Raw genomic sequence first — 115,343 nt, 5'->3', positions numbered from 1 at the left:
AAAGCATATAATGAAGAAGAAGGCGATGCAGTCTTCATTAACGTCAACTATGCGATTCAAAACAAACTGAATCCGTTAAAAGATGCGATTCAAGTGGAATCAACGAAAAACAACCCGTACGCAAACATCATCGCCGTACGCAAAGGTGACGAAAAATCAGAGAAAATCAAAGCGCTTATGGAAGTGCTTCACTCTAAGAAAATCAAAGACTTTATTGAGAAAAAATACGACGGAGCCGTGCTTCCCGTATCTGAATAAAGCGAAAACCCCGGATGAATCATCCGGGGTTTTTTTTCGGGTATTAATCGGAGAACTGTCCATAATAAAAAGGAAGGTTAACGATTGGAGGGAATGGCAGTGGCTCAATACCAGGATAACGGAAAAAGCGTGCATGACGCATTGAAACAATATAAAGAAGGTTTAGGCATATTCGAGCAAAAAATGCCGATGATGGGGCGGAAGTTTAATGAATTTACTGAGCAGTGTTTCTCAGCAGATTCATTAACTGAAAAAGAGAAACAATTAATCGCTCTGGGCATCAGCATCAGCGCTCAAGATGAATTTTGCATGATTTATCATACGAAGGGCTGCCTTGACCAAGGGGCCACAGAAGAAAACATCCTTGAGGTCATCAGCGTCGCGGCGGCATTCGGGGGCGGCGCGGCTCTCAGTCAGGGAGTGACCCTCGTGCAGCAGTGTATTCAGGAATTCGGACATACGACGCATTAGAATGAGCAATCGTGTGAATACCGTTTTTCAGATAAAGCGAGCGCCGGTTTCCGGCACATTCGAAAGGATTCAGGGGCACACCCTCTTTGGCCGGAGCAGCGGATCATTGTTACAATAGAAACAAATATATGAAGGGATTGATTCATTATCTGCACCAGCCACGAGAGACTGGACCTTGACTATACGCCTGAAATGGAAAAAGCGATGCAGAAGTCACACGGCATCGGCTACGAGGAATACGGACGGCGTCTTTCAAAAAGGATGGAAGTCGAACGGCAGAGGGAGCTTGAATATCAAAAAAGCAAGTTCCTCGCAGCGCAGCTTAATGAGAAAATCGGTCAGTAAAAAAGGGTGGATTTCCGCCCTTTTTCTGTTTCAAACAGCTTTAATTACGCCTTGATCTTTGATAAACTTTAGGAATGTTCCGGGTAATATAAAAAGTTGTATTTACTTTTCATTTGTTATAAAATTAGAATGAGAATAAATTGAGAATAATGATTATATATTTTGGAGGTATAGATATGGCTGCTTCAACATTAACGATCAAGGATCTTCACGTTGAAATCGAAGGAAAAGAGATCTTAAAAGGTGTAAACCTTGAAATAAAAGGCGGCGAATTCCACGCTGTCATGGGGCCGAACGGTACCGGTAAATCCACGCTCTCAGCAGCGATTATGGGACACCCGAAATACGAAGTTACAAAAGGCAGCATCACGCTTGACGGCAAAGATGTACTGGAAATGGAAGTGGACGAGCGCGCTCAGGCGGGTCTTTTCCTTGCGATGCAGTACCCAAGCGAAATCAGCGGTGTGACAAATGCCGATTTCCTTCGCTCTGCGATTAACGCACGCCGTGAAGAAGGCGATGAAATTTCTCTTATGAAATTCATCCGCAAAATGGACGAAAACATGGAGTTCCTTGAAATGGACCCTGAAATGGCGCAGCGTTACCTGAACGAAGGTTTCTCAGGCGGGGAGAAAAAACGCAACGAAATCCTTCAGCTTATGATGATCGAGCCGAAAATCGCCATTCTTGACGAGATCGATTCAGGTCTTGATATCGATGCGCTTAAAGTCGTTTCTAAAGGAATCAACAAAATGCGCAGCGAAAACTTCGGCTGCTTAATGATCACTCACTACCAGCGCCTTCTGAACTACATCACGCCTGATGTCGTTCACGTTATGATGCAGGGACGCGTAGTGAAATCCGGCGGCGCGGAGCTTGCACAGCGCCTTGAAGCGGAAGGTTATGACTGGATTAAACAGGAACTAGGCATTGAAGACGAAACTGTAGGCCAAGAAGCGTAAGCGTTAGGGGGATAATCATGACATTGGAAACGAAACTATCCGTAGATCAGGAATATGTCAAAGGCTTTTCCGAAAAGCATCAAGAACCTGCCTGGCTGAAAAACCTGCGCTTACAGGCTCTTGAAAAAGCTGAAGATCTGCCGCTGCCTAAGCCTGATAAAACAAAAATCACAAATTGGAACTTTACAAAGTTCAACAAGCATACAGTAGAAAACGCGCCGCTTGCTTCTTTAGAAGATTTAGCTGATGAAGCAAAAGCGCTGATCGATATCGAAAACGAAGACAAAACGTTATATGTGCAGCGTGATCAAACGCCTGCTTTCCTTTCTCTTTCCAAAGAACTGAAAGACAAAGGCGTTATTTTCACGGACATCTTAACGGCTGCCCGTGAGCACAGCGACCTCGTTGAGAAATACTTCATGAAAGACGGCGTAAAGGTCGACGAGCATAAACTGACTGCGCTTCATGCGGCATTAATGAACGGCGGGGCATTCCTTTATGTTCCTAAAAACGTTCAGGTGGAGACGCCTGTTCAGGCCGTTTACGTTCATGAAAGCAATGACACGGCATTGTTCAACCACGTGCTGATCGTCGCTGAAGACCACAGCTCCGTCACTTACGTTGAGAACTACATCAGCACGGTGAATCCGAAAGAAGCGGTATTCAACATTATCAGTGAAGTGGTCACAGGTGATAATGCCAGCGTGACGTACGGCGCCGTTGACAACCTGTCAGCAGGTGTCACAACATACGTCAACCGCCGCGGAGCCGCGCGCGGACGAGACAGCAAAATCGAGTGGGCGCTCGGACTGATGAACGACGGCGACACGATTTCTGAAAACACGACAAACCTCTACGGAGACGGCACATACGGCGATACGAAAACCGTAGTTGTCGGAAGAGGAGAACAGACGGAAAACTTTACGACGCAGATCATCCACTTCGGTAAGGCTTCTGAAGGCTATATCCTGAAGCACGGAGTCATGAAAGATGCCGCATCTTCCATCTTTAACGGAATCGGCAAAATCGAGCACGGCGCGTCTAAAGCAAACGCTGAACAGGAATCCCGCGTCCTGATGCTGAGTGAAAAAGCACGCGGAGATGCAAACCCGATTCTCTTAATTGATGAAGACGATGTAACTGCAGGACATGCGGCATCTGTCGGCCGTGTGGATCCGATCCAGCTTTACTACTTAATGAGCCGCGGAATTCCGAAAGAAGAAGCGGAGCGCTTAGTCATTTACGGATTCCTTGCTCCGGTGGTAAAAGAGCTTCCGATTGAAGGAGTTAAGAAACAGCTCGTCTCCGTCATCGAAAGGAAAGTAAAATAATGAATATCACCGATATTCGTGAACAGTTCCCGATCCTTCATCAGCAAGTGAACGGACATGACCTCGTGTACCTTGACAGTGCGGCGACTTCCCAGAAGCCGCGTGCTGTCATTGAAGCAGTGGATCAGTATTACAGCAAATACAATTCCAATGTTCACAGAGGCGTTCATACTCTTGGCACGAGAGCGACAGACGGCTATGAAGGTGCGCGTGAAAAAGTCCGTAAGTTTATCAATGCGAAGTCAATGGCTGAGGTCATTTTCACAAAAGGCACGACAACTTCACTGAATATGGTGGCGCTGAGCTATGCCCGCGCCAGCTTAAAACCCGGTGATGAAGTGGTCATCACCCAAATGGAGCATCATGCGAATATCATTCCGTGGCAGCAGGCAGTAAAAGCAACCGGCGCGACTTTAAAATATATCCCGATGCAGGAAGACGGCACGCTTTCGCTGGACGACGTCCGGCAGACTGTCACAAGCCATACGAAGATCGTGGCAGTCGCTCATGTGTCAAACGTGCTCGGCACGATCAACCCGATTAAAGAGATCGCCAAAATCGCTCATGACAATGGCGCTGTCATCGTGGTGGACGGGGCGCAGAGCACACCGCACATGAAAATTGACGTTCAGGACCTGGATTGCGACTTCTTCGCGCTTTCTTCCCATAAAATGTGCGGCCCGACGGGAATCGGCGTGCTGTACGGCAAGAAAGAACTGCTTGAGAATATGGAGCCGGCCGAATTTGGCGGCGAAATGATCGACTTTGTAGGGCTTTATGAATCAACTTGGAAAGAGCTTCCGTGGAAATTTGAAGCAGGCACGCCGATTATCGCAGGTGCGATCGGATTGGGAGCCGCGATTGATTTTCTTGAAGAGATCGGACTCGACGAGATTTCCCGGCATGAGCATAAGCTTGCAGCCTATGCGCTTGACCGTTTCGAGCAGCTGGACGGCGTGACGGTATACGGTCCGAAAGAGCGGGCGGGACTTGTGACATTTAATCTTGATGAGGTTCACCCTCATGATGTCGCGACTGTCCTCGATGCTGAGGGCATTGCGGTCAGAGCCGGCCATCATTGCGCCCAGCCGCTCATGAAATGGCTGGATGTATCTGCTACTGCGAGAGCGAGTTTTTATCTGTATAATACAGAGGAAGAGATCGATAAGCTCGCGGAAGCCCTCCAAAAGACAAAGGAGTACTTTACAAATGTCTTTTAATGCAAATTTAGATACATTATACAGACAAGTGATCATGGATCATTACAAAAATCCGCGCAACAAAGGGGTTTTGGATGACAGCATCGTCGTCGATATGAACAACCCGACTTGCGGCGACCGGATCCGACTGACAATGAAGCTTGACGGCGATACCGTTCAGGAAGCGAAGTTTGAAGGGGAAGGCTGTTCTATCTCCATGGCTTCAGCTTCCATGATGACGCAGGCGATTAAAGGAAAAGATATTGATACCGCCCTTTCCATGTCTAAGATTTTCTCAGACATGATGCAAGGGAAAGAGTATGACGACTCAATAGATCTCGGGGATATTGAAGCCCTTCAAGGCGTTTCGAAATTCCCGGCCCGGATTAAATGTGCCACCCTTTCATGGAAAGCACTTGAAAAAGGAGTCGCTGGCGAAAAAGGCGGCAATTAAAAGATTGGAGTGAAAATGGATGGCTAAAAAAATGCCTGAAATTGGTGAATACAAGTACGGTTTTCACGATAAGGACGTTTCCATTTTCCGTTCAGAGCGCGGATTGACAAAAGAAATCGTAGAAGAAATTTCACGCATGAAAGAAGAGCCTCAATGGATGCTTGATTTCCGCCTGAAATCTCTTGAGCATTTCTACAACATGCCGATGCCGCAGTGGGGCGGGGATTTAAACTCTTTAAACTTTGACGAAATTACGTATTACGTAAAGCCGTCTGAGCGTTCAGAGCGTTCTTGGGATGAAGTGCCTGAGGAAATTAAACAGACATTTGACAAACTCGGTATTCCTGAAGCTGAGCAAAAATACCTTGCCGGTGTTTCTGCACAGTACGAATCCGAAGTTGTGTACCACAATATGAAAGAAGATCTTGAAGCGCAAGGCATTGTCTTCAAAGACACAGACAGCGCGCTGAAAGAAAATGAAGACATTTTCCGCGAGCACTGGGCGAAAGTCATTCCGCCGACTGATAACAAGTTTGCGGCGCTGAACTCAGCTGTTTGGTCCGGCGGATCTTTCATCTACGTGCCTAAAGGCGTGAAGGTTGAAACACCGCTTCAAGCTTACTTCCGCATCAACTCTGAAAACATGGGTCAGTTCGAACGTACGCTGATCATCGTTGACGAAGAAGCAAGCGTTCATTACGTAGAGGGCTGTACGGCTCCTGTGTACACAACAAACTCGCTTCACAGCGCGGTTGTTGAAATCATCGTCAAAAAAGGCGGCTACTGCCGTTATACAACAATTCAAAACTGGGCGAACAACGTTTACAACTTAGTAACGAAACGTACGGTTTGTGAAGAAAACGCGACGATGGAATGGGTTGACGGAAACATCGGTTCTAAATTAACGATGAAATATCCGGCTGTCATTCTGAAAGGTGAAGGCGCGCGCGGCATGACGCTTTCTATCGCTCTTGCGGGCAAAGGACAGCATCAGGACGCAGGTGCGAAAATGATTCACCTTGCACCGAATACGTCATCCACAATCGTATCAAAATCGATTTCGAAACAAGGCGGAAAAGTAACATACCGCGGTATCGTCCACTTCGGACGAAAAGCGGACGGCGCCCGTTCAAACATCGAGTGTGATACGCTCATTATGGATAATAAATCAACTTCTGATACAATCCCTTACAATGAAATCCTGAACGACAACATTTCATTGGAGCACGAAGCGAAAGTATCAAAAGTTTCTGAAGAACAGCTTTTCTACTTGATGAGCCGCGGTATTTCTGAAGAAGAAGCAACAGAAATGATCGTTATGGGCTTCATCGAGCCATTCACAAAAGAACTTCCGATGGAATACGCAGTTGAAATGAACCGTTTGATTAAGTTCGAAATGGAAGGCTCCATCGGTTAATAGTAAAACCCCGCCATATGGCGGGGTTTTTTTGTTTATTGAATAGTGAAATTTCCGTATTCGCTTGACCGGACATGAATCGGCCCGTTTAAATTGTAGTTCTTCTCTTTGACAATATCGCGGAAAACGTCGACACGGGCAACCGATTCTCTCCATTCATCCTGGGTGTCCTCATCTGACGGATTCATCAGATCGTCATAGCGTACATCCAAGAATTTATTGAGCCATTTCTTCTCGTCCGTTCCGTCTTTCGGTGACCCGCCCATTTTTTTGTTCGTGCGTTTAATCAGGGCATAAAAGGAGTCTGGATCATCACCGTCGCCATGCTGAATCACCGTATCGTACATCACCGCTTTGGCCAAGGCCGTTTTCAGTCCGGCATTTTCTGAACGTTTCATCGCCGGCTGATAATACAAGCTGTCGTTTACCTTATCCTGGGCAGCGCGGAAGGCTTTATCATTGCCAAGTGAGCGCCAGGCAGAAGCGAATCCTTTCAGATTGCTGATGTCATCGCTTTCGTCCTTCGCAAGACGACGCAATTCAGGCAAATACTTTTTCAATTTGTTATTCGGCACCGCTTTCGTATATACTTCGACTACTTCCAGCGCATCTCCGGTAGCCGTCGTAAAGCCGGCCCGCCCGCAAGTGTAACCTCTTCCGTCATCCAACGCTTCAACATATCCGTATTGGATTTCCGTCTTTCCGTTTTCAAAAATGCTGGTCAGCTGTTCCGCCCGGCGCTTCTGATCCTTATTCAGCCCGGCCGCAAAAACCGTACCGCTCATCATTAGGGTGAAAAACATGGTGAAAATAAGAGATGAAACCGCCGTCTTCTTCCAAAAACCTGCTTTTTTCTTCAAACTGATTTTCATTGCCATACCCCTTTCATATGTAAGTTACGCACTCAGTATACATGAGGGGGTGATTTTTTTGTTGAAAACACAAGAATTTGTCAATATTTTGAATCTTAAGCCCTATCCGGCGCTTCATAAAAAGAACGCACCTTCACCAGACAGACAATCCCGTTCTCGCATCATTCTCATCTGTAACATAGTCAACGCGGTGAAACCCGCATTGTACAGCCTGCTGAAAAGGGCTTCGAGCATGTCCGGATCTTTGCAATATAACGTTACATACGAGCAATCTGCGATGAGAAGCACAAGTTTACAGGAACTATCCAAATATTCCTCATACGTATTGATTTCCGTTACCATCCCGCTCGGGAAAGCTTTCAATTCAGCAAAAATCATATAATAAGGGTTTCCTTTCAGACGATGACGGAGTTCTTGACCCTGAATGATGCGCTGATTTTGCGTAAACAGGTCTGTATCGGTGTCTTCTTTGAATTCAGTATACGCCTCTCCATCACCGATAAACCACGTATAGGAAGAGATGGGGAACGGTTGTAATATATCTGCCGCAAACCGTCCGAATTGATTTGGGATGTTAAATGTAATGCCGCGTTTCACATGGTCGTATCTCCTTTCGGCTTTTGAATATTATGGTATAATAGTTGGATAAATATTGAAAGGACTTGACAGTATGACAACACGATACGGAATTGATGCGCCTTATGGAGCGTTTGGATTTATCTTTCTTGCGCTCCTTTATGCTGCAGCCACGTTATGCGGTATGATTCCTCCTTACTGGGGCTGGCTGACGGGCACCTTGTTTTTATTGCTCGGTCTTTGGATGCTCTTGTATTCAACGGCCATTAAACTTTCACACCGCCATCGCATTCTTGCGCTTTCCGGTTTAAGGCCGGACATGAAAGTGCTTGATATTGGGACGGGACGGGGGCTGCTAGCCATCGCCGCGGCTCAAAAAGGCGCTGACGTCTCAGCGATTGACAAATGGTCAAGCTGGGATCTGGGCGGAAACGGGAGAGACGCATTTGAAAAGAACAGACGGGCAGAAGGAGCGCCGGAAATTGATTTGTATGACGGACTCGCGCAAGCCATGCCGTTTCCTGATAAAACGTTTGACCTTGTCATTTCACATTTTGTCGTACATAACATTTCAGGCAGAAAAGAGAGGGAACGGGCGATCACGGAAATGGTGAGGGTGCTGAAGCCTGGCGGCACATTGGCCGTGTCAGATATAAAAAATACATCACAATACAGAGCAATTCTTGAGGAAAACGGCTTTCAGACAAGAACGTATTCCTTTTATTATACGTTTCCGTTTTCGAAACTTATCATTGCCGTCAGGACTCCGGTAGGAACCGGGCGCTCTATTTGTTAAAATAAATAAGACAAAACAGATAGAAAAGGTGTTACACATGAAGTCTTATATGATTATCGGAGCCGGCATTCTCGGTGCGTCCGCGGCTTATCATCTCGCAAAGGCCGGTGCGGATGTAACGGTCTTTGACAGGAAACACCCGGGGCAGGCGACTGACGCCGCGGCAGGGATCGTCTGCCCGTGGCTGTCGCAGCGCCGCAACCAGGCATGGTATGCGATCGCAAAAGGCGGAGCCCGCTATTATAACCAATTGATACAGCAGCTTGAAGCTGACGGAGAAACGGACACCGGCTATCAAAAGGTCGGTGCCGTCAGTCTCCATACGGATGAAAAAAAGCTCAGCCAAATGGAGGAAAGAGCTTATAAAAGAAGAGAGGACGCTCCTGAAATCGGTGACATTACAAGACTGACTCCGGCAGAAACGAAGGCGCTGTTCCCCGCGCTGTCGGAGGAATACGGGGCGGTTCATGTCAGCGGCGCGGCCCGGGTGAACGGGAGGGCGCTTCGTAAGGCGCTGTTAAACGCGGCCGTTAATCACGGCGCGGCTGTTTACAATGAAGAAGCGTCAATATTGACAGAGGACGGTGCCGTTATCGGTGTGAAAACCGCAGAACGCACGCTTACTGCCGGCCAGGTTCTCGTAACGGCCGGCGCTTGGGCGAGAGAGCTGCTTGAACCGCTCGGCATCCGTTTTTCAGTATCATACCAAAAGGCACAGATCGTTCATTTAGAGCTTCAGGGAGAGGATACGGGCGGCTGGCCCGTCGTCATGCCCCCAAACGATCAATACATTCTCGCCTTTGACAGCGGCAGAATCATAGCGGGCGCGACTCATGAAAACGATACCGGCATGGATTTGCGGGTGACGGCCGGCGGCCTCCGCGAGATTTTTGACAAAGCATTAACTGTGGCGCCGGGGCTTTCAGACAGTACTGTGATAGAGACAAGAGTCGGTTTCAGGCCGTTTACTCCCGGTTTTCTTCCCGTCATCGGCAAAGTGCCGAATATCAGCGGACTCCTCGTTGCCAACGGGCTGGGCGCCTCAGGGCTGACGAGCGGGCCGTATCTGGGGGCGGAACTGGCGAAACTCGCACTCGGCCAGCAGACGGAAATTGATTTGAGCCTTTATGATCCGGCCGGGGCGCTTGAATAAAAAATAGCTTTTGGCGCATTCTTATGATAGGATGGAGCTTTAATGAATAAGAGGACGTGACCCATTTTGATAAAAATAAACCTTCCTGCTCCTGATGTAACGATTACGGAACGGCAGCAGTCACCGTCGGAAAATGAACCGGCGATTAAAGCGATTTACGGTTTCATTGATTTTCACCGAATTCCGAGAGACAAAGGCGGCATCTTTATGTTTTATAACATTCATGATGAACTGCTGTTTGTCGGGAAAGCCCGTAAATTAAGACAAAGAATCAAAAAGCATTTTGAAGACAATGTGTCGCCTGTTAAACATCACAGGGACGAAGTGTATAAAATTGAAGTATGTGTCGTCAATGATCCGATGGAAAGGGAGATTTACGAAACGTACGCGATCAATACCCTTCAGTCGAAATACAACATTGAGAAAGTATTTTATAAATAAGAAAAACCGGAGCTTAAGGGCTCCGGTTTTCTTTATGTTTACAGTGCCAGCCACATCACTGCAATATGCACGATCAGCAGACAGTAAACGACGAGGAACAGCTGAACGACCTTTTTTCTGAATAACATGCAGATCATCATGAGCACAGGAAAAATCAGGACGCCGGCCGTTTTATTGATTGATGTATTCGGACGGTTCGACACGTCATAGTGAATGGCCATATCAGCAGGAAGAAACGGATAAAACACAATCGACAGAATAAAGGCGAGAACCACAGCTCCCCACAGCACCTTATCATTCATCAAAAACATATGAACACTCCCTTTTTTACCTATAATAGTATTTTAGTGTGAAAAAGTTCATTTTTCAGTATTTATTTGATGGCTGTGTGCTGTATGGGTATTTTTAAACGCGGCGGCCGCCATTGAGACGATCGCTCTTGCGGTAGCGGCCATCATTTTGACAGTAGCAAGCGTTGACGAAGATTCCGATTTAGGAAAAGAGCAGCTCATCGCTAATGTCGTTGACCGCATTAACGCACAGCACTGAGGATGAAGAAAGAAAACGCTAAGGAGACGAACCTTAGCGTTTTTTTGATTGAAGCATCTGTTTTAAATATGCTTCTGAATCAAAGCCGAGTTCCTCGTCGGCTTCTTTTTTCAGTTCAAGCTGAAGTCGCACATACGTGTCATATTTCGGGCTGAGCTTTTGAAGTAGATTGCTGAAAGGCGATCCTTCCTTCAGCGCGGGCAGATCAGAAGCGGATTCTCCGATCTTGATCAGGCTTTCTCTGTACTCTTCATCTGTCTCCACTCTTTTCACAAGCTGAATGATGATGTTTTTATGAGTGTCCCAAGTGGCGGGGTCTCTCTCCAAAATCCGCTCGATAAATTGGTCATGCTGGACTTTGTGCTGCTGGAGCTGAGCCGGGTCCTCCTTACCGACCAGCTGCATCATCGGGTGTGCAGCCGGAACTTCTTCCATATCATCCAATACTTTAATAAGCTTTGCCCATATCGTTTTTTTCTCATCTGTATCAATAGAAAAGTCGAGGAACGGTTCAAACAGCGCGGCGATAAATTCTCCGAAATCTCCCGGGAACAGTTTTTTCAGCTGAAGTCCCATATACTTCGGTTCATCTATTTTGACCTCGCCGATATCATGCAGAATTGAATCGACATTTTCCGCATCTTCCACGCGCTTGATCAGCATTTCAGTCAGTTTCCGTTCCTGCTCAAGCTCTTCAATCTGCCGGCTGAGCTTTTGATGCTGCTGGCGCAGTATATCATGCAGACTGCTGCCCTCTAAGAGGAACGCTTTAATATCGCTTACAGACAGTGCCAGCATTCGGAGGGCGGCAATCATTTTCAGCGTATTCACGTTCTGAGCGGAATACTCACGGTATCCGTTATCAGGGTTTTTGCTGACGTTGATTAAACCTTCCTGCTCATAATATTTGATGGCTTTTTTCGTGAGACCCGTCTGCCTGGCTGCTTCTTTTATATTCATTCTGAATCACTCCCTGCTTTTCATTCTAAACGTGTCTCTAAGGGTCAGGTCAAGAGAGGGCGGGAAATTAGCCGGGTTTATTCTATATATTAGAAATTTCAGAAAATATGATTGACAACGCACCTTTGTTGCGATTAATATAACGTTATATAATGTTATATAACATTATATAATAAAACACTGAGGAGTGAAGGATTTGAGTCAAACTGCCGCACAAGTGAATCACAAGGTTCAGGCTTTCTTGGATGATCTGAAAGGAAAAACGATTGACCACGTCTTTTTCGTCGCTTGCGGGGGTTCTTCAGCCATTATGTATCCGAGCAAGTACGTGTTTGACAGAGAGGCGAAAGCCATCAGCTCTGATCTCTACAGTTCAAATGAATTTATTCAGCGCAATCCCATTCAGCTCGGAGAGAACTCTCTGGTGATTTTATGTTCTCAGTCAGGCAATACGCCGGAAACGGTGAAAGCCGCCGGTTTCGCCAGAAAAAAAGGCGCGCTTACGATTGCAATGACCTTTGAGCCTGATTCGCCGTTAGCGAAAGAAGCCGAATATGTCGCGGTGTATGACTGGGGTGAGAACGCACAAGCGATAAATACGAATTACGGGGTTCTGTATCAAATCGTGTTCGGCGCTTTACACGTGCTGGAAAACCATCCCGCGTTTGAGCAGGCGATCGACGGACTCAATAAACTCCAGACCGTATATGACAAAGCGCTTAAACAAGAAGCGGATCACGCAAAGGCATTCGCGAAAGCCCACGAAAAAGAAGATATCATTTACACGATGGCAAGCGGTGCGAACTACGGCGTCGCTTACTCCTACAGCATCTGCATTCTCATGGAAATGCAATGGATTCATTCCCACGCCATTCATGCCGGAGAATATTTTCACGGACCGTTCGAAATCATTGATGAATCCGTTCCATTTATTATCCTGCTCGGCTTAGACGAAACAAGACCCCTTGAAGAGCGGGCGCTTTCCTTCTCAAAAAGATACGGCAAAAAACTGACTGTGCTTGATGCGGCAGCATATGATTTTTCCGGAATTGACGATTCTGTAAAAGGCTACCTGGCTCCTCTCGTATTAAACCGGGTGCTCAGAAGCTATGCGGATGCGCTGGCGGAAGCAAGGAACCATCCGTTAAGCCAGCGGCGTTACATGTGGAAAGTCGAATATTAAGAACGCGCATTATATTTCACCGGACTATAATGATATATAACGTTATAGTCCGGTGACAAAGGAGGAAAAGCATCTGAAAAAGCTCATCTGCCTGTTCGTTCTGTTAGCTGTATGTCTGTCAGCCGCCGCCTGTTCAAGCCAAAGCAGTTCCTCTGACGGAAAAGTGACCCTGAAGTTTTTTCACAGGTGGCCGAAGGAGCCGGAAAAAAGCTATTTTGAAGAAGCGGTCAAAGATTTTGAAGCCGCTCATCCGGATATTCATATCCAAACGGAAGCGGTCTTAAACGATTCTTATAAAGACAAGGTGAAAGTCATGCTCGGAACAACGAGCCCCCCTGATATTTTCTTTTCATGGAGCGACCGGTTTGCTTATAAATTCATCAAAGGAGATAAAGCCCTCGATCTGTCGTCTTACTATCAGCAGGATAAAGATTGGTCCTCACAGCTTGTGCAGTCACAAATCAAACCCTTTACGCATGACGGAAAACAGTACGGTGTTCCGTGGCAAATGGACGCTAAATCATTCTTTTATAATAAGGACATTTTTAATGCATTACATTTGAAGCCCCCGGCGACATGGGATGAACTGATCACAGTCTGTGAGAAATTGAAAGAGAACGGATATATTCCGATCAGTTTCGGCACAAAAGCGCCTTGGACCATTTCTCATTATATCGGGACGCTGAACCAGCGTATGGTGGATGAGAAAACGCGGGCGAAGGATTACAGCCCGGAAACCGGGGAGTTTACGGACGAAGGCTATGTCAAAGCGCTTGAAAAGCTTCAGGAACTTCTGCCGTACTTTACAAAGCACGTGAACTCCGTTGATCACGAATACGTGCGCCAGCAGTTTACGAGCGGCAAAGCGGCGATGATTTATGCGGAAACGGCAGAAATTAAGCTCGTCGAACCGGTCAATCTGGGCTTGTTTCCTTTCCCGAAAATCAGCGGCGAAAAGGGATCTCCCCGTGCACTGACCGGATCTCCCGAAGGATTTATGATTTCCTCAAAAACGAAGCACCCGAAAGAAGCCATGGAATTTCTTCAGTTTTTAACCTCGAAAAAAATGGGAGAGAAGCTGATAAAAGACGTCGGTAAATACAGCGCGGTTCAGGGAACGGCGACAGAAAACAATTCCACCCCGATCCAGCGCGAAGCCGTGCAGGATATCGTCCGCGCCGAAACAATGGTGCCGTGGTTTGATATGGATGTTGACGTTGAAATCGCCGATGTGTATGCGGCAGGCGTTCAGCAGATGCTCGGCGGCACAATGACACCGCGCGAGGTGATGAATTCCGTGCAGAAAGCGGCGCGTCAGGTCAAAGCGTCATCTGAATAGAACAGATTTCTTTGGAGAAAGGAGATGAGGATTTCCTTGGTCAGCCGAAAACGTTTCATTCCGTATCTGTTTCTCGCGCCCGCGCTGGTTTTTCTGCTGTTCGTTTACATTCCGATTATTGAGAATGTGTTTTTCAGTCTGTTTGAATGGAGCTCATTTCAACCCGAAAAGACGTTTATCGGTTTGAAAAATTATATTGACCTGTTCCACGATCCCGTGTTTTTTACAGCACTCCGCAACAATGTGCTGTATGCGGTCATATCGCTGATTTGCCAGGTTGGCGGCGGCTTAATTCTGGCGGCCGTGCTGGAAGACAGATTGGTAAGAAAATGGTCGCCGTTTTTCCGTACGGTATTTTTTCTTCCGGTCGTCATTTCCATGACCGTCATTGCGCTGTTGTTTGATTTTATTTATAACCCGGAAATCGGGCTTTTGAATCAGCTGCTGGAAGCCGTCGGACTTGATGAACTGACCCGGGCGTGGCTGGGCGATGAAAACACCGCTATGCTGTCTGTCATTTTTGTGTCTCAATGGCAGTCTGTCGGTTACATTGCCATGCTGTACATTGTCTCGATTCAGAGCATTCCCGCTGAATTATATGAATCGGCGCAGCTGGACGGAGCCGGAAAAATCCAGCAGTTTTTTCACATTACGGTGCCGCAGACGAAAGAAATGTCGTTTGTTGCCGTGGTGATGACGCTGACCGGCGCATTTACCGTATTTAATGAACCGTATATTCTGACCGGCGGAGGGCCGGGCAATGCTTCAGAAGTGCTGAGCACATTTTTGTATAAGAGCGCTTTTACAAAGGATATGATGGGCTACGCTTCTGCGATCGCGACGGTGGTGCTTTTGCTGACGCTTGCTCTGTCGCTTATTCAGATGAAATTCTTTAAGACCGGAAAGGAGGAGTAGGCCGATGCTTCCTGAAAAGACGGACTTGCGTCATGCCCGTCAGGCCGTCAGAACAGGCGGAAAACCGAGAAAATGGTATGTCGGGGAAACGTCTGTGTGGCTGTTTCTCTTTATCTACCTCATTGCTGTTGCTTATCCGCTGTTATGGATGGCGGTCAGCGCCTTTAAAAGCTCGGATGAGATTTTTGAGCACAGCTGGTCGCTGCCCTCTGTCTGGCATCCCGAAAACTTCGTATCCGCATGGAACCAAGGGATTTCCGCTTATTTTATGAACAGCGTCATTGTGACCGTGCTGACTTGTCTCATCACCGTATTTGTGAGTGCCTGGGCGGCATACGGGCTGGCCCGTTTTCAATTTAAAGGAAAAGGGTTTGTGCTGATCATTTGTCTTGGCGGCTTGATGCTGACGCCGCAGGTCAGTCTTGTGCCGCTGTACTCCATTATCCAGTCATTGGGACTGTACAATACGTATTGGGCATTGATTCTTCCGTACGCAGCCTACCGTATTCCGTTTACCGTGATTCTGATCCGTTCCTATTTTTTGTCGATTTCCAAAGAGCTTGAGGAAGCGGCCTATCTGGATGGATGTACAAGTTTCGGAATATTTTTCAGAATATTCTTACCTATGAGCGTGCCGATTCTGGTGACATCAGGCATTTTGACGGCTTACCATACATGGAATGAGTTTATGTTTGCGATTATTTTTATCGATGATGAAAATTTACGTACGATTCCGGCCGGGCTGATGCAGTTCAGAGATGCGCTGCAGACGGATTGGGGCGTGCTGCTGGCCGGGCTGACGATTTCTGCTGCTCCGATTATCGCGCTGTTTTTATTAATGCAGAGATATTTTATCCGCGGCATTGCAGCGGGAAGCGTGAAAGGATAAGGGGGATGAAAAGATGAAACTGATAGCGGCCGGAGATAATGTAGTAGATTATTATCAGGATCAGGAGACGTTTTACCCGGGCGGAAATGCGTTAAATGTAGCCGTGCTTGCCCGGCGCTTAGGCCACGAAACTTCTTATATCGGGATTCTCGGCAGTGATGAAGCGGCGGATCACGTATTGAATGTGCTGAAACTGGAGAAGGTGAATGCCGATCTGATCCGCCGGGCATACGGAGAAAATGGGATGGCGGTCGTCACGCTTGATGAAAGAGGGGACAGGATATTTGCCGGATCAAATAAAGGCGGCGTGCAATCGCGTCTGACGCTCGCTTTTCAGGAGAATGACATCTCATTTATCGCCGGACATGATCTGCTGCATACGAGCGTATACAGCAGGATAGAACGTGACCTTCCGATGCTGAGCGGCCATGTGCCGATTTCCTTTGACTTCTCTGTAAAACGTGACGAAGCCTATTTAGAAGCGGTCTGTCCGTACGTGACGTATGCGTTTTTTTCCGGGAGTGATTTGAGTGAAAGTGAATGTGTGCGGCTTGCCGAAAAAGCCCGCGGTTTCGGAGCGAAAATCGTTTGTCTGACAAGGGGAGAACATGGCGCGGTGTTATCGGATGGGGAACGCGTCTATCATCAGCCGGTGGTAAGAGCTGATATCATAGATACATTGGGGGCGGGTGATTCTTTTATCGCCGGGTTTCTTACCGATTTCTACGAACATCAGGATATTCGGCGAGCGCTTACTGCGGCCGCCGGGACGGCTGCCAAAACATGCGGGGGGTTCGGAGCGTTCGGTTACGGGCATCCCTACAGGCCGGACGGCGGGAAAAGCAGTGAAAAAACGAGAATACGATAAGCATTGTCTCGTTTTTTATACTTGTTACGCATAGGGGCTGTTAATGGTAAACGTGACGCGGTCGGTATGCATTAAAAACAGCGAACTGTATATCGGCTGTTCTTTTGACATAAAAGCGGTTTTGTCAATTTCAAAAAGCGCATCCCCGATATCACAAGCCAGATAGCGGCTTTCTTCCTGCTTGGCGTATACGACATTTAACAGTTTCGTATTATGGGTGGGCACCACCTGATAGTGCTGTTTCAAAATGTCATGCATCGACACGCCGCCTTTAATATGCTTGCCGATGTCGGGAAATAAACTGAGCGGATAGTGGGCGATTTCGAATGAGAGCGGCTGGTCGTCGTGAAATAAAATGCGTTTTAATTCAAGAACGGGACTTTCGGAAGCGACGCGAAGTTTTTGAGCGATGGATTTAGGCGCTTCAATGATTTCATGGGAAAGGATCTGGTGTTTCGGTTTTTTTCCCGTTGATTCCATAAATTCAGAGTAGCCGTTGACCGCGATGAGCTCCCGCTTCAGTTTAGGGCTTTTAACGAACGTTCCCTTTCCCTGCTGCCGGACGAGCCAGCCTTCTTCCACAAGATCAAGGATGGCCTTCCTGACTGTTATGCGGCTGACGTTGTACGTTTCGCACAGCTCATTTTCAGTCGGCAGTTTTACGGACGGCGAATAAACGCCCTTCTTGATATCGTCCGCGATAATTTGTTTCAGCTGAATATATAAAGGTTTCGAGCTCCCGTTATTTAACAATGGGACGGACCTCCTTTGTCAAGTAGTAGTACTATTATATGTATTATGACGTTATAATACAAATTTGCTTTTCATTTATGAATCTGTCAGAAACCCCGAACATTTTTAACATAACAGAAAGATGTGGCGGTTTCCAGTATTGGAGGAGGTTTCGAATGGCATCATTAACATTTGACCATATCAAAAAAACATACGGCGCCCAATCGGCGGCAGTGAAGGATTTTCACTTAGATGTAAAGGATGAGGAGCTGCTGGTGCTTGTCGGTCCCTCCGGCTGCGGCAAATCTACGACACTCAGAATGATTGCCGGACTGGAGAGCATTTCTGAAGGGAAGCTTTATATCGATGGAGACGCGGTGAACGATCTGCCCCCGAAGGATCGTGATATCGCAATGGTTTTTCAGAATTACGCGCTGTATCCCCACATGACGGTGTTTGATAATATGGCGTTCGGTTTGAAGCTCAGAAAGCTGCCGAAAAAAGAAATCGCAGAGCGAGTCCGGACGGCCGCTGATATTTTGGAAATCGGGCATCTGCTCAAGCGGAAACCGAAGGCTCTTTCAGGCGGACAGCGGCAGCGGGTTGCGCTCGGCCGGTCGATCGTGCGGGAGCCGAAAGTGTTTCTGATGGACGAGCCGCTTTCCAACTTAGATGCGAAACTGCGTGTGACGATGCGCGCCGAAATCAGCAAGCTCCATCAGCGTTTGAAAGCGACCATCGTTTATGTGACGCATGATCAGACGGAAGCGATGACAATGGGTGACCGGATTGTCGTCATGAATGAAGGAAATATTCAGCAGGCCGCAAGCCCCCATGAGATTTATCATTATCCGGCGAATATGTTTGTGGCGGGTTTTATCGGTTCTCCGAGTATGAATTTTATAAAAGGCGTCATAGAAGAAAGTCACGGGCAATGGTATTTTGCCGGTTCGTCCGTTCGTCTGCCCATTCCTAAAGAAAAAGCGGCCGTTCTTGTGCAGAAAGGATACAGCGGTCAGGAGATGACTGCGGGGCTGCGTCCGGAGCATTTGACGCTTGCCGGACAATCAGAGCACCCGCCTGAAGCGGTGTGCCGCGCTGTGGCGGAAATATGTGAGAACTTAGGCGCGGAGATGTACGTTCATGCGGTGAGCGGAGATGACCGCATGACGATCCGCCTTGACGGCGCTTCAGAGGTGAAACCCGGCGATGCCATTCTGCTTGCGGTCAATATGAACCGGGCCGTGTTTTTTGATGCCGACACTGAAAACGCCGTATATTGAAAAAGGGAGCCTGATGATCGGGGCTCCCTTATCACTTCTTAAGATACGATTACCAGATTTCGTCCGCCCATTCCGGGTGGTCGATAAACGGATTGCGGTTATGCTGATAGTCTTCGTAAATGATTTCGTTCCGCCGTTTTTCCTTACTGTCGACGGGGTCTTGTTTATTCCATTTGAGCAAAACGGACAGTTTTCCCATGTAAGGAGCTGAGCCGTTTCCGGTTTTATCATTCAGCTCAAGGTCGGGATACCCGTCGCCGCCTTCATAACGCACCGCCATGTAAAACAGCATGCGGGCGACGTCTCCTTTGACCTCATCGCGCGGCTCCCAGGAATCACCGTCATAATAATTGCCCGGCGCTTTCGGGTATTCTGAGCCGCCGTTATCAAAATCCATGTTTCCTCTGGCGCTGTTCACCTGGACGTCTGCAGGGCGCAGATGATGAATGTCCGTCCCGGGGCCGGCAGCTGTTCCGAAGTTTCCGTGTGACTTTGCCCACACGTGTTCACGGTTCCAGTCCCCGACGCTGCCGCCGTTTTTACTTTTGGCCCGTGATTCCTGGGTGTAGAGCAAGATGACATTGTTCGGGTTTGCCGGATCTTCGTCAGTTTCCTTCAATGCATTCCATACTTGGCTGTAAGACAGCTTTGTATGTCCGCTGATGATGCGGTGCAGGGCGCTCTTTAAGGCTGTTCCGCTTTTTCCGGAAGCTTCTTTGTAATATGTCTCCGTATCCGCAGACGGAGTGATGACAGCTGAGGAAGTTTGCGGAAAAAGAGTTGTGCCGCCGGCAGTTGAAACCGCCAGCCGGCTGTACAGATTCGTGTCAGCCGGCGCGCCCGCAGAGGCTGACGGCGCGGTCCAACCCAAAATGAAAAACAGGCAGACAATCGGCAGAAACCAAAGTTTTTTTGTCATGACTTGCCCTCCTTTACCTCTATTATCCAAAAAATAAATCTAATATTCTATCTTTTTTGAAAAATGGTTCCTTCGGCTTATGGGACAGAGGGGCGGTTTCTTGGTCAAAGTATCCGGAAAATCATTGATTTTTTGGAAGATATGATAATGAACTCGTTATGCGCTCCTTCTATAATGAAGATCATCTTGTCAGTTTTTCAGTTTAAAAGGAGGGCGTGTATGGAACATCAGCAGCTTTCGACGGCGAATATCGGGATTTCCGATGACATACAATGGCTGTCTCAATTCGGCGCTTCCGCTTCCGGCGGAGTGACGAGGCTTTTATATACGAAAGAATGGATGGACGCCCAGCTTGCCGTCAAAAAGAAAATGGAGGCGTTCGGGCTGGAAACGGCATTTGACGATGTCGGTAACGTGTTCGGCCGTCTGAGCGGCACAGAATCGCCTGATGAGGTGATTCTGACCGGATCGCATATTGACACCGTTATTGACGGCGGCAAATATGACGGTGCGTTCGGCGTGCTGGCGGGCATGCTGGCGATCCGGCATTTGCATGAGACGTGCGGGCGTCCGAAAAAAACGCTGGAGGCTGTGTCGCTCTGTGAAGAGGAAGGGAGCCGTTTTCCCATCACCTATTGGGGCTCAGGCAATATCACCGGTGCTTTCTCGCTTTCAGATGCGGAAACGCCGAAAGACGCGTCCGGCATTTCTCTGAAAGAAGCCATGCGGCAGAACGGCTTCGGTGCAGGCCGTTATCCGGCGCCGCTGCGCACTGATATTAGTGCCTTTCTGGAAATTCATATAGAACAGGGGCAAACGCTTGAACGATCGGGAAAGGATATCGGGATTGTCACCGGGATTGCCGGACAGAGACGCTATACCGTTACGCTTGACGGTGAATGCAACCATGCGGGGACCACTTCAATGAAATGGCGGAAAGATCCGCTCGCGGCGGGAAGCAGCATCATCCATGAACTCATGCTCTCAGCGGAAAGACAGCCGGAAGAGCTCCGCCTGACGTGCGGGAAAATGACGGTTGAGCCGAATATGGCGAATGTCATTCCGGGCCGTATCCAGTTTTCCGTTGATATTCGCCATCAGCAGGAAGACGTGCTGGCAGCCTTCCGTCAGAAACTGGTGTCGATTATTGAAAACATCAGCCGCAGCAAAGGAGTCAGACCCTTTATTGATGAATATATGAGGATAGAGCCGGTTCAAATGGATCAGACACTGACACGAACCGCAGCAGAGGCTGCAAAAGAGCAGGGGGCGGACCCGGAGAAGATCGTAAGCGGAGCGGGACATGACGCCCAGATGCTCGGCAGAACCTTTCCGGCCTGCATGCTGTTTGTGCCGAGCAGTGGCGGGATCAGCCACTCGCCGCTTGAATTCACACCCGCACATCAGCTTGAAACCGGCGTCCTTACGCTGGCGAATGTATTACATAAACTTGCCTATTAACGTAAAGGGGGAATCGGCGTGCCGACCAGAAAAGAATTGTGCATTCCGCAAAGAACGATTATGACACCGGGACCGACTGAAGCTGAACCGAGAGTGCTGAGGGCGATGGGCGCTCCGATCCTCGGCCAGTTTGACCCGGCATTTACCGGCATCATGAACGAAACGATGCAAATGCTCCGTGAATTGTTTCAAACGGAAAACCGCTGGGCCTATCCGATTGACGGCACATCAAGAGCGGGGATTGAGGCTGTTCTCGCAAGTTTGATAGAACCTGGCGACAGCGTGCTCGTTCCGATATACGGACGCTTCGGACACCTGCTGACTGAAATCGCCGAGCGGTACGGAGCGGACGTTCATACGATCGAGTGTGAATGGGGAACGGTCTTCCGGCCTGAAGAGATTATCGGCGAGATGAAAAAGATTTCCCCGAAAATCGTCGCTATGGTGCACGGAGAAACATCAACGGGGCGGATTCATCCGCTGAAAGAAATCGGGGAAGCGTGCCGCGCCCAAGATGCACTCTTTATCGTGGATGCCGTGGCCACGATTGGCGGATGCGCCGTAAAAACGGATGAATGGAAGATTGACGCAGTCATCGGGGGAACGCAAAAATGCCTATCGGTCCCTTCCGGAATGGCGCCGATTACTTATAATGACCGGACGGCCGCTGTCATTGCCGCGCGTAAAAAGGTAGAACGTGGCATTGCAACGGCAGCTGACGGTAAAATGCTGTCCGGTCATCGGCCGGTTACGAGCAACTATTTTGATCTGAGCCAGCTCGAAGATTATTGGAGTGAAAGAAGGCTGAATCACCATACAGAAGCGACAGCAATGCTTTATGCGCTGCGGGAGGGTGTGCGCCTTGTCCTGGAAGAAGGACTTGAAGAACGGTTCCGCAGACATCAGGGCCATGAAAAAGCGCTTACGGCGGGACTTGCAGCGATGGGCCTTGATTTATTCGGCGATCCGGAGGCGAAGCTGCCTGTCGTCACATGTGTGAAGATTCCGCCGGAAGCAGACGGCGAATCGATCAGGAGTATGCTTTTGTCTCAATTCGGAATTGAAATCGCCAGCTCGTTCGGTCCGCTGCAGGGGAAAATTTGGAGAATCGGAACGATGGGCTACAGCTGCAGAAAGGAAAATGTGCTGTTTGTGCTGGCTGGACTTGAAGCGGTTCTGATCAGACACGGAGTTGCAGTTAAAGCCGGGGAAGCGCTGCAGGCGGCCCTTAACATATATGATCTGCCGGCTGAAACCGGTGTGCTGTCATGAGATATGAAAACGAGATTGAAATCATCTGGACTTTTTTCCCTTTTCCCCGTTATACTGAATGGTATAAAAAATGACAAATATGGAATGATCATCTGTTTGTCTGGGGAGAAGGTAAGAAATCATGGCGTACATGGGGCGATTGTCAATTTTAATGCTGAATATGTTTATTGCGATGCTTGGGATCGGATTGATTATTCCGATTATGCCCGCATATATTACCGAATTCGGAGCGACGGGGAGCACGATGGGTCTGCTTGTTGCGGCGGCGGGGCTTACACAGCTTTTATTTGCGCCTATTGCCGGGGAAATAACCGACAAATACGGACGGCGGAAACTGATTATTTTCGGCATTGCCGCCTTTGCCGTGTCACAATTGATCTTCGCCTTTGCCGGAAGCCTGTGGCAATTGTTCGCATCCCGCCTTTTGGGCGGAATGGGCGCGGCGTTTTTAATGCCGTCAATGTTCGCTTACATTGCGGATATTACGACCGAGGAAGAACGCGGGAAAGGAATGGGGCTGTTCAGCGCGGCGATGACGCTCGGTGTCGTCATCGGGCCCGGTGTCGGCGGTTATTTGGTTCATTACGGCATGTCTGTGCCGTTCATCGTGTCCGCAAGTCTCGCCTGCTTTTCAACCGTTCTTTCATTTTTCTTTCTGCCCGAAACGCTTGGGCGTGAAAAGCAGCTGGAAGCCCGGTCAAAAACGGAAAAACGTGAGCATCTGTTTAAGCAAATGTCACGCGCGCTCAAATCGCCGTTCGCGTTTATGCTGATTCTGGTTTTTGTGCTGAACTTCGGAATTATGAACTTTGAATCCGTTTTTGGCCTTTACGTTGACCATAAACACGGATTTAAAGCCTCTGATATTGCTTTTATTATTACGGCTGCGGGTCTCATCGGCGTGTTTGTGCAGGCGGTCGGCGTCAGTTATCTCGTCCGCAGGTTCGGGGAAAAGCGCGTCATTAACGTGACGTTGATCGGGGCTGCTGCAGGACTTGTGTGGTGCCGGTTTGCGGGTTCATATTGGGCCGTTTTTGCCGCGGCAATCTTTTTCCTCACGCTGACATCGCTGCTCCGGCCGGCCGTTAATACGATGCTGTCGAAGCTCGCCGGTGACCAGCAGGGGTTTGCCGGCGGGATGAACACCTCATTCATCAGCTTAGCGAATATCGCCGGGCCGTCGGCCGCCGGTTTTCTCTTTGATGTAAATATGGAATTTCCGTATATGCTGGGAGCGGCCATTCTCGCCATCAGTTTTCTGGCCGCGCTTGGCTGGGGCAAAAAGACACAGACCCGGCCGTTCACGCAGCAAGGATAAGAATCAAAAGCCTCCGGGTATCCGGAGGCTTTTTGCTGATTGTCGTTTATTCTGCGGCTGTCTGCATCTCTGAAATTGCAGAGATGCGCATAGAGGGAAAATCATATAGCAAAAACAGTTGTTCCGTATGCTCAAGCATGGCGCGAATGGAAACCGGAACAGGTGTAGATAAAGTAAAACCAGCTTTATCGCTTGACGAGTCTGACGAATTTGATCTGCCGGAAGTTGATCAAAAAAGAAGGCAGTCAGGCAGGGACAACATTGAGCGGCGTAAATGCTGAGAAGGAAAAAGCAGGGTTTTGGAACTTGCTGTTTCGTATGCAGGGGGAGAGCATTCTGATAAAACGGGTCATTGAAATAATACGAACTGTTCAGAAGGGGGCGATTGGTGACAACAAGGAGAGGTTATCTTATAAAACCTCTCACGGAAGATGTTGTGTCGGTTCTCCTGTACGAATTTTGCAGATTAAAACCCGCAATTAGGCCAACACACAATTATGCAAGAGACAATCATCTAAAAAGGGTGTCGGTAAGTACAATATGGTGTACGGAAAAGGAGTTGAAAATGTTGTATTATTACCCGTCATTCCATTTGTATCAGCGGCAAGAATTTAATTATTATCCATGGGCCCATCAATTGACTCATTCAGGGGGCTCCCCCTATGTTTCCGCGCGCCCTCCTTTTTATAATTCCCCATGTTACAGAGAGTGCATAAGAAGCGGAGCGGATAGTTATTTCTGCTGCTATATCTGCGGTTTCTGTTAAAAAGAAAGACTTATAGAAGTAAGTGATCTTTCCAGGATGACAGTGAGACCATTATCCAGACAGCCATTAGCCAACACACGAAGCTTTATTACGGTTCACGGAGGGGAAGCGCCCCTCCTTTTTCAGAAATTTTATAAAATCCCCTTGCGCGGCCTGTCAGAAGCGGTTTTTGGTCTTGGTGTGTTCGACTGTTGGTGTTGACGAAGAATTCAAGATACCAGGAAGCAGCGAAACCTCTATGTATCCGCGAGACACAGCTGAGGAAAAAGAAAAAATTCGGAGAGAAGCCTTAGCAAACATGGAATAAAATAGTATGATTTCCTCATTACATTTGGAATGAGGGAATTAAATGAACTGGTTAGAATTCATATCATCTATTCTTAAAAACTTAGCTTGGCCAGTGGTGATTTTAATTGCGGCTCTAAAGCTGAAGGAGCCGCTATCAAAAATGATTAGTACCTTGGCGAAAATAAAGTATAAAGACTGGGAATTTGAGTTTTTGTTAGATAAGAAGCTAGATCAAATTACCGTTCTGGCAACTCAATCTGATGAAGATTCAGATGTTGAGGAATTGTACAGTAAGCAAAAAGGTGAGAATCTGATAGATCAAACGCCTCTAACTGGTTACAAACCTCCTATTGGACTTGATACTTCTATAGCACTTATAAGAGAATCAAAGGTGTTAGATGCTAGAATTCATGATATATATGAAAAAGTAAAAAAAGGTGAAGGTATCGGTAATGAATCAACGGAATTGAAAATTAAATATTTGGTTAGCGAAAAAGTCCTTAGTGAACAGCTAGCTAAATCAATTAGATTGGCAAAACAAGCACCCTTTGATTTTACCTATATGAAAGTAATGCCTGATTTCCTAATCAATAAATATAGAAATAACCTAAAATATTTATCAGAACAGCTGAGGTCAATTTATTACGATCTGGAGTCTTCCAATTAAGGAAGGCTTTTTATTTTGAAAGGATGTGAACACATTCCAGAGAACTGGTAAACGCAAAAACCACACATGTTTCTTAGGTAGACAAGGCTGCTCATCAAAAGCAGCCTCTTTTTTATGAAATCAGAAAAGCAACCTGACTTTCAAAAGGAAGTAAAGATCCTTGCGAAAGAAGCAGACGCACAAAAACTTGTTTACGGTATCGTTTATGAGCCGGACACAGTGGATGCTCACGAGGATTTCATGACAGCTGCAGAAATTGAGAAGGTCGCTCACGGCTTCCTGAAAGGATACTCGTCAGGATTTTGGTGGCAGCATTTTTTGAGGATTTAGCTGAATGTTCTCCCTTAAATAAGATGCGGGAGAACACCCGCATCCTGGTCTATGGCTAAATTTTAACCGATCAGCCGCTGCATTCTCAGCGCGAGCCGCAGGCGCATCGTCGTCTCCGGATCTTTTAAGCTTTTGCCGAGCAGTTCCTCGCATTTTTCTAAACGATAGATCACCGTATTTCGATGGACGTACAGGCGCTTAGCCGTTTCTGAAATCTGGCAGTGGGTCTCCAGGTAAACAGACAGTGTATGAAGCAGGCTCTGGTCCTCCTTTTGCCGATCGGCCAGGCTTTGGAGGGTGGCTTCGTAAAACTTCTTCACATCTTCCGCCGGAAGCAGGCGGAGCAGCTCCGGCACGTCTTTGGCATGATAGATTTGAATAAACTCCGCGCTTCTGGACAAATGCCCGGATGAAATGGCGTCTGAAGCTTCAGTAAAAGCGTCAGGGACATCGATCAGCTTTTGGCATATGTTTGAGATGCCGAAGGAGACAGTCCGTTTAAACTGCGTCCGGACCTGTTTCTGAAACTGCTCCAAAAAGCTGATGACAGACGCGTGCATTTCATTCCAGCTGTCTGTCGCTTCAATTAAAAGAATACCGACATTTCCTTTAATAAAGAGATGAGGGGGAAACGGAAAGGATGACAGCTCCCCTTCAAGCAGATCAAATACATGATCGGAAACGAGCTGATTTTCGGTAAAGCTGATCGTTTTCTCATTTCGGTCGAGTTTTCCGCAAATGCACATGTATTTCTGATCCCAGCGAAGCCGGAATTCTTTGGCGCGGCTTTTGATTTCTTCATGGCCGGTAAACGAGCGGTCGATGAAATTGCTGAAAAATTCATTGCGCGCCCGTCTGCCGAATTGTTTGACGGCATTTTCTTTCAGCAGTTCAAAGGAAATGACGTTGGCCGCCTGTTCAATTGTCAAAATCATGCCTTTATCAGCGGTCTGCACCAGCTCCGGAATCACCAGATAACCGCAGTTTTTTTCAACATTCAGAATCGGCAGGACAGAATACGCCTTTCTGTCGGAGAGCATGGAAAAGCAGGTGAAATAAGGACCGGAAAAGGAATAACAGATGTTTTTCAATAAAGACGTGTCAATGGGTATGCTGTGGGACGATGATAAGAGTTTTGTATGCTGATCCAAAAGCAGCACGGGAAGCCGGAGGATGTCTGAGAGCTTCTTAAGCAGGGATTGCAGCCCTTTGCCGCTCATGATGTGGTTTGTAAATTTTTTATGGGCGTAAATGGCCTGCTGCAGCTCATTTGAACGCATATCAAGAATATGGCTCAGTGTAGCATTGACGATATCTCCCAGCCTGATGTCTTCCGGAAGCTCAATAATCGGAAATTCATACCGGTCGGCAAGCTCCGCGGCATCTTTCGGAATGACATTAAGATAGCGCTTCGTTTTGATCCCCAGTCCCGCGCATCCCCGTTTTGCCATGAGGCGGATTAAATCTTTCAACAGCTGCGGGCGGTCCTTCAAGTGGTAAGCCGTCGTGACGAGCAATTCGTTTTTATGTAAAAAATCAGCGATGTCCGGCGCATCCATCATGTTGACGTGCTGCACCTCCCTCCAGCCGCCGGATCTGCCTGCGATTAATGCGGCCCGCTCATAAGCGGGAATCTTCATCACATCATAAATATTCATCAGTCAATCTCCTTTCAGGTTCTAAAGACAACCATTGGTTAATATGAATAAAAATCATCAAAAATTATAGCGGTTTTGCTGATGTATTACGATCATAGTAGCAGTAAACTGGCAATCATAGACGCATGTTGTGATAAAAACTGACAGAAAATCGTCATCCTTACAGGGAGGAAGATAAAATGGCCTATGACGTAATTGTAAAGGGTGCGAAAGCTGTGCGAAAAGGCGGGACAGAGCGGGCCGATATCGCCGTCAAGGACGGGAAAATTGCATTGATCGAGCCCGGCATTGACGAAAACGCGGAACAAGTGGTGCAGGCAGACGGCATGTATGTGTTTCCGGGCGCGGTCGATTGTCACGTGCATTTCAATGAACCCGGACGCGAAGAATGGGAAGGCATTGAAACCGGCTCAAACATGCTTGCTGCCGGCGGCTGTACGGCTTATTTTGACATGCCGCTTAACTGCATTCCTTCGACGGTAACTGCTGAAAACCTGCTGGCAAAGGCGGAAATCGCCGAACGGAAGTCAGCGGTTGATTTTGCGCTTTGGGGCGGTTTGATGCCCGGGTATACCGAATATATCCGGCCGATGGCAGAAGCGGGGGCAATCGGGTTTAAAGCGTTTCTGTCTAAATCGGGAACGGATGAATTTCAATCAGCCGATGAACGGACTCTTTTAAAGGGAATGAAGGAAATCGCGGCGTGCGGCAGGATTTTGGCCCTGCACGCAGAAAGCGACGCCCTCACCCGATTCCTTGAAGCCGAGTACGCGCTCCAAGGGAAAATTGATGCCTGCGCTTACGCTTCCTCCCGTCCGGAAGAAGCCGAATGCGAGGCTGTGCAGCGGGCGATTGAATATGCAAGAGCGACGGGATGCGCGCTTCATTTTGTACATATCAGCACGAAACGGGCCGTGCTCTCCATTCAGAAGGCGAAAAAAGACGGATTGGATGTCACCGTTGAAACATGTCCGCACTACTTATTATTCAGCTTTGAAGACTTCCTCAAAAAAGGGGCGGCCGCCAAATGCGCTCCGCCGCTCCGCTCAGAGGCTGATAAAGAGGAATTGATCGGGGTTTTGGCTGAGGGCCTGATTGATATGGTGTCTTCGGATCATTCTCCCTGTCATCCGGCTTTGAAACGCGAGGATAATATGTTCCTGTCGTGGGGCGGGATCAGCGGAGGCCAATTTACGCTTCTCGGCATGATTCAATTAGCGATCGATCATGGGATTCCGTTTGAACATGTGGCCCGATGGACGGCAGAAGCACCTGCCAAACGTTTCGGTTTAACGAATAAAGGCCGGCTTGAAGAAGGATTTGACGCTGATTTTGCCATTGTCCGGCCGGAACCTTTTACCGTCACAAAAGAAACGATGTTTTCCAAACATAAGCAAAGCCTGTATGAAGGCCGCACCTTTCCATACCGAATTGCTGCGACCTACAGCAAGGGGCGCTGTGTGTACCAGGATGGCGGTCGTAAGCAGAGGGGGGCTTTCGGAACATTTCTGAAGCCTTCTGAAATAAAAGAGCCGATTCTCTGATGAGAATCGGCTTTTTTTGTCGTTTGGAGAGCGGGTCTCGTGGTATCTTTTTATAAAAAGGAGTAAAACACATTGTATGATCAAATCTTGAACATATTAACGGCATCCTGGTCGCGCAAGACCAGTACAAAATGGACGGAAGATTGCCCGGCCACAGGCCAGTGCGGCGTGACGGCTTTAGTCATCCAAGATGTTTACGGCGGTGACATTCTCAAAACAAAAACCGGCACAAGCTGGCATTTTTATAATCGAATAGACGGGGAGATATATGATTTCACGAGCAGTCAGTTTTCAGAGCCGATCGTCTATCAGCACATTCTTTCTTCCAGAGATGAGGCATTTTCGGACACCAATGAACATCAGTACCGTTACCTGAAAAGTGCATTCAGAAAAAACATGGAAACGGAAAGAGAAAAACACCTGTGATAAACTAGAATGAGAGGTGAAGGATTGTGATTTATATCGGACTGACGGGGTGGGGGGATCATGACAGCATCTATCCGCCTAAAACAGCGGGCCCGCAAAAACTGCAGGCGTATTCCTCCCATTTTCCCATCGTTGAGCTGGACGCGAGCTTTTACGCGATACAGCCCGCCCGCAATAACGAAAGATGGGTCAAAGAGACGCCGGAATCTTTTCAATTTGTCATTAAGGCATATCAAGGAATGACGGGTCATCAGCGCGGCGATATTCCCTTTGAATCGAAGGAAGAAATGTTTGAGGCGTTTAAGCTGTCATTATCGCCGTATATAGAGCATGGAAAGCTTGCCATGGTGCTGTTCCAATTCCCGCCGTGGTTTGACTGTAAGAAAGAAAACGTCGCATATTTAAGATGGTGCAGGCAGCAGATGGGCGATATCCCGTGCGCGCTTGAATTCCGCAACCGGTCTTGGTTTTCCCCGCCATTTTACGAACAGACGCTTTCCTTTATGAAGGAGGAAGGCTGGATTCACAGCATATGTGACGAGCCGCAAATCGGCGAGGGCAGCATTCCGACCGTCCTGAAAGCAACGGATGAAGAAAAAACGCTTGTCCGTTTTCACGGACGGAACAAGCAGGGCTGGATCAAACCTGACGGCGGACAAAACTGGCGTGAGGTCAGATATTTATACCGCTATAACAAACAGGAGCTCAAAGATTGGAAAAACAATCTTCAGGAGCTGAAAAAGCAGTCGCGCAATCTGTATGTGCTCTTCAACAATAACTCAGGCGGAGACGCGGCCGATAACGGGCTTGAGATGCTTGAAATGTTAAATATCTCATATACCGGGCTTGCTCCGAAGCAGCTCGACCTATTCAGCTAGAAAAGAGGTTTCAAGACACATGTCTTATCTTATTTTGATTATATTGGGATTTATCGCGGGAACGGTCGGCAGCCTGATCGGGCTTGGGGGAGGAATTATCATCGTGCCGGCGATGCTCTATTTAAGCACGATGACCCCGTTTTTCCATGACGTAACACCGCAGACTGCCATCGGCACGTCCCTTTTGGTGATTATTTTTACGGGCCTGTCGTCAACTCTGGCCTATATGAAATATAAAACCGTTGACTACAAAAGCGGACTGATCTTTTTTATCGGTTCCGGCCCGGGAAGCATCATCGGCGCGTATTTGTCTAAACTTTTTAATGCGCATACGTTTTCCGTCTGGTTCGGACTTTTTATGATTTTGATTTCTATTACATTAATGCTGAAGGCGAAAGCAAAACCGGTCAATAAAGCGCATAAAGGCATGATCCGGACATATGAGGATGAAACGGGTGAGCTTTATACATATTCGTACCGTATTTTTACCGGTATCGCCATTGCCTTTTTCGTCGGTTTATTGGGCGGTCTTTTCGGCATCGGCGGCGGCTCTCTTATGGTTCCGGCCATGATGCTGTTATTTTTGTTCCCGCCGAAAGTGGCTGTGGCGACGTCAATGCTCATCATTTTCTTATCCTCCGTGACGGGTTCCGTGTCACATATCGCAGAGGGCCATGTCAATTGGCTGTATGCGCTGTGCCTCGTTCCGGGCGCGTGGTTCGGCGGCAAAATGGGCGCGTGGGTCAATAAGCGGGTGCAGACGAAAACGATCGTGCTTTTCATGCGGGTCGTCTTGATTTTGATCGGCTGTGAATTGATTTATCAAGGGATATTCAGCTAAAAGGTAGGAGAGATGGTATGTTAGAGAAACTCCGTTTATATCATACGAATGATTTGCACAGCCATTTCGAAAATTGGCCGAAAATCGTACATTATATTGAGCAGAAGAGAAAAGAGCATGAAAAAAACGGGGAGGAAACACTCGTATTCGACATCGGCGATCATATGGACCGATTCCAAATGATAACGGAAGCGACCTTCGGCAAAGCGAATGTCGACTTGTTAAACCGTCTTGAGATTGATGCGGCTGCCGTCGGGAATAATGAAGGGATTACGCTGCCTCATGATGAGCTGGCGGATTTATATACTCATGCCGCGTTTCCCGTCATTGTGTCCAACCTGTTTGACGCGGACGGACAGCGCCCGGAATGGGCCGAGCCCTACGTGATCAAAACGCTGAAAAACGGGATGACCGCCGGCATACTAGGCGTCACGGTGCCGTATTATCCCGTCTATCAGAAACTCGGCTGGACGGTGACGGATGCGGAAAAAAGCATTCAAGAATCACTTGACGATATCAAGGGTAAAGCGGACATCATCATTCTGCTTTCTCATTTAGGCCTGATCGATGACCGGGCCGCAGCGGAAAAATTTCCCGACATCGATGTCATTCTTGAATCACATACGCACCACCTTCTTGAGGACGGACAGGATATAAACGGCGTATTGCTTGCATGTGCGGAGAAATACGGGAACTATGTCGGCTGTGTCGAGCTGACGATAGAAAGTGAATCACGAACCATTGTCAGCAAACAGGCATCTGTACAGAAAATGGCTGATTGGCACGGGGAATCTGAAGATACGGCGGCTTTTCTGAAAGAGAAAGAACGGGAAGCGGAAAACCTGCTCTCCGTACAAGTCGCCAATCTGAATGAAGAAGCCGGCGTGAAGTGGTTTGAGGAATCGCCGCTCCCGCTTCTATTAGCCGAAGCGCTGAAAAGCTGGTGCGGCTGTGAAGTCAGCATGGTGAATTCAGGCGTCATTTTGGGGCCTTTACAGAAGGGGCCTGTCACAAAACTTGACTTGCACCGCATCTGCCCTCATCCGATCAATCCGGTCGCCGTTCGTCTTTCAGGCAGGGAACTCCGGGAAACAATCAGCCAGGCAGCCTCGGAACAAATGGAGCAGCTGCGGATTAAAGGCCTCGGCTTCCGCGGGGAAGTGATGGGCAGGATGGTATATGCCGGAGCGGAGGCAGAGGCCGGCATCCTTGAAGACGGTGTGACGCATCTCCTCAATGTGAAAGTGAACGGAGAAGAGGTGGATCCGGAGCGGATATACTCGGTTGCCGTTCTCGACATGTTTACACTCGGAAAGCTGTTCCCTTACATCCGCGATTCAAAAGAAAAACAATATTTTATGCCGGAGTTTTTAAGGGATCTGCTCGCCTGGAAGCTCGCGCGGCAAGCGTAATGTCAAATATCCGCCGGCCGTTCCATCTCACCCGAATGAAGGTAAGCGGGACTTTTTAAGAGCAAAAATAAAATACTATGTCCCCTCTTACAAGCATACATTGTGATATGTAAGGGGGGATTTTTCTTGCCTAGATACCGGAGCGCTCTTCGCAAGAGAGGGCCTTTGCCTTTTCGATATGTGCTTCTTCTGTCGTTTGCTTTTTTTATCATATCGACGGTCATCAGCCTCTGGATGATCAACTCCTCAATCAAACCGGTGCTGATGAACATAGGAGAAATGGAAACCAAACGGGTGGCGACAGAGGTCATTACGGAATCCATTGAAGAATACATGTCTCACAGCGACAATGTGAAAGATATGGTCGATATGAAAACGGATGAAAACGGAAAAGTCACAACGATGGATTTTAATACACAAATGGTCAACAGCATGAAGGCGAAAGTGACAAAGCAGCTTCAGGCTCATTTGAAGGAAGCGGAGTCGAACAATAAGCAGCATGAAACGGAAAAAGGCGCGAAAACGGCCGATGAAATTATGATTAACATCCCTTTAGGGCAGGTCACGGGAAACAGCGTTCTCGGAAATCTGGGGCCGAAAATCCCCGTGCGCTTTAACCTGATCGGTGATGCGTTAACTGATGTGAAAACAAAAATAAAGCCGTACGGCATTAACAATGCCCTGATCGATATCAGTATTTTTGTGGAAATTAAAGTGAAGGTCATTATTCCGTTTGCCAGTAAGACATCAGTCGTCACAAATAATATTCCGGTCTCCATTAAAGCGATTCAAGGAGAGGTGCCGCAGTTTTATAACGGAAGCGGCGGATCAGGTGTGACGCCTTCTGTCCAGCTGCCGAGTGAAAAACAGAAGAAAGATAAATAAAAACACACAGCCGCAATCTTTCCTGGCGGCTGTGTGTTTACTTTTTCCTGCGGATTTCTTTTCGCTCCCATGCCCTTAAATGGGGATACGGGTCAAAAGACCATTCCGATCTGCCGTTATCTTTATACATCCCGTAGTGAAGATGCGGCGGAAATTTTCCCGCGGTGCCCGGCGGTCCGTATCCGGAACTGCCGACAGAGCCGATCACCTCTCCGGGTTTGACGATCTGGCCTTTATGCACACCTTTTGCAAAGCCGTTCAGGTGAGCGAAGTAGTGATACGTGTTATTGATATCCCTGATGCCGATTCTCCAGCCGCCGAAACGGTTCCAGCCCTTCATTTCAACAATACCGTAGCAGGTCGATCTGACGGGGAGTCCGTAATGAGCGAACAGATCCGTTCCTTCGTGAATCCGGCGCCCGCCGAAACCCCGTGCGGCGCCCCATGTGCTGCGGTAGCTGTAATCCGTCTTCACGGGAAGCGGAAAAGCGTGCTCTCCGAGATCAAGGCGGCCGAACGTTTTAAACAGTGTCATGAATTCGGTGATAATGCCGACCGTCTGATCACGGCGGTAATAATTCCAGAGGCCGATGCGGATATGGTCAAGATCCGTTCCGAATCCCGCTAAATACTGTGCAAATGTATAAAGGATATCCTCATCATTGCTGACCTCGGCTTTTCCGTCGCCGTCGCCGTCCAGGCCGATCCCGTCAAATACTTTAATGCTGAGGGGCGCCTCGTCCTTAGGATTTGGATTTTCAGGCCCGCTCCACAAATGATCCGGAATATAAATGCTGATGATTCCCGCTTTTTCCGGCAGATCCTTTCGGTTCGAGCGGACATTTTCTTCATATTGATCAACCGCCGCAAGCACATACCAAGGAATCTGCGTGACTGCTTCGGCTTTGCGGTACAACTGCATCCGTTCACCGTAAACAGGAGCCGATTGTTCTTTCCCGCTTGCAGCCGGACAGAAAACTGATAAAAGGAGAAGAGCAGATAACAGAACTTTCACAACATGATCTCCTTTCAGGATTAATACAACTAGTTTGCGGCAACAATCCGAGAAAATGTAAGTAATTCTCTTCCCTTGTCGAGAAATTTTTCCTATGTTAAAGTGACTATTGAATAGAAATCTGCAAGTTTTATATCCATCGTGAAATAGAAATTTTTCGCACACGAACATGAATAAAGGGATAATGGAGATGATGGGGAAATGGCAAAGAAAGACGAGCATCTGAGAAAGCCGGAATGGCTCAAAATAAAGCTGAACACGAATGAAAACTATACGGGTCTGAAAAAATTAATGCGTGAAAATAATCTGCATACCGTATGTGAAGAAGCAAAATGCCCGAACATCCATGAATGCTGGGCTGTCAGACGTACGGCGACGTTCATGATTCTCGGTTCCGTCTGTACGAGAGCATGCCGCTTCTGCGCTGTCAAAACGGGTCTGCCGACTGAGCTGGATCTGCAGGAACCGGAACGCGTAGCTGATTCGGTTGCACTGATGAACTTAAAGCACGCCGTCATCACGGCCGTGGCGCGTGATGATCAGAAAGACGGCGGAGCAGGCGTCTTTGCGGAAACGGTCCGGGCGATCCGCAGAAAAAGCCCGTTCACGACAATTGAAGTGCTGCCATCCGATATGGGCGGAAATTACGACAACCTGAAAACATTAATGGATACCCGTCCTGATATTCTGAACCACAACATTGAAACCGTCCGCCGCCTGACACCGAGAGTCCGGGCCCGCGCAACATATGACCGTTCTTTGGAATTCTTGCGCCGTGCGAAAGAAATGCAGCCTGACATCCCGACGAAATCAAGCATTATGATCGGTCTCGGCGAAACGAAGGAAGAAATTATTGAAGTGATGGACGACCTGCTTGCGAACAATGTCGACATCATGGCGATCGGCCAATACCTGCAGCCGTCGAAAAAACATTTAAAAGTCCAAAAATATTATCATCCGGACGAATTTGCCGAACTGAAAGAAATCGCGATGCAAAAAGGCTTCAGCCACTGTGAAGCAGGCCCGCTTGTCCGTTCTTCCTATCATGCGGATGAACAAGTGAACGAAGCGTCTAAAAAACGCCAGGCCCAAGCATAAGATAAGCCGAAAAAACCCAAAACGCCGCAGGTTTTGGGTTTTTTGTGATGGAGCCGTCTGTGCAGGGAAAAAGTCATTCTTGAATAAGGATCGTCAGAACCGCTACACTGGATATAAAAGGGGAAAATTTTTCCGTCCGTCCGAACCGTCTCATTTTGCAATTGATGGACAGAAGTCAATGAATTATGATAGTAAAGAGTGATAAAAGAGGTGAAGACATGATTCTTATTCAAAATGCCGAGTTTGAACTCGTACACGATTTTAAAAACGGCTTTAATGAAGAAGCGTTCAAAGCCCGCTATTCGGACATATTAAATAAATATGATTACATTGTGGGAGACTGGGGATACAGTCAGCTGCGGCTCAAAGGCTTCTTTGATGACCAGAATCAAAAAGCAACCTTTGAAACGAAAATCAGCACATTGGACGAATACATTTACGAATACTGCAATTTCGGCTGCGCGTATTTTGTTTTAAAACGAATCAGAAAATAATTGATGCAGAAGGGGATGCTGTCACGTGTATTTTGTTGACAGAAATAATATCGAACAAACACTCCGTTTTTTTGAGACCCAGCTGGCGCTGTTTGACAGCACGCCTGCATGGCAGAGCGAAATCGAAAAAAGAGCGCTTGAGCGGATCAGCCATCTTATGATCGAATGCATTCTCGATGTCGGAAATGATATGATTGACGGCTTTATCATGCGCGATCCGGGGAGTTATGACGACATCATGGATATTCTGACGGATGAAAAGGTGGTAGCTGAGGATGAAGCGAATAAGCTCAAGCAGCTGATCTCTTCCAGAAAGCGGCTTGTTCAGGAATATCAGCAAGCCGATCATCAGGAGCTGTTTACGCTGATCACGTCAAACAGGGACGTGCTGAAAGCCTTTCCGGCCCGTGTAAGAACCTACCTGGAAACAGAATTAGGGCCTGTTTCCGCATTTAAATAACAACGAGTGAGAAAATCCACAGGAGTGTTGAGTATGAAGGATTATAAAGGATATTTGATAGATTTGGACGGCACAATGTACAACGGGACGGAAAAAATCGAAGAAGCGTGTGAATTCGTGAGAACGCTTAAAGCGCGCGGCATTCCGTATTTATTCGTGACGAACAATTCTTCCCGGACGCCGAAGCAGGTGGCGGACAAGCTGATGAGCTTTGACATTCCGGCATCTGAAGAGCAGGTCTTCACGACGAGCATGGCGACTGCACAGCATATCGCCCAGCAGAAAAAAGACGCGTCGGTGTATGTGATCGGCGAAGAAGGCATCCGCCAGGCCATTGAAGAAAACGGGCTGAGCTTCGGAGAAGAAAACGCGGACTTTGTCGTTGTGGGAATCGACCGCGGCATTACATATGAAAAGTTGGCAACGGGATGCCTTGCGATCAGAAACGGCGCCCGGTTCATTTCAACAAACGGCGACGTCGCCATTCCGACTGAAAGAGGGCTTTTACCAGGGAACGGTTCGCTCACATCCGTCTTGACGGTGTCAACGGGCGTTGAGCCTGTCTTTATCGGCAAGCCTGAATCCATTATTATGGAACAGGCGATGCGTGTGCTCGGAACGGATATTTCCGAAACACTCATGGTCGGCGATAACTATGCAACGGATATTATGGCCGGCATCAATGCGGGCATGGATACGCTGCTGGTTCATACCGGAGTGACAAAGCGTGAGCATATGGCAGATTACGACCGGAAGCCGACATATGCGATTGACTCTTTAACCGAATGGATTGAACATCTATAAAAAAAAGGGACGGCCATGACGGCCGTCCTTATTCTGTATTTCTGGCGCTGTGGGCAAGCCGGCTTGAAGCCGCTGCTGCGATTGCGCCGACGATATCATCAAGAAACGTATGGCATTCCCCCGTAGATTTATCATTTAACCGCCCGAGAATGCCGGGTTTTTCTTTGTCAATGTAGCCGTAATTCGTAAAGCCGATTGAGCCGTATATATTCACGATAGAGAAGGCGAGCACCTCGTCAACCCCATACAGGCTTTCATCAATCGCCAGAATGGTCTGAAGCGGTTCAGACAGCTTTTTTTGTTCGGCGAGCACATCTAATTCTATTCCCGTTAAAATGGCGTTTTGCACCTCGCGTTTTGCGATGACACGGTTCACATTGAGCCTGCATACTTCCATCGTCAAATCAGGATGATATTTTTTCTGAAGGAAATACACCAGCTCGGCAATATCGTCCGTCTCAACCCCCCGTTCTTTTAAACGCGCTCTGGCGACAGCTTCCACCTGATTCAGTTGTTCCTTTTCTGACATTTGCTTCACCCAATCTTTTTTTACTAGTTTATACAACACCCTTCCGATGTGTACGATGTTTCTCCACTTGATTCAAAGGATTACAATATGTATTCATAATTCCGCCGGCGTATGACTACGATGTGAATAGCTCTAATTTTTCAGGCAGGTGATTATGATGAAAAGCATCATTAAAGAAAAGTACGGCATCCACGTCAGACAGCTTTCCGTTTATCAGAAATACCAATGCTTCCAGACGCCTAATTCCTTCTTTCTTATTATTCCCGTTTCCGGGTTTTCGCAATCAGAGCTGACGGAGCTTTACTACATGAGTCAGTATTTACAAGAACAAAGTGACCCATACGTTTCAGTGTTTATCTTTACGAAGGAAGGAGAACTGACCTTTGAGGACGAAGGCAAAACGTATGCGCTCTTAAAAGCGCCGATCCCCGTCGCAAACCGGTCGTTCTCTGTCGGAGGGGAGCTTGCCGAATTTCACAGAAAAGGGCGGGGTTTTCCGTACGAAGTGAAAGAAGCGGGCAGGATCGGCCAATGGAAGGACTTATGGGGAAAACGGGTGGATCAGCTGGAATCATTCTGGATGCAGAAAATTCATATGTCTCCGCTTGAACCGTTCGAAAAGAAAATGATCGAAGCATTTCCTTATTATTCAGGCTTAGCGGAAAATGCGATTCAATATTTAGTGGATACGGAGCTGGATGACAATCCCGGCGCAGAAGACTCGGGGACAATCTGCCATCAGCGGATGGAACGGGATACCTGGTCGGAGGAATCATTGATCCGCATTCCGGGAGATTGGGTATTCGACCATGCCGCCCGTGATATTGCGGAATATATGCGCAGCACATATTTGTATCATCGTGACGACTTGCTTAACGAAGGGTTTTTGTTTTTGCAGGAATATGAGCAAGTTACGCCGTTATCCTCCTTTTCCAAGCGCCTGTTTTACAGCCGCCTGCTGTTTCCGCTTCATTTCTTTGAGACGGTGGAGAGCTATTACATTTCTCATGATTCTGAAAAACAGTTTTACGAAGAGCAGCTTGACTACATTCTTGCCGACTGCACCCGCTATGAACAGTTTTTACAGACATGTCACGACATGATGAATGTCAGGTCGGCGCAGGTTTTTGTCCCGCCTGTGGCGTGGCTCGGAAAAGGAATCAGTTCGTAAGAAAATATAACGTAAAAATATTTAGAAAATAAGGAATCTTGTCATATCAATGTGTTAAGCGTTTTCATGGCCGTAGAAACAATATTCAGCCGCTTGTCAAAACAAATACGGGCTTATATAATATTTGTAACTTAAATGTCTGTGAAGGGTTAACAATTGTCCTTTTCTAGTGGACAAAAGGAAGAAAGGTGGAGTTTCTCTTTGGAAGCGATTCGTATTGGACTGTTAGGACTGGGAACCGTGGGAAGCGGAGTCGTCAAAATTATACAAGATCATCAGGATAAGCTTATGCACCAGGTCGGCTGTCCGGTGACGATTAAAAAAGTGCTGGTTAAAGATATTGATAAAAAACGAGACGCAGACCTGCCGAAAGAAGTGCTGACGACAGAAGTCTATGATGTGATCGATGACCCTGAGGTCGACGTGATTATTGAAGTCATCGGCGGTGTTGAACAGACGAAGCAATATCTTCTTGATGCCTTGAAAGCGAAAAAACATGTTGTGACCGCAAATAAAGATCTGATCGCCGTATACGGGTCAGAGCTTTTAGCCGCCGCAAAGGAAAATGGCTGTGACTTGTATTACGAAGCGAGTGTCGCCGGCGGAATCCCGATTTTACGCACGCTCGAAGAAGGCCTTTCCTCTGACCGGATCACAAAAATGATGGGAATCGTCAACGGAACGACGAACTTCATCTTAACGAAAATGATTAAAGAAAAAAGCCCGTATGAAGAAGTGCTGAAGGAAGCGCAGGATCTCGGATTCGCGGAAGCGGACCCGACCGCCGATGTAGAAGGACTCGATGCCGCACGCAAGATGGCGATTTTAGCCCGTCTCGGCTTCTCTATGAACGTCGATCTGGACGATGTCAAGGTAAAAGGAATTTCCCGGATTACGGATGAAGACATCAGCTTCAGCAAACGGCTCGGCTATACGATGAAGCTGATCGGCATCGCCCAGCGTGATGACAATAAAATCGAAGTCAGCGTTCAGCCGACACTGCTCCCGGATCATCATCCGCTCTCTGCCGTGCATAACGAGTTTAATGCCGTTTACGTGTACGGAGAAGCCGTAGGCGAAACGATGTTTTACGGCCCCGGAGCCGGAAGCATGCCGACTGCGACATCAGTCGTTTCCGATCTGGTCGCGGTCATGAAAAACATGCGTCTCGGCGTAAACGGAAACAGCTTTGTCGCCCCGCAATTTGAAAGAAATCTGAAGCAGCCGTCTGATATCTACGCCCAGCAGTTTTTAAGAATTCATGTCAAAGACCAGGTGGGCTCTTTTTCAAAAATCACATCGGCCTTCTCAGAGCGCGGCGTCAGCTTTGAAAAAATTCTGCAGCTGCCGATCAAAGGACATGACGATCTCGCGGAAATCGTCATCGTCACGCATCATACATCGGAAGAAGATTTCAGTGACATTCTGCAAAACTTAAATGATCTAGAAGTTGTACAAGAAGTAAAAAGCACATATCGTGTAGAAGGGAACGGTTGGAGCTAATGTGGAAAGGACTCATCCATCAATATAAAGAATTTCTGCCGGTGACGGATCGGACGCCGGCCCTGACATTGCATGAAGGCAACACGCCGCTGATTCACCTCCCGAAGCTTTCTGAAAAGCTCGGAATTGAACTGCATGTGAAAACAGAGGGCGTTAATCCGACGGGATCCTTTAAAGACCGCGGCATGGTCATGGCGGTCGCCAAAGCGAAAGAAGAAGGCAATGATACCATCATGTGCGCCTCAACAGGCAACACATCCGCTGCGGCTGCCGCATACGCGGCGAGAGCCGGCATGAAATGCATCGTCATCATCCCGGACGGGAAAATCGCCTTCGGAAAGCTTGCGCAGGCCGTCATGTACGGTGCGGAAATCATCGCGATTGACGGAAACTTTGACGACGCGCTGGCCATCGTCCGGTCGATTTGTGAAAAATCACCGATTGCATTAGTGAATTCAGTAAACCCTTACCGGATTGAAGGGCAAAAAACAGCGGCCTTTGAAGTATGCGAACAGCTCGGCGAAGCGCCGGACATTCTGGCGATCCCGGTAGGAAATGCCGGGAATATCACGGCCTACTGGAAAGGGTTCAAAGAATATCATGAGAAAAACGGCACCGGACTTCCGAAGATGCGCGGTTTTGAAGCGGAAGGTTCTGCGGCTATCGTCCGCGGCGAAGTCATTAAAAATCCAGAAACCGTTGCGACGGCAATCCGGATCGGGAATCCCGCCAGCTGGGACAAAGCCGTGCTCGCTGCGGAAGAATCAGCCGGAAAAATTGATGAAGTCACAGATGGAGAAATCCTTCACGCTTATCAGCTGATTGCCCGTGAAGAAGGCGTATTTGCCGAGCCGGGCTCCTGTGCATCCATCGCCGGTGTTTTAAAACAGGTGAAATCCGGTGAAATTCCAAAAGGAAGCAAGGTTGTCGCAGTCTTGACCGGAAACGGCCTGAAAGATCCGAATACGGCTGTGGACGTATCTGACATAAAACCGATCACGCTGCCGACAGATGAGGACAGTATTCTGGAATACTTAAATGGAGCGGCGCGTGTATGAATGAGGCGGAGATGCTGTTTTCCATTACGGTTCCGGGAAGCACCGCCAACTTAGGACCTGGGTTTGATTCCATCGGAATGGCGCTCAGCAGATATTTGAAGCTTTCGGTTTTCCGAAACGATGAATGGCAGTTCTCGGCGGAAACCGAAACTGTCGCGGGCATCCCTCAAGGAACGGACAACCTCATCTACCAAGTCGCCAAACGGACGGCTGACCGCTATCAGAAAGAGCTGCCGCCCGCCCATGTCAAAGTTTGGAGTGACATCCCCCTTGCGCGGGGTCTCGGAAGCAGCGCGGCCGCTATCGTCGCCGCCATTGAGCTTGCGGATGAGTTATGCGGCCTGCAGCTGTCGGAAAGCGACAAGCTGCACTTAGCCAGTCTTGAAGAGGGGCACCCTGATAATGCCGCTGCTTCCCTTGCAGGAGGGCTTGTAATCGGCCTTCACGAAGAAGATGAAACACATATCGTGCGTGTTGCCGAAGCGGATATCGATGTTGTGGCAGTGATTCCGTTTTACGAAGTTCTGACCAGGGACGCAAGAGACGTGCTCCCGAAAGAGCTGCCGTACCGACGCGCCGTTAAAGCAAGCGCCGTCAGCAACCTTCTCGTTGCTGCGATCATGTCAAATGACTGGGCGCTCGCCGGGAAAATGATGAGAAAAGACATCCTCCATCAGCCGTACCGCGCCATGCTTGTTCCTGAGCTTTCAAAGGTGGAACACGCGGCCGAAATGAAAGGCGCTTACGGAACGGCGCTGAGCGGAGCGGGACCGACGATTCTTGTCCTGATTGAAAAAGGAAAGGGAGAAGAGCTGAGAAAACAGCTTTCTGAGCATTTCCCTCACTGTGAGATTGCGGCGCTTACCGTCCCGTCAGAAGGAAGCGTAATTGAACGGAATCCTTTAGAACAGGTGAAAAGTGTATAATGATAAAAAAGCGTTCTTCCCATCAGAGAAGGACGTTTTCTTTTTCTGGAGAAGGATTTTTATTTAGGGAAGCGAAATAAAAAAGAAAAGGAGGAGAAACGATTTGAAAAAACTCATAACCGAGGAGGACATTGCGTCTCTCGTATCCGTGACAGACCCGCAATATGCCCCTGACGGCAGAAGAGCCGCTTACGTCCGGACAACAGTCAATCATAAGCGGGATTCCTATTCCTCAGCTATTATGGTATATGACACAGAATCCGGCATCTCAAACCCGTGGACTTTCGGGGACGATAAACATACAAGTCCGCGGTGGTCGCCTGACGGTCGGCGCCTCGCCTTTGTTTCTGACAGGGAGGACGGCATCCCTCAGCTGTACATCATCGACGCTGCCGGCGGAGAGGCGGAACAGGCTGCCGATATTCCTTGGGGCGTATCAGATCCGATATGGGCGCCCGACGGCAGATCCGTGCTTGTGTCCGTCAGTCTGACATCAGCGGAGCGCGCCGATGAGAAAGAAAAAAAGAAGCATGACGAGTATGAGCCGGTTGAGATTCAATCATTAACATATAAACGTGACGGGAAGGGCCTGCTGAACGGAAGCCGGACACAGCTTGTGCTGATTCATCTTGAAACGGGGGAGATTCAGCAGCTGACAGATCATGAAGCTGATCATTATGGCGCGGCCTTTTCACCGGATGGCAGGCAGCTTGCGTTTACCGCCAATTTATGCGAGCCGGGTGACGCCGGAAAGCCGAGCGATGTCTATCTGATGAATCTGGCGGACGGAAGCCTGAAGCAGATTACGCCGCACCGCGGTTCTTTCGGTTCCTGCGTGTTTTCACCGGACGGTTCTTATATCGCGATGCTGGGCCATGAGAATGAATTTCGCAATGCGACTTTAGAGAAAGCGTGGCTGTACGACGTGAAAACTGAGCGGCTGTCCTGCCTGACCGACATGCTGGATGTTCATTTGAGCGATGCGCTGATTGCGGATTCAATCATAGGAGGAGTGACGCCCCGGCCGGTATGGACAAACGACGGGCAGGGCTTTTACGTTCTCGGGAGCGAGCAGGGAAGCACCGGTATTTATTATATCTCGATTGACGGCCTCGTATATCCGATCCGATTAGAAGAAGAGTACGTGAACGGTTTTGCTTTTCATCCTGATCAGAAAAGCTGTATCGCTGTCATTGCCAAACCCGCACAGCCTTCCGAGCTTTACAGCATTTCACTTGAAAATGGGGAAGAGAGGCAATTGACATTTTACAATGATCGGTTTATAGAGGAGCGTATCATATCCGTGCCGGAAAAGCTGCAATATGAAACAAAGGACGGGCTGACGGTAAACGGCTGGTTTTTAAAGCCTGCCGTTTTTGAAGAGGATCAAACATATCCCCTCATTCTATACATACACGGCGGGCCTCACATGATGTACGGCCATACGTATTTTCACGAATTCCAAGTGCTGGCCGCACAAGGATATGCTGTCGTGTATGTCAACCCGAGAGGAAGCCACGGCTACGGACAGGATTTTGTCAATCGTGTCAGGGGTGATTACGGAGGCGGAGATTACCGTGATGTCATGCAGGCGGTGGATGAAGCCGTTCAGGCGTATCCGTTTTTAGACAGCGGCCGTCTCGGTGTGACGGGCGGAAGCTACGGAGGGTTTATGACGAATTGGATTGTCGGACAGACAGGCCGTTTTAAAGCAGCCGTCACGCAGCGCTCCATTTCAAATTGGTTCAGCTTCCACGGTGTCAGCGATATCGGCTTCTTTTTTACCGACTGGCAGCTCGGACATGATTTGTTTGAGGAAGCGGATAAGCTTTGGGATCGTTCTCCTGTAAAATATGCATCCCGCGTTTCGACGCCGCTTTTGATCCTGCACGGTGAGCGAGATGACCGCTGTCCGATAGAGCAGGCGGAGCAGCTCTTTACCGCGTTGAAGAAACTGAACAAAACGACGTCGTTCATCCGATTTCCGAAAGCTACGCATGAGCTGTCGAGAAGCGGCCATCCCGAACAGCGGATGAAACGCATCCGTTATATTTGTTCATGGTTTGATGACTATTTGTAAAAATAAAAAAACCAGGCTGTCATGCAGCCTGGTTTTATAATTAAAATACTTGTTCTACTTCAACGACACCCGGTACTTCTTCAAGAAGGGCGCGTTCAATTCCGGCTTTCAGCGTAATCGTTGAACTTGGGCAGCTGCCGCATGCGCCAAGGAGGCGAAGCTTTACAATGCCTTCGTCTACATCAACAAGCTCACAGTCACCGCCGTCACGAAGCAGAAACGGACGTAATTTATCCAATACTTCCTGTACTTGCTCTTTCATTTCAACCTCAGTCATGAGATTCGCTCCTTTCATATACATAAAACCATTATATTCACAGTAACGGTAAAAATCTAATGTTTGGTTTGCAAAGCTGCTTTCTCCATTATAGCATATTTAAACTTGAACATAAAAACCGTTTTTTATACAAAAGCTGCCCCGTCCTTTGTATACTGGTGTAAAGGGGATGATATACATGACAAAGCCGGTTACGCTCAGTGTTTACGGCGCTGAAACGCTTTGCGCAAGCTGCGTGAATATGCCGAGCGCCAAAGATACGTTTGAATGGCTGGAGGCGGCGCTGAAACGGAAATACCCGGAGCAGCCTTTTAACATGCGGTATATTGATATTGAGGCACCGCCTCAGCAAAAGGAGACAGAAGAGCTTGCGGAGCGCATCAAGAACGATGAATTTTTCTATCCGCTCGTGCTGGTGGAGGATGTCATTGTGGGGGAAGGGAATCCGCATTTAAAAGATATATATGAAGAAATGGAAAAGCGCGGCTATGTTGCGGGCTCTTAAAAATGGCCGCTGATCGCAATCAGCGGCTTTTTTCTTATCAGCCGTTATGATGCTTGTACATCCATAAAAGGCCTGATTTTAATAAACGGGGCACACGCCCGATGAGCGGACGGTCGTTGACAAGACCGAAGCCCGCTTTTTTTCCGAGTGAACCGAGGACGCCTTTCAGCTTAAATTGCGGCATTGTTTCCGGCAGCTCTTCATTGTTCCAGCGTTTCAGGAGGATCTGCACAATTTGTTCCGCCTGCGCTTCAGCCAGCTGGGCGCTCGGCGCATGCGGCAGGCTCGCGCAATCACCGACGACGTAAACATGCTCATCGCCCGGAAGGTTGTGATGCGGTGTTAAAACGATGCGGCCTTGCGGGTCTTTTTCAGCATCCAGTTCTCTGACGGCTTTATTCGGCTGAATTCCCGCCGTCCACACGATGGCATCGGCCGGTATTCCTTCATCATGATTATAAACGATGCCGTCTTCCACTTTTGTAATATTCGCATTGTTGATAATGGTGACGCCGTGTTCTTCAAACCATTTCTGAACGTACTTGCTGAGTCTTTTCGGAAAGCTTGATAAAATCAGGTCGCCCCGGTCAAATAACATAATCTTCAGATCGTCACGGCTCTCTCTTAATTCACTGGCAAGCTCCACGCCGCTTAATCCCGCTCCGACGATAGCGACAGATGCATTGGCGCCGAGGTTGTTCAGCTTTTGATAGGCTTCGCGTGACTGATCAATGGTCTGAATGCTGTAAGTATGTTCCGGCGCGCCGGGCACGTTATGATACTTATCCTCACAGCCCAGTCCGATCACCGCGTCATCGTAAGAAATCGGTTCGCGGTCATGAAACAGAACCTGTTTGTTTTTCGTGTCGATGGAAGCCACCTCACCGTACTGAACATCCAGATTCGGATGCTCAGGAAAAGACACCCTGATATGATGATCAGAAATCGTGCCGGCTGCGAGCGCATAATATTCTGTTTTTAAGCAGTGATACGGGTTTCTGTCAATCAGCGTGATGGATACATCTGACGGAAGCTGGTTCGGCAGTAAGCGGTGCAGCACCCGCATGTTTCCGTAACCCCCGCCGATCAAGACCAATTTTTTCATAATGATTCCCCTTTTGCCCGAAAAATATGGTAGTCAATATTGTTACAAAATAACGAACTATGTAAAATAACATCTAGAATTATATCGAATTTGATCTAAAACCACAATAATAGTTTTAAAATAACCTACAAATTGACCGGAAAACACGCAATAGTAAAACCTTTAACCCGAATTAATATGTTACGATAACATTGAGCGTGAAACCGGATCTTTGACGAATAGAGGAAATTCCGTTAGGATAAGGTACATATGTGAGGTGAAACCGCATGAATCCGATGATTGAATTCTGTGTCAGCAATTTAGCGCGCGGTTCCCAGGAAGCACTTGAGATCTTAGAGAAGGATCCGAACTTGGACGTGCTTGAGTACGGCTGTTTAAGCTACTGCGGAAAATGCATGGAGTCCCTGTTCGCCCTGGTTAACGGCGAAGTGGTCACGGGGGGCACGCCTGCTGAGTTGGTTGACAACATATATACATTCATAGAAGAAAATCCGATGTTTTAATCAGAGGCTCCGAACGGGGTCTCTTTTTTATTGCGCCCGGGTTTTGGCAAAATAAAAAATTTGTAGACAGCAAAAATAAATATTGTTATCTTAATAAAGACTTTTTTTAAATAAAATTTTAGAGGTGGATTCATTGAATATCGTTTGGGGGCTGCTCGGGGCAGTTGCTATATTAGCCATTGCTTTTTTGTTATCAGAGAAGAAAAGCAAAATTAACCTGCGAACCGTCATTGTCGGTTTATGTTTACAAATGGCCTTCGGATTCATCGTATTAAAGTGGGACGCCGGCCGGGCCGTATTTTTATGGTTCTCAAGCCGTGTGCAGCTTCTCATTGATTATGCGAACGAAGGCATCAGCTTTATTTTTGGCCCGCTGTTAAAAGTGGGCAGCAGCCCGGCTTTCGCGCTGAGCGTTCTGCCGGTCATTATCTTTTTCTCAGCGCTGATTGCCGTTTTGTATCACTTGAAAATCATGCAGCTCATCTTTCGCGTCATCGGAGGCGGACTGTCAAAACTTCTTGGGACAAGCAGAACGGAATCGCTTGCGGCGGCTGCGAATATTTTTGTCGGACAGTCTGAATCACCGCTTGCCATTAAACCGCTGATTGCGGGATTGACCCGTTCCGAGCTGTTTACGATTATGACGAGCGGCCTTTCGGCTGTAGCGGGTTCTACGCTTTTCGGTTACGCCCTGTTAGGCATTCCGATTGAATATCTGCTGGCGGCCAGCTTTATGGCGGCTCCCGCCGGTCTCGTGTTCGGAAAAATGTTAATACCTGAAACAGAAAAAACGCAGACGATAAAAGGCGATTTTAATATGGACGAAGAAGGCGAAGGCGCCGCTAATGTGATTGATGCAGCGGCAAAAGGCGCGTCCACGGGCCTTCAGATTGCTCTGAATGTCGGCGCCATGCTTCTTGCGTTTGTCGCGCTCATCGCCGTAGTGAACGGAATTCTCGGCGGAATCGGCGGCTGGTTCGGTTTCAAACATATTACATTAGAATCCATTCTCGGTTACGTGTTTTCACCGATCGCATTTGTAATCGGCGTTCCTTGGCATGAGGCGCTCGGAGCGGGAAGCTATATCGGACAGAAACTTGTGCTGAATGAGTTTGTCGCTTATTCAAACTTCGGTCCGCATATTGCGGACTTTTCTAAAAAAACGTCTACGATTATCAGCTTTGCGCTGTGCGGATTTGCCAACTTCTCTTCGATTGCGATTATGCTCGGCACACTGGGCGGTTTGGCCCCAAGCCGCCGTTCGGACATTGCGCGCCTCGGATTAAGAGCGGTTATTGCGGGAACACTCGCAAACCTTCTCAGCGCGGCGATTGCCGGCATGTTTATTTAGTAAACGATAAAAGCTCCCTGCATATGCAGGGAGCTTTTATGTATGAAAAACGGGGGATATTTGTATTGTGTCCGAGGGGAAGAGCTTTTATACTAAGTAAAAGAAAAAAAGTTGGAGGCCGATATGAATTCATTCCGTTTTACCAAGATGCACGGTCTTGGAAACAGTTATATATATGTAAATCAATTTGAAGAACAGCTGCCGGAAGAACGGCTGGCTGAGATTGCCGTTAAAGTGTCCAGCATTCACACGGGCATCGGCTCTGACGGAATGATCCTCATCTGTCCGTCAGAAAAAGCGCCGGTCAAAATGCGGATTTTTAATAATGACGGCTCAGAAGGGAAAAATTGCGGCAACGGCCTTCGCTGTGTGGCAAAGTATGCATACGAACATAAGCTGACAGAAGAAACGTCCTTTTTCATTGAGACGCTTTCAGGCCTTGTGAAAGCAGATATTACGGAAGAAAACGGGATTGTGCGTGAAGTCGCCGTCGATATGGGCGAACCGCGCCTCACCAAAAAAGAGCTGCCGATGCACGGCAATGAAGATGAACGGACGATCGATGAAACCTTTGTTTTTGGAGAAACGGAGCTTTCCGGAACAGCCGTATCAATGGGAAACCCCCATATTGTTTTTCCGGTTGCGGATATTAATCAAGCGCCTCTTACAACGCTCGGTCCCGTCATTGAAAAAGACCCGAGATTTCCGGAAGGCGTCAATGTCGAATTTGTGGAAACCGTCAGCGCCGATGAACTTCATTTCCGCGTATGGGAACGCGGCTCCGGCATTACACAGGCTTGCGGAACGGGCGCCTGTGCGGCGGCTGTTGCATCCGTATTGAACGGTGTTTCCGAACGAAACCGGGATATCACCGTTCATTTAGCGGGGGGCGATCTTGTGATTAATTGGCAGGACAACGGGCACGTGCTGATGACGGGACCCGCCGAAACCGTATGCAGCGGCGTCTATTATTTGTAAACAGCTCGTTTGAGAAATACGCTCCTCAAGGTTTATAATAGATATCAGCATCCGTTTTTAAAAAAGGAGGTCTACCTATGAGTGTTCCAGTAACTATTACTGAAGCAGCGGCTTTGCATATAAAAGATATGATGAAAGAGCATGAAGAAGAAAACGCGTTTCTCCGTGTGGGCGTAAAAGGCGGCGGCTGCAGCGGCCTGTCTTACGGAATGGGATTTGAGCACGAAAAAGGCGAAAAAGACAGCATGTTTGAACAGCACGGAATCACCGTTTTGGTTGACAGCGAAAGCCTTGATATTATGACCGGCACGATCATTGACTTCAAACAGTCCATGATGGGCGGCGGTTTCACCATTGACAACCCGAATGCCATCGCTTCCTGCGGCTGCGGATCTTCTTTCCGCACGGCCAAAAACGCCGGCACGCCGGAAGAGTGCTAAGGGTCAGCCCGCCATTCTCAGGATGAAAAAATAGGACGTCTTTCTTTTCGATGGCGCTTGCACCATTGTTAAAAAAGGCGTTTATCTGTTTAATAAAAGCAAAACCCGCTCAACAGAAGCGGGTTTTGCTTTTTCAAAGAGGTTATTCAATTGTATGTTTCATCGCATTGTACATATTTGCCGTATGTTCATCGGCTTTATCCCGGGACATGCGCAGCCGTTCCGCTGAAGAACCGTATCCGATTTCTAGTTTGCCCTCTTTCAGTCCTTTAAAAATCCCATCAGCGAATTCATCCAGCGGTTCTCCTTGAGTATGCAGCCCTGCTCCGCCTAAATCTGTATTCACCGCCGGAGGCGCAACTTCAATCACTTCTACAGATGAATCAGAAAGCTGATGTCTCAGACTCATTGTAAATGAATGAAGCGCCGCTTTCGTTGCTGAATAGATCGGTGCAATGGCAAGCGGTGTAAAAGCCAATCCCGAAGAGACGTTAATGACAGCCGCATCTTCTTTTCCGGCAAAAAACGGAGCGAACAGCATAGACAGGTGGAAGGGAGCTTCAATGTTCGTTGTGATTTCTTTATTAAAATAGTCCCAATTGTCCTTCGCATCCGCTTTCAGCACATGAAAACGATGTTGAATCCCCGCGTTGTTTACTAACACATTCACTTCCGGATAATTTTCTTTCACCCAATCAAACAGTGATACACGTTCAGATGGAATGCTCAAATCACTGACATAGGTAATAAGATCCGGGAATGTTTCCTTTGCTTTTTGAAGAGCGTGCTCACGCCGTCCGGTCACGATGACTTTATTTCCCGCTTTTAAAAACCGTTCTGCGAAAGCCAATCCTATTCCGGCATTTCCGCCTGTGATCAGTATTGTATTTCCCGTCAGTTTCATATTAACTCCTCTTTTCCGATTGTTTTTACTTCAACAAACTTACGTCTCTTGAACAGAGCTTTTGATATAAGCCTTTGTCATTGACGACATTTCATCCAGTACTGACCGCTTGTGTCTCCTCATCATGTCAAGCCGGAGTTTAATAGGACTCTCTCCTTCAATTACCCAATCAATATATTGCTTAAAGCCTTTGATGGTCATGCGGGTATTTTTTAAACAAATCACGATTTCAAGGAGCGGCATTTGATCTTCTGAAAATAACCGCCGTCTGGCTTCATCACGTTCAATCAGCGGCAGCAGTCCCTTTTTTTCATAATAACGTAACGTTGATTCTGTCATATTACACTTTGCTGCTGCTTCACGAATTGAACAACATGTCTTCGAAAGACCTCCAACAGTATTTTTTCCTTGTCACTGGGTGATGATACGACTTAAACCATGTTTTAAGTCAATAAAAAAAATGTGATGAATTCAGACATATGTCACAAAAGGAAATGGGCAGATTTTCAATAGGTTTAGGAGTGACGGCCTTCACAAAAATCCTCAAATCAACGGTTCAAATCATACTATTTGCAAATTCGGAAAAAAATAAAGGGTATATAGAATCAAAAAATCTGAAAGATGTGCTCTTAGTCAACACGTTCTAAAGTCATATTTTTCGAAAGGATATTGATTTTTTGATAGGAATAAACTAAATTGTAAAAGTATAGAATAGTTAATTTATTTTGTAAGAAAAGGATGATAATATGATAGGTCAATTGAGCAATAAAAAAATATTTTTAAGTTCTTTTTTCATCATTTTGATCTGTTCATTACTCTTCCAATTCAGTATTTCCGATAAAGTTCTGCAGTCGTATTATTCTTCCGTCGGAGAAAGTACCTACGATATCGGGGAGAAAAGTGTTCGTACGATTGTCATGTTTCTGCAAGGGTTTATGATCTTTACAACTTTTGTGGAAATTCTGATAGGCGGATTTCTGTTATTCGTTGCCGCTTTTATTCTCGGTACAAAAAAACCGAAAAAAATATATTTGCTTCTATATACACTGACTTCTTTAATTTCGGCATTTAAAATGTTGATTCTTTCAGTTGTTAACTACTTAACGGCTGATTCCTCGCTTATATATTCTGCCGGCGGCACCAGCTTGAGTCTGCAGCTGCTGGATCCATTTCTGCTCATATCAATTGCGGCTCTTTATGCTGCCGCAGGAAAACTGACCGATCTCAGTAAAGGCAAGAGAATCATTTTGACTGGATGTTTTGTTTTATTAAAACTCTTTACTATTTTCTTTAATTATTTTATGGCGGATAAAATTTAGCTCGGGAGAGAGTCAATTAAGCTGAATTTTATTATAAATTAAAAAAACAGAGTAGGGAGATGTTATGATGAACTTAGTAAAATCTAATAAAAAGTCTTTCATTTTGTTTGGCGCGGCTCTTGCTGCAGCAACATTGGTTTATGCACTATTATTAACGGGAACTGAATTAAACGTGGCGGCGGCTCATGCATTCTCAGCCAATGCTGAATTAGCTTCGACTCTGGGCATCTCTACAGCAGCAGCTAAAAAAGCAATTGATATTATTGATGCGGCATCAACAATTGCTTCTATCATTTCTCTCATCGGTATCGTTACAGGCGCAGGCGCGATTTCTTATGCAATCGTTGCAACAGCAAAAACAATGATTAAGAAATACGGCAAAAAATACGCAGCTGCTTGGTAAAATCGACCAATAAATAATTGCTCTTTTTGTACAAGCTGCAAAAAGAGCCTCTCTCCCAAATACATATGTAAGGATTGAAAGTATGATAGTCAAACAAATTGCGGCTCTTATCAAATATAATACCCTGTCATCGTTTCGAAAAAGAAAGGAAGATTGGGGCATTCCTCAACTCAACAGCAAACTGCTGTCTGCCATTATTATTTCTCTGTTATGTTTATATCTCGTTTTCCTGGGATGCGGTGTTGTATTCGGGACAAAACTGATTCAGCTGCCCCTCAGCGCATGGGGGCAATTTGTTTTAATCGCCGTTTCACTTGAGCAGCTTTTTTGGGCTGCCGGCTTCTTTAAAGAACATCACAATGCCTTTCTGCTGGATACGCGCAAGGTCATTCATCAATTAAAAAAGGTGCGTTTTTTACAGCTGTTTTCTGTTTTTGCCGGCCAGGCGATCAAAAAAACCATTTTCGTATGGTATCTTTTTGTTTTTCCGGTCTTTTTGTTTTTATCAAGCGCAGGCATGACCGGGTCTGCGGCGATCATCGTATTTTTCTTGGGCTTCGTTTATTTTCTTCTCAATTTATTTTTATCTATGCTGTTTTCTTATGTTGTTTATCTTCTTACAAATATATGGAGCAAATTGTTTTACTTGAAAATCCTGAAAGGCATTTTATTCAGCGTCAGCCTGCTGGTTCCGCTTGCAGTCGGGTATGCCGTTTATCTTCTCGTGTTTGGGGAGTATACCGCAAAGGATATTTCAAGCTTTACGGAGTCACCGGCTTTCCGGAACATCCTCATGAATACGCCGTATGTATGGTTAGCATTCCGCTCACATTCCGTGCTCGTTTTCGCTGCGGTGTTTGCGGCCGCCGTCCTTTTAACGGCGGGGATGTTTAAACTGTGGTCGGCCACGCTGAAGAAAATGGACCTTATTCCTTATATGTTTTTGACAAACGCTGATTTTGCGCCAAAGCTGAAATTATATAGAAATAACAAAATATTTCATGCCGTTTTTCAAAAGGATCTGCTGTTTTTATCGAGAATTGACGGGTTTTTTATCAGGAACTTCGGCAGTATGCTGTATTTGTTCATGCTGTTTTTAGGTTTTTGTATTCCGCTTCTATCGCATCACTTTATCGGGTATTCGGCAGCCGCCATCGTGTCTGCGGCGGTTATCATTGCGAACTTTTCGTATCAGCTCGTCGGAGATGCGCTCAAAACAGTATTATCAGTTGACGGGGAAATAAAAAATCAGCATCTGTTTCACCGGAATATCAAACATGCGTGGCAGCTGGTGTTTCCGAAAGTATGTATTTATAATCTCGCCGCTCTTATCTATTCGTTCATCATTACCATTTTGATTACGGTGTTTTTTCCGTCTTCCGCGGCGCTGACGATTTACCTGTTTATTGTGTTTTTATGTTCGGGTTTTTTATACAGTCTTGTCCAGATTTCAAGCACCGCCCTGTATCCTAAGAAAAACTGGGAGCATCTGTACGAAATTGGAGAAGCGGGGAAAGCAAAGACGTATAACAACTTATACAGTTCTTTCATTTTCATTGTGTCGCTTCAAATCGCTGCGATCACGTCGTATTTTATCTATAAAAAGCCGGAACTTGAAACGATGCTTATTCATTCTGCATCAGGTATTTTTGTCCTGTTCACACTATTAAACTATGGAGTCATGTTTCTGTTTCTTCGCAGAATCAATATGGCGGAAAGGTTTGCGAACAATGATTAAATTAGTGAATATACAAAAAAACTATAGTGAAAAACAGGTATTGAAAGATATTTCGTTTGAGGTGAAAAAAGGCTCAATCTATGCTTTGCTGGGGACTAATGGAGTCGGGAAAACAACGACTTTGAAAATCATTTCGGGCCTGCTTAAACCGACTTCAGGCCGCGTCATGATTGACGGCAAGGAACTGGATTCAGAAGAGGGGGGGCAAATATCGGCTGATATCGGTTTTGTGCCCGACCATGCCTTTTTGTATGATTATTTAACGGGAGTCGAATACTTGCGCTTTACAGCGGAGATGTTTCAAGTTCCGTCTCAGCGGACAAATGATTATATAAAGAATATGTTGGAGACGCTGAAGCTTTCTCAAGACGGAAATCAGCTGATTAAAACTTATTCACATGGAATGAAACAAAAATTATCAATTGCGGCAGCGCTCATTCATCAGCCAAAGATATTAATTCTTGACGAGCCGCTGACGGGCATTGATTTAATCAGCGGTAAAACGATACGGACGTTATTAAAGGAGTACGTCAAGCAGGGAAATACAGTCCTGTTATCGACTCACCTGCTGGAGCTGGCGCATTCGCTGTGCGATACGATCGGTATTATACATGAAGGCGTTTTTGCGGCGGAGTATCAGTCATCCGAGCATTCATTAGAAGAGATTGAAGAATTGGCTGAGCGTATCTATACATGATGAACCGCATGTTGCCGGCAATCAGAACGTCCGCCATTCCGTTAACCGCGTCAGTGCTGTTTTTTTCAGGCGGTGTGATCGCTGCGTTTTTTTCCGATCACTTTGTTTCATCAGCGTCTTACAACGGCTCGTCAGGCGCGGTTGAACTGCTGAAAAACAATGCAATCGCTTGTCTGTTTTTAGCCGCGGGTTTTTTTACCTTTGGGTTGACCTCAATCTTTTATTTATTCACCAACGGGTTTATTTTAAGCGGCTCTATTATAGAAAATCTGCATAGCGGGGTTCCTTTTTATCAGATTTTTTTACTGCTAATTCCTCATGGTATATTTGAAGTTCCTGCGTTATTATTAAGTGGCGCCATTGGTTTTAAGGGCGTTGAATTGGTCATCAGGCTGTGTTTTTCTAAGGAAAAAAAGATAATGGCTTCAATGTTCAGGCATATTGGAATATTGGTGCTGCTTATTATTTGTCTGCTGATCGCCGCTGCCGTTATTGAAGCTTACATCACACCAATTTTTAAGTAAAAGGGGCAGAAATCATATGAGAAGTAAATTATCATTAATCGGTGTGCCGATTGTTATGATTATCGGTTATATCATTTCTTTATCCTTTGAGTGGCTGTTTCCTGTTCTTACTTTTGGGGTGGCAGGACTATATCTCTTTATATTTGCTCCGGTGCAAAATAAATTCATTCGTTACATCTTTTTGTTTATTTTTGTGATTAATCTGTTAGCCAGTGCCGCTCTTTATTTCGGTATTTAATAAAAAAATGACATTCAATATGAGTGTCATTTTTTTTTATCTTCGAGCGGCTCTGCTGCGTGTTAAAATCTGTCGCCGTTGAAAATAGAGTTTTTTACGATGACATAGTCGACATTACGGATGGCTTCGAGTGTATTGCCGCCGGCGTAAGAGATGGAAGATTGCAGATCCTGCTCCATTTCAACCAGCGTGTCCCGCAAAGACCCTTTATGTTCGACATGCATTTTTTTGCCCTCGACGTTTTTCTTTTCGCCTTTTTGAAATTCAGAAGCGGAGCCGAAATATTCTTTGTACAGCTTTCCGTCGATTTCGATCGTTTGTCCCGGTGATTCTTCGTGGCCGGCGAATAATGATCCGATCATGACCATAGACGCGCCGAATCGGATGGATTTCGCGATATCGCCGTGCGTGCGGATGCCGCCGTCAGCAATGATCGGTTTGCTCGCCGCTTTTGCGCACCAGCGAAGCGCGGCTAATTGCCACCCGCCGGTTCCGAAGCCGGTTTTAATTTTTGTGATGCAGACTTTCCCGGGGCCGATTCCCACTTTTGTCGCGTCAGCGCCCGCGCGTTCCAGCTCTCTTACGGCTTCAGGCGTCCCGACGTTCCCTGCAATGACAAAGCTTTCCGGGACATGTTCTTTAATAAATTCAATCATGCTGATCACGGCATTGGAATGGCCGTGCGCGATATCAATGGTAATATAATCCGGCACCAGCTCCTGTTCTTTCAGCTCCCGGATGAATTCATAGTCATTTTCCTTCACGCCGACACTGATGGAAGAAATCAGTCCGCGCGCTTTCATATCCCGGACAAAAGCCAGACGTTTTTCCGGCTCGAAGCGGTGCATGATATAAAAATACCCGTTTTCCGCGAGCCAGGCCGCGATGTTTTCATCTATAATCGTCTGCATGTTGGCCGGTACGACCGGAAGTTTAAACGTGTGTCCGCCCAACGTAACTGATGTATCACATTCAGATCGGCTTTCAACAATGCATTTTTCAGGAATCAGCTGAATATCTTCGTAATCAAATACATTTTCCATATATAACACCCCTAAAAGCGAATAATATAATTAAATAAAATTAAAATGTTCGTCTTTTTATAATGTACTTTGTTTTGTCAGGAATGTCAAATGATTTCATGCTGCCTCATATGCGGTCAGCTTGTCATCCATTTGCAGTTTGGTTATCATAGTAGTATTGGTTGTTGTAAGACATTTGTTACGATAGATAGATTTGCAGAAGAAGGGAGGGGCCGGTATGGAACAAAAACAGCCCGGGCACAGTCCGAAAGCCCAGAAAATTCAGGACCGGATTATTTTAGGCACGATTTGGGTCGTGTCGGCGCTTGTCATTGCGCTCGTTGTCGGAACCGTCATGAATTATATTTGGATGTTTAAATAAAAAAGAGTCTGTGCCGGTATGACACAGACTCTTTTTTATATTATTTTTCAAACATGCTTGTAGAATGCAGTGGCTGGACGCGCGCTTTCGGGTCCATGTAAGCCTTCGCGTTGTTCACGGCTGTCGGAGCTTCGCCGAAACCGCTGGCGATCAGCTTGACTTTGCCTTCATATGTGCAGATATCTCCGGCGGCAAAGAAGCCTTCAATATTCGTTTCCATCGTGCTTTTGACGACGATGGAATTTTTCTCGATGTCAAGGCCCCAGTTTTTAATCGGGCCGAGAGAAGAAACAAAGCCGTAGTTTACGATCAGGTCATCAATTTCAATGATTTCTTTACGGTCGCCTTTCACTTCTTCGAGAACGAGCTGTTCGATCCGGTCTTCACCGACAAGTTCAGCGGGAACAAACGGTGTCAGCACGTTGACTTTAGAATTATGCAGGTTTTCGACACTGTGCTCATGCGCGCGGAATTTATCACGGCGGTGGATGATGCTGACTTCTTTGGCAATCGGCTCAAGCATGAGCGCCCAGTCAACAGCGGAATCGCCGCCGCCCAGAACGGCAACGCGTCTGCCTGCGAATTGATTGAGGTCGTCAATGAAGTAGTGCAGGTTTTTGCCTTCATATTGTTCCGCTGATTCCAGCTCAAGCTTTCTCGGCTTAAATGCGCCGTTTCCCGCGGTGATAATGACCGTTTTTGAATAATGCGTTTCTGAATTCGTGACAAGCTTAAACACACCGTCCGCCTGTTTTTCAACAGATTCAACGGCCTGCTCTAAGCAGATGGTCTGATCGAACTTTGCCATTTGCTCTTTTAAGTTGTTCACAAGTTCCTGGGCGCGGATTTTCGGGAATCCGGCTACATCATAAATATATTTTTCAGGGTACAGCGCGCTGAGCTGGCCGCCAAGCTGAGGCAGGCTCTCGATGATTTTGACGCTCGCCTGTCTCATTCCCCCGTAAAAAGCGGTAAACAGGCCGACCGGGCCGCCGCCGATGACCGTAATATCATAAACCTTTGAATCCTCTTGCATACCAAATTGCCTCCTAATTGAAAATTGTTATTAATTATAACATACAATTTGAAAGGATGACGAGGCCGAAAACCGCCCGGCCGCTTCATTCTTGAAAAAAATTGCGGCCGCCGCTAAGATGGGGACAAATTCCAATCTGTTTTTTCCTGAATGTTTTCCGATTCTTCCGGATAGTATGGTGATATGCAGACATGTGCGGTTTTCTAAAAAATTTTATATTTCATTTCATAAAATCCCGCCAATAAGCTGAAGCTAATACAAATGTTGATTTGATTATGCGTCTAACAGCAAAAAAAAGAAGGTGGATGTGATGGCATTGAATAAACCCAAAATCGTGGTTTTAGGTGCAGGTTATGGTGGATTAATGACAGTAACAAGGCTTCCGAAGCATATCGGGGCAAATGACGCCGACATTACTTTGGTCAATAAACACAATTATCATTATGAAACGACATGGATGCATGAAGCGAGCGCAGGAACGCTGCATCATGACCGCTGCAGATATCAAATAAAAGATGTAATCAATGAATCACGGGTTAAATTTGTGCAGGATACCGTAAAAGCGATAGATGTGCAAAATAAAAAGGTGACGCTTTCACAAGGGGACATCCCTTATGATTATCTCGTCATCGGGCTTGGCGCCGTCCCTGAAACATTCGGGATTAAAGGTTTAAAAGAATTCGCTTTTCCGATCGCGAATATTAATACGTCGCGCCAGCTGAAAGACCATATTGAGCTCCAATTTGCGACATACAATACGGAGGCCGAAAAACGCCCTGACCGCTTAACCATCGTTGTCGGCGGAGCGGGCTTTACGGGAATTGAATTTCTCGGTGAACTTGCGAACCGCAAGCCGGAGTTATGCAGATATTATGATATAGATGAAAGTCTCGTCCGGATCGTCTGTGTCGAGGCCGCCCCGACGGTTTTGCCGGGATTTGATCCGGAGCTTGTCGATTACGCCGTTCAATACCTTGAGAGCAAAGGCGTTGAATTTAAAATCGGCACCGCGGTTCAAGAATGCCGCGCAGACGGTGTCACAGTCGGCAAGAAAGATGAAGAGCCGGAAGAAATCAAATCGCAGACCGTTGTCTGGGCCGCGGGTGTGCGCGGACATCCGATCGTGGAGGAAGCGGGTTTTGAAAATATGCGCGGCCGTGTCAAAGTCAACCCTGATCTTCGGGCGCCGGGACATGATGACGTTTTTATTCTCGGCGACAGCTCGCTCTTTATCAATGAAGAGACGGAACGGCCGTACCCGCCGACTGCTCAGATCGCGATGCAGCAAGGAGAAACGGTCGCCAAAAATCTGGGCGGTTTGATTAAAGGAGGCCAGCTTGAAGAGTTCAAGCCTGACATTAAAGGAACGGTCGCCTCCCTCGGTGAGCATAACGCCGTCGGAGTCGTATACGGCAGGAAGCTCAAAGGAACGCCGGCGTCCTTTATGAAAAAGGTCATTGATAACCGCTCGCTCTTTATGATCGGCGGGCTGGGCCTGACGCTGAAAAAAGGGAAGTTTAAATTCTTCTGAAAACCCGCAGCCGCGGGTTTTCTCTTCTTTTAAAAAAGAGCGCTATAAAAAGCATGTAAAAGAAAAAAATGAATGTTTCCGCTTACATGAGTTGTTATGTTACATATTCTGACTTGTTGCTTGACAAGTAAATATGATATATTATCAGAAAATTAAGAAAAAAGGGTGATCCGCATGAAAACGACAGCAAAAAGCACGGCTGCGTGTCCGTTCTGCTCAGGTAAAGGGTATTTTCAATTGCTTCTTGGCGGCTCCGAAACATGTCCCTCCTGCCAGGGAAGCGGCAAAGAGAGACGCTGATTTTTCCAGACGTTGACTTTTTTACCGCCCCCGAGGTACACTGAAAGTGCTGTAGGGGGTGGATGTTTGTGATTAGTTTGCCGGTTGTCCTGATCTCAATCGTACTATTTTTTGTACTGTTTTTCGGCATAGGCTTTCTGTTGAACATGCTGCTTAGAATGTCGTGGATTATGGCTGTTGTCTATCCGATTGTATGCCTTTTCATTATCAGCAATAAAAAGATGATCAGTTACGTGCAGGCGCCGGGGGAATCCTTTCAAAGCCTGTTTCAGCGCATCATGTCATTAGCGGTTGCGGATGTCGTGATTTTGGCGGGCGGACTGGCGGGAGCCATCATGTCAGGCATTGCCATAAAGGCGCTCAGAAAAAGAGGATATCAAATGTTTTAAGCCGCTTTCTTATTCAAGAAAGCTTTTTTTGTGTCGCGGCGCTTTTGTATAGCACCTCACCGAGTTGGGAACAATGACTCGGAGGAGAGTGATTTCAGATTGACGATAATCAGACGCGTATTCATGATCGTGCTCTTTTTGGGCGCATGCCATGCGACATACTTTTCCATAACCGGTGTTGAAGCAAAGGATCTGACAAATTGGATGACGGAACATCGCGGCGCCGTTTTGAAAAACATCGGCACTCCGTTTCAATCCTTACAGAATCAGCCGGAAAAGAAGGCATCAGGCAGGGTAAAGCCGCTGGAAGAAGCTTTTGACTGGGAACGCTATCCGTCACAAAAGGTGACGGCCACCGGTTATACCGCCGGAGCGGAATCTACCGGAAAATCTCCGGGTCACCCGCAGTACGGAATTACATATTCAGGTGTGAAGGTCAAACGCGATTTATATTCAACTGTTGCGGCCGATCCGTCTGTTTTCCCGATCGGGACGATTCTGTTTATACCGAATTACGGTTACGGGGTTGTCGCCGATACCGGCTCAAAAATTAAAGGCAGCCGCCTTGACCTCTACTTTGACACCGTCAAGGACGTCTATAACAATTGGGGCAAAAAAACACTTGAGGTCTACATTATTAAAAAAGGGAACGGCACAGTGACCGAGGACGAACTTGTAAAGCTGAACGAAACAAAGTCGCTGCAAGTGTTCAGAAATCAATACAAAACGGTAAAAGAATAAAAACGCTTCAGCATCCGCTGAAGCGTTTTTACATAAAGAAATAATCTAAAATCAATGTCAGCACAATACCGGTGACGCCGCCGAAGAACACTTCAATCGGCTGATGGCCGAGCAGTTCTTTCAGTTTCTTCTGTTTTTCTTTCTCTTCCGCTTTCTGAAAGTCCTTCGCTTCGCTGACAAACCGATTAAAGTCGATGACCAGTTTATTAATGACTGTCGCCTGTTCACCCGCATGCCGCCTGACACCTGTAGCATCGAACATCGTAATGACGGCGAAAATCGCGGCGACTGCAAACAGGGGCGAGTCCAGTCCCTGTTCCAAAGCGATTCCGGTTGACAGCGCGGTGACGGCGGCGGAATGGGAGCTCGGCATGCCGCCGGTGCTCGTCACAAGAGACCAGTCAAGTTTTTTGGATACGATAAATTGAATAGGCACTTTTACAACTTGGGCAAAAATAATGGCGGCAAAACTCGCCAGTAAAGGAAAATTCATAAGTACATCCATATGCGACATCCTTTCTGTATCTGCTGATTCCGATCGTATCGAAAAACTGCAGAAAACGCCCTTAGTTTGGTAAAATAAAATCAATGAAAAATGTTTTTTCATTATACCACTTTACATAACAAATACCCACATAAGGAGTGTGTACTCATGTTTTATGCATCTGATCAACTGCGGCATCCCGAAACACTGGTCATCGGTCTTTTTCAAAAAAGCACGCTGAACGGATTTACGAAGGAATTGGATGATAAATTAGACGGTCATCTGACCCAGCTGTTAAAGGATGGTGATGTGTCCGCCAAACGCAATCGTGTATCAAAAGTATACCCTCCGGCTGCGACCGGTATGAAACGTATTTATTTTATCGGCCTGGGAAGAGAAGCGGATTATTCGTTTGAAGATACGAAAGAATGCTTTGCACGAGTATTTCAGCAGATTCATCAAGATAAAAAACAGGAAGTATCCGTGTTGCTCGATACATTCGTCTCCGGGGAAGTGCCTGCCGCCGATGCCGCTCATGCGCTTTCGGAAAGCTGTCTGCTTGCGGTTTATGAGGTGCAGGATTATAAACATAAATCGAATGAGCCGGATCAGGAACTGAAATCAGTCTGCGCCGTGACCGAAGAAGACCTGAGGGAAGTGCAGGCCGGCCTGAACGTCGGCGCGGCATACGGCCAAGGGACGAATTCAGCCCGCACGCTTGTGAATATGCCGGGTAATATGCTGACGGCCACTGATTTGGCGTCATATGCCGCTGAGCTTGCGGCAAAATACGATTTCGAGTGTGAAATTTTAGAAAAAGATGAAATGGAAGAGCTCGGCATGGGCGGGCTGCTTGCCGTTAACAAAGGCTCATCCGAACCGCCGAAAATGATCGTTCTGAAGTATCAGGGCAAAGATCAGTGGGAAGACGTCATCGGCCTGGTCGGTAAAGGAATTACCTTTGATACGGGCGGATATTCAATTAAGCCGAAAACCGGCATCGTCGGCATGAAAAGCGATATGGGAGGGGCCGCCTCGGTATTGGGCGCAATGGAAATTATCGGCGAACTCCGGCCTGAACAAAACGTGCTCGCCGTCATACCGTCTACGGACAACATGATTTCGTCCGATGCTATGAAGCCGGATGACGTCATCGTTTCGCTCAGCGGAAAAACCATTGAGATCCTGAACACCGATGCGGAAGGGCGTCTCGTGCTTGCCGACGGCATCACATACGCCAAGCAGCACGGAGCCTCTGTCCTTGTAGACGTCGCAACGTTAACGGGCGGTGTCATTGTCGCCTTAGGGAACGAAATGACGGGCGCCATGACCAATCACGCCGCTTTTTATGAACAGGTGGCGGAATCGGCGAAAGAATCCGGCGAGCCGATCTGGCAGCTTCCGATTACAGAAAAGGATAAAAAACGGGTGAGAAACAGTCAGATGGCTGATTTGAACAATTCTCCGGGAAGAGAAGGCCACGCGATTATGGCGGGGGCATTCCTTGGTGAATTCGCGGAAAACACGCCGTGGGTTCATCTCGATATTGCGGGAACCGCGACGGCGAATAAAGCGACATGCTTCGGCCCTGCCGGCGCAACAGGCGTCATGGCAAGGACGTTGGCTGTTTTGACTGAGCGGTTTACGCCCGAAAGATAACAGCATCCCGCTGCCTTGATGCAGCGGGTTTTTTGATTTCCAAAATCTTTAGTTGACTAAAGCGCGGAATGTATGTTAACTTTAATTATCTACTACATTAGCAAACTAAAGGATTTTTGGAGGGACTCATCAATGAATGCTGTTGTTGTCGCAGTATTGCTTATGCTCGTCTTAAGCCTGCTGCGTGTCAATATTATTATAGCTTTAATGATCGGCGCGCTTGCCGGCGGGCTGACCGGCGGCTTAGGCCTCGGAGAGACGGTGAAGGCTTTTACGGACGGTCTCGGCGGAAATGCCACCGTCGCGGTCAGCTACGCGCTGCTCGGAGCATTTGCCGCGGCGCTGACGAAGACGGGGCTTCCCGATGCAATGGTGGAAGCGTCTGTCAAACTAATCGGAAAAAAGGAAGATTCGCGGAAAAAAGCACTGTCAAAAGTGTTAATCGTACTGGTTATTTTAATCATATCCTGTTTCTCGCAAAACGTGGTGCCCGTTCACATTGCGTTTATTCCGGTATTGATTCCGCCGCTTTTAAAGATATTTAACGAACTTGAAATAGACCGCAGGCTGATCGCGTGTGTGATGACATTCGGACTGACTGCGCCGTATATCGTTCTGCCTGTCGGATTCGGACAGATTTTCCAGGGGATGCTGAGAGATAATATGGCGTCCGCCGGTTTAAAGGTGCCGCTCAGTGATATCCCGTATGCTTTAATCATCCCGACGGCCGGGATGGCGGTCGGTTTAATTTTAGCCGTCATCGTCTTCCGGAAACCGAAGAAATATGAGACGAAGGAGATTGCCGGACTATCGTCTTCTCCTTATACGAAAAAAAGCATTGCCATCGCCCTGATCTCCATTGCCGTGTCGCTTGCCGTTCAGCTCTATCTGTCACAAGTGCTCGGAGTGGAAGGTATGATCATGGGCGCGCTTGCCGGCTTGTTTACGCTGTTTATCAGCGGAGTCATGAAGCGCAATGAAGCGGATAAGCTGATCACGGACGGTATGATTCTGATGGCTTTTATCGGGTTTGTCATGCTTGTTGCGGCCGGTTTTTCAAATGTATTGAATAAAACAGGCGATGTGGCTTCCTTGGTCAAAGCATCAACAGGCTTTATCGGTCACAGTCAATCAGTAGGCGCGCTCCTGATGCTGGTGGTCGGTTTATTAATCACGATGGGAATCGGATCATCATTTGCAACCGTACCCGTCATTACGACCATATTCGTTCCGCTGTGCGCTCAGCTCGGATTCAGCCCGATGGCGACGATCGCCGTAATCGGAGCGGCCGCCGCGGTCGGTGATGCGGGTTCTCCTGCAAGCGACAGTACGCTCGGGCCGACGTCAGGCCTCAGCGCCGACGGACAGCACCACCACATTTGGGATACGTGCGTACCGACATTTATTTTCTATAACATCCCGCTTGTGATATTCGGCTGGATTGCCGCGCTTGTCCTGTAAAAAAAGGCTCCCGGAAAGGGGAGCCTTTTTGTATGCTGAGAACATCTTACGCCGGATTTCTGCTGAACCCCGTCGCTTTATGAATAGACCTGTATACGGCAGGCGCGATTGATGCCAATAACAGTGCTAAAACGATATCTTTTATGAAAAACCATATCATGTAAAACCAGGCCATTCCGTAGCTGATCGGAGCATGAAGCCATAATTTCAGCGCAATATACGTATAGGTCGTGCCAATGATATAAATGACGGCGGTACCGATCAAAGAGGCCCATGCATAATGCAGGCGGCCGGGTTTTTTTGTTTTTTCCAGCAGCCATCCGGCTGCAAATGCCGCCGGGATGTAAGCGAGAATAAACCCGCCGCTCTTTCCGATAAACGGCGCAAAGCCTGCTGAGAATTGAGCGAAAACAGGCGCCCCCGCAAGTCCGGCCAATGCGTATACCGTCATTGCAATGGCTGCCCGTCTGGCGCCGAGAAGCATCGCGGCTAACAGACAAAAGAAAGGCTGCAGCGATAACGGAATTCCCGCAACTTGCAAAAAAGGAGCCATTGATGTAATGTTGGCGCCGACGGCCATCAGGGCGGCAAACATGCCGATAAGCGCCATATCGCCCGCGCGAAGGTTGCGTTGTTTCATTTGTTTTTCCCCCTTACACTTGTACCAGATTAGCGTAATCGAAGGGTGATTGATTGTCAACAAAGATTTAATAAAGGTTTACTAAATGGAGGGAGCCATATGTTTTTCGGGAAAACGAAGCAAACAAAACAGTCGGAACGGATTCCGCCAAATCAAAATGTCACAACGAAGTTTCCCGTGCTTCACGCCGGAAATGTTCCTTATTATGAAGATATGTCAAAATGGAATCTGCAAGTGTACGGGCTTGTTGACCGTCCTATGCTGTTAAGCTTTAAAGATATCAAAGCCTTTCCGGAAGCCGAAGTGAAAAATGATATTCATTGCGTCACGGGCTGGTCCCGTCTTGATAATATCTGGCAGGGAATACGCGCCAAAGACATCGCTGAGAAAGCGGGTGTGCACAAAGAAGCGGGATTCGTCATTCTGCACGCTGAAGAGGGCTGGACGGCCAACCTGCCGCTTTCTGATTTTACGCGGGAAACATCCCTGCTGGCATATGCGCATAACGGCGAGCCGTTAACGCCAGAGCACGGCTATCCGCTCAGAGGCGTTTTCCCCCATCTTTATTTCTGGAAAAGCGCAAAATGGCTGCGCGGCATTCAGTTTACAAAGGAAAACCACCCCGGCTTTTGGGAGAAAAACGGCTACCATATGAGGGGAGATCCATGGAAGAATGAGCGCTTTACATGGGATTAAGCCCCTATCCCTATATAGTTCTTAGGTACCTTATTAAAATAAGGTGCTTTTTTTATATCAAAAATCCATTGACTTTGTTTGGCAAAAAACCTATTATTTGAGGTGTCTTTTGATATTGAAAATCATTATCAATAAGGATAGATAAAGCAATTGCCACAAAGGGGATGAACACATAATGGACGGAAAACAAATAAACCGGGGGTTCGCGCCGGCCGGCCGATACGCAGTTCCGGGCACAGAAGTAAAAGAAATGCGCTCAAAAGGAGGCCGTACGTATCGTATCTTTGTCTCTTTTCCTCAGGAAGAACCGCCTGCCTCCGGCTTCCCCGTCATCTACCTGCTTGATGCAAATTCCGTGTTCGGCACAATGGCCGAAGCTTTGCGGGTGCAAAGCCGGCGGCCTGAAAAAACAGGCGTTGTTCCGGCGGTGATTGTCGGAATCGGCTACCCGACAGATCAGCCGTTTTCCGCCGAACGGCACAGTGATTTTACGATGCCGCTTTCTGAATCAGAACTGCCGGTGCATCCACGCGGCGCGGCATGGCCCGAACAGGGAGGGGCGGAAGCGTTTCTGGAGTTTATAGAAGAAGAAGTAAAGCCCGCGATGGAGCGGGATTATCCGATCGACAGAGACAGGCAGACGATTTTCGGCCATTCGCTGGGCGGTCTTTTTGTGCTGCAAGTGCTTTTGACGAGGCCGGACATGTTCCAGACCTATGTTGCGGGAAGTCCGTCAATTCATTGGAACAAGCGTTTTATTCAGGAAAACGCAGAACGTTTGTCAGACCGGCTCTCTGCGGAAAATCTTCAAGTCAGTGTATTGCTGGCTGCGGGAGAAATTGAAAAAACACATAAAAGCAGAATCCCGCAGCACGCAGAGGCGCTGTACTCTTTATTATCCGGATTTGAAGATGATGGAGTCCGTGCTGAATACAGCGAGTTTGAAGGAGAGGGCCATATTTCTGTTCTGCCCGTTTTAATCAGCAGAGCCCTGCGTTTCTGCCTGAATCCGGGAGGGCCGCATACCCCGTATTCTCCCGCATGAGAAAAAACAGGCCCTTCGAACTAAATGCGGCTGATTCTAATTTTCTAATTGACTGCGTGTTTTGATTTGGATATGATTGTCTTGAATCATAATTGATAATGATAATCATTATCAATATAGAAAGGGAATGATAATATGGACGCATTGGGAATGAAAGGGAAAACGGCCGTTGTCACCGGCGCCGCTCAAGGCATCGGAGAAGCAACAGCGCTTGCCCTTGCTGAACAAGGCGTAAATGTGGCAGCTATAGATACAAATGAAGACCTGCTTCCCGGGCTAACTGACAGACTTCGGCAAAAAGGCGTGCAGGCGCAGGGGTTTGCCGCAGATGTATCTGACAGTGCGGCTGTCAATGATATCATCGCTGCCGTTGAACGTGACATGGGGCCTATTGAAATATTGGCGAACGTTGCGGGCGTGCTGCGGCCGGGTCCGGTGCAATCCCTCAGTGATGAAGATTGGGATCAAACATTTTCTGTTAATACGACCGGCGTATTTCATGTATCGCGGGCTGTCAGCCGGTACATGATGGAGCGTCAAAAAGGCGCCATCATAACGGTCGGTTCGAATGCAGCCGGCGTTCCGCGTGCTTCCATGGCAGCTTATGCGGCGTCGAAAGCGGCTGCCGCCATGTTTACGAAATGCCTCGGACTGGAGCTTGCGGCCTATCATATCCGCTGCAACATCGTATCTCCCGGTTCAACGGAAACCGACATGCAGCGGGCGCTGTGGCGGGATGAAAACGGAGCACAGGACGTTATCAGAGGTTCGCTTGATACATATAAAACGGGAATTCCGCTTCAAAAGCTGGCAAAGCCTTCTGATATTGCAAATGCCGTTTTGTTTCTGGCCTCTGAACAGGCAAGCCATATCACGATGCATGATTTATGCGTTGATGGCGGCGCTACTTTAGGCGTTTGATGTAACGAAAAGGAGGGACAAACATGACAAATCAACCTGTATTGACGGAAGTGGCTGCAAAAAAGGTGCTGGATACTTACAAGCCCGGGGCGTTCTTTTTAGCTTCCCCGAAAAGGACGATGCTCGCGGAAGGTTTGTTTGCAAAAGTGCCGGATGCAGACGCGGAGAATCAGCTGGATTCACTGCCTGAACGTGTGAGACAGACGCTTCTTGAGGCAAAGCAAGCCGGCATCAAACATCCGATTGCGGCCGGCGCCATTCCTTTTGACGGAAGAAAAGCTTCCCGGCTTTTTGTACCGAAGATTGTCCATACGGCAGGCCCGCTTTCGTTTGCGGAATCTTCCGCAGAAAAGCCGCAATCCAATACATATGACATCCGTCCCGTTCCGGAGCCTGAGGGCTTTATGAGCGGTGTGGAACAAGGCGTATTCAACATTACGGACGGTCCGCTCAGCAAAATCGTGCTGTCAAGGACGCTTCATCTGACCGCTGAAAAGGATATCGACATTCCTCAGGCCGTCAAGCATTTGGCGCAGCACAACCCGCGCGGCTATACATTCGCTGCGGATGTGACGGGAACGTCAGAAACAAGAAAAACGCTTTTCGGCGCAAGTCCTGAACTGCTGCTGTCCAAAAACGGAACATCGATTCTGTCCAATCCGCTGGCAGGTTCCAGACCTCGCAGCACAGATCCCGCCGAGGATCAGAGAAGAGCGGAAGAACTGCTGCAATCAGCAAAAGATCTGCATGAACATGCCGTAGTCGTGGCCGCCGTGGCCGCCGCCCTAAAACCGTTCTGCCGTGTGCTTGATGTGCCGGAAAAACCGTCACTCATTAAAACTGAGGCGATGTGGCACCTGTCCACCGAGGTAAAGGGAGAGCTTAGTGATCCGTCAACGACATCGCTTGAGCTGGCCATTGCTCTTCATCCGACGCCCGCTGTATGCGGAACGCCGACGGATGCGGCGAGAGAAGCGATTCAGGATATAGAGCCGTTTGACCGCAATTTCTACACGGGAATGGCGGGCTGGTGTGATGCTGAAGGTGACGGAGAATGGATTATCGCACTTCGCTGCGCCGAAGCGGAAACAAGGTCTCTCCGGCTCTTTGCGGGTGCCGGGATTGTCGCCGGATCAAAGCCGCAGGACGAACTGGACGAGACATCGGCGAAATTCCGCACCATGCTCCGGGCGATGGGGCTTTACCAAGATGAGTTGTAAAAAAGGAGGGGACGGATCGTGCTGACTGGATTTACGCCATGGCCGGAAGAATGGGCTGACAAATACCGAAAAGACGGCTGCTGGAAGGGTGAGACGTTCGGAGGAATGCTGAAAGAGCGCGCGGCTTTATACGGAAATCAAACTGCCGTGACGTGTAAAGATGTACATTGGACCTATAAAGAATTAGATGAAAGGGCCGATCGTTTAGCGGCGGGGCTGCATAAGCTCGGAATTCAAAAGGAAGACCGCGTTGTCGTTCAGCTGCCGAATATCGCTGAGTTTTTTGAAGTGATTTTCGCGCTGTTCCGACTCGGAGCACTGCCCGTTTTCGCGCTGCCTTCTCATAGAAGCAGTGAGATTACGTATTTCTGCGAGTTTGCAGAGGCGAAAGCATACATCATTCCTGATATGCATTCAGGTTTTGATTACAGGGCGCTTGCCAGACAGGTGAAAGACAAACTTCCGGATTTGGCGCATGTCATTGTGGCCGGCGAAGCTGAAGAGTTTCAGGAACTGAGCAGCCTGCATAGAGAGCCTGTTCAGCTGGAAGAGGTAAGCCCGGCGGAAGTCGCTTTTTTACAGCTTTCAGGAGGCAGTACGGGGCTGTCCAAGCTGATTCCGCGAACACACGACGATTACATATACAGTTTGCGCCTCAGCGCGGAAATATGCGGCTTGGATCATCACAGCGTTTATTTGGCCGCTCTGCCGACAGCGCATAATTATCCGCTCAGCTCGCCGGGTGTGCTGGGAACTTTATATGCCGGAGGCCGTGTTGTTCTGTCACCGACGCCGAGTCCGGATGACTGCTTCCCGTTAATTGAAAAAGAACGTGTCACGATTACAGCGCTCGTCCCGCCGCTTGCGATGGTGTGGATGGACGCATCCGGTTCGCGAAGTGATGATTTATCAAGCCTTCAAGTGCTGCAGGTGGGAGGCGCCAAATTCAGTGCTGAGGCGGCCCGCCGCGTAAAGAGCGCTTTCGGATGCACCCTTCAGCAGGTTTTCGGAATGGCGGAAGGATTGGTGAATTATACGAGACTGGATGATCCTGAAGAGATCATTGTCAATACGCAAGGCAGACCGATGTCACCTTTTGATGAGGTAAGGGTTTTAGACGATGACGGGCGGGATGTCGCCCCCGGAGAAGCGGGACATTTGTTTACACGCGGCCCTTACACGATTCGCGGGTATTATAAAGCGCCTGAACATAATGAAAGATCATTCACAGCCGACGGATTTTATCAGACCGGCGATATCGTCAAACTGACGGCGGACGGCTATATCATCGTCGAAGGACGTGCGAAAGATCAAATCAATCGGGGCGGCGAAAAGATTGCCGCTGAAGAGGTGGAAAATCACCTTCTGGCCCATCCTGCCGTTCATGATGCGGCCATGGTTTCAATGCCGGATGACTTTCTCGGAGAGCGGTCCTGTGTGTTCGTCATTCCGAAAGGAGAAGCGCCGAAACCGGGAGAGCTGAAAGCGTTTTTACGGGAGCGCGGGCTGGCGGCATATAAAATTCCCGACCGGGTTGAATTTATCGCTTCTTTCCCGAAAACCGGCGTCGGCAAGGTCAGCAAAAAGGACCTTCGCGAAACGATCGCCCAAAAATTGAAGCCTTCTGAAATCAAACAATCTTAAAAAAGGAAGTGTTTACATTGGCTATACCGTCTATTCCCGCATATGCGCTGCCGACAGCGTCAGATATGCCTGAAAATAAAGTATCGTGGACGCTGAACCCGAAACGCGCGGTGCTTCTGATCCATGACATGCAGAATTATTTCGTCGATGCTTTTGAGAAAGGGAAGGCTCCGATCACGGAGGCGGCTCAGAATATCAAGAAAATAAAAGAGCAATGCAAAGCGCTCGGCATTCCGGTGGTGTACACCGCGCAGCCGGGCAGCCAAGACCCGGCGGACCGCGCGCTGCTGACGGATTTTTGGGGACCGGGGCTGAAAAGCGGGCCTTATGAAGAAAAGGTCATTCCGGAGCTTGCCCCGGATGATCAGGACATTGTCCTCACAAAGTGGAGATACAGCGCGTTTAAACGGACGAATCTCCTTGACATCATGCGTGAAAGCGGCAGAGACCAGCTCATGATTACGGGAATTTATGCACACATCGGCTGTCTCGTCACAGCCTGTGAAGCATTTATGGATGATATCCAAAGCTTCTTTATCGGAGACGCCGTTGCTGATTTTTCTTCAGAAAAACATAAGATGGCCATCGAATATGCGTCTCAGCGCTGCGCTTACACGGCTTTGACAAACGAAGTGCTGGAGCTGCTGGGCGGCGCGCCGGTTTCTGAAGGAGAAGGGAAGACTTCCGCCGTATTGACAAAAGACCGGGTGCGGGAACAAATTGCGGCGATTCTTCAAGAATCACCGTCTGATATTCCGGATCATGAAGACCTGCTGGACAGAGGCCTTGATTCCGTCAGAATCATGAGCCTTGTCGAACAATGGCGCCGTGACGGAGCTGAAGTGACGTTTGTTGAACTGGCGGAGAACCCGACGCTTGAAGAGTGGTGGAGACTTCTTTCTTCCCGATCTCAAAAAGTCTTGCCGAACGCAGATTATTTATAAAGGGAGAGAATAGAATGCATGATACACAACAGCTGCCTCTGACAGGCGCACAGGCCGGTATCTGGTTTGCGCAGCAGCTTGATCCTGATAATCCGATTTACAATACAGGCGAGTATGTTGAGATAAACGGCGCGATCGATGTGAACATATTTAAAACAGCTTTCGAACGTGTGCTGACGGAAGCCGTGTCATTACACGCCCGCTTCGAAGAGGGAGCAGACGGGCCGAAGCAGATCATCAATCCTCCATTTGAAGCTGCGATCGATGTCATAGATGTGAGTTCAGAAGCTGATCCGAAGCAGGCCGCACTCAGACTCATGCAGACAGATTTGGCTGAGCCCGTTGATATGGCGGCCGGGCCTTTGTTCCGCGACATTTTATTTCAGGCGGGACCGGAACGTTTTTTCTGGTATCAGCGCATTCACCACATTGTGATAGACGGCTACGGTTTTTCACTGCTGGCACGGCGTACGGCGCAAATGTACACCGCAATACGGGAAGGACGTCCGGATAACGGGCGCTCCTTCGGCTCTTTGGAGGAACTGGTAAAAGAAGATCAAGAATACCGTGCGTCTGATCAATTCCTGAAAGATCGGGAATTTTGGATGGAGAAATTTGCCGATGAACCTGATGTCGTCAGTTTGGCAGAAAGAGCGCCGAGAACGTCAACAAGCTTTCGGAGAAGCACGGCTTATCTTTCTGAAACGGCTTTGCAGCATGTAAAAGCGATTCCGAACTGGCATGAAGCCGTCACAGCCGCAGCGGCGGTATATGTCCACCGGATGACAAACGCAGGGGATATCGTGCTCGGTTTACCGATGATGGGACGGATCGGCTCAATTTCACTGAATATTCCGAGTATGGTCATGAATCTTCTGCCTTTGCGGCTTTCTCTCCGCCCGGATATGAATTTTCATGAGGCCGTCAGCCAAGTGGCAAAAGAAATCCGAAACATCCGGCGCCATCAGAAATACCGCCATGAAGACATGCGCCGCGATCTTAAATTGCTCGGAGAAAACCGCAGGCTGTTCGGCCCGCAAGTTAATGTGATGCCGTTTGACTACGCGCTTGATTTCGCCGGAGCGCCAGGCACCGTCCATAACTTATCAGCCGGGCCCGTTGATGATTTGTCAATTAACGTTTACGACAGAGCGGACGGAAGCGGAATGCGTGTGGACTTTGATGCGAATCCGGAAGTGTACAGCGCCGAAGATATTGAAAACCATCAAAAACGATTCCTGCTTCTGCTGAAATCCGCTGTGAAAGACCAGACACAAAAAATCGGCACACTCAACCTTCTGCCTGAAAGTGAACGTCTCTGCGTACTGGAAAGCTGGAATGACACGCGCAAGGCCGAGAAGCAGAAAAGTCTGCCGGAGCTGTTTTACGAACAGGCCGTAAAAACACCGGACCGGCCGGCAATCATCACCGAAAACGAAGAGCTCAGCTATGCCGAATTGAACAAGCGCGCGAACCAGCTTGCCGGCATGCTAAAGGAAAAGGGGCTCGGACCGGAACAATTTGCCGCTTTGCTGCTTCCGCGGTCACAGGAGTTGGCCGTGAGCATGCTGGCCGTTTTGAAAACGGGAGCCGCATACCTGCCGCTTGATCCTGATTTTCCTTCTGAGCGGATCACATACATGCTCAAAGATGCACACCCTGCATGCCTGATTACAACGATGGAATTATCCGGCCGCATGCCGGAAGACAGTGATGCAAAAAGGATCATTCTCGATGACCCGGATACGGTAAAAACCGTTGCCGCTCAAAATGCTGACTGTTCCGATCAGGCGGAATGTTCGCCTTTGCACCCCGCTTATGTCATATATACATCGGGTTCAACGGGCAAACCGAAAGGCGTAGTCGTGACATTAAAAAGCGTAAGCAATTTCCTCTTATCCATGCGGGAAATGTTCCCGCTCGGCGCACAAGACCGCCTGCTTGCCGTTACGACTGCGGCGTTTGATATTTCCGGACTTGAGCTCTTCCTTCCGCTCATCAGCGGGGCGGGGTGCGTCATCGCACGTAAAGAGACGATTCAGGAACCGCGGGCGCTTGCGAACATGATTCACTCATACGGTATTTCAATCATGCAGGCAACGCCGACATTGTGGCATTCATTAGTCACCAATGAACCTGATTCCCTCCGGGCGCTGCAGGTGCTTGTCGGAGGTGAGGCGCTTCCGAACGCGCTTATGCATGCTCTGCTTGAATCAGGCTGTACGGTGACGAATCTGTACGGGCCGACTGAAACAACAATCTGGTCGGCCGCACAGCCGCTTGCAAAAGACCATACAGGGGCGCCTCCGATCGGAAAGCCGATTTGGAACACGCGGGTATACGTGCTGGACGCCGCATTGCAGCCAGTCCCGCCGGGAATTGCGGGCGAGCTTTATATAGCGGGCGAGGGGCTTGCCAGAGGTTATTATAACCGTCCTGATTTAACAGCTGAAAGATTCATTGCCGATCCGTACGGGCCCGCGGGCGCGAGGATGTACCGGACGGGAGATCTCGTGCGCTGGCGTGAGGACGGCTCGCTTGATTATATCAGCAGAGCCGATCACCAAATTAAAATCCGCGGGTTCCGGATAGAATTAGGAGAAATTGAGTCAGTGCTGTCGAAATACCCGGGTATTTCGCAGGCCGCTGTTATTGTCCGTGAAGACCAGCCGGGAGATAAGCGCCTGGCGGCTTATGCTGTCGCGGATCAGCCCCTTGATATCGGCGGACTTCGTGAATATATGGGCGAAAGCCTGCCGGATTATATGGTGCCGGGCGCGTTTGTACAGCTGAAAGAATTGCCGCGGACGCCGAATAAGAAGCTCGATCGCAGCGCTCTGCCTGCACCTGATTTTTCAGCTGTCCTGTCTGACAGAGGGCCGCGGACGCCGCAGGAAGAAATATTATGCGATCTGTTTGCCGAGGTTCTCGGTCTCGCGCGGGTCGGAATTGATGACGGGTTCTTTGAATTGGGCGGACATTCGCTCTTAGCCGGACGCCTGATGAGCCGGATCCGGGAGACGATGGGCGCAGAGCTTGGCATCGGACGTCTGTTTGATACCCCGACCGTTGCCGGGCTCGCCGCACAGCTTGACACCGCAAAGAGTGCGCGGCCTAAGCTCAAGCCGTTTGACCGGCCGGAGCACATCCCGCTGTCATTTGCGCAGCTGCGTCTTTGGTTTCTCTACTGTCTTGAAGGGCCGAGCCCGACTTACAACATTCCGGTGATTGTCCGCATGTCAGGCAAGCTTGACCAATCAGCGCTGAAACACGCCTTTTACGATGTTGTCAGCCGTCATGAAAGCCTGCGCACCGTTTTTCCGGAAAATAAGGGATCATCTCATCAGCTTATTTTACCTGCTGAAGAAGCCCGCCCTGTGTTTACAGTGACACGTGCAGACAAAAACGAGCTCCAAGACATGCTTGCCGCTGCGGCAAGATATCGGTTTGATCTTGCTAAAGAGCCGGCCGTCCGGGCTGAGCTGTTTGATCTTGGTGACGGCGAATATACGCTGATGGTTCTCCTGCATCACATCGCAGGCGACGGCTGGTCCTTGAATCCGCTCATGCGTGACTTATCCATAGCCTATATCGCCCGGCAAACAGGTGAAAAAGCAGAATGGGCGCCGCTGGCGGTTCAATATGCGGATTATGCGCTTTGGCAGCAGCAGCTTTTAGGCAGCGCGTCTGATTCTGAGAGCTTAATTGCGCGCCAGCTGGATTTCTGGAAGAAAACGCTTGAAAATGTACCGGATCAGCTGGAGTTGCCGTCTGATTTTCCGCGTCCCGCTGAATCAAGCTACAGGGGCGGCGTCATTCCGGTCAACATCGGCCAAGAGCTTCATGCCCGTCTTCTCTCACTCGCCAGAAATCAGCGCGTAAGCCTGTTTATGGTGCTTCAATCAGGGCTTTCCGCACTGCTGACCCGGCTCGGGGCGGGAACCGATATTCCGATCGGCAGTCCGATAGCCGGCCGCAGTGATGACGCATTAGGAGACCTTGTGGGTATGTTCATTAATACACTCGTACTGAGAACCGATACCTCTGGCGATCCGAACTTTTGTGAGCTTCTTGAAAGGGTCAGGGAAATGAATCTCGCAGCATATGAACATCAGGACGTGCCGTTTGAACGACTCGTGGAAGAATTGAATCCGGTTCGCTCCCGGTCAAGACATCCGCTGTTCCAAGTGATGCTCGCATTCCAAAATACGCCTGACCCTGTATTCAGTCTTCCTGATATGGAAACAAGCCTGCAAATCAGCAGTGTCGGATCGTCCAAATTTGATTTGACATTGGAATTGGCTGAACAGCGCCATGATGACGGCACGCCTGCCGGTATTGAAGGCCTTCTGGAGTTCAGTACGGACTTATTCAGAAAAGAAACGGCTGAAGCACTTGCGGGACGCCTGCTTCTTCTGCTCGAAGATGCCGTATCACATCCGGATAAACCGATCGGAAGCTTAACCATTCTTTCTGATGAAGAGCGCCGGAAGCTTTTGCCGGTTAAACGGGCAAAACAGCATATTCAGCCTCGGCAGACACTGCCTGAACTGTTTGAAATACAGGCCGCCGCAAAATCGGATGAAACGGCGGCAGTATTTGAAGAGAGCGGACTCACTTATCAAGAGCTGAATAAAAGAGCCAATCAGCTCGCGCACATGATGATTGCCCTCGGCGTCGGCCCGGAGCAGTTTGTCGCACTGGCAATGCCGCGTTCTTTAGATATGATTGTCGGGCTGTTAGCCGTCCTGAAGACGGGGGCAGCGTATTTGCCGCTTGATCCTGATTATCCCGCGGACCGCATCGCCTTTATGTTACATGATGCCAAGCCTGTATTTATGCTCACCAACCGTGAAGGCGCAAGTAAGCTCTCTGGCGAAAACGGCATGCCGGCCTTCATCCTGGATGATCCGCAGAACAAAGAAACACTTCGGCAATATGCCGTCACGAACCCTGAGAATGCCGACCGGATTCGTCCGCTGAGACCGCTTCACCCGGCCTATGTCATTTACACGTCGGGATCAACAGGTGTGCCGAAAGGTGTCATCATTCCGCACAGCAATGTTATCCGGCTGTTTGAGTCGACGCGGCATTGGTATCACTTTAATTCTGATGATGTATGGACGATGTTTCACTCCTACGCTTTTGATTTCTCTGTCTGGGAAATATGGGGGCCGCTGCTTCACGGCGGACGTCTCGTCGTCGTGCCGCATGACATCAGCAGATCCCCGGAAGCGTTTCTGCATCTCCTCGTGAAAGAGCGAGTGACCGTACTTAACCAAACGCCGTCAGCGTTTTACCAGCTGATGCATGCGGAAAAAGAACACAAAGAGCTGGGGCGTCAGCTCGCACTCAGATATATCATCTTCGGCGGCGAGGCGCTTGAGCTGAGCCGGCTTGAGGATTGGTACAGCCGCCACGCGGACAATCAGCCGGTGCTCGTGAATATGTACGGCATTACGGAAACGACGGTGCACGTCAGTTACCTTGAATTAGACAAAAACATTGCCGAACTGAGAGCAAACAGCCTCATCGGCTGCGGCATTCCTGATCTGAACGTATATGTGCTTGATGACCGGCTGGAGCCTGTGCCTCCGGGGATCACGGGCGAAATGTATGTTGCCGGAGGGGGCGTGGCACGAGGCTACTTAGGGCGGCAAAGCCTGACCGCCGAACGCTTTGTGGCTGATCCGTACGGCCCGCCGGGAACGAGAATGTACCGGACGGGGGATTTAGCCCGCCTGCGGACGGACGGTTCTCTTGATTATATGGGCAGGGCGGACCACCAGATTAAAATCCGCGGCTTCCGGATTGAATTGGGGGAAATCGAAGCGGTTCTCGTCAAACATCCGGATGTCGAGGATGCCGCCGCAGTCGTCCGTGAAGACCGGCCGGGAGATAAACGGCTGGCTGCCTACCTTGTCCGATCTGCCGGCAGCACCTTGGACACGGGGGACATGCGCCGGTTTGCCGAAGAAAGCCTGCCGGATTACATGATTCCGTCAGCTTTTGTCCAAATGAATGAACTGCCGCTGACACCGAATGGAAAGCTTGACCGAAAAGCGCTCCCTGCGCCTGACTTCCAAACGGAGGTCACCGGCCGGGGACCGAGAACGCCGCAGGAAGAAATGCTGTGTGAGCTGTTCGCAGAGGTGCTTCATCTGCCGCGTGTCGGTATTGATGACAGATTTTTTGATTTAGGCGGCCATTCTTTGCTTGCGGTTCATTTAATGAGCCGTATTCGGGAAGCGATGGGAGCCGAGCTCAATATCGGAACACTATTTGAAGCTCCTACAGTGGCAAGTCTTGCTGAAAGACTTCAGTCAGGAACGGGCACAAGCGCGCTTGATGTTCTTCTTCCGCTCAGAACGGCAGGAGAAGAAACACCGTTGTTCTGTGTCCATCCGGCCGGCGGTCTCAGCTGGTGTTATGCCGGGCTGATGTCTTCTTTAGAGGCTGATTATCCGATATACGGCTTACAGGCGAGAGGCATCGGAAAAAAAGAACCGCTTCCGCAAAGCTTAGATGACATGGCGGCTGATTATATTGAAAAAATCCGCACCGTGCAGCCGAAAGGGCCGTACCGTCTGCTCGGCTGGTCTCTCGGAGGGAATGTCATTCAGGCCATGGCGACACAATTACAGAGCCGGGGCGAAGAGGTTTCGCTTTTGGTGATGCTTGACGCGTATCCGAATCATTTTCTGCCGATAAAAAATGCGCCTGATGACGAGGAAGCCGTTATTGCGCTGCTTGCCCTGGGAGGGTACGACCCGGACAGCCTCGGGGATCAGCCGCTTGATTTTGACACCGCGCTGACCATTCTCCGCCGTGAGGGAAGCGCATTAGCCAGCCTGGACGAGTCAGTGATGATGAATCTGAAAGACACGTACGTAAATTCTGTCGGGCTGTTAGGAACATACAAGCCAAAGCCGTTCCACGGAGATGTGCTGTTCTTCAGATCCACGATTATTCCGGAGTGGTTTGACCCGATCGAGCCGGATACTTGGAAACCGTATATTACGGGGAAAATCGAGCGGTATGACTTAGACTGCCGCCATAAAGATATGTGCCAGCCGGGCCCGCTTGCCGACATCGGCGCGATTCTGGCAGAGAAATTAAACGGACGGCGTACAGTCCGGTAAAGAAAGGAAAGAGATGATATGACAAATCCATTTGAACGGGAAGACGGTTCATACCATGTGCTCGTCAATGCTGAAGGCCAGTACTCACTGTGGCCGGCCTATCTGGATGTGCCGGACGGCTGGGAAACCCGCCTGACGAATGAAACCCGCCCCGTTTGTCTCGAATATATTGAAACAAACTGGCGTGATATGAGGCCGGAAAGCCTGAAGCGGACCGAAGCTGCTAAAATGTAATAAGAAAAGCCTGCCGTTATTTCGGCAGGCTTTTTATGCGGACATCAGCCGTTAAGCTGTGTATGATCACAAAATGTATAAGGGTGGCCTTCTTCATCCGTGCACCATGACTGAGACAGAAAAGCCAAAAAGACCGCGGCCCACTGGTCTGCAAACTGGATTAAAATACCGCCGTCGTGCCACGTTCCGTTATCCTTCTTCCAGCGTGTATCAATTGGGTTTCCCTGATTCATATGAATATTATGCATGCCGTTTGTCGGCTTGAACCCGAAAATCTTATCAGCGCCCGGCTCCGGCCCGAATTTAGAGCCGTAAATATAGACGGTGGCTTTTTCTGATTTGGCTTTTTGCATGTACGTCTCAATAAAGTCATTTAAGTCATTATCCGGCCCGGTGACTTCATGCGGAAGGGGCACCATGTTCCGGGGATCAAACAATCCGCCGCGGACATAATCCAGCGCCAGCTCACGTCTGGTTTCATCAATTGGGGTATATCCGTACGGAATGTTCGGCAGCAGGGTGATCGCGCTTGCGTCAAAATGATCGCGTGCCGCATACAGCACCTCTGATTCTTTTGAACTTGACATGACATTGATCGCACAGCGATAGCGCGTATCAGGCTCGCCTAGCACCTCGACTTGAAAATGCGGAGAATCATCATCTGTTTCCCTTTTCATATCTAACACAGTGCCTTTTAATACACCATAGTGCTGAACAGCCATATGAATCCTCCTTTTTCTTCCGGGATATGAATTGATATTCGAGACAGGGGGCCGTTTTTCCTTTTGTGAGAAAGAAAAAAGGACAGCCCGCTGATCAGGCTGTCCTCTTCATCTCTATTAAGCTTTTGCAGCCGAACCTTGCATTGCTTTTTCAGCAGGCACGTAGTCATAGCCTAAGTCTTTGGCTACCGCTTCATACGTGACATGTCCGTTAGCCGTATTTAAGCCCGCTTTAAGCGCAGGGCTGTCTGCAATGGCTTGTGCCGCGCCTTTATTGGCGATTTGAAGCGCGTAAGGAACGGTTACATTCGTTAATGCGAGCGTAGACGTACGCGGTACGGCGCCCGGCATATTGGCGACAGCGTAGTGAACGACGCCGTGTTTTTCGTAAGTCGGATTATCGTGGGTTGTAATATGATCAACGGTTTCCACAATGCCGCCCTGATCGATGGCAACATCAACAATGACGGAACCCGGTTTCATTTGTTTAACCATTTCTTCCGTAACGAGAGTCGGCGCTTTGGCTCCCGGGATGAGCACGGCGCAGATCAGAAGATCCGCTTCCGCGACGGAATCTGCAATATTTACAGGGTTTGACATCAATGTTTTAATCTGATGCCCGAAAATATCATCAAGCTGACGCAGGCGGTCTGCGTTCAAATCGATCATTGTCACATCGGCACCGAGTCCGACAGCCATTTTCGCGGCATTTGTTCCGACGCCGCCCCCTCCGATGATCGTGACTTTTCCGCGGGATACACCCGGTACGCCGGCTAATAAAATTCCTTTTCCGCCTTTTGGTTTTTCAAGAAACTGTGCTCCGATCTGCGCGGCCATTCTGCCGGCCACTTCGGACATCGGCGTAAGCAGCGGAAGGGAACGTCCGTCCGTTACCGTTTCGTACGCGATAGCTGTCACGCCTTTTTCTGTAAGCGCTTTAGCTAATTCCGGCTCTGCGGCTAAATGAAGGTAAGTGAACAAGACCAGACCTTGACGGAAATACGCATACTCTTCAGCCAGCGGTTCTTTTACCTTCATGACCATTTCCGCATCCCATACTTGCTTTCTGTCCTCCAGAATTTCCGCCCCTGCTGATACATAATCTTCATTTGTAAAGCCGCTTCCGAGCCCCGCTCCGGATTCCACAAGAACCCGATGGCCGTTTCCGATAAGCTGTGAAACGCCTCCAGGTGTTAATGCCACTCGATTTTCATTGTTTTTGATTTCTTTTGGAACCCCGATAATCATGTCTGTTTCCCCCAATGTTTGTGTGATGCTTCAAGTGTAGCGCGATTTTTGCGAAAATTCTTTGTTTGAAACAGAAAATAAAAAAACACGGATTTGTGAAATTTCACGAACCCATGCTGCGAAGTTTGATATCCAGGTAAATCGTAAACTTCTCATTCACATTTTTTAAGTCGATTTCTGCGATCTGGCTGATTCTTTTCAGCCTGTAATTCAATGTATTGACATGGATGTTAAGCGCTTTAGCGGCGGTGTTGACATTGCTGTCGGCATCAATAAAATGTTCGAGCGTTTTTACCATATCGGCTTGGTGCTCCCTGTCATACTGCTCAAGCTTTGACAGGGAATAGTTCATATAGCCGCTGTGCTTGCGTTTTTCATCCAACACATCAAGGTACTGATAAATGCCGAGTTCAGAAAAGCTGAAAAGGTGTTTGGTTTCTCTCACAAACCGCTCTTTCGCTTTTAATACGGAAAGCGCTTCCTGATAGGATCGGTAAACGTAAGAAATCGATTCGTAAATACCGCCGATCGCAATCGACGCATCCTCAATTTTATATCGTTCCTTCAACTGTTTTTGAATATGAAGAGCGAAGTGCTTTAAATCTTTAAAAGGCTGATCGGTTTTCGGCGCGGCTAATAAGATTAATTCATTTGAATCAACAGTCGCCAGCATGACATGAATCTGCTGTGTCGTTTCCTGCAAATATTGGAGCTGCTGTTCCGTCTTTTCAGTCAGCTCATCATGTAAACGGATGATCATGACGCTGAACACGGACGGCAGCGCCATTCCGAGCTTATGAAACCCTTCGGCCATCTCGGCTTCCTGATAAATATGGCCGGTCAGCATTTTCCAAAAAAACTCCTGGCCCCGCTCTTCGATTTTCGTTTTGCGGATCTGCAGGTGCAAAAGCTTGTTCCGCACCGCTTTGGCTGCCAGCTGAAGTGTCTTCAGATCTTCGTCATTGAGCTTTTTTTTGATCTCAAGCGCCCAAATAAATCCGAGAACCTGACTGTTTTTCCAGATGGAAATCGCCACGCGGTTGCTTAGGCCCACCTCGTCAATTTCTTTCACTTTGATCGGCTGGTCCGTTTTTAAAAGGGCCGGAATGGTTCCGTCTTTCCACAGTTTGTTGATGACTTTTTCCGGCACCCTCCGCCCGATAATCGTCGACGTCCGGGCCGGATCTGTACAATCGCTGTGCGTGCTGTATGCAAGCAGTTTATGATTAACGTCTTCTATTGTAATGGGGCATTGAAGAACTTCACTGATATGGTCGGCAACATCTTCAAGCCTGTCGAAACTGTACTTAAATGGATCCTTTGGATTGGTCATCTGTATCCCTACTTTTTCATAGCTTCATATCTTGATCTTACCATCTTGCTTTTCAGACTGAAAGGCATCTTTGCAGGGAAATAGACTAGGACAATAAGATCATTCAGTGAAAACGAAAATAATAAGAAAATCATACTGTTTTATTTACAAAATGTGTAAATATGACGAAAAATCCAATATATCATAAGACTCATTTTGTAAAATTAAAACAGATTTGTTTGACTGTGCCGATTGGTTGTTTTTATAATAATGACGTTCAAAAAATAAGTGAATTAGCCCATATTTAGGCTGATGACACAGGAGGGTATAAGGAATATGTCTGGATTAATTCGTGTCACACCCGAAGAGCTAAGAGCGATGGCTAAGCAATATGGCGTTGAAAGTCAGGAAGTCATGAATCAGGTTGACCGCCTGAACCGCATGATTTCTGATTTGAAAGGCATGTGGGAAGGTGCTTCAAGTGAAGCATTCGCGGATCAATATGAGCAGCTGAAACCTTCATTTATTAAAATGTCTGAATTGCTTCAAGATGTGAATCATCAGCTCGATCAAACGGCAAATACGCTTGAGTCTACCGACCAAGATATCGCTAACCAAATTCGCGGATAATAAGATGAATGAAGAAACGGAGCGCCTGATTCAATCAAGAAGACGGCGCTCTTTCTATGTAAGGGTGATATGAATATGTATATCGATATTACAATAGATTTAACACATTATAACGGCAGCGTCTTCGATCTCAGATTGTCAGATTACCATTCTGTGAAAAAAGTCATTGATATTGCCCGGCAGGCTCAGCATGTATCCGTTCCGCCGCGTGAAGGCTATTGGATCAGAGTGGTCAATAAAGAAACGGTTTTTTCCGGAGAACAAAAGCTATCTGACTGCGGCATTACGAACGGAGACCGCCTTGAAATTTTATGAAAGGACATGGTGGAATGACAGGTCATAACAGATCTTATTTAGAAACAGAATTAGACGCCGTCCGGGAAGAAACGGAATCAGGCTTCACGTTCACCTTCCAGCGGGAAAAAATCAAGCTTCTTGACGGGCTGGAAGCGAATGTGATTAAAGATGCCGATCCTTTTTTTCAAAAAGAGGTCTCAGTTTCAGAAGACGAAGTAACCATCACAATCAAACCTCCTTCTTCTTATCAGGCTTTCCGCTATATAAAAGGAAAAGATAAAAAAAGCAGGTGGCAATTTGCCTACCGTCTCGTCCAAGCCGTGAAACAGCATAAGCTGAAACGCCTCAATCTGATTGCCGCCCCTGAAAATATCGTGTTTGATAAAGCGCTGACGCCTTACTTTCTTCATTACGGCGTAAAGGAGAGCCTTCCGCCTTATGAGGAAGATAGAGAGAGGGTGTTAAAAGAGCTCAAAGCCTGTGCGGCGCTTGCAGCTGACGGGGCGTACACCTTCGATGAATATTTGAAGTACAAGGAGACGCTTCATTTCTCTCCTGAGGTGAAAAGCGTGTTAGAGGCGGAGACGATTGAAGAACTGGAAGAAGCCATTCAAACCGCAATTGATTCCCTCGAAGAAAGGGACAAGACATACATAAAACTGCCGAAAAAGAAATGGAAAATCCAAAGATACGCCGGTCTGGCGCTTGCCGTCCTCCTTGTGCCGGCACTTCTTTACTCCTTATACGTTCTGTTTTTCGTCCAGCCGAAGCAAGAGGCAATTACGGAAAGCAACCGCTATTTTTTAAATCAGCAGTACAGCAAAGTCATTGACACACTCGCTAAATACGATGCGGAAAGCCTCCCGGAATCTGTGCAGTACGAGCTTGCTTCCTCTTATGTGGCAGTTGAAAATCTGAGGGAAGAACAGCGGAAAAACATCGGGAATCTGGTCACGCTGCAATCAGACCCGAAGCACTTCCTTTATTGGATTGATATCGGCAGAGGGGAAAATGAAGAAGCCATCAAAATCGGCCGCAATCTTGAGTACAACCCGTACATCTGGCTCGGACTTACAAAATATAAACAGCAATTATTAGCGGATGACAGTATGAAAGACGACGAAAAGCAGAAAGAACTGGACGCCGTGGAAAGCGAGCTTGCGAAGGCGAAAAAAGAGGCGGAGGAACAGCATAAAGAAGCGGAGGAAAACAGTGACACCGCCGAAGCTTCCGCCGGACAAGATGAAAGCAAACAAGACAAAGCGAAAGATAACAAAGAGAACGACAAGAAAGATGAGAAAAAAGATGAAAAAAAATAACAGCACACATCAAATGGCCGCATGTAACGATCAGGCTGTCGTCAGGAGGTTCGCCATATGAGTCTGTTATGGGTCTTTTACCGAGAGCACGTACAAAAGGTTCAGCTGTCTGAACTCCCGCCCTCTCAGCCGATTACGATCGGTCCGGATATGAAAGATACAATAACGGTCGGCACACTTCCGTTACGGCAAAACGCCGCAACCCTTTATCGGAAAGAAACAGATCGTTATGATGTTTTCCTGGGAAATAACTGTGCCGGCGAATTGACAATAGGAAATGAAATGCCCTGCCGGATTGAAGAAGAGACGATGCGGCTTCTGCTCACCCCTGACCAGGAAGAATCCTCCGTGTATTTTATAGGAGGGAAGGATGAGATCGTTTTCTCATCAGAAACAGAGGAAGCGGATATATACAAAGAGCCGTCCTCCGCTCAAACAGGGGCTTTTTATCTGAGAAAGTCGGGAGGATGCTGGTCTGTCGTCCCTGATGGCCAGGAAGTTTATGTGAACGGAAAGCTTGCAGAAGCTCCCGAAAGGCTCCGGACGGGAGATGAGCTGCTGTGGAATTTTCTGCGTGTGAGGCTGACGGAGGACGACCTTTTAGAAATCGTTCATCACGAAAAGCTTCAAACCGGTTTAACCAAAACGGTAAAACCAAGCACCGAAATGAAAAAGAAATACCCGCAATATCGAAGAACGCCGCGCATGGTCTACGATCTTCCCGAAGACCGCGTTTCATTCAGCTTTCCCTCGCAGGAAAGCGAACAGAATAACCGGGGGCTGTGGCTCGTCATTCTGCCTCCTGTGGTCATGCTGATTGTAATGGGGGTTGTCGCTATTATACAGCCGAGGGGTATATTCATCCTTGTCTCTTTGGCGATGTTTATGATGACTCTCATTACGTCCACCGTGCAGTATTTCCGTGAAAAAAACCAGCGGAAAAAACGGGAGGAAAAACGGGAGCGTGTGTACAAGCAGTATTTAGAAAGCAAACGGAAAGAGCTTCAGACGCTGTCGGAAAAACAGCTGCACGTGCTGACGCATCATTTTCCCCCGTTTGAAAAAATGAAATATTTAACTTCTGAAATCAGCGGCCGCATTTGGGAGAAATCGCTGGATAGCAGGGATTTTCTGATGCTTCGGCTCGGAACGGGCACGGTCCCGGCAAGCTACGAGATTTCAATGAGCGGCGGAGACCTGGCGAATCGTGATGTGGATGACTTGATGGAGCAGTCGCAGCACATGCAGCGTGTGTATAAAGATATCCGCCATGCGCCTGTGACCGTTGATTTACAAGAAGGGCCGATGGGGCTTGTCGGGAAACCCCAGATCGTCAAAAATGAAATTCATCAGCTGATCGGCCAGCTCGCGTTCTTCAACAGCTACCATGACCTGCGATTTGTCTTTATCTTTCATGAGGACGAATATAAGGAATGGGAATGGATGAAGTGGCTGCCGCAATTTCAGCTGCCTCATATGTACGCGAAAGGATTTATTTACAATGAACAGACCCGCGATCAATTGTTATCGTCCATTTACGAGCTGCTGCGGGAGCGGGATTTGGAAGAAGATAAAGAAAAGAAGATCTTCCAGCCGCATTTTGTCTTTGTCATCACAAATCAGCAGCTGATCGCAGAGCACGTCATTTTAGAATACATCGAAGGCCGGCATGAGCATCTCGGCATCTCGGCCATCATCGCCGCGGAAACAAAGGAAAGCCTGGCAGAAAACATTCACACCCTCGTCCGCTACATTAATGAAGATGAGGGAGACATTCTCATTCAACAGAAAAAAGCGGTGCAGATCCCGTTTAAGCTGGACAGGCATGAACGGACAAACAACGAGCGGTTTTCCCGGACGCTTCGGACATTGCACCATCAGGTCGGAATGACGAATTCCATTCCTGAAACGGTCTCATTTCTCGAGCTGTTTCATGCGAAGGAAGTAAAAGAAATCGGCATCAGGCAGAAGTGGGAGACAAGTGAGTCTGCAAAATCGCTGGCTGTTCCGATCGGCTATAAAGGAAAAGACGACATCGTCTATTTAAACCTGCATGAAAAAGCGCACGGGCCGCACGGATTGCTGGCGGGAACGACCGGCTCCGGGAAAAGTGAATTTCTGCAAACATATATCCTGTCATTGGCCGTTCACTTTCACCCGCATGAAGCGGCGTTTTTGCTGATTGACTATAAGGGCGGAGGAATGGCGCAGCCGTTCCGCAAAATGCCGCACCTTCTCGGGACCATCACGAATATTGAAGGAAGCAGAAACTTCAGTATCAGGGCGCTTGCATCCATTAAGAGCGAGCTGAAAAAACGGCAGCGGCTGTTTGATCAATATCGCGTCAATCACATCAATGACTATACAAAACTGTATAAACAGGGAGAAACGGATATTCCGATGCCGCACCTGTTTTTGATTTCAGATGAATTCGCCGAGCTGAAAAGCGAAGAGCCTGACTTTATCAGGGAGCTTGTCAGCGCGGCCCGCATCGGACGGAGCCTTGGTGTGCATTTAATTCTCGCCACGCAAAAGCCGGGCGGCATCATTGACGACCAAATATGGAGCAACTCACGCTTTAAGGTCGCGCTGAAAGTGCAGGATGCAAGTGACAGTAAAGAAATCCTGAAAAACAGTGATGCGGCGAATATTACGGTCACCGGACGCGGCTACTTGCAAGTCGGAAATAACGAAGTGTATGAGCAGTTCCAGTCTGCCTGGAGCGGCGCCCCTTACATGGAAGATGTATACGGCACCGAGGATGACATTGCCATCGTTACCGATACCGGCTTAATTCCGCTGTCTGAGGTGGATGCGGATGATGCGGCGAAAAAAGACGCCCCGGCAGAAATAGAAGCCGTAGTCGAAGAAATCGAGCGGATTCAAAATGAAATGGGCATTGAAAAGCTGCCGAGCCCGTGGCTTCCGCCGCTTGCCGAACGTATCCCGCGCACGCTTTACCCCGCGCAGGAAAAAGACCGCTTCTTCATCGCCTGCGTTGATGAGCCTGATCAGCAAAGACAGGCGCCTCTCGCTTACACGATGATGGATGACGGCAACATCGGCATTTTCGGCTCATCCGGCTACGGCAAGTCAGTGGCTGCCATCACCTTCCTGATGAATTTCGCGGAAGGATACACGCCGGAAGAGCTTCATATGTACATCTTTGACTTCGGAAACGGCACGCTTCTGCCATTGGCAAAGCTTCCGCACACCGCAGACTATTTCTTAATGGATCAAATGAGAAAGATCGAAAAATTCATGATCCGCATCAAGGAAGAAATCGAGCGGCGGAAACGGCTGTTCAGGGAAAAAGAAGTCAGCCATATCAAAATGTACAATTCGCTCAGTGAAGAAGAGCTGCCGTTTATATTTATCACAATTGACAATTTCGACATCGTCAAAGACGAAATGCATGAATTAGAAACGGAATTTATCCAGATTTCACGCGACGGGCAAAGCTTAGGCATTTACTTTCTGCTGACCGCAACGAGGGTAAACGCCGTCCGCCAGTCGCTGTTAAACAACATAAAAACGAAAGTCGTCCATTATTTAATGGATCAGTCAGAAGGATACTCCATTTACGGGCGTCCGCCGTTCAGTCTCGAACCGATCCCGGGCCGCGTCATGATCCAAAAAGAAGAACTGTATTTCGCGCAAATGTTTCTCCCGGCTGAAGCGGAAAATGACCTCGAGATGTTCCAGGCGCTGAAAGCTGATGTCAAAGCTTTAGCTGAGCGCCACGCCGGAACAGCCGGGCCAGACCCGATTCCGATGCTTCCGGATATGCTGACGGCCGGCGAATTTTCACTCCGTCTCGGCCCGGAACAAGACCCGTTCCGCATTCCTGTCGGGCTTCATGAGGAAAAGGTCAGCCCTGTGTACTTTGATCTGGGTAAAAATAAGCATTGTCTTATTTTGGGCCAGACACAGCGTGGAAAAACAAATATCCTGAAAGTGATGCTGAATCACCTGCTGCGTGAAGGTGCGGAACGGGTCGGGCTGTTTGACTCGATTGACCGCGGACTGTCGCAGTATGCGCAGGAAACAAAGGTCAGCTATCTGGACACAAAAGAAGACGTCCGGCAGTGGATCGAAACGGCAGAAGCCATTTTCACGGAGCGCGAAGCTCAGTATACGCAGGCCGTCAAAAATGGCAATGTGCACAAACTCAGTTTCTCTCCGGTCGTGTTAATGGCCGACGGCATTACAAGATTCCAGCAGACGATCGACACCGCCTTACAGGACAAGCTGGCGATGTTTATGAAATCTTACGCGCATGTGGGCTTCAGTTTTATCCCGGCGGGCAATCACAGCGAATTCTCAAAAGGCTATGATTCCTTAACGACGGAAATGAAACAGATCCGCCACGCGATGCTGCTTGTGAAAAAATCCGAACAAAATGTCATTCCGCTGCCTTACCAAAGGCAGGAACCGGACATTCAGCCGGGCTTCGGCTATTTGGTTGAAAACGGGAAGGAGCAAAAAATCCAAATACCTTTATGTTCAGCGGAAAGGGAGGCCGTCAGATGACCGAACAACGAAAAAGCCTGATCAAATTAATAGCCGCGGTCGTCATCATTCTGCTGCTGCCGGTGCTGTTTTTCCGGTTTATCGGCGATGACCCGGGAAAACAAAAAATCAACGCCACCCGCCAAATCGCAGTCGTGAATGAAGATATGGGCTTACAAACAGATGAAAATGAGGAAGAGGAATCCGTCCATTTCGGCAAAGAAGTAGCGGCCGCTCTCGGCGGCCGTCCGGATTATTCATGGACGGTTGTCAACAGGAGCGCGGCAGAAAACGGTCTGGCGGCTAAGAAATATGACGCCGTCGTTTACATTCCATCCGATTTTTCAAAAGACATCTTAAGCTATGACAAGGAGCGTCCGCAAAAAGCCACGCTGACATTCAATATTCAAAGCAACCTGAACGCCGTCAACAAAGAAAAAGTGCAGCGTGAGCTTGAAGACGCCCAAAAATCAATGAATAAAAAAATGTCGGCATTATATTGGAATTTCGTCTCACAAAAAGTGAACAATGTCCGAGGCGATTTTGACAAGATCGTCAATAAAGAATCAGAGTTTCAAAATGTCATGTACAACTTTTACAAGCCGAGCTCCAATGACTTGGCAGGTGAAATCAAACGGCAAAAAGACCTGATTGACGAACTGAAAAAATCAATGAATGAAGCGCAGGGCGCGGCAAAAGAAAAACTGACTTCGGCAGATGAAGCCAAAACCACGCTCAAAGACTTTGCCGACACGGTCGAGCGCTACAAACAATATCAAGAAAATCAGAAAAAACTGCTGATGGCCGCGCAGGAACAAAATCAAAAGCAAATCACAACCGGACTGAACGCCATTAAAGCACAGCAGGCCGCCAACCAGTTCAGCACGATGATGAGCGGGCTCTCTTCAGGCATAAACCGGGCGCAGACACAGCTTGACCAGACGGGATCGGCTCTTTTTGCCGCCCAACAGGTGAGAGAAGCGCAGGTTCCTGATCAGGAACGCGGGATGGCGAATATTCAATCCAATTTACTGGACAATTATTTGACTCAATATAAAGCGCAAGCAAGATTTGAAACATTGAACAGCATTCAAACCCTTATGAAAAGGGACCGGCCGGCATTAACCGTTCCGGAAAAGGACCCGGGCGATGACGGCTCGGATGAACCGAAAGAAGAAGAAAAACCGGAAGAAGAAAAGCCCGGCGATCTGAAAATTGACCTTGACGATCAGCGTGACGAATTAAAACGTATCTCCGCTGAAATCAATCACATTTCTGACGGATTAAAAGAACCGGAAAAAGAAAAACCGGAACCGGAAAAACCGGGCCAAGGCGATGACGGTGAAAACTCCGGCGATACCGATCCGAATAACGGAACGGCTCCCGGAGAAGACGGAAAAACGGAAGACGGCACAAAAGAAGAGCAGCCTGCCTCCGATAACACAGGCGATCAGGAGCCAAAAACCGTCCAGACCGCGATAGCCGCTGAAAACGTCACTCCGCCTGCTGATGAGCCGGCGGACGATCCGAACGATTCTGAAGGGGACGGCGGCACGGACATATCTGAGGCAAAAGAAAGGCTGAACCAAGCCGCAGAGCGCATTCAGCAAATTGAAAAAGAGCTGGAAGAGAAACAGCAGACTCATAATGAAGAACTGAAAAAACGTCTCGATGCTCTTGATGAAGAAATCCAAGGCCTTAAAGACCAGATTGATGACGTCAAAAAACGCGCAGAAAAATTAAAGAAAAAGCTGGAAGAATCAGAAGAAACGAGAAAACAAGACTTCAATACCGTTTACAGAATGATTGTAAGAACAGAACAGAACATTTTGAACTACCCGTCATTGGACAGCGGCCGCAAATCTGCTCTTGAACAGATATTTGCCGCTGACATTAATACAAAAAAGATATCCGATTTAATGAGTTACTATAATGATTTATCCCTGTATGAGGCGACACTCTATCACTCTCTTGACGCGGGCTCGCTGCCTGATGTGAAAAACCGGGTGCTGAAAGCCCAGCAAGGCGAAGTCCAAACCGTTCTCGCCATCAAACCGGAAGAAACGGCAAGCTGGGAAAATCTGAAAAACAATAAAATGCAGACAGATGAAGACATCAGCAATTTCATTAAAGGCATGACCGAATTCTCGGATAACTACAGCTCGTATATCAGGGATGAACAAGCGGGAGTGCTCGATGAGCTTGCCAGCATTTCAGACAGCGCGGCGAAAGCATCCGATCAGCTGGCTGAAGGTGCTGTGCAGGAAGCGGCCGCGTTCAGCGGAGACGGATTAACCGGAACGATGGCGCTCGGCGCTCAGGATACCGTCGGCCGCGAAGTCCTGCAAATGTCTGACACGATGGGCCATCTGTCAGAACGCCAGTCCGGCATCATCAGCTATACCGACAATATGCAGCAAAGCGTAAATGACGTCCAGCAAAAAGCGGACACCCTGAACAGCAACTGGGGCAAAAACGTCGATTCCACGAAATTGATCAGAAATGACGTGTACGGCATTTTAGGGAACGCGCTCGTTGACGGACAGGAAAACGGCTATGTTTACGATTATCTCGCCAATCCGCTTAAAATCAGCGGAGAGGTGCCGGAAGACCGGGTTCAGAATGTTCCGCCGGTCGTCATTTTGGTGATCGTCCTGATCAGCAGTCTTCTGATCGGCTATTTCAGCTCGTATTATCAGCAGGCGCCGCTTCTTGTCAAAGGCGCGCTCTTTGGGATTTTAAACATTATGGTCGGATTGATGATCAGTCTGTTCGGTCTGAATATCTATTCGCTTCCGGATGATCAGACGATTAAATGGTCAGTCTTTACGATTCTCCTGCTTGCGGCGAGTTCAGCTTTTATCCGGGCATCCTTTGTCTTCAGCTCAATTACCGGATGGATCGCATCATCAGTGCTCATTCTCTTTTATGTGGCGCCTTTGATCGACCTGATTATGCCGAACTTCACCTTTGACAGTCCGGTTTCGAAAGTCTATATCGATATTCAATACGGAACGGGCCATCTGTTTGCGTTGGGGGTAACGGTTCTTGCGATCATTACGCTGATTGCGGCGGCGCTTCCCCTCGTCATTCGGCTGTTTGCGGAAAAAACGGAGGAAAGTGATCAGTCTTATGAGGCGTAACACGTTCATGGAAAAAGGATTGCTGCTGTTTGCTCTCTCCTTTTTCCTTTTCCTTCCCCAAGCCGCAGCCGCGAATGAGGAAAATACTGATGTCAAGCCGAATGAATATGAAAAGAAAGACATTGAAATTCGTACGGATTACCTGCACGACGATGCCTACTCCGAGGAAAAAACGGCGCTTCCGAAAGAACAGAAGGATATCACGTTTGATCAGCCGACCGAAAACCCGGATGACAAACTGATATCAAATTTGTTTACATCGTCAGACACGGAGCCGAATACGATCAAAGCGCAATCGAAACAACTGGGTATCACATTTGCCGAGCCGGCGGTGCGGCATACCTCGGCAGATATGGAAACGGAAGAGAAAAAGACTTCTTATCTGCTTCCTGCTATTTATGCCGTCTTGATCCTCCTCGGGATTGCGGCAATGATCTATCTGATCCCGAAAGTCACGGCGCAGGAAAAGGCAAAGCGGTAAAACGGATCGCTTGTGTTTGCGGGAAGACAGCCCGTAAAATAAGAAAAAAAGGAGGAGTTTCATGCAGTTTTTTCTTATAACAGGCGCGTCAAAAGGCTTGGGCCGGGCGCTTACGGAACAGGCGCTTCAAGAAGGAGCCGAAGTCGCCGCGCTTTCAAGAACGATAAGCGGGGAAAAGCGCGAGGGGCTGACAGAATACAGTGTTGATTTAACCGATCTCGCAGATACCGGGCGGCAGATGAAGGCGATTCTTGATCAAGCAGAGGAGAAGGGGTACTCCGCCGTCACACTGATCAACAATGCCGGAATGGTGGAACCGATCAAGCGGGCGAAAGAGGCTTCCGCCGAAGAATTGAACCGCCATTACACCCTTAACCTGACGGCGCCCGTTTTGCTCAGCCAAATGTTCACAAAGCGTTTCGAAGCGTTCAGCGGCAGCAAAACAATTGTCAACATCACATCGGGCGCGGCGAAAAATCCTTATAAAGGCTGGAGCGCGTATTGCAGCTCAAAAGCGGGGCTTGATATGTTTACGAGAACATTCGGGTTTGAACAGGAAGATGAAGAGCTGCCGGTCCGCATGATATCATTCTCGCCGGGAGTGATGGATACAGACATGCAGTCGGTCATCCGTTCTTCGTCAAAAGAAGATTTCCATGACATCGAACGGTTCCGCAATCTGAAAGAAACGAAAAACCTCAGAAGTCCTGAATACATCGCCGGCGTCATTCACTCACTGATCGCGGGCGAGCCGGAAAACGGACGGATATACGATATCAAAGAATTTTTGTAGAGCAGCTTTCACGCTGCTCTTTTTTTGTTTGTACAATCACTTAGGGGTCCGGCGGCATATGATGAATGAAACAACATATAAGGGGTATAAGAAATGTATCAGATGAATTGAGTTTCTTCTCGATTTATGTTAGGATTCTAAAAATATATGAAGGAGGGGTTTCCATGAGAAATGTAACGTTAATGGATGTCTTCACCCATCCAATCGCACAAAAGTATTTACAGCGTTCCGGTGTCGCCCATGCGATCGCCTGCGCGTTTCATGCATACCGTCTTGCCGTAAAAGCAGGTGTCAGCCCGGATCTGGCGGCGAAAGCGGCGTTACTGCATGACGTCGGCCATTATGAATGGTACACAGACGGCAAATGGGATTATGAAAAGTACAGAAGAAACGATATCCATGCCATTAAAGGCGCGGAACGGGCGCATAAGCTGCTCATCCGGCTCGGTGAAGAACCGAAAGCGGCGAAGGACATTGCGCTGGCGATTCTGCTTCACACCGATTCCTATCTGCCTGAAGGCGAACTGGACAAGAATACGCTCCAGCAAATCGTGAAACAAGCGGATGAACTCGATGAAGAACCCGGCGGACATCACCATTACCGCCAAATGGATCACACGGCCGCGCTCAAACAAATCCAAAAGCTTGATCAGTTAATTGACCGAGCCCAATATCCCATAAGAAGCTCAGTCTAGGCCACTCATGCGGCCTTTTCCGCTTACATAACTCCGCATGCTCACTAACACCTTTTCCGCTCCGATAGACGTACTGTGTCAAAGCCTTTGTCCGCTGCATATGCTGAAGGAAAACATAGTAAAGGGGATCAGCGAAAATGGCCCATCAAGGAAGCCCGCAAATCGTCTCGTTAGTGGATCCTTACGTTTATCAGACCATCCATAAGCTTATCGGCTCAAGGTTTATCATTCAAACCGTCAGACGCATTGTCAGAGGACGGCTGATTGATGCCACTCCGGATCACATCGCCATTGAAGAGACGCATGACCGTGTATTTTATATCAGAAACCGCCATGTGGTTTCCGTCATGCCTGATTATACCGAACGCGTGTAACAGCCCGAAAAGGCGCAAACCGGAGGCGGCACTATAGAACCCCGGTGCGTCTTCTTTTTTGAGATACATAGATGCACGGCGGCTTTTTTTGGTACAATCACAGTACAAGTTCACACGACAATAGGAGGAAACCGCTTGTTGAAATCAAAGGTCCATTTTTGGACGCTGCAAATTTTGCTCGTTTTGCTCATTATTTACGTATCAACGAAAGTCTCGTTTATATTTCAGCCGTTTTTCGGTTTTATCACCACTCTGTTTTTTCCGATTTTGATCTCGGGCATTTTGTTTTTCATTTTTAATCCGATCGTGCGCCTGCTTGAGAAAAAAATCCCCCGGACATTGGCGATCCTGCTCATTTATCTCGTTTTCATCGGTCTGATTGCCTTTATGTTCACTGCCATCGGGCCGATTGTGGCTTCCCAGGTCACGGGGCTGATTAACAATTTCCCTGATTACATTCATCAGATTCAAGTCTTGACGGCGCAATTATCCCATTCCAAATGGTTTACGTGGATGATGACGCAGGATTATGTGTCGATAGAAAAAATCCAGCAGTCTCTGACGGGATTTTTACAAAGCCTTCCGCAAAATATTACGGCAAGCCTGTCGGCCGTGTTCGGCGTCGTTACGAATATCACGCTTGTCGTGATCACCGTTCCGTTCATTTTGTTTTATATGCTGAAGGACGGCCGGCGGTTTCCGCTCTTGGCGGTCAAAATTCTGCCTTCTTCCTACCGGGCGGAAGGTCGGAAAATATTTAACGACTTATATGTCACATTGGCCGCCTATTTCCAAGGCCAGCTGCTGATTTGTCTCTTTGTCGGAACGGCATGTTTTATCGGATATTGGATCATCGGCCTGCCGTATGCGTTAATTCTCGGGATGGTGATCGCCGTCACCAATATCATTCCGTACCTGGGGCCGTTTCTCGGGGCGGCGCCCGCGGTGATTATTGCGTTTATGGATTCGCCGGCTAAGGCGCTGTTTGCCGTTATTGTTGTCGTTGTCGTCCAGCAGCTTGACGGGAACCTGCTTTCTCCGCTTGTGATTGGAAAACGGCTGAATACCCACCCGCTCACCATTATTCTTCTGCTTATCGGAGCGGGCAGTTTCGGCGGCATTCTCGCAATGATCCTGGCCGTGCCGGTTTACGCGGTTTTAAAAGCTTTCGTCTTAAATATCGTCCGGCTTATCAAACTTCGTCAGCGGTCAAAGCTCGAAGACAGCCGCAAGCCGAAATAAAAACGGGCACAACTCCCGGTGCAGCGCATAAAATGCTGTAAAGAAAAGCGGAGGTGTGGGTATGCCTGCAATTGTGGGACCGATTTATATTATGAGTTTAGCCGGAGACGCTGCAGCGAGCTTCGGTGACGTGTTTGCCATTTCTCCCAAAGCCGTTGACCACTCAGGCGCGGGGGCAGGGGCGTTTCATTCCGGAGATTTTGTCAAAATTACTAATAAATTCAGCAAAACGCGCTTTGAAGACATTGATGTGTTTGACGAACCTGATTGGTTTAACGCGTGACAGCCTCCTTTTAGGAGGCTGTCGCTTTTTTGTAGTATAATAGAATCAGTCTTTATAAAAGGGGAATGTTTTATGAAAATCAGAAAAGCGAATATTACCGTGCAGTCCGGAATGATCGGTGATGTATATCTGCATGAAAATAAAAAAGAACAGCATACCCTTGTAGCCGTTCCGGAACTTGAGTGGAGCACGATCATTTCCTATGAGGAAGAGAAAAAGGCGCTGGCGCAGCGGCTTTTACAATCATTCAGCAAGCTGATTGAAGAAGAACCCGCCGGAGAGCTCGCCGGCAAGATCTCCCATTGGGTGGCTGAAATGTAACGAAAACGGTTTACCGCGTCCCGTCCGGGGCGATAATTGTAAAACAAGCTGGGAGGGACAGGCCGATGAGCGACAAAACGGTTGACCTTTATTTACAGCAGGGGATGTACGGCCCTTTGCAGACGAAACCGGATGAACGCCATTTATTTTTAGGCTCGCTGCGTGAAAGAGTCATCATTGCCCTGACGAAGGGACAGGTGCTGCAAAAGCAGCCGTATGAAGAAGTGAAACAGGCGCTGAAAAGCCGAAAAGACGCGGTGCTCTATATAAACGGAAGGCTCCCGTATCATGCTTATTCACCATATATGAAGCTTGCCGCACTTGCCGGTGTCCGAAGCTCCGTCATCTCGGACCTTCAATTCGAAACGCCGCTCGGCCTGGTTTTTGCCGCCGATTATGCCGTGAACCTTGACGGCATTTACGTGCAGGATGACATTTTTCAGCGCTCACTCCTGAAATCTTAAAAGGGCAAAACACTGTTTGTCATTTTACAATGCCAATTCACTTACAAGTGGAGATAGGATATAATGGTTTTCATATGAATGGCGGGGAGGCCGGCTATGAAAAAAGCATTTATATGCATTGATTATACGAATGATTTTGCAGCTGAGAACGGGGCATTAACCTGCGGAGAACCCGCGAGACAGATTGAAGATACGATTGTCAGTTTGACGCAAGCATTTATAGAAAACGGTGATTACGTTGTCTTTGCGGTAGATTCGCATGATGCAGACGATGACTTTCATCCCGAGACACGCCTGTTTCCTCCGCATAATATCAACGGCACGGAGGGCAAAGAGCTGTACGGAAGGCTATCGCCTCTTTATGAGAAACATAAACACGCAAAAAACGTAAATTATATGGAAAAAACGAGATATTCTGCTTTTGCGGGAACGGATTTAGAGCTGAAACTGCGGGAACGGCAGATCACTGAGCTGCATCTTGCGGGCCTGTGCACCGACATCTGCGTTCTTCACACGGCCGTTGACGCCTACAACAAGGGCTTTCAGATCGTCATTCATCAAAACGCTGTGGCCAGCTTTAATCCGGAAGGGCATGAATGGGCCCTGTCCCATTTTAAGAACAGCATCGGAGCGCAAGTGGCAGAGTAAGGAAGGGGAAAACAATTTTGGTGGAGCATGGTTTTAAAGACGACAGTTTGTCTTTACATACAGATCTTTATCAAATTAATATGGCCGAAACGTACTGGAGAGACGGCATTCATGAGAAAAAAGCGATTTTTGAGCTTTTTTTCAGAAAGCTTCCCTTTGAAAACGGCTATGCGGTATTTGCGGGCTTAGAAAAAGCAATCGAATACTTGGAGAACTTCAAATTTACCGACAGCGATCTGAATTATTTAAAAACGGAATTGCACTATGCTGATGATTTCATTGATTATTTACGGGATCTTTCTTTTACCGGATCTCTTTACAGCATGAAAGAAGGCGAGCTCGTTTTTAACAACGAACCGATTATGCGGGTCGAAGCGCCCCTGATTGAAGCGCAGCTGATTGAGACGGCTCTGCTTAACATTGTGAATTACCAAACATTAATCGCCACGAAAGCGGCCCGCATTAAAGGCGTTGTCGGTGACGAAGACGCCCTCGAATTCGGAACGCGGCGCGCCCATGAAATGGATGCGGCCATGTGGGGAGCGAGAGCGGCTTTGATCGGCGGCTTCAGCGCGACGAGTAATGTAAGAGCCGGAAAGCGTTTTAATATACCGGTATCCGGCACGCACGCTCATGCGCTCGTACAAGCGTACCGCGATGAATATACGGCATTTAAGAAATATGCGGAGACCCACAAAGACTGCGTATTTCTCGTAGATACGTACGATACGATCCGTTCAGGCATGCCGAATGCGATTAAAGTCGCAAAGGAATTCGGCGACCGGATCAACTTCATCGGCATCCGCCTGGACAGCGGGGACTTGGCGTACCTGTCAAAAAAAGCGCGTGAAATGCTTGATGAAGCGGGTTTCACAGACGCAAAGGTCATTGCTTCAAGCGATCTTGATGAGCACACGATATTAAACCTGAAATCCCAAGGAGCGAAAATCGATACGTGGGGCATCGGCACGAAGCTGATTACCGCATACGATCAGCCGGCTCTCGGCGCGGTTTATAAGCTTGTCGCCATTGAAGAGGACGGCAAACTGACCGACACCATTAAAATTTCGTCAAACCCTGAAAAAGTGACAACGCCGGGAAGAAAGAGAGTATACCGGATTATCAACAAGCTGAATCACCACTCGGAAGGTGATTATATCGCGCTTTATGACGAGCGGGTAAATGATCAGAAACGCTTAAAAATGTTCCATCCCGTCCACACGTTCGTCAGCAAATTCGTCACTGACTTCTATGCGAAAGACTTGCATGAGCCGATCTTTGAAAACGGCGTTTTATGCTATGATAATCCCGAAATTACCGACATCCAGCAATACGTGCAGGATAACCTCAAACTTCTGTGGGAGGAATACAAACGGATCAGCAAGCCGGAAGAATATCCGGTCGATTTAAGCGAAGACTGCTGGAGCAACAAGATGCAGCGGATTCATGAAATCAAAAGCAAGCTGAAACGGGAACTTGAATAGAAAACAAAGCGGCCTTTCCTATCTCTGGAAAGGCTTTTTTGTTGTGATAATATTTTTCACATTTAGACAAATTTCGTCAAGTTATTTGATATACTTATGTTCGAAGGCCGCATCTAAGGGGGTAAATGAATGAAGGTGTTTGTTGCGAGACAGCCTATCTTCAACAGAAACGAACAGGTTGTTGCTTATGAACTTCTTTACCGGGAGAGCGAAGAGAACCGTTATTCGGCCGCGGACGGAGATAAAGCTACGACGGATCTCATTATTAACAGCTTTATCAACATCGGAATCGAAAAGCTGACTGAGGGGAAACGCTGCTTTGTGAATTTTACAGAAAGCCTGATGTTTTCAGATCTCCCTACCTCCTTTGATCCTGACCAGCTTATTATCGAAATTCTTGAGGACATACCGATCACTCCGGCGCTCATCTCAAGATGCAGACAGCTGAAGAAATTAGGATATACATTAGCACTTGATGATTTTTACGCCATCAATCCGGAAAATGAAGAGTTAGTGGAACAGCTGATGAAATATATTGATATTTTAAAAATCGACTTTTTGCAATCCTCGCGTCTGGAGCGCAAAAAAATCATTCAGACGTACAGCTGTAAAAGTCTGATTTATTTAGCGGAGAAAGTGGAGACGAGAAAAGATTATAAACAGGCGGCCATAGACGGCTTTCACCTGTTTCAAGGATATTTTTTCAGTGAACCGCGTGTCATCAGCGGAAATGATCTGACGTTTCATTTTCATTCTTACTACCAGCTTTTAAGCGAATTAAACAATGACCAGCCTAATATACAGCGCGTGACGGAATACATAGAGCGTGACGTCAGCTTATCGTATCAGATTCTGCGTTTTTTAAACGGATCGCAAACAAGGCTGAAAAAAAAGATAGACAGCATCCAGCAGGCCATCATGATGCTCGGGCTGAATGAGATTAAGCGCTTGATTTACATTCTTTCATTCAGAGATTTAACGGCGAAAAGCCACTCAAGCCAAAAAGAAATCATTAAGATTTCCTTAATCAGGGCCAAACTGTGCGAACTGCTGGCGAAAAGAACCGGAAGGCCCCAGCCCTCTTCTTACATGCTGATCGGCATGTTTTCGCTCATCGATACGCTTCTCCACAGGGAACTGGAGGATATCATCAAAGAACTGCCTTTAATCGATGAAGTCGGACAGGCGCTGCTCGGTTATGAAAACGATTATTATAAGATGCTCGCGCTCGTCAAAGCCATTGAATGCAACAACTGGGACTGTGACGAGTGGGGAAAAGAACTGAACAAAGAAGAAGCGTATGAATGTTACTTACAGGCGATCGAATGGTGCCGGCAGCTGATCGATTGAGCCGCTTTAAGCCGACCATCTGAGGGCGATGATAAACCGGCTTTGCTCTCTGATCAGACTGACACGGATGCCGTCGGGATTATACGTCACGTCAAAGTCATTTTTGATGCCGGTCTGCTTAATGAGCCGCTTGACCGCTGCGGTGTCAGATGATTGCGCTGCGGTGAGGATGCTGCGCGCAAGCTCTTTTGACGCCGACAGCCGTGCAAGGAGCAGGCGCGCATCCTCCAGCATGCCCGCAGCTTCTTTTGCGGACGCTGTCAAAATATCTGCGTGAACCGGGGCACTGGGCGCTGGATGCCGGTATGGCGCGGCGAAAACAGGGCAGCATGGATACACATAATGCATACGGCGGCCTCCTTCCTGAGAAAACATTCGTTATACATGAGTATAGGCGGCGTGATAATGAGTTATGACATGCAAAAAGACCACAATGCGGGGGTTGCGGTCTTTTCGGTGTTTGTCGGTGGTTATGCGACGCTGTTTGCCCATTCTGTTTTGAAATTGTGACGGCAGGGACTATAGTCCCTGCCGGTTTGTCGGAAAACCGTTGAAAAAACAGCAGAACCGCCAGATTGGTCTGCTTTATCCTAAACGTCTGCCTTTGCGGTAGTTATATAGTCCCGTTCGCTAAATGCCCTGTTCGGGACTATGGAATTACCATAGTTTGCGGTGTCACGCAGATACTTTTACACATACTTTTCGGTGAAAAATCCCGCAAAAACGTTTACACTATTAGTAACAGATCAAATACCTAGGACTCGTTCACCATACACAATTCATTGATCTTTCAAAAAAAGGAGTGTGGAAACGGTGGAAAACAAATTAGAAGAAGTAAAGCAATTATTATTCCGACTTGAAAATGATATCAGAGAAACAACCGACTCATTACGAAACATTAACAAAAGCATTGATCAGCTCGATAAATTCTCATATGCAATGAAAATTTCTTAAAAAGACTTGGAAACAAGTCTTTTTTTTGTGCATTTTTTATCCATTTCATGGATAAAGTATTATACGATTGTTAAAAAACGAAAAACCTGCTGTCTTTCATCACCTGCATTTAGTAAAATAGAATGGGAGGGTGAAGACAATTATTGAGCAAATGTGTTTAGATGCCGAAACGATTAAAGAGAAGATGAAGGAAATTGTGGCGCACAATATATGCAATACTAACTTGAAAATGTACCTTCTAAAATTTATTGCATCAAAAGATTCATTTGGATTTGCTGAATTGGCATATCAACATTACAAGGCGTTCAATGGCAGAGACACAGAGGCAATTTTAAAGTTAGCCGCAGGTATAGAATTATTAGTCCTGTCATATGACATTTATGATGATTTAGAAGATAATGATAATCTGAAAATGGAATGGATGAAAACAGGTCTCCCCATTACGCTGAATACTGTAACGGCCCTCTATACATTAAGTATACAGGTTATGAATCAGGTTAGTGAAAATCCGGATTTTCTTAAGCAAATATTAAACTTTGCTTTGAGTTCAATTGAGGGCCAGCAAGATGATATTTTGAATGCACCGCAAACTGAAGAAGAGTGCTTGAAAATGATTAAGAATAAATCGGGCTCTTTAACTGCAATGCCTTGCGTTATGGGAGCGATGCTGGCGACAGGAAAGTTAAACCCAATCGTTCAATCATATTCATATGAACTCGGTATAATATCCCAGATTGATAATGATTATCAAGGTTTGTTTTACTTAAATAATGATTTTGTTCAACGCAAAAATACACTTGCTTATTTATACTTAAAAAAGAGATTCAATAAAGCTTCTGAAGAAATCTTACAATGGTATGAAAACCCGGAGTTATTCAAAACCTTAAAGACTCGAGACATAAAAAAGAAATTAATTGAAGCAGGTGTAACCCAATACTTATTGGTTTTGAAACATTTGTCGTTAAAAAAATTAAAAAGTAAGATATTTGAATTGGAGATAGAAAGAAATAAAACGGAAGCTTTATTAAATGCGATTGTTAATTTAGAGGAGGATGAAAAATAATGCAGGAAATTGTAGGATACTTAACCAAAAATCCAGAAGTTTTAAATAAAGTGATTGAAGGAAATGCTAGTCTGATCGGAGTTAGCCAGGATCAAACAGATTGTGTTATAAATGCGTTTAAGGGTATAGATGTTATTTCTTTCGGCGGTGATTGGAAATATTGAGGATGATATAAATGAAGTCCAAGTACAATAAGATTTCAGTTGTCTTAATTCTGCTTACATTGGTATATGTCATTTATCTGACTTATATAAGCACAAATAATCTTTTAGTCGGCGCCACCATTTCTGAAAATAAACAGGGCGAAATTAAAATAAAAGATGTAGAAGATTTTACAATGGCATATTACGCCGGAGTGCAAAAGGGAGATATAGTAAAGAATATTAACGGCCAAAATGTAAAGTCAATTAATATTCAAATGAATAAGCTGAAAAATGTAAACTCGATGGTCGTTGATAGAAACGGTCATGATATTGAGATTAAGCTCAATTTATTTAATGATAGGAACTTCAGTACTTACTTAATACCGATAATTTTTTATGTAGTATGTTTATTTTGCTGCTTCTTCATCATCAAGATAAATGAAGAAAAAAACTTGAAATCTGCTTTGGTGCTAATTGTATTTCTTTTGTCTGCTTCAATCGCATATATCAGTGCTGGAGGATCGGCAAAAGGCGATTTGCTTAGCAGATGCATCATGTTGTTAACATTAATAACTGTACCTTTAAATTATCTTCTGTTTCTTTATCATTACTTTAAAGAATTAGGTACTGTGCTTTTCAGCAAAAAAGTTTTTGCTTTGTATTTATTTCCAACTATAAATATATTATTTGAATTATTTCGGTCGCGATTATCTTTTGGTGATTTTATTCCAAAATTTAATTTGATTTCGTTTTTTCTTCTTTTTTTGGTTGTAGCATATTACTTTATTGTTATTTTGAGAAGAAACAAAGATACTGACCAGGCACATATTATAAAGGTGCTTGTGGTTATAAATATATTGGCATTTTCGCCTTTTTTATGTCTGTATCTTATACCGTATGTATTTTTTAATGATTATTATGTCTCTTCTTTCTTAACAGCATCATTTATGCTGCTGATACCTTTTTCACTTGTATATCAATTCATGTCGAATAAAATATATAACGTTGATTTTATCTTAAGTAAGTTAAAATATTACGGCTTTTTAGCGTTAACCCCAACTATAATTCTGGTTACGACAATTGAGTTATTACGTGAGCCGGAAGAAAATTTTTACAATCTTAAACTGACATTTTTAATTTATATTTTAATGTTAGCTGTTTTTTATTATAAAGAAATACTCGATTTCCGGTTTAAATTAAAAAGGGTCTCTGAAAGATTCAATTACCAAGACAGTATTTATAAGTTTACCCAATTAATCAGAAACTCGTCTTCTTTAAATCAGGTTTTTGGAGAATTAAAAACCACCATTCTCGAAGTCACTCTTACAAGTAAAGTGTATATATTTGAAGTTACGTATGATGGGAATGTAAAGGCATTTGACGAAAGAGATTCAAGTTTGATAGATGATTATCAAGTGCTTTTAAATAGTGTTACTGTTGAAATAGGAAAAATAACGGAGTTTAATCAAGGTTTCGCAATGAAAGTAGGAGAACGGGGAGATAGATCATTCGTTGTTCTCTGTTTGTCTAAGATGAATACGCCCCGTTTATCACGTGAAGAAATTTCTTGGTTAAAAACATTATCTTTTTACGTTAATGTTTCAATAGAAAACGTGATGAAAATTGAAGAACTTATGAATCACCTTGAAGATTTAAAGAAACAGGAGACAAACCCGGTCTGGCTCAAAAAGCTGATGTTTACGATCGAGGAAAAGCAGCGTTCGGATTTGGCCCGTGATCTGCATGATTCAGTGCTGCAGGATTTGATTTCTTTGAAGCGCCAGTGTGAGCTGTTTCTGGCCGATTTTAAGAAAGAGGAGCCTTGCCAGTTAGAGGTGCAGGACAAGCTTCATCAGATGAATGAGCAGATGTCGGATGTCATTTTGATGACCCGGGAGACGTGCCATGAGCTTCGGCCTCAGCTGCTGTATGATTTGGGTCTGGTCAAGGCGGTATCCAAGCTTGCCGCGCAGCAGCAGGAGCGTGCGCCGTTTCATATCCGTCTGAATACGGGCCGGTTTACGGCGGCGCTGGATTTGGATACGCAGCTGAATTTGTACCGCATTATTCAGGAATTTCTTTCGAACGCCATGAAGCATTCACAGGCGAATGAGGTGCTGATTATGCTGATCAGCATTCAAAATAAAGTGATTCTGCATTATGAAGACGACGGTGTCGGCTGCAATCAGGAAGAAGGCGGCGGACAGTCGATGAGCATGGGTCTTTCGGGTATTAAGGAGCGCGTCCGTGCGCTTGACGGACGGATGAAAATCGACACAAGTGAAGGAAACGGTTTTAAAGCGGATATTGAAATGGAATTGTAACCATTTTATCACCAAATCGACTTGGCAGAAGCCAAGTCTTTTTAATAAAATGGAAATGAGTGAGTAAAAGGGAGGAAACCATGAAAAAGATACTAGTGATTGATGATCATCCGGCTGTCATGGAGGGCACCAAGACGATTCTGGAAACGGACACGAATCTTTCTGTCGATTGCCTCAGTCCTGATGCCAGTGAACAATTCGTTCTCCGGCATGATTTTTCAGCTTACGATCTCATATTAATGGATTTAAATCTGGGTGATGACATCAGCGGCATCGAGCTTTCCAAGAAAATCTTAAAAGAGAATCCTCTCTGTAAAATCATTGTCTACACAGGCTATGAGGTTGAAGATTATTTTGAAGAATCCATCCGCGCGGGCCTGCATGGCGCCATCAGCAAAACCGAATCTAAAGAGAAAATCATGCAATACATATATCACGTGCTCAACGGACAGATTTTAGTTGATTTCTCCTATTTCAAACAGCTGATGACCCAGCAAAAAACAAAAACGTCTTCTTCCCCTCAAAGTGAGCAGGATCGGTTAACCCCGAGAGAGCGCCATATTCTCCAAGAGGTCGAAAAAGGTTTGACCAATCAGGAAATCGCAGATGCGCTTCACTTAAGCAAGCGGTCGATTGAATACAGCCTGACATCCATTTTTAATAAGCTGAATGTCGGCTCCCGAACTGAAGCGGTGCTGATCGCCAAGTCAGATAACGTACTATAAATCTTGAAGGGAGAATGACCTATGAATCTGAACAATACATTGCTCGGCGCACTCGGTATTGAAATCACTGAAAACACGCCGGAGAGATGCGTGGCGGTGATGCCGGTGGATAAGAGGACGGTGCAGCCTTTCGGATATCTGCATGGGGGCGCGTCAGCAGCGCTGGCGGAGACTGCTGCAAGTGTCGGGGCCCAGCATTTTATCGACCGGTCGAAACAGGCGTGTGTCGGGCTTGAGATTAATGCCAATCATTTAAAGTCCGTGAAAGAGGGCGGAACGGTCACGGCGATAGCGGAACCCGTTCACACAGGCAGGGCAACCATTGTGTACGGGATTAACATTTTCGATGAACGAGAAAGGCTGATCTGTGTTTCCCGCTGTACGCTGGCTGTTATAACAAAATAAACAAACAGCCGGAACCCTGAATCGTCCGGCTGTTTGTTTTTACAAATATGAATCTTCTTTTCGTTTGATCACAAAGTTTCTGATCCCTTTGTAATCATCCTGAACGCTTCTTTTATCAAGCGCCGCTCCCGAATTGTACGCGGCCCTGCATATGAGGTGCGCTCCGACCGGCGCCGTCAGCAGGATAAAAATGATGCCGAGCAGTATTTTTACAGAAATTTCTCCGGTCAGCATCCACAAGTAGCCTAACACCCCGAGCAATACCAAATTAACGCCGAGTGTCGAGCCTTTTGAAGAGGCGTGGGCGCGCGTATACACATCAGGAAGCCTGAGTGTGCCGAAAGACGCGACCAGGCAGATCAGCGATCCCATCAGAATACAAACGGCGACGGCCCATTTAACGATTTCGATCATTTTCGATAATCTCTCCTTTCTCCAAAAACTTAGCAAAGGCAATCGTGCCGATAAACGATAAAATGCCGAGCAGCAGAATGATGTCCAAAAAGGCCGATGTGTTTAAGAGAATGGATACAAGCGCGGTCATGGCAATCAGATTAATGCCGATCCCATCAAGCGCGACGACCCGGTCCGGTATCGTTGGCCCTTTCATGACGCGAATGACGTACAGAAGAGTCGAAACCGCCATAATGCCGAGTGATAATTGCAGAATAAACGTAAACATCAGCGGCTCACCTCCTGAATGGCTTTCTCAAAAGAGACGCGGATGTCGTGGATCGCTTTCTCCGCATCTTCAATATCCATGGCGTGTATATAGAGAATCGACCGGTCATCGGAGATATCCATCACGAGCGTACCCGGTGTTAAAGTGATTAACAGCGAGAGCAGCGTGATCTCCCAATCCTCCGTCAATTCCGTCTTAAACGCGAAAATGCCCGGGCGGATGTTCAGTTTCGGCGCTATAACGGTTTTCAGCACGCTGACATTGGCCAAATATAGTTCCTTTATAAAGATCAGCACCAGTCTGATGACTGACCATATTTTCCAAATGTAAAACGGCCGCGAGAAGAAGCGCCGGAAAAAAAACAGCGCCGCCAAGCCTGCGATAAATCCGGTTATAAAACCCGCCGTGCTGAGGCTGTTTGTGAGAAACATCCAGCAAACAGCGAGAAGAACGTTTAATAATAGTTGAAAAGCCATGCCATCTACTCCTTCAAAACAGCTTCAATGTATTTTTCCGGATTCAGCAGATTCTCAGCCGTCTGATTGACATACGGTGAAACCCATTCGGTTCCGAGCCCGAACAGAAGCGACAAAAGGAGAAAAGCGGCTGCCGGATAAAGAAGTCCTTTTGCGGACCGTCCGCCTGCGCCGGGGATTTCTTTTTCTTCGCCCCAAAAAGCCGTCGTAAAAACCTTCAGCACCGAATAGAGCACAAGCAGGCTTGATACAAGAATCAATACGGAGAACAATGTTTCCCCCTTATCGAACCCGCCTTCCGCGATCTTCAGCTTGCCCACAAATCCGCTGAACGGCGGGATGCCGGCCAAAGATATGGCTGAAATAAAGAACATCCATCCTAAAACGGGATAACGGGTGATCAGTCCGCCCATTTTATGCAGGCTGGCAGTGCCTGTCAATGCGATAAGCGTGCCGGCAAGCATAAACAGCGCTCCTTTAATCAGCATATCGTGAATCAAGTAATAAACCGCTCCTTGAATGGAGGCCGGCGTGTTCATGGCAATGCCGAACAAAATCACGCCGACGGCTGTAATAATATTGTAGATGACGATTTTCATGACATCCGAAAAGGCGATAGATCCGATTACGCCGAATAGCACCGTCAGCATCGCAAGCCACATCATCAATTGGTGGGTAAAGCCCGTATCGTGAATAAAGATCAGGGTGAATACTCTTAAAATGGCATACAGGCCGACTTTCGTCAAAAGAGACCCGAATAAAGCCGAAATTGCAGCCGGCGGGGCGTAATAAGAGCCCGGCATCCAGAAATACAGCGGGAATATCCCGCCCTTTAAACCGAAAACGACGAGAAGAAGGACGCTGATCACGGTTATCAGCCCGGTCTGGCCCGATTCGCTTATTTTTACGCTTAGATCAGCCATATTCAGCGTGCCCGTCACCGCATATAAGTAACCGACGCCGATGACAAAAAACGCGGATGACACAATGTTAAACACGATATACTTCAATGATTCTCTTAATTGAATTTTCGTTCCGCCAAGCACGATCAGCATGTAGGACGCGATAAGCAGAAGCTCAAAAAAGACGTACATGTTGAACAGGTCACCCGTCAAAAACGCTCCGCTTACGCCGGCCAGAAGAAACTGCACCCCTGAATAATAGAAAGCGCGCTCCCTTTTTTCTCCGATGGAGCGGAAGGAGTACAGGGTGACGAGCAGCCCGATTATGGCGGTTGTCAAAACAAGCAGTGCGGCAAGCTGATCCGCGGCGAGCACAATGCCGTACGGCGCTTTCCAGCCGCCGAGTGTCAGCGTCTGAATCCCGTGTGTGAAAACCGTCTGAACGAGAGCGGCGCTGATGACGATGGAGACACAGGAAGCGGCAGTGCTGAATATCCGCATCAGCATCACGTGCCTGTTCATAAAAATCAGCAGCACTGCGGCAAGCAGCGGCACCAGAATAGGCAATATCACAAAGTTATTCATGTTGATCATTTCCCCTCATTCGATCCATATCGTCCGTTTTCAGTTCCTGATAGGCGCGAAACGCCATCACAAGCAGGAAGGACGTGACGCCGAACGAAATAACGATCGCCGTCAGTATGAGTGCCTGCGGCAGCGGATCGACAAAGGACGTGCTTTTTCCGCCCAGTATGGGGGGAGCGCCTTTTTTCAGTCCGCCCATGGTCAGGAGCAGCAAATGGACGCCGTGGCTCAAAAGCGCGGTGCCGATAATCACGCGCAGCAGACTTTTAGAAAGCAGCAGGTAGGTTGCCGCCATAAACAAAATACCGGCAATGACAGACATTAAGATTTCCACTATTCTTCCTCTCCAATCGTTTGAATAATGGTCATCGTCACGCCGACAACAACGAGATACACACCTAAATCAAACAAAGTGGCCGTCGCAAGCTCCGTATTCCCGAGCACCGGGAGATGAAAATGGCCGAATGTATGGGTGAGAAAGGGCGCTCCGAATAAGAACGAACCTGCACCCGTTGCAATCGCGATAAGCAGACCCGCGCCCGCCACATAAATAAAATTGACGGGCAAAATCGATTTGACGGTTTTTAAATCAAAGGCCAAAAGCAGCAGCACGATGGCCGAAGACGTAATCAGTCCGCCGACAAATCCTCCGCCGGGGGCGTTATGCCCCGATAAAAATAAATAGAAAGAGAAAAGCAGAATGATAAAAGATACAAGCTTCGTTGCCGTCTGAAGGATGATGTCGTTTGTTTTTGGCTGTCTCAACGCTTTTCTCCCTCCTCTGTTACTTTTGTTCTGATCATGCCGTAAATCCCGAGTGCGGCAATCGACAGCACCGTAATTTCAAACATCGTGTCAAATCCCCTGAAATCAACGAGGATGACGTTGACGATATTGTTTCCCCCCCCGAGCTTATGGCTGTAAGCGGTGAAAAAGGAGGAGATGCTGTCTTTTGTTTTTTCGCTGGAAGACGCGATTCCGAGCATTGTCACGATGACGCCGACACCGAGAGAAATGATAAAATTCGTCATCCGGAATGTTCTTGTCTTCTTTTTCCGCCGCATTTTCGGCAGATGGTAAAAACAAAGAAGAAACAAGGCGACGGATATCGTCTCAATGACGAGCTGCGTGAGCGCCAGATCGGGCGCTCTGAAAATCACGAAAAACAGCGCGAGTGTGTACCCGACAACACCGAGTGAGATAATGGCCGTCAGCCGTGATTTGGCGAACACAGTCGCAATCGTTGCGCTCACCATAACGAGGGACAGCACGATTTCATACAGGCCGATCTCAGCCATTCCTTTCGCTGTCATGGAAAAGCCGCCTTTCATGACGAACGCCGCTCCGATGAGAATGATAAACGACGCAAAGATATACAGCAGATAATCCCGCAAAAATCCGGTCATATAAGATGACGTCAGCTGGTAAGATCTTTTTTCCATACTGCCCGTCACCGCATCGTAAAGCTTGTTCAGCGTCAGTTTTTTCGGAAACAGACCGTACAGACGCTCCCATTTAGACAGCGTTACGTAACCGATCGTGCCGACAATGATGATGCCGAGGGTCATCATTACCTCAGCCGTCACCCCGTGCCACTGGGAAATATGGACATGGAATGTATCTCCGCCGGTTAACAGAGCGGGATAAATGGAGTTCATCGCCGGTTCAATCAGGCTGTAAGACAAAACGTTCGGGGCAAAAAACAGACTGACGGCGCAAGCGGCAAGAATCACCGGCGAAATCAGCATGCCGAGCGGAGCTTCATGCGGCGTCTTTTCAAGCTGATCCGTTTTGCGCGCGCCGCTGAACGTTCTGAAAAACAGCTTCATGCTGTAGATGAAAGTGAAGACGCTCCCGATCCATGCGAGAACGGGGAACAGCACGCCCCACGTATCCAGGCTGAAAATATCTGCATGAGCAATCCGCAGCATACTTGTAAAGAACATTTCTTTACTTAAAAAGCCGTTAAACGGAGGGAGACCGGCCATGGAAAACGTTCCGATCAGTGAAACGGTGAACGTTACCGGCATGAGCGCCATCAGGCCGCCGAGCCTGCGGATATCCCGCGTTCCCGTTTCATGGTCGATAATGCCGGCCGCCATAAATAAACTTCCTTTAAAAGTAGCATGGTTAATTAAGTGAAACACAGCCGCGGTGACAGCCGCCGTAAAATACTCTGAATGCTCATAATGAAGCGCGGCGGCTCCTGCGCCGAGCATCGATACAATCATACCGAGCTGGCTGACTGTGGAAAATGCCAGAATCGCTTTTAAATCGGTTTGTTTAATCGCATTAAAGGAAGCCCATACCATCGTGATCAGACCGACTGAGGCAACCGTCCAAAACCAGACGGGTGAAAAAGCAAAAACCGGACTGAATCTGGCAATCAGATAAATACCCGCTTTCACCATTGTAGCCGAGTGCAGATAGGCGCTGACAGGAGTCGGCGCCTCCATGGCATCAGGCAGCCAGATATAAAACGGAAACTGCGCTGATTTCGTAAAGGCTCCCAATAACAGGAGAACCATCGCCGGAATAAAGAACGGGTGGCCTGCGATAATATGCACCTGGTTGACCATTTCCCTGATACTGAAAGAATCCGTCATCAGATACAGCAGGATAAAGCCGCCGAGCATGCACAGCCCGCCGCCGACGGTAATCAGCAGTGATTTTTCCGCCCCGTAGCGTGATTTCTTCCGCTTATGCCAATACCCGATTAATAAGAAGGATGACAGGCTTGTCAGCTCCCAGAACATATAAAGCACGATGACGTTATCGACGAGCACAACGCCGAGCATCGCGCCCATAAACATCAGCAGGTACACATAAAAAGGGCCGAGCTTTTCTTTGTCCTTCGATAAGTAAAAAATACTGTAAAGCGTCACCAAAGAGCCGATGCCCGTAATCAATAAAGCGAATAACAGCCCGAGTCCGTCAATATAAACGGTATAGTTAATACCGAGGGACGGAATCCATTCGGCCGCATACCGGACGGTTTCTCCAGCCATTGTGACAGGGAGCTTGCTGATAAAGTAAACAAACAGCACAACGGGCACTATCAGCACAAACCAGCCTGTATGGACTTGTTTTACCCGTTTATAAAGAAAGGGAACGATAAATGCAAATAAAAAAGGCGCCAAAATCGCGAAATGTAACAGCTGCAACAGAAGACCTCCTTTGCTTGTTTTTTCATCAAGCAACTGCTTTATGTAAGAATGAATCAATCAATTCACGGTCATAGGACCCAGTACAAATTATATCGCACTTTTTTTTACCCTGCTACGGCATAATGTATTCCTCTTTGTGTTTTTGTGGTCTTTTGAACCCAAAATAAATTTATCAAATATCCGGATCTTTGTATATACATTTCTTTTTCAGATCAAGCTTTACAAAAGGAGCTGGTCAGATGAAGAGAAAGGCGGCGGCCTGTATTGGAATATTTTGTTCTATTATTGCAGGAACATTCATAGTTGATGATTTCTGCAAAACGCGGCAGCAGACGGAAGCAGATGATTGGGAGCATTTTTTTCTCGGTGCGGAATACGCAGAAGACAAGCTGAGTGCGGCTGAATCAATGCAAACGCCGTTTCAGCCGCGTGAGTATATCAGAATCGTATATAGATGAAAAGAGTTCCGGCACCAGGGTGCGGAACTCTTTTTGTGTGGCAATCAGCGTTTTCCTTTAATATAAGGGATGCCGTTGGCTTTAGGCGCATCCGCGCGGCCGATGAAGCCGGCAAGCGCGAGAATGGTCAGAATGTAAGGAGCCATCAGCATGTATACATTCGGAATGTCTTTGAACAGGGGCAAAAGCGAGCCGATAATGCTCAAACTCTGCGCAAACCCGAAGAACAGCGCAGCCCCGAGCGCGCCGATCGGATGCCATTTGCCGAAAACCAGCGCGGCGAGAGCGATAAAGCCTTGTCCGGAAATGGTGGAGTGCGTGAAATCAAGCGCGATCGTGGAAGCATACACACCGCCGCCGAGCCCGCCGAACAGCCCGCTGATCATGACGCCGATATAGCGCATGCCGAACACGTTGATTCCCATCGTATCGGCCGCCATCGGATGTTCCCCGACAGAACGGATGCGAAGGCCGAACGGCGTTTTGAATAAAATAAACCAGGAAACAAAGGCCAGTACGATGGCTAAAATCGACGTATAATATACGTCTGAAAAGAAAATCTTTCCTAAAACCGGAATATCGCTTAACCCGGGAATGTTCGTTTTGTAAAAGGGCTCCGGGATTTTATCAGTCTGCGCCTTTCCGTAAATCAGTTTGACGATAAACAGTGTCGCTCCTAACGCGAGCATATTGATCGCCACACCGGTTACCGTCTGATCGGCGCGGAAAGAAACCGCGGCAGCCGCGTGGATCAGTGAGAACAGTCCGCCGGCAATCATAGCCGCAGCCAGAGCGAGCCACGGAGCGGCGGCGCCAAGCTCGCGTCCGAAAAATAAGTTGAACATGACGCTTGTAAAGGCGCCGATAATCATCAGTCCTTCAAGACCGATGTTGACAACCCCCGATCTTTCAGAAAACACGCCGCCGAGAGCGGTTAAAATAAGCGGAGCCGCATATACGAGTGTTGCCGGAACAATAATGGATAAAATCTGCAGGAAGTCCACTTACTTCGCCCCCTTTTTCTTCAATTTATCAAGGATGAGACGGATGGCGTAGCTTGATGCCACAAACAAAATAATAATGGCGATGACGATGTCAACGACTTCAGAAGGCACCCCGGATTCAATCGGCATATTTAATGCCCCGACTTTAAGGCCGCCGAGAAGACATGCCGCCAGAACAACGCCGATTGCCGTGCTGCCGCCGAGAAGCGCAACCGCAATGCCGTCGAAGCCGACGCCGGTAAAGGCGCCCTTAACCGCCGCATATTGAAAGGTTCCGAGTCCTTCCATCGCGCCGGCAAGCCCTGCGAAGGCCCCGGAAATCATCATGGCGTACATCATATTTTTTCTGACGCTCATTCCGGCGTATTGTGCGGCGTGCTGGTTAAAGCCGACAGCCCGGAATTCAAATCCGCTTTTTGTTTTATGAATGATAAACCACATGAGGACTGCCGCAAACAGAGCGATCAGAATGCCCCAATGAAGGCGGGAGTAATCTGTCAGCTGCTCTAAAAACGGCGAGCGGAGCGACGCGCTTTCATGAATTTTGTCTGTTTTGTCCCGGTGGTCCGTCATGACATCGGAAATGAGATAATTGGTTAAATGAAGAGCGATATAATTCATCATGATCGTGACAATCACTTCGTGGACAAAAAAACGGGCTTTTAAAAATCCGGGAATCAGGCCCCAAATGCCGCCCGCAGCCGCAGCCGCCAATAACGAAAGCGGAAGGTGGACGTAAGCTGGGGCGTCAAAGGAAGCGCCGACCCACACCGCGGCGGTCCAGCCGACAAGGAGCTGTCCTTCAACCCCGATATTAAACAGGCCGGTCCGAAATGCGAATGCCACGGCCAATCCGGACAGAATATATGGCGTAATCTGCCGGATCGATTCCCCGATGTAATACACTTCACCGAAAATGCCGCTCCAAAGAGCCGAATACCCGCTTACGACATTGTAGCCGCTGGCGAGCATGATGACCGCACCCGCAGCTAATCCAAGGATGATCGCAATCAGCGGCACAGCCAGATGAGAAAGTCGATTAATCATGTGTTTTCCCCGCCTCCATTTGCTTACTTCCCGCCATTAAAAGTCCGAGCTCCTGCTCGTTTGTTTCAAGCGGATTGACGTTTGCGATGATGCTGCCTTCAAAGATGACGGCGATGCGATCGCTGAGATTCATTATTTCATCAAGTTCAAAAGATAACAGAAGCACCGCTTTACCGGCGTCACGCTGCTCAATGAGCTTTTTATGGACGAATTCAATCGCGCCGACATCGAGTCCCCGCGTCGGCTGGGCCGCAATTAAAAGATCCGGATTTCTGTCCACTTCCCGGCCGATAATGGCCTTTTGCTGATTCCCCCCGGAGAGAGCGCGCGCAGGCGTATATTCATCAGGTGTTCTGACATCGTATTCTTCAATCAGGCTTCGCGCTTTGTCATAAATCGTGTGTTTATTTAATATGCCGAAAGAAGAGTAGGGCTTTTGGTAATAACTTTGCAGCACGATATTTTCTCCGATCGGAAAATCAAGGACGAGCCCGTGTTTATGTCTGTCCTGCGGAATATGCCCGATTCCGGATTCAGTGACTTTCCTGGGCGGCATATTTTGCAGCTGTTTGCCGTTTAACGTAATCGTGCCGGCATTTGTTTTTCTGAGACCTGTAATGGCTTCAATTAATTCAGACTGGCCGTTTCCGTCAACGCCCGCAATGCCGACGATTTCACCGGCTCTGACAGAGAGGGAGAGCTGTTTGACCGCCTCAACGCCGCGCGCGTCTTTCACCGTTACATCAGAAAGCGAAAGCACTTCTTGTTTCGGTTCAGCCGGCTGTTTATCCGTCTTGAATGACACTTCGCGTCCGACCATA

The 115,343-nt window shown here is 47.8% G+C and carries 117 protein-coding genes and 2 pseudogenes (2 of these 119 cut by a window edge); 88 read left to right on the top strand and 31 right to left on the bottom strand.

Features of this window, described 5'->3' with window-relative positions:
• From metQ to sufB, 8 genes are all read left to right on the top strand, one after another.
• Positions 1-258, top strand: the 3' portion of a protein-coding gene (gene metQ, locus HAP68_RS15185; RefSeq protein WP_003151853.1) for a methionine ABC transporter substrate-binding lipoprotein MetQ. The gene continues 558 nt to the left of window position 1, outside the view; only the last 258 of its 816 coding nucleotides appear in the window; its start codon lies off the left edge, out of view; the stop codon is at positions 256-258.
• 93 nt (positions 259-351) lie between these two features.
• Positions 352-729 (top strand): carboxymuconolactone decarboxylase family protein, encoded by a 378-nt coding sequence (locus HAP68_RS15180; protein WP_031306536.1) that lies wholly within the window; start codon positions 352-354, stop codon positions 727-729.
• Positions 730-921: 192 nt separating this feature from the next.
• Positions 922-1,074, top strand: a complete 153-nt coding sequence (locus HAP68_RS15175) for a YuzK family famiily protein (RefSeq protein WP_003151857.1) — start codon at positions 922-924, stop codon at positions 1,072-1,074.
• A gap of 176 nt (positions 1,075-1,250) precedes the next feature.
• Entirely contained in the window at positions 1,251-2,036 is a 786-nt protein-coding gene (gene sufC, locus HAP68_RS15170) for a Fe-S cluster assembly ATPase SufC (RefSeq protein WP_003151872.1), read from the top strand.
• A gap of 17 nt (positions 2,037-2,053) precedes the next feature.
• Entirely contained in the window at positions 2,054-3,367 is a 1,314-nt protein-coding gene (gene sufD, locus HAP68_RS15165) for a Fe-S cluster assembly protein SufD (protein WP_003151874.1), read from the top strand.
• On the top strand, positions 3,367-4,587 hold the full coding sequence (sufS, locus tag HAP68_RS15160) for a cysteine desulfurase SufS (RefSeq protein ID WP_007410089.1): 1,221 nt from the start codon (positions 3,367-3,369) through the stop codon (positions 4,585-4,587). Before sufD ends, sufS begins: the two co-directional genes overlap by 1 nt.
• Positions 4,577-5,020 (top strand): Fe-S cluster assembly sulfur transfer protein SufU, encoded by a 444-nt coding sequence (gene sufU / locus HAP68_RS15155; protein WP_003151877.1) that lies wholly within the window; start codon positions 4,577-4,579, stop codon positions 5,018-5,020. Before sufS ends, sufU begins: the two co-directional genes overlap by 11 nt.
• A gap of 19 nt (positions 5,021-5,039) precedes the next feature.
• The gene (gene sufB / locus HAP68_RS15150) at positions 5,040-6,437 is read left to right on the top strand and encodes a Fe-S cluster assembly protein SufB (RefSeq protein WP_003151878.1); all 1,398 of its coding nucleotides are present in this window, start codon (positions 5,040-5,042) and stop codon (positions 6,435-6,437) included.
• 35 nt (positions 6,438-6,472) lie between these two features.
• Here the strand turns inward: sufB and csn are convergent, their stop codons facing one another.
• Together csn and HAP68_RS15140 are read right to left on the bottom strand one after the other, a co-directional pair.
• Positions 6,473-7,309: a chitosanase gene (gene csn, locus HAP68_RS15145; RefSeq protein WP_003151879.1), complete on the bottom strand. Its 837-nt coding sequence runs from the start codon at positions 7,307-7,309 to the stop codon at positions 6,473-6,475.
• Between the two features lie 114 nt (positions 7,310-7,423).
• On the bottom strand, positions 7,424-7,906 hold the full coding sequence (locus tag HAP68_RS15140) for a DUF2691 family protein (protein ID WP_003151881.1): 483 nt from the start codon (positions 7,904-7,906) through the stop codon (positions 7,424-7,426).
• A gap of 73 nt (positions 7,907-7,979) precedes the next feature.
• On the opposite strand from HAP68_RS15140, the gene HAP68_RS15135 reads away from it, so the two are divergent.
• From HAP68_RS15135 to HAP68_RS15125, 3 genes are all read left to right on the top strand, one after another.
• A complete protein-coding gene (locus tag HAP68_RS15135; protein WP_041482380.1) occupies positions 7,980-8,681 on the top strand; it encodes a class I SAM-dependent methyltransferase in 702 nt (233 codons plus the stop codon).
• 37 nt (positions 8,682-8,718) lie between these two features.
• Positions 8,719-9,834, top strand: a complete 1,116-nt coding sequence (locus tag HAP68_RS15130; RefSeq protein WP_003151885.1) for an NAD(P)/FAD-dependent oxidoreductase — start codon at positions 8,719-8,721, stop codon at positions 9,832-9,834.
• A 66-nt stretch (positions 9,835-9,900) separates the two neighbouring features.
• On the top strand, positions 9,901-10,275 hold the full coding sequence (locus HAP68_RS15125) for a nucleotide excision repair endonuclease (RefSeq protein WP_003151888.1): 375 nt from the start codon (positions 9,901-9,903) through the stop codon (positions 10,273-10,275).
• A gap of 38 nt (positions 10,276-10,313) precedes the next feature.
• Here HAP68_RS15125 and HAP68_RS15120 read toward each other — a convergent pair whose 3' ends face one another.
• Together HAP68_RS15120 and HAP68_RS15110 are read right to left on the bottom strand one after the other, a co-directional pair.
• Positions 10,314-10,586 (bottom strand): DUF1648 domain-containing protein, encoded by a 273-nt coding sequence (locus HAP68_RS15120; RefSeq protein ID WP_007410095.1) that lies wholly within the window; start codon positions 10,584-10,586, stop codon positions 10,314-10,316.
• A gap of 271 nt (positions 10,587-10,857) precedes the next feature.
• The gene (locus HAP68_RS15110) at positions 10,858-11,784 is read right to left on the bottom strand and encodes a MerR family transcriptional regulator (protein ID WP_024085767.1); all 927 of its coding nucleotides are present in this window, start codon (positions 11,782-11,784) and stop codon (positions 10,858-10,860) included.
• 196 nt (positions 11,785-11,980) lie between these two features.
• Between HAP68_RS15110 and HAP68_RS15105 the strand changes: the two genes are divergently transcribed.
• The 5 genes from HAP68_RS15105 to HAP68_RS15085 all read left to right on the top strand — a co-directional run bounded on the left by HAP68_RS15105 (position 11,981) and on the right by HAP68_RS15085 (position 16,978).
• Positions 11,981-12,967, top strand: a complete 987-nt coding sequence (locus HAP68_RS15105; protein WP_003151892.1) for an SIS domain-containing protein — start codon at positions 11,981-11,983, stop codon at positions 12,965-12,967.
• 73 nt (positions 12,968-13,040) lie between these two features.
• Positions 13,041-14,306: an ABC transporter substrate-binding protein gene (locus tag HAP68_RS15100; protein WP_024085766.1), complete on the top strand. Its 1,266-nt coding sequence runs from the start codon at positions 13,041-13,043 to the stop codon at positions 14,304-14,306.
• 24 nt (positions 14,307-14,330) lie between these two features.
• Positions 14,331-15,221 (top strand): carbohydrate ABC transporter permease, encoded by an 891-nt coding sequence (locus HAP68_RS15095; RefSeq protein ID WP_014305765.1) that lies wholly within the window; start codon positions 14,331-14,333, stop codon positions 15,219-15,221.
• Between the two features lie 4 nt (positions 15,222-15,225).
• Positions 15,226-16,110 (top strand): carbohydrate ABC transporter permease, encoded by an 885-nt coding sequence (locus HAP68_RS15090; protein WP_003151895.1) that lies wholly within the window; start codon positions 15,226-15,228, stop codon positions 16,108-16,110.
• Positions 16,111-16,123: 13 nt separating this feature from the next.
• The gene (locus HAP68_RS15085) at positions 16,124-16,978 is read left to right on the top strand and encodes a PfkB family carbohydrate kinase (protein WP_015387755.1); all 855 of its coding nucleotides are present in this window, start codon (positions 16,124-16,126) and stop codon (positions 16,976-16,978) included.
• Between the two features lie 24 nt (positions 16,979-17,002).
• Here HAP68_RS15085 and frlR read toward each other — a convergent pair whose 3' ends face one another.
• Positions 17,003-17,731: a transcriptional regulator FrlR gene (frlR, locus tag HAP68_RS15080; protein WP_003151898.1), complete on the bottom strand. Its 729-nt coding sequence runs from the start codon at positions 17,729-17,731 to the stop codon at positions 17,003-17,005.
• Positions 17,732-17,886: 155 nt separating this feature from the next.
• On the opposite strand from frlR, the gene HAP68_RS15075 reads away from it, so the two are divergent.
• On the top strand, positions 17,887-18,993 hold the full coding sequence (locus HAP68_RS15075; protein WP_015387756.1) for an ABC transporter ATP-binding protein: 1,107 nt from the start codon (positions 17,887-17,889) through the stop codon (positions 18,991-18,993).
• Positions 18,994-19,042: 49 nt separating this feature from the next.
• Here HAP68_RS15075 and HAP68_RS15070 read toward each other — a convergent pair whose 3' ends face one another.
• Positions 19,043-19,912, bottom strand: coding sequence for an endonuclease I family protein (locus tag HAP68_RS15070; RefSeq protein ID WP_003151902.1), 870 nt, complete (start codon positions 19,910-19,912; stop codon positions 19,043-19,045).
• Between the two features lie 219 nt (positions 19,913-20,131).
• Between HAP68_RS15070 and allC the strand changes: the two genes are divergently transcribed.
• From allC to HAP68_RS15040, 7 genes and pseudogenes are all read left to right on the top strand, one after another.
• A complete protein-coding gene (allC, locus tag HAP68_RS15065; protein ID WP_024085764.1) occupies positions 20,132-21,373 on the top strand; it encodes an allantoate deiminase in 1,242 nt (413 codons plus the stop codon).
• Positions 21,374-21,433: 60 nt separating this feature from the next.
• A complete protein-coding gene (locus HAP68_RS15060) occupies positions 21,434-22,645 on the top strand; it encodes a pyridoxal-phosphate-dependent aminotransferase family protein (protein WP_221419340.1) in 1,212 nt (403 codons plus the stop codon).
• A 121-nt stretch (positions 22,646-22,766) separates the two neighbouring features.
• Entirely contained in the window at positions 22,767-23,963 is a 1,197-nt protein-coding gene (locus tag HAP68_RS15055) for an MFS transporter (RefSeq protein ID WP_003151906.1), read from the top strand.
• Positions 23,964-23,995: 32 nt separating this feature from the next.
• Positions 23,996-24,244, top strand: coding sequence for a hypothetical protein (locus tag HAP68_RS15050; protein ID WP_024085762.1), 249 nt, complete (start codon positions 23,996-23,998; stop codon positions 24,242-24,244).
• Between the two features lie 669 nt (positions 24,245-24,913).
• Positions 24,914-25,036: pseudogene (locus HAP68_RS19715) on the top strand (hypothetical protein); the annotation flags it as partial.
• 42 nt (positions 25,037-25,078) lie between these two features.
• Complete coding sequence (locus HAP68_RS15045; protein ID WP_024085761.1) at positions 25,079-25,684, top strand: hypothetical protein; 606 nt, start codon at positions 25,079-25,081, stop codon at positions 25,682-25,684.
• Between the two features lie 44 nt (positions 25,685-25,728).
• A pseudogene (locus HAP68_RS15040) lies at positions 25,729-25,969 on the top strand (XkdF-like putative serine protease domain-containing protein); the annotation flags it as partial.
• A 107-nt stretch (positions 25,970-26,076) separates the two neighbouring features.
• Here the strand turns inward: HAP68_RS15040 and HAP68_RS15035 are convergent.
• Positions 26,077-27,672 carry a PucR family transcriptional regulator gene (locus tag HAP68_RS15035; protein WP_024085759.1) on the bottom strand — a complete coding sequence of 532 codons (1,596 nt, stop codon included), beginning with the start codon at positions 27,670-27,672 and terminating at the stop codon, positions 26,077-26,079.
• A 179-nt stretch (positions 27,673-27,851) separates the two neighbouring features.
• Here HAP68_RS15035 and HAP68_RS15030 point away from each other — a divergent pair, with 179 nt between their 5' ends.
• The 6 genes from HAP68_RS15030 to yunB all read left to right on the top strand — a co-directional run bounded on the left by HAP68_RS15030 (position 27,852) and on the right by yunB (position 33,658).
• On the top strand, positions 27,852-29,216 hold the full coding sequence (locus tag HAP68_RS15030; RefSeq protein WP_024085758.1) for an allantoinase: 1,365 nt from the start codon (positions 27,852-27,854) through the stop codon (positions 29,214-29,216).
• Between the two features lie 72 nt (positions 29,217-29,288).
• Entirely contained in the window at positions 29,289-29,642 is a 354-nt protein-coding gene (locus HAP68_RS15025) for a YunG family protein (RefSeq protein ID WP_015387759.1), read from the top strand.
• Positions 29,643-29,668: 26 nt separating this feature from the next.
• Positions 29,669-30,520 (top strand): DUF72 domain-containing protein, encoded by an 852-nt coding sequence (locus tag HAP68_RS15020; RefSeq protein WP_014305754.1) that lies wholly within the window; start codon positions 29,669-29,671, stop codon positions 30,518-30,520.
• A gap of 19 nt (positions 30,521-30,539) precedes the next feature.
• Complete coding sequence (locus HAP68_RS15015) at positions 30,540-31,361, top strand: sulfite exporter TauE/SafE family protein (RefSeq protein ID WP_015387760.1); 822 nt, start codon at positions 30,540-30,542, stop codon at positions 31,359-31,361.
• A 17-nt stretch (positions 31,362-31,378) separates the two neighbouring features.
• A complete protein-coding gene (locus tag HAP68_RS15010) occupies positions 31,379-32,773 on the top strand; it encodes a bifunctional metallophosphatase/5'-nucleotidase (protein ID WP_024085757.1) in 1,395 nt (464 codons plus the stop codon).
• A gap of 126 nt (positions 32,774-32,899) precedes the next feature.
• On the top strand, positions 32,900-33,658 hold the full coding sequence (gene yunB / locus HAP68_RS15005) for a sporulation protein YunB (protein WP_024085756.1): 759 nt from the start codon (positions 32,900-32,902) through the stop codon (positions 33,656-33,658).
• 37 nt (positions 33,659-33,695) lie between these two features.
• On the opposite strand, the gene lytH is transcribed toward yunB, so the two are convergent.
• Positions 33,696-34,673 (bottom strand): L-Ala--D-Glu endopeptidase, encoded by a 978-nt coding sequence (gene lytH, locus HAP68_RS15000; RefSeq protein WP_024085755.1) that lies wholly within the window; start codon positions 34,671-34,673, stop codon positions 33,696-33,698.
• Positions 34,674-34,874: 201 nt separating this feature from the next.
• Here lytH and lipA point away from each other — a divergent pair, with 201 nt between their 5' ends.
• The 4 genes from lipA (at position 34,875) to HAP68_RS14980 (ending at position 37,529) form a co-directional block, all read left to right on the top strand.
• On the top strand, positions 34,875-35,771 hold the full coding sequence (gene lipA / locus HAP68_RS14995) for a lipoyl synthase (RefSeq protein ID WP_003151923.1): 897 nt from the start codon (positions 34,875-34,877) through the stop codon (positions 35,769-35,771).
• 218 nt (positions 35,772-35,989) lie between these two features.
• Complete coding sequence (locus HAP68_RS14990) at positions 35,990-36,265, top strand: YutD family protein (RefSeq protein ID WP_003151928.1); 276 nt, start codon at positions 35,990-35,992, stop codon at positions 36,263-36,265.
• A gap of 25 nt (positions 36,266-36,290) precedes the next feature.
• Complete coding sequence (locus tag HAP68_RS14985; RefSeq protein WP_003151930.1) at positions 36,291-36,725, top strand: DUF86 domain-containing protein; 435 nt, start codon at positions 36,291-36,293, stop codon at positions 36,723-36,725.
• Between the two features lie 33 nt (positions 36,726-36,758).
• Entirely contained in the window at positions 36,759-37,529 is a 771-nt protein-coding gene (locus HAP68_RS14980; protein WP_024085754.1) for a TIGR01457 family HAD-type hydrolase, read from the top strand.
• A 28-nt stretch (positions 37,530-37,557) separates the two neighbouring features.
• Here HAP68_RS14980 and HAP68_RS14975 read toward each other — a convergent pair whose 3' ends face one another.
• A complete protein-coding gene (locus HAP68_RS14975; protein WP_014305750.1) occupies positions 37,558-38,058 on the bottom strand; it encodes a phosphatidylglycerophosphatase A family protein in 501 nt (166 codons plus the stop codon).
• 154 nt (positions 38,059-38,212) lie between these two features.
• Between HAP68_RS14975 and cotNH the strand changes: the two genes are divergently transcribed.
• From cotNH to HAP68_RS14950, 5 genes are all read left to right on the top strand, one after another.
• Positions 38,213-39,229: a spore coat-associated protein CotNH gene (cotNH, locus tag HAP68_RS14970; protein ID WP_031306537.1), complete on the top strand. Its 1,017-nt coding sequence runs from the start codon at positions 38,213-38,215 to the stop codon at positions 39,227-39,229.
• Between the two features lie 201 nt (positions 39,230-39,430).
• Complete coding sequence (locus tag HAP68_RS14965) at positions 39,431-40,732, top strand: homoserine dehydrogenase (protein ID WP_003151938.1); 1,302 nt, start codon at positions 39,431-39,433, stop codon at positions 40,730-40,732.
• Complete coding sequence (gene thrC, locus HAP68_RS14960; RefSeq protein WP_015387765.1) at positions 40,732-41,790, top strand: threonine synthase; 1,059 nt, start codon at positions 40,732-40,734, stop codon at positions 41,788-41,790. The genes HAP68_RS14965 and thrC overlap by 1 nt, the downstream gene beginning before the upstream one ends.
• A complete protein-coding gene (gene thrB, locus HAP68_RS14955; protein WP_003151940.1) occupies positions 41,787-42,716 on the top strand; it encodes a homoserine kinase in 930 nt (309 codons plus the stop codon). The genes thrC and thrB overlap by 4 nt, the downstream gene beginning before the upstream one ends.
• A 103-nt stretch (positions 42,717-42,819) precedes the next feature.
• Complete coding sequence (locus HAP68_RS14950; RefSeq protein ID WP_003151941.1) at positions 42,820-44,796, top strand: S9 family peptidase; 1,977 nt, start codon at positions 42,820-42,822, stop codon at positions 44,794-44,796.
• Positions 44,797-44,836: 40 nt separating this feature from the next.
• Here HAP68_RS14950 and HAP68_RS14945 read toward each other — a convergent pair whose 3' ends face one another.
• On the bottom strand, positions 44,837-45,172 hold the full coding sequence (locus HAP68_RS14945; RefSeq protein ID WP_169510385.1) for a NifU family protein: 336 nt from the start codon (positions 45,170-45,172) through the stop codon (positions 44,837-44,839).
• Positions 45,173-45,251: 79 nt separating this feature from the next.
• On the opposite strand from HAP68_RS14945, the gene HAP68_RS14940 reads away from it, so the two are divergent.
• Positions 45,252-45,578: a YuzD family protein gene (locus HAP68_RS14940; RefSeq protein ID WP_003151957.1), complete on the top strand. Its 327-nt coding sequence runs from the start codon at positions 45,252-45,254 to the stop codon at positions 45,576-45,578.
• A 37-nt stretch (positions 45,579-45,615) separates the two neighbouring features.
• Here HAP68_RS14940 and HAP68_RS14935 read toward each other — a convergent pair whose 3' ends face one another.
• Positions 45,616-46,683, bottom strand: coding sequence for an NAD(P)/FAD-dependent oxidoreductase (locus HAP68_RS14935; RefSeq protein ID WP_003151959.1), 1,068 nt, complete (start codon positions 46,681-46,683; stop codon positions 45,616-45,618).
• Positions 46,684-46,949: 266 nt separating this feature from the next.
• Between HAP68_RS14935 and HAP68_RS14930 the strand changes: the two genes are divergently transcribed.
• From HAP68_RS14930 to HAP68_RS14915, 4 genes are all read left to right on the top strand, one after another.
• Positions 46,950-47,186: a YuzB family protein gene (locus tag HAP68_RS14930; RefSeq protein ID WP_007408721.1), complete on the top strand. Its 237-nt coding sequence runs from the start codon at positions 46,950-46,952 to the stop codon at positions 47,184-47,186.
• A 133-nt stretch (positions 47,187-47,319) separates the two neighbouring features.
• Positions 47,320-48,537 (top strand): NupC/NupG family nucleoside CNT transporter, encoded by a 1,218-nt coding sequence (locus tag HAP68_RS14925; protein ID WP_024085753.1) that lies wholly within the window; start codon positions 47,320-47,322, stop codon positions 48,535-48,537.
• 123 nt (positions 48,538-48,660) lie between these two features.
• Positions 48,661-49,515, top strand: coding sequence for a diaminopimelate epimerase (dapF, locus tag HAP68_RS14920; RefSeq protein ID WP_014305744.1), 855 nt, complete (start codon positions 48,661-48,663; stop codon positions 49,513-49,515).
• A gap of 77 nt (positions 49,516-49,592) precedes the next feature.
• Entirely contained in the window at positions 49,593-49,955 is a 363-nt protein-coding gene (locus HAP68_RS14915) for a HesB/IscA family protein (RefSeq protein WP_003151967.1), read from the top strand.
• A 142-nt stretch (positions 49,956-50,097) separates the two neighbouring features.
• Here the strand turns inward: HAP68_RS14915 and HAP68_RS14910 are convergent, their stop codons facing one another.
• Entirely contained in the window at positions 50,098-50,859 is a 762-nt protein-coding gene (locus HAP68_RS14910) for an SDR family oxidoreductase (RefSeq protein WP_014305743.1), read from the bottom strand.
• Between the two features lie 39 nt (positions 50,860-50,898).
• Positions 50,899-51,225 carry a MerR family transcriptional regulator gene (locus HAP68_RS14905; RefSeq protein WP_223203802.1) on the bottom strand — a complete coding sequence of 109 codons (327 nt, stop codon included), beginning with the start codon at positions 51,223-51,225 and terminating at the stop codon, positions 50,899-50,901.
• 380 nt (positions 51,226-51,605) lie between these two features.
• On the opposite strand from HAP68_RS14905, the gene HAP68_RS14900 reads away from it, so the two are divergent.
• The 6 genes from HAP68_RS14900 to HAP68_RS14875 all read left to right on the top strand — a co-directional run bounded on the left by HAP68_RS14900 (position 51,606) and on the right by HAP68_RS14875 (position 55,778).
• Positions 51,606-52,178 (top strand): hypothetical protein, encoded by a 573-nt coding sequence (locus HAP68_RS14900; protein WP_014305740.1) that lies wholly within the window; start codon positions 51,606-51,608, stop codon positions 52,176-52,178.
• Between the two features lie 67 nt (positions 52,179-52,245).
• Positions 52,246-52,581, top strand: a complete 336-nt coding sequence (locus HAP68_RS14895; protein ID WP_003151973.1) for an uberolysin/carnocyclin family circular bacteriocin — start codon at positions 52,246-52,248, stop codon at positions 52,579-52,581.
• 82 nt (positions 52,582-52,663) lie between these two features.
• Positions 52,664-54,319, top strand: a complete 1,656-nt coding sequence (locus HAP68_RS14890; RefSeq protein ID WP_003151974.1) for a hypothetical protein — start codon at positions 52,664-52,666, stop codon at positions 54,317-54,319.
• A complete protein-coding gene (locus tag HAP68_RS14885; protein WP_003151975.1) occupies positions 54,312-55,016 on the top strand; it encodes an ABC transporter ATP-binding protein in 705 nt (234 codons plus the stop codon). The genes HAP68_RS14890 and HAP68_RS14885 overlap by 8 nt, the downstream gene beginning before the upstream one ends.
• Positions 55,013-55,540, top strand: a complete 528-nt coding sequence (locus HAP68_RS14880) for a stage II sporulation protein M (RefSeq protein ID WP_003151976.1) — start codon at positions 55,013-55,015, stop codon at positions 55,538-55,540. The genes HAP68_RS14885 and HAP68_RS14880 overlap by 4 nt, the downstream gene beginning before the upstream one ends.
• 16 nt (positions 55,541-55,556) lie before the next feature.
• On the top strand, positions 55,557-55,778 hold the full coding sequence (locus HAP68_RS14875) for a DUF5970 family protein (RefSeq protein ID WP_003151978.1): 222 nt from the start codon (positions 55,557-55,559) through the stop codon (positions 55,776-55,778).
• Positions 55,779-55,840: 62 nt separating this feature from the next.
• On the opposite strand, the gene guaC is transcribed toward HAP68_RS14875, so the two are convergent.
• The gene (gene guaC, locus HAP68_RS14870; RefSeq protein WP_024085751.1) at positions 55,841-56,821 is read right to left on the bottom strand and encodes a GMP reductase; all 981 of its coding nucleotides are present in this window, start codon (positions 56,819-56,821) and stop codon (positions 55,841-55,843) included.
• 217 nt (positions 56,822-57,038) lie between these two features.
• Here guaC and HAP68_RS14865 point away from each other — a divergent pair, with 217 nt between their 5' ends.
• Positions 57,039-57,182, top strand: coding sequence for a hypothetical protein (locus tag HAP68_RS14865; RefSeq protein WP_003151982.1), 144 nt, complete (start codon positions 57,039-57,041; stop codon positions 57,180-57,182).
• A 40-nt stretch (positions 57,183-57,222) separates the two neighbouring features.
• Here HAP68_RS14865 and yumC read toward each other — a convergent pair whose 3' ends face one another.
• A complete protein-coding gene (yumC, locus tag HAP68_RS14860) occupies positions 57,223-58,218 on the bottom strand; it encodes a ferredoxin--NADP reductase 2 (protein ID WP_003151984.1) in 996 nt (331 codons plus the stop codon).
• Between the two features lie 310 nt (positions 58,219-58,528).
• On the opposite strand from yumC, the gene HAP68_RS14855 reads away from it, so the two are divergent.
• The 4 genes from HAP68_RS14855 to HAP68_RS14840 all read left to right on the top strand — a co-directional run bounded on the left by HAP68_RS14855 (position 58,529) and on the right by HAP68_RS14840 (position 61,179).
• The gene (locus HAP68_RS14855; RefSeq protein ID WP_012118337.1) at positions 58,529-59,749 is read left to right on the top strand and encodes an NAD(P)/FAD-dependent oxidoreductase; all 1,221 of its coding nucleotides are present in this window, start codon (positions 58,529-58,531) and stop codon (positions 59,747-59,749) included.
• Between the two features lie 174 nt (positions 59,750-59,923).
• Positions 59,924-60,049, top strand: coding sequence for a YuiA family protein (locus HAP68_RS14850; RefSeq protein ID WP_007408708.1), 126 nt, complete (start codon positions 59,924-59,926; stop codon positions 60,047-60,049).
• Positions 60,050-60,117: 68 nt separating this feature from the next.
• Positions 60,118-60,438, top strand: coding sequence for a YuiB family protein (locus HAP68_RS14845; RefSeq protein ID WP_003151989.1), 321 nt, complete (start codon positions 60,118-60,120; stop codon positions 60,436-60,438).
• 99 nt (positions 60,439-60,537) lie between these two features.
• Positions 60,538-61,179 carry a 3D domain-containing protein gene (locus tag HAP68_RS14840; protein ID WP_003151990.1) on the top strand — a complete coding sequence of 214 codons (642 nt, stop codon included), beginning with the start codon at positions 60,538-60,540 and terminating at the stop codon, positions 61,177-61,179.
• Positions 61,180-61,207: 28 nt separating this feature from the next.
• Here the strand turns inward: HAP68_RS14840 and HAP68_RS14835 are convergent, their stop codons facing one another.
• Entirely contained in the window at positions 61,208-61,684 is a 477-nt protein-coding gene (locus HAP68_RS14835) for a divergent PAP2 family protein (protein WP_003151991.1), read from the bottom strand.
• Positions 61,685-61,831: 147 nt separating this feature from the next.
• On the opposite strand from HAP68_RS14835, the gene HAP68_RS14830 reads away from it, so the two are divergent.
• Both HAP68_RS14830 and HAP68_RS14825 read left to right on the top strand, forming a co-directional pair.
• Entirely contained in the window at positions 61,832-63,322 is a 1,491-nt protein-coding gene (locus tag HAP68_RS14830) for a leucyl aminopeptidase (protein ID WP_003151992.1), read from the top strand.
• A 132-nt stretch (positions 63,323-63,454) separates the two neighbouring features.
• Positions 63,455-64,783 carry a Na+/H+ antiporter NhaC family protein gene (locus HAP68_RS14825; RefSeq protein WP_024085749.1) on the top strand — a complete coding sequence of 443 codons (1,329 nt, stop codon included), beginning with the start codon at positions 63,455-63,457 and terminating at the stop codon, positions 64,781-64,783.
• A gap of 46 nt (positions 64,784-64,829) precedes the next feature.
• Here HAP68_RS14825 and HAP68_RS14820 read toward each other — a convergent pair whose 3' ends face one another.
• Entirely contained in the window at positions 64,830-65,423 is a 594-nt protein-coding gene (locus tag HAP68_RS14820; protein WP_007408702.1) for a biotin transporter BioY, read from the bottom strand.
• A 99-nt stretch (positions 65,424-65,522) separates the two neighbouring features.
• Between HAP68_RS14820 and HAP68_RS14815 the strand changes: the two genes are divergently transcribed.
• The 8 genes from HAP68_RS14815 to HAP68_RS14780 all read left to right on the top strand — a co-directional run bounded on the left by HAP68_RS14815 (position 65,523) and on the right by HAP68_RS14780 (position 79,269).
• On the top strand, positions 65,523-66,119 hold the full coding sequence (locus HAP68_RS14815) for a sulfite oxidase-like oxidoreductase (protein ID WP_003151997.1): 597 nt from the start codon (positions 65,523-65,525) through the stop codon (positions 66,117-66,119).
• 175 nt (positions 66,120-66,294) lie between these two features.
• Entirely contained in the window at positions 66,295-67,164 is an 870-nt protein-coding gene (locus tag HAP68_RS14810) for an alpha/beta hydrolase (protein ID WP_024085748.1), read from the top strand.
• 135 nt (positions 67,165-67,299) lie between these two features.
• Positions 67,300-68,085, top strand: coding sequence for a 2,3-dihydro-2,3-dihydroxybenzoate dehydrogenase (locus tag HAP68_RS14805; protein WP_024085747.1), 786 nt, complete (start codon positions 67,300-67,302; stop codon positions 68,083-68,085).
• Between the two features lie 23 nt (positions 68,086-68,108).
• Entirely contained in the window at positions 68,109-69,305 is a 1,197-nt protein-coding gene (gene dhbC / locus HAP68_RS14800) for an isochorismate synthase DhbC (RefSeq protein WP_003152002.1), read from the top strand.
• 18 nt (positions 69,306-69,323) lie between these two features.
• Entirely contained in the window at positions 69,324-70,949 is a 1,626-nt protein-coding gene (locus tag HAP68_RS14795; protein ID WP_024085746.1) for a (2,3-dihydroxybenzoyl)adenylate synthase, read from the top strand.
• Positions 70,950-70,966: 17 nt separating this feature from the next.
• A complete protein-coding gene (locus HAP68_RS14790; RefSeq protein ID WP_003152006.1) occupies positions 70,967-71,893 on the top strand; it encodes an isochorismatase in 927 nt (308 codons plus the stop codon).
• 14 nt (positions 71,894-71,907) lie between these two features.
• The gene (locus tag HAP68_RS14785) at positions 71,908-79,035 is read left to right on the top strand and encodes an amino acid adenylation domain-containing protein (protein WP_024085745.1); all 7,128 of its coding nucleotides are present in this window, start codon (positions 71,908-71,910) and stop codon (positions 79,033-79,035) included.
• A gap of 18 nt (positions 79,036-79,053) precedes the next feature.
• Positions 79,054-79,269, top strand: coding sequence for an MbtH family protein (locus tag HAP68_RS14780; RefSeq protein ID WP_003152009.1), 216 nt, complete (start codon positions 79,054-79,056; stop codon positions 79,267-79,269).
• A 44-nt stretch (positions 79,270-79,313) separates the two neighbouring features.
• Here the strand turns inward: HAP68_RS14780 and HAP68_RS14775 are convergent, their stop codons facing one another.
• The 3 genes from HAP68_RS14775 to HAP68_RS14765 all read right to left on the bottom strand — a co-directional run bounded on the left by HAP68_RS14775 (position 79,314) and on the right by HAP68_RS14765 (position 82,572).
• The gene (locus HAP68_RS14775) at positions 79,314-79,991 is read right to left on the bottom strand and encodes a YukJ family protein (RefSeq protein ID WP_015387776.1); all 678 of its coding nucleotides are present in this window, start codon (positions 79,989-79,991) and stop codon (positions 79,314-79,316) included.
• Between the two features lie 117 nt (positions 79,992-80,108).
• A complete protein-coding gene (gene ald / locus HAP68_RS14770; protein ID WP_003152011.1) occupies positions 80,109-81,239 on the bottom strand; it encodes an alanine dehydrogenase in 1,131 nt (376 codons plus the stop codon).
• 103 nt (positions 81,240-81,342) lie between these two features.
• Positions 81,343-82,572: a PucR family transcriptional regulator gene (locus HAP68_RS14765; protein WP_003152012.1), complete on the bottom strand. Its 1,230-nt coding sequence runs from the start codon at positions 82,570-82,572 to the stop codon at positions 81,343-81,345.
• 315 nt (positions 82,573-82,887) lie between these two features.
• On the opposite strand from HAP68_RS14765, the gene HAP68_RS14760 reads away from it, so the two are divergent.
• The 16 genes from HAP68_RS14760 to HAP68_RS14685 all read left to right on the top strand — a co-directional run bounded on the left by HAP68_RS14760 (position 82,888) and on the right by HAP68_RS14685 (position 100,587).
• Positions 82,888-83,181 carry a WXG100 family type VII secretion target gene (locus HAP68_RS14760; protein WP_003152013.1) on the top strand — a complete coding sequence of 98 codons (294 nt, stop codon included), beginning with the start codon at positions 82,888-82,890 and terminating at the stop codon, positions 83,179-83,181.
• A gap of 75 nt (positions 83,182-83,256) precedes the next feature.
• Positions 83,257-83,496: an ESX secretion system protein YukD gene (gene yukD / locus HAP68_RS14755; RefSeq protein WP_003152015.1), complete on the top strand. Its 240-nt coding sequence runs from the start codon at positions 83,257-83,259 to the stop codon at positions 83,494-83,496.
• Positions 83,497-83,510: 14 nt separating this feature from the next.
• Entirely contained in the window at positions 83,511-84,797 is a 1,287-nt protein-coding gene (essB, locus tag HAP68_RS14750) for a type VII secretion protein EssB (protein WP_014305728.1), read from the top strand.
• 57 nt (positions 84,798-84,854) lie between these two features.
• Positions 84,855-89,330, top strand: coding sequence for a type VII secretion protein EssC (gene essC / locus HAP68_RS14745; protein ID WP_024085744.1), 4,476 nt, complete (start codon positions 84,855-84,857; stop codon positions 89,328-89,330).
• Positions 89,327-92,452, top strand: coding sequence for a type VII secretion protein EsaA (esaA, locus tag HAP68_RS14740; protein ID WP_024085743.1), 3,126 nt, complete (start codon positions 89,327-89,329; stop codon positions 92,450-92,452). Before essC ends, esaA begins: the two co-directional genes overlap by 4 nt.
• A gap of 7 nt (positions 92,453-92,459) precedes the next feature.
• A complete protein-coding gene (gene essA / locus HAP68_RS14735) occupies positions 92,460-92,933 on the top strand; it encodes a type VII secretion protein EssA (RefSeq protein ID WP_024085742.1) in 474 nt (157 codons plus the stop codon).
• A 61-nt stretch (positions 92,934-92,994) separates the two neighbouring features.
• On the top strand, positions 92,995-93,726 hold the full coding sequence (locus HAP68_RS14730; protein WP_015387781.1) for a (S)-benzoin forming benzil reductase: 732 nt from the start codon (positions 92,995-92,997) through the stop codon (positions 93,724-93,726).
• A gap of 164 nt (positions 93,727-93,890) precedes the next feature.
• On the top strand, positions 93,891-94,421 hold the full coding sequence (locus tag HAP68_RS14725) for an HD domain-containing protein (RefSeq protein ID WP_003152022.1): 531 nt from the start codon (positions 93,891-93,893) through the stop codon (positions 94,419-94,421).
• A gap of 137 nt (positions 94,422-94,558) precedes the next feature.
• A complete protein-coding gene (locus tag HAP68_RS14720) occupies positions 94,559-94,795 on the top strand; it encodes a DUF2642 domain-containing protein (RefSeq protein ID WP_003152023.1) in 237 nt (78 codons plus the stop codon).
• 135 nt (positions 94,796-94,930) lie between these two features.
• Positions 94,931-96,037: an AI-2E family transporter gene (locus tag HAP68_RS14715; RefSeq protein WP_014305723.1), complete on the top strand. Its 1,107-nt coding sequence runs from the start codon at positions 94,931-94,933 to the stop codon at positions 96,035-96,037.
• Positions 96,038-96,098: 61 nt separating this feature from the next.
• Positions 96,099-96,320 carry a spore germination protein gene (locus tag HAP68_RS14710; protein ID WP_003152026.1) on the top strand — a complete coding sequence of 74 codons (222 nt, stop codon included), beginning with the start codon at positions 96,099-96,101 and terminating at the stop codon, positions 96,318-96,320.
• 72 nt (positions 96,321-96,392) lie between these two features.
• Positions 96,393-96,641, top strand: a complete 249-nt coding sequence (locus HAP68_RS14705; protein WP_003152028.1) for a YueH family protein — start codon at positions 96,393-96,395, stop codon at positions 96,639-96,641.
• A gap of 65 nt (positions 96,642-96,706) precedes the next feature.
• Complete coding sequence (locus tag HAP68_RS14700) at positions 96,707-97,105, top strand: YueI family protein (protein WP_003152031.1); 399 nt, start codon at positions 96,707-96,709, stop codon at positions 97,103-97,105.
• Between the two features lie 96 nt (positions 97,106-97,201).
• Positions 97,202-97,753 carry a cysteine hydrolase family protein gene (locus tag HAP68_RS14695; protein WP_003152033.1) on the top strand — a complete coding sequence of 184 codons (552 nt, stop codon included), beginning with the start codon at positions 97,202-97,204 and terminating at the stop codon, positions 97,751-97,753.
• Between the two features lie 17 nt (positions 97,754-97,770).
• Positions 97,771-99,237, top strand: a complete 1,467-nt coding sequence (locus tag HAP68_RS14690; protein ID WP_014305722.1) for a nicotinate phosphoribosyltransferase — start codon at positions 97,771-97,773, stop codon at positions 99,235-99,237.
• 129 nt (positions 99,238-99,366) lie between these two features.
• Positions 99,367-100,587, top strand: a complete 1,221-nt coding sequence (locus HAP68_RS14685; RefSeq protein ID WP_003152038.1) for an EAL and HDOD domain-containing protein — start codon at positions 99,367-99,369, stop codon at positions 100,585-100,587.
• 6 nt (positions 100,588-100,593) lie between these two features.
• Here the strand turns inward: HAP68_RS14685 and HAP68_RS14680 are convergent, their stop codons facing one another.
• Positions 100,594-100,935 carry a YuzC family spore coat inner layer protein gene (locus HAP68_RS14680; RefSeq protein WP_014305721.1) on the bottom strand — a complete coding sequence of 114 codons (342 nt, stop codon included), beginning with the start codon at positions 100,933-100,935 and terminating at the stop codon, positions 100,594-100,596.
• 465 nt (positions 100,936-101,400) lie between these two features.
• On the opposite strand from HAP68_RS14680, the gene degQ reads away from it, so the two are divergent.
• From degQ to HAP68_RS14650, 6 genes are all read left to right on the top strand, one after another.
• Positions 101,401-101,541 (top strand): degradation enzyme regulation protein DegQ, encoded by a 141-nt coding sequence (degQ, locus tag HAP68_RS14675; protein ID WP_003152043.1) that lies wholly within the window; start codon positions 101,401-101,403, stop codon positions 101,539-101,541.
• A 151-nt stretch (positions 101,542-101,692) separates the two neighbouring features.
• Positions 101,693-102,604: a polyprenyl synthetase family protein gene (locus HAP68_RS14670; RefSeq protein ID WP_014305720.1), complete on the top strand. Its 912-nt coding sequence runs from the start codon at positions 101,693-101,695 to the stop codon at positions 102,602-102,604.
• Entirely contained in the window at positions 102,604-102,768 is a 165-nt protein-coding gene (comX, locus tag HAP68_RS14665) for a competence pheromone ComX (protein ID WP_007613432.1), read from the top strand. Before HAP68_RS14670 ends, comX begins: the two co-directional genes overlap by 1 nt.
• Positions 102,769-102,779: 11 nt before the next feature.
• Positions 102,780-105,071 carry a sensor histidine kinase gene (locus tag HAP68_RS14660; protein ID WP_014305719.1) on the top strand — a complete coding sequence of 764 codons (2,292 nt, stop codon included), beginning with the start codon at positions 102,780-102,782 and terminating at the stop codon, positions 105,069-105,071.
• Between the two features lie 80 nt (positions 105,072-105,151).
• Positions 105,152-105,796 carry a two-component system response regulator ComA gene (comA, locus tag HAP68_RS14655; RefSeq protein WP_003152052.1) on the top strand — a complete coding sequence of 215 codons (645 nt, stop codon included), beginning with the start codon at positions 105,152-105,154 and terminating at the stop codon, positions 105,794-105,796.
• A gap of 21 nt (positions 105,797-105,817) precedes the next feature.
• On the top strand, positions 105,818-106,201 hold the full coding sequence (locus HAP68_RS14650) for a hotdog fold thioesterase (protein ID WP_003152054.1): 384 nt from the start codon (positions 105,818-105,820) through the stop codon (positions 106,199-106,201).
• A 39-nt stretch (positions 106,202-106,240) separates the two neighbouring features.
• Here HAP68_RS14650 and mnhG read toward each other — a convergent pair whose 3' ends face one another.
• Genes mnhG through HAP68_RS14615 form a run of 7 tightly spaced genes read right to left on the bottom strand, consistent with a single transcriptional unit; the run spans position 106,241 to position 112,010 of the window.
• Positions 106,241-106,615: a monovalent cation/H(+) antiporter subunit G gene (gene mnhG, locus HAP68_RS14645; RefSeq protein ID WP_003152056.1), complete on the bottom strand. Its 375-nt coding sequence runs from the start codon at positions 106,613-106,615 to the stop codon at positions 106,241-106,243.
• A complete protein-coding gene (locus HAP68_RS14640; RefSeq protein ID WP_003152057.1) occupies positions 106,599-106,883 on the bottom strand; it encodes a Na(+)/H(+) antiporter subunit F1 in 285 nt (94 codons plus the stop codon). The genes mnhG and HAP68_RS14640 overlap by 17 nt, the downstream gene beginning before the upstream one ends.
• Entirely contained in the window at positions 106,883-107,359 is a 477-nt protein-coding gene (locus HAP68_RS14635) for a Na+/H+ antiporter subunit E (protein ID WP_003152059.1), read from the bottom strand. Before HAP68_RS14635 ends, HAP68_RS14640 begins: the two co-directional genes overlap by 1 nt.
• Positions 107,360-107,364: 5 nt before the next feature.
• Positions 107,365-108,846, bottom strand: a complete 1,482-nt coding sequence (locus tag HAP68_RS14630; protein WP_014305717.1) for a Na+/H+ antiporter subunit D — start codon at positions 108,844-108,846, stop codon at positions 107,365-107,367.
• Positions 108,839-109,180, bottom strand: a complete 342-nt coding sequence (locus HAP68_RS14625) for a Na(+)/H(+) antiporter subunit C (RefSeq protein WP_003152063.1) — start codon at positions 109,178-109,180, stop codon at positions 108,839-108,841. The genes HAP68_RS14630 and HAP68_RS14625 overlap by 8 nt, the downstream gene beginning before the upstream one ends.
• Positions 109,180-109,611 carry a Na(+)/H(+) antiporter subunit B gene (locus HAP68_RS14620; RefSeq protein WP_003152066.1) on the bottom strand — a complete coding sequence of 144 codons (432 nt, stop codon included), beginning with the start codon at positions 109,609-109,611 and terminating at the stop codon, positions 109,180-109,182. Before HAP68_RS14620 ends, HAP68_RS14625 begins: the two co-directional genes overlap by 1 nt.
• Positions 109,608-112,010, bottom strand: coding sequence for a Na+/H+ antiporter subunit A (locus tag HAP68_RS14615; protein WP_024085739.1), 2,403 nt, complete (start codon positions 112,008-112,010; stop codon positions 109,608-109,610). The genes HAP68_RS14620 and HAP68_RS14615 overlap by 4 nt, the downstream gene beginning before the upstream one ends.
• Before the next feature lie 242 nt (positions 112,011-112,252).
• Here HAP68_RS14615 and HAP68_RS14610 point away from each other — a divergent pair, with 242 nt between their 5' ends.
• A complete protein-coding gene (locus HAP68_RS14610; protein ID WP_003152069.1) occupies positions 112,253-112,471 on the top strand; it encodes a hypothetical protein in 219 nt (72 codons plus the stop codon).
• A 44-nt stretch (positions 112,472-112,515) separates the two neighbouring features.
• Here the strand turns inward: HAP68_RS14610 and nupQ are convergent, their stop codons facing one another.
• The 3 genes in view from nupQ to HAP68_RS14595 are tightly spaced (each overlapping or abutting the next) and all read right to left on the bottom strand, a layout consistent with a single transcriptional unit that may run on beyond the window.
• Positions 112,516-113,475, bottom strand: a complete 960-nt coding sequence (gene nupQ / locus HAP68_RS14605) for a guanosine ABC transporter permease NupQ (RefSeq protein ID WP_003152071.1) — start codon at positions 113,473-113,475, stop codon at positions 112,516-112,518.
• Positions 113,476-114,522: an ABC transporter permease gene (locus tag HAP68_RS14600; RefSeq protein ID WP_003152073.1), complete on the bottom strand. Its 1,047-nt coding sequence runs from the start codon at positions 114,520-114,522 to the stop codon at positions 113,476-113,478. It abuts the gene before it with no gap.
• On the bottom strand, positions 114,515-115,343 hold the 3' portion of the coding sequence (locus HAP68_RS14595; RefSeq protein WP_024085738.1) for an ABC transporter ATP-binding protein. The gene runs 704 nt beyond the window's last position; only the last 829 of its 1,533 coding nucleotides appear in the window; its start codon lies off the right edge, out of view; its stop codon occupies positions 114,515-114,517. Before HAP68_RS14595 ends, HAP68_RS14600 begins: the two co-directional genes overlap by 8 nt.

Source organism: Bacillus sp. Bvel1, from assembly GCF_014872755.1.
Taxonomy (GTDB): Bacteria; Bacillota; Bacilli; order Bacillales; family Bacillaceae; genus Bacillus; species Bacillus velezensis.
The sequence above is the reverse complement of the archived record's forward strand: the minus strand, read 5'-3'. Positions and strand labels throughout refer to the sequence as shown.

What these genes read in the sequence shown, in the direction of transcription:
- HAP68_RS14660 (WP_014305719.1), top strand. Translation starts at nt 102,780, where the DNA reads ATGAAGTCCAAGTACAATAAGATTTCAGTTGTCTTAATTCTGCTTACA.
- HAP68_RS14650 (WP_003152054.1), top strand. Translation starts at nt 105,818, where the DNA reads ATGAATCTGAACAATACATTGCTCGGCGCACTCGGTATTGAAATCACT.
- thrC (WP_015387765.1), top strand. Translation starts at nt 40,732, where the DNA reads ATGTGGAAAGGACTCATCCATCAATATAAAGAATTTCTGCCGGTGACG.
- HAP68_RS14695 (WP_003152033.1), top strand. Translation starts at nt 97,202, where the DNA reads ATGAAAAAAGCATTTATATGCATTGATTATACGAATGATTTTGCAGCT.
- HAP68_RS15045 (WP_024085761.1), top strand. Translation starts at nt 25,079, where the DNA reads ATGAACTGGTTAGAATTCATATCATCTATTCTTAAAAACTTAGCTTGG.
- HAP68_RS14780 (WP_003152009.1), top strand. Translation starts at nt 79,054, where the DNA reads ATGACAAATCCATTTGAACGGGAAGACGGTTCATACCATGTGCTCGTC.
- HAP68_RS14710 (WP_003152026.1), top strand. Translation starts at nt 96,099, where the DNA reads ATGCCTGCAATTGTGGGACCGATTTATATTATGAGTTTAGCCGGAGAC.
- HAP68_RS14760 (WP_003152013.1), top strand. Translation starts at nt 82,888, where the DNA reads ATGTCTGGATTAATTCGTGTCACACCCGAAGAGCTAAGAGCGATGGCT.
- HAP68_RS14815 (WP_003151997.1), top strand. Translation starts at nt 65,523, where the DNA reads ATGTTTTTCGGGAAAACGAAGCAAACAAAACAGTCGGAACGGATTCCG.
- HAP68_RS14915 (WP_003151967.1), top strand. Translation starts at nt 49,593, where the DNA reads ATGAGTGTTCCAGTAACTATTACTGAAGCAGCGGCTTTGCATATAAAA.
- mnhG (WP_003152056.1), bottom strand. Translation starts at nt 106,615, where the DNA reads ATGATCGAAATCGTTAAATGGGCCGTCGCCGTTTGTATTCTGATGGGA.
- HAP68_RS14725 (WP_003152022.1), top strand. Translation starts at nt 93,891, where the DNA reads ATGAGAAATGTAACGTTAATGGATGTCTTCACCCATCCAATCGCACAA.
- HAP68_RS14775 (WP_015387776.1), bottom strand. Translation starts at nt 79,991, where the DNA reads ATGGCTGTTCAGCACTATGGTGTATTAAAAGGCACTGTGTTAGATATG.
- HAP68_RS15090 (WP_003151895.1), top strand. Translation starts at nt 15,226, where the DNA reads ATGCTTCCTGAAAAGACGGACTTGCGTCATGCCCGTCAGGCCGTCAGA.
- sufU (WP_003151877.1), top strand. Translation starts at nt 4,577, where the DNA reads ATGTCTTTTAATGCAAATTTAGATACATTATACAGACAAGTGATCATG.
- yumC (WP_003151984.1), bottom strand. Translation starts at nt 58,218, where the DNA reads ATGCAAGAGGATTCAAAGGTTTATGATATTACGGTCATCGGCGGCGGC.
- HAP68_RS14880 (WP_003151976.1), top strand. Translation starts at nt 55,013, where the DNA reads ATGATGAACCGCATGTTGCCGGCAATCAGAACGTCCGCCATTCCGTTA.
- HAP68_RS14670 (WP_014305720.1), top strand. Translation starts at nt 101,693, where the DNA reads ATGTGTTTAGATGCCGAAACGATTAAAGAGAAGATGAAGGAAATTGTG.
- allC (WP_024085764.1), top strand. Translation starts at nt 20,132, where the DNA reads ATGGAACATCAGCAGCTTTCGACGGCGAATATCGGGATTTCCGATGAC.
- HAP68_RS15035 (WP_024085759.1), bottom strand. Translation starts at nt 27,672, where the DNA reads ATGAATATTTATGATGTGATGAAGATTCCCGCTTATGAGCGGGCCGCA.
- sufB (WP_003151878.1), top strand. Translation starts at nt 5,040, where the DNA reads ATGGCTAAAAAAATGCCTGAAATTGGTGAATACAAGTACGGTTTTCAC.
- HAP68_RS14785 (WP_024085745.1), top strand. Translation starts at nt 71,908, where the DNA reads ATGCATGATACACAACAGCTGCCTCTGACAGGCGCACAGGCCGGTATC.
- comA (WP_003152052.1), top strand. Translation starts at nt 105,152, where the DNA reads ATGAAAAAGATACTAGTGATTGATGATCATCCGGCTGTCATGGAGGGC.
- HAP68_RS15120 (WP_007410095.1), bottom strand. Translation starts at nt 10,586, where the DNA reads ATGTTTTTGATGAATGATAAGGTGCTGTGGGGAGCTGTGGTTCTCGCC.
- esaA (WP_024085743.1), top strand. Translation starts at nt 89,327, where the DNA reads ATGACCGAACAACGAAAAAGCCTGATCAAATTAATAGCCGCGGTCGTC.
- HAP68_RS14855 (WP_012118337.1), top strand. Translation starts at nt 58,529, where the DNA reads ATGGCATTGAATAAACCCAAAATCGTGGTTTTAGGTGCAGGTTATGGT.
- HAP68_RS14765 (WP_003152012.1), bottom strand. Translation starts at nt 82,572, where the DNA reads ATGACCAATCCAAAGGATCCATTTAAGTACAGTTTCGACAGGCTTGAA.
- dhbC (WP_003152002.1), top strand. Translation starts at nt 68,109, where the DNA reads ATGACAAATCAACCTGTATTGACGGAAGTGGCTGCAAAAAAGGTGCTG.
- HAP68_RS14910 (WP_014305743.1), bottom strand. Translation starts at nt 50,859, where the DNA reads ATGAAACTGACGGGAAATACAATACTGATCACAGGCGGAAATGCCGGA.
- HAP68_RS14990 (WP_003151928.1), top strand. Translation starts at nt 35,990, where the DNA reads ATGATTCTTATTCAAAATGCCGAGTTTGAACTCGTACACGATTTTAAA.
- HAP68_RS14705 (WP_003152028.1), top strand. Translation starts at nt 96,393, where the DNA reads ATGAAAATCAGAAAAGCGAATATTACCGTGCAGTCCGGAATGATCGGT.
- yukD (WP_003152015.1), top strand. Translation starts at nt 83,257, where the DNA reads ATGTATATCGATATTACAATAGATTTAACACATTATAACGGCAGCGTC.
- HAP68_RS14720 (WP_003152023.1), top strand. Translation starts at nt 94,559, where the DNA reads ATGGCCCATCAAGGAAGCCCGCAAATCGTCTCGTTAGTGGATCCTTAC.
- HAP68_RS15075 (WP_015387756.1), top strand. Translation starts at nt 17,887, where the DNA reads ATGGCATCATTAACATTTGACCATATCAAAAAAACATACGGCGCCCAA.
- HAP68_RS14640 (WP_003152057.1), bottom strand. Translation starts at nt 106,883, where the DNA reads ATGTTTACGTTTATTCTGCAATTATCACTCGGCATTATGGCGGTTTCG.
- thrB (WP_003151940.1), top strand. Translation starts at nt 41,787, where the DNA reads ATGAATGAGGCGGAGATGCTGTTTTCCATTACGGTTCCGGGAAGCACC.
- sufS (WP_007410089.1), top strand. Translation starts at nt 3,367, where the DNA reads ATGAATATCACCGATATTCGTGAACAGTTCCCGATCCTTCATCAGCAA.
- ald (WP_003152011.1), bottom strand. Translation starts at nt 81,239, where the DNA reads ATGATTATCGGGGTTCCAAAAGAAATCAAAAACAATGAAAATCGAGTG.
- HAP68_RS15010 (WP_024085757.1), top strand. Translation starts at nt 31,379, where the DNA reads ATGTTAGAGAAACTCCGTTTATATCATACGAATGATTTGCACAGCCAT.
- HAP68_RS15055 (WP_003151906.1), top strand. Translation starts at nt 22,767, where the DNA reads ATGGCGTACATGGGGCGATTGTCAATTTTAATGCTGAATATGTTTATT.
- HAP68_RS14865 (WP_003151982.1), top strand. Translation starts at nt 57,039, where the DNA reads ATGGAACAAAAACAGCCCGGGCACAGTCCGAAAGCCCAGAAAATTCAG.
- HAP68_RS14610 (WP_003152069.1), top strand. Translation starts at nt 112,253, where the DNA reads ATGAAGAGAAAGGCGGCGGCCTGTATTGGAATATTTTGTTCTATTATT.
- HAP68_RS15015 (WP_015387760.1), top strand. Translation starts at nt 30,540, where the DNA reads ATGTCTTATCTTATTTTGATTATATTGGGATTTATCGCGGGAACGGTC.
- dapF (WP_014305744.1), top strand. Translation starts at nt 48,661, where the DNA reads ATGAATTCATTCCGTTTTACCAAGATGCACGGTCTTGGAAACAGTTAT.
- HAP68_RS14900 (WP_014305740.1), top strand. Translation starts at nt 51,606, where the DNA reads ATGATAGGTCAATTGAGCAATAAAAAAATATTTTTAAGTTCTTTTTTC.
- HAP68_RS15030 (WP_024085758.1), top strand. Translation starts at nt 27,852, where the DNA reads ATGGCCTATGACGTAATTGTAAAGGGTGCGAAAGCTGTGCGAAAAGGC.
- guaC (WP_024085751.1), bottom strand. Translation starts at nt 56,821, where the DNA reads ATGGAAAATGTATTTGATTACGAAGATATTCAGCTGATTCCTGAAAAA.
- sufD (WP_003151874.1), top strand. Translation starts at nt 2,054, where the DNA reads ATGACATTGGAAACGAAACTATCCGTAGATCAGGAATATGTCAAAGGC.
- HAP68_RS14805 (WP_024085747.1), top strand. Translation starts at nt 67,300, where the DNA reads ATGGACGCATTGGGAATGAAAGGGAAAACGGCCGTTGTCACCGGCGCC.
- HAP68_RS14685 (WP_003152038.1), top strand. Translation starts at nt 99,367, where the DNA reads ATGAAGGTGTTTGTTGCGAGACAGCCTATCTTCAACAGAAACGAACAG.
- HAP68_RS14940 (WP_003151957.1), top strand. Translation starts at nt 45,252, where the DNA reads ATGACAAAGCCGGTTACGCTCAGTGTTTACGGCGCTGAAACGCTTTGC.
- csn (WP_003151879.1), bottom strand. Translation starts at nt 7,309, where the DNA reads ATGAAAATCAGTTTGAAGAAAAAAGCAGGTTTTTGGAAGAAGACGGCG.
- HAP68_RS14930 (WP_007408721.1), top strand. Translation starts at nt 46,950, where the DNA reads ATGAATCCGATGATTGAATTCTGTGTCAGCAATTTAGCGCGCGGTTCC.
- cotNH (WP_031306537.1), top strand. Translation starts at nt 38,213, where the DNA reads ATGATGAAAAGCATCATTAAAGAAAAGTACGGCATCCACGTCAGACAG.
- HAP68_RS15175 (WP_003151857.1), top strand. Translation starts at nt 922, where the DNA reads ATGGAAAAAGCGATGCAGAAGTCACACGGCATCGGCTACGAGGAATAC.
- sufC (WP_003151872.1), top strand. Translation starts at nt 1,251, where the DNA reads ATGGCTGCTTCAACATTAACGATCAAGGATCTTCACGTTGAAATCGAA.
- HAP68_RS14635 (WP_003152059.1), bottom strand. Translation starts at nt 107,359, where the DNA reads ATGGCTTTTCAACTATTATTAAACGTTCTTCTCGCTGTTTGCTGGATG.
- essB (WP_014305728.1), top strand. Translation starts at nt 83,511, where the DNA reads ATGACAGGTCATAACAGATCTTATTTAGAAACAGAATTAGACGCCGTC.
- HAP68_RS14890 (WP_003151974.1), top strand. Translation starts at nt 52,664, where the DNA reads ATGATAGTCAAACAAATTGCGGCTCTTATCAAATATAATACCCTGTCA.
- essA (WP_024085742.1), top strand. Translation starts at nt 92,460, where the DNA reads ATGGAAAAAGGATTGCTGCTGTTTGCTCTCTCCTTTTTCCTTTTCCTT.
- HAP68_RS14630 (WP_014305717.1), bottom strand. Translation starts at nt 108,846, where the DNA reads ATGAATAACTTTGTGATATTGCCTATTCTGGTGCCGCTGCTTGCCGCA.
- HAP68_RS14680 (WP_014305721.1), bottom strand. Translation starts at nt 100,935, where the DNA reads ATGCATTATGTGTATCCATGCTGCCCTGTTTTCGCCGCGCCATACCGG.
- HAP68_RS14730 (WP_015387781.1), top strand. Translation starts at nt 92,995, where the DNA reads ATGCAGTTTTTTCTTATAACAGGCGCGTCAAAAGGCTTGGGCCGGGCG.
- HAP68_RS15095 (WP_014305765.1), top strand. Translation starts at nt 14,331, where the DNA reads ATGAGGATTTCCTTGGTCAGCCGAAAACGTTTCATTCCGTATCTGTTT.
- HAP68_RS14600 (WP_003152073.1), bottom strand. Translation starts at nt 114,522, where the DNA reads ATGATTAATCGACTTTCTCATCTGGCTGTGCCGCTGATTGCGATCATC.
- HAP68_RS14935 (WP_003151959.1), bottom strand. Translation starts at nt 46,683, where the DNA reads ATGAAAAAATTGGTCTTGATCGGCGGGGGTTACGGAAACATGCGGGTG.
- HAP68_RS14830 (WP_003151992.1), top strand. Translation starts at nt 61,832, where the DNA reads ATGTTTTATGCATCTGATCAACTGCGGCATCCCGAAACACTGGTCATC.
- HAP68_RS14895 (WP_003151973.1), top strand. Translation starts at nt 52,246, where the DNA reads ATGAACTTAGTAAAATCTAATAAAAAGTCTTTCATTTTGTTTGGCGCG.
- HAP68_RS15070 (WP_003151902.1), bottom strand. Translation starts at nt 19,912, where the DNA reads ATGACAAAAAAACTTTGGTTTCTGCCGATTGTCTGCCTGTTTTTCATT.
- HAP68_RS14825 (WP_024085749.1), top strand. Translation starts at nt 63,455, where the DNA reads ATGAATGCTGTTGTTGTCGCAGTATTGCTTATGCTCGTCTTAAGCCTG.
- lipA (WP_003151923.1), top strand. Translation starts at nt 34,875, where the DNA reads ATGGCAAAGAAAGACGAGCATCTGAGAAAGCCGGAATGGCTCAAAATA.
- HAP68_RS15130 (WP_003151885.1), top strand. Translation starts at nt 8,719, where the DNA reads ATGAAGTCTTATATGATTATCGGAGCCGGCATTCTCGGTGCGTCCGCG.
- HAP68_RS14975 (WP_014305750.1), bottom strand. Translation starts at nt 38,058, where the DNA reads ATGTCAGAAAAGGAACAACTGAATCAGGTGGAAGCTGTCGCCAGAGCG.
- essC (WP_024085744.1), top strand. Translation starts at nt 84,855, where the DNA reads ATGAGTCTGTTATGGGTCTTTTACCGAGAGCACGTACAAAAGGTTCAG.
- HAP68_RS15135 (WP_041482380.1), top strand. Translation starts at nt 7,980, where the DNA reads ATGACAACACGATACGGAATTGATGCGCCTTATGGAGCGTTTGGATTT.
- HAP68_RS14885 (WP_003151975.1), top strand. Translation starts at nt 54,312, where the DNA reads ATGATTAAATTAGTGAATATACAAAAAAACTATAGTGAAAAACAGGTA.
- HAP68_RS14980 (WP_024085754.1), top strand. Translation starts at nt 36,759, where the DNA reads ATGAAGGATTATAAAGGATATTTGATAGATTTGGACGGCACAATGTAC.
- HAP68_RS15180 (WP_031306536.1), top strand. Translation starts at nt 352, where the DNA reads ATGGCAGTGGCTCAATACCAGGATAACGGAAAAAGCGTGCATGACGCA.
- HAP68_RS14835 (WP_003151991.1), bottom strand. Translation starts at nt 61,684, where the DNA reads ATGGATGTACTTATGAATTTTCCTTTACTGGCGAGTTTTGCCGCCATT.
- HAP68_RS14820 (WP_007408702.1), bottom strand. Translation starts at nt 65,423, where the DNA reads ATGAAACAACGCAACCTTCGCGCGGGCGATATGGCGCTTATCGGCATG.
- HAP68_RS15060 (WP_221419340.1), top strand. Translation starts at nt 21,434, where the DNA reads ATGACACCGGGACCGACTGAAGCTGAACCGAGAGTGCTGAGGGCGATG.
- HAP68_RS14700 (WP_003152031.1), top strand. Translation starts at nt 96,707, where the DNA reads ATGAGCGACAAAACGGTTGACCTTTATTTACAGCAGGGGATGTACGGC.
- comX (WP_007613432.1), top strand. Translation starts at nt 102,604, where the DNA reads ATGCAGGAAATTGTAGGATACTTAACCAAAAATCCAGAAGTTTTAAAT.
- HAP68_RS14850 (WP_007408708.1), top strand. Translation starts at nt 59,924, where the DNA reads ATGAAAACGACAGCAAAAAGCACGGCTGCGTGTCCGTTCTGCTCAGGT.
- HAP68_RS14875 (WP_003151978.1), top strand. Translation starts at nt 55,557, where the DNA reads ATGAGAAGTAAATTATCATTAATCGGTGTGCCGATTGTTATGATTATC.
- HAP68_RS15110 (WP_024085767.1), bottom strand. Translation starts at nt 11,784, where the DNA reads ATGAATATAAAAGAAGCAGCCAGGCAGACGGGTCTCACGAAAAAAGCC.
- HAP68_RS14810 (WP_024085748.1), top strand. Translation starts at nt 66,295, where the DNA reads ATGGACGGAAAACAAATAAACCGGGGGTTCGCGCCGGCCGGCCGATAC.
- HAP68_RS15085 (WP_015387755.1), top strand. Translation starts at nt 16,124, where the DNA reads ATGAAACTGATAGCGGCCGGAGATAATGTAGTAGATTATTATCAGGAT.